We start from the raw sequence: 111,617 nt of genomic DNA, 5'->3' as shown, positions 1-111,617 counted from the left end.
AGGCTTGGCCCACGGTGGCATCGCCGTTCACCACGCACACTTCGTCATCGCGGAAATGCCTGCCTACCAGCTCGGCGAACAATGCCGAGAAGCGCGGCGTGTATTCGCTCATTTTCAGCATCGCGCGGTTGCCGGCGGCGAGTGCATCCACCAGCGGCCCCACGGCCAGGTACAGCGGGTAGTTCCACGGCACGATGATGCCGACCACGCCCAGTGGCTGCGGGCGCAGCTCGGTGCGCGCGGGCAGGAAGGCGAGGCCGGCCAGCCGTCGCTGCGGCCGCATCCAGCGCCGGCCGTGGCGCAGCGCGTGGCGGATCGCCGACAGGCTGGGGAAGATTTCCAGCAGCTCGGTTTCCTCCGTCGGGCGGTTGCCGAAGTCGGCGTGGATGGCCGCAACGATGGCTTCGCGCTGCGCGCGCAGCAGGGTCTCCAGCGCACGCAGCCGGCGAACACGTTCGGGCCAGCCGGGCAGCGGCTCGAGCGCCTGCGCGGCGCGCAGGCGTTGCAGCGTGCTGGCAAGATCGGTGTTCGTGGCGTCGTGCATGGCGTTTTGCTCAGGATTCGCGGCGGAATTCGTCGAAGAAGGCGTGATCGATCTCGTAGATCGTTTTCGGCTTCACGCCAATCAGCTTGTCATGGAAAAGCTCGATCAGCTGCTCGCCGTCGATCAGCTCAATCGGCACCACACCATCGCGGGTGGCTTCGGCCTCGGCATCCGGAGTGAAGCGGCCGGTGGTGATGAACACGCCCTTCTCTGCGCGGCCAAGCAGCGCGTTGCGGAACTCGCCCACCGCACTGCGCGTGACGACATCCTTGTAGCGCTTGGCCTGGAACGCCACGCGCAGGCTCACGAAAGGGCTCAGGCGCAGTAGGCCGTAGCCGTCGATGCCGCCGTCGGGCGAACGCTGGGTGACCTCGACCTCCTCGAACCCGTGCTCGCGCAGCAGGCGGCCACAGATCAGCTCGAAGCCGTACGGCGGCAGGGATTTGAGGACGTCGAGCAAGCTGAGATCTTGTGACTCTTCAGGTGGCTCAGCGTCGACCAGGTCGGGCTCAGGATGAGGCTCCGCTGATGCGTGCTGCTTGCGCTCGGATTGTTGAACCTTTACCCGGTCGAGAAATATGGTTCGCGCAGCATCCTCGTCGAGGTGAGTCTTCCATCCCAGCGGGCTAAGGGTCCAGATACCGCGCCGACCGTCGTCCAGCAGGCCTTGCCACACCAAGTACTGGCGTGCCCATTGCACCTGGTTGTGGAAACGATTGGCGCCGGACTTGATGGTGGCTTCGGTGATGGCGTGCGGGAGGTTCAACTCGCGCGCGATCCAGCGGGACACTTCTTGCGGTTTGGCCGAACCGCCAAGCGCACGCAGACAATCGAGCAGGGGTCCCATCCAGCGGGTGAACTCGGTTCGCCCTTTGTTCTGTCGTGGCATGCCAACGCTCCTTGCAATGGCATGCAACGTACTCGCTGCATCGGCACCATGGCAATGCCGAAGAGTCCACTTACGTCCCCCTCTCCCCCAAGCCCGGCTTGGGGGAGAGGGGGACGGGTGCGAGGCTTTCCCGAATCCCGAATCCCGAATCCCGAATCCCGAATCCCGAATCCCGAATCCCGAATCCCGCGCCTAAGGCTTACTCGCCGATCGTCAGCAACGACGCGTTGCCGCCGGCGGCGGTGGTGTTGATGGTGAGCGTGCGCTCGCCGGCGAAGCGCAGCAGGTAGTGCGGGCCGCCGGCCTTGGGGCCGGTGCCGGAGAGGCTTTCGCCGCCGAACGGCTGCACGCCGACCACCGCACCGATCTGGTTGCGGTTGACGTAGCAGTTGCCGACGCGGGCGTGGCTGCGGATGTATTCCACGGTGTCGTCGATGCGGCTGTGCACGCCAAGCGTGAGGCCGTAGCCGGTGGCGTTGATCTGCTCGACCACCTGGGCCAGCTCGCTGCCCTTCCAGCGGACGATGTGCAGTACCGGGCCGAACACTTCGCGGGTCAGCGTGGCGAGCGACGGAATCTCGTAGGCGCGCGGGGCGAAGAAGGTACCGTTGGCGGTGGTCGCCGGATCGAGTGGCACTTCGGCGATCTTCTTCGCCTCCTTGTCCATGCGCGCGGCGTGCTCGACCAGGATTTTTTTCGCGTCCTCGTCGATCACCGGGCCGACATCGGTGGACAGCTGGCCGGGGTCGCCGACCTTCAGCTCGGCCATCGCGCCGGCGAGCATACCGACCACCTTGTCGGCGATGTCCTCCTGCACGAACAGCACGCGTGCGGCCGAGCAGCGCTGGCCGGCGGACTGGAACGCCGAGGCGATCACGTCCTTGACGATCTGCTCGGGCAGGGCGGAGGAGTCGGCGATCATCGCGTTCTGGCCGCCGGTCTCGGCGACCAGCGCGGCGATCGGCGCATTGCGCGCGGCCAGCGCGCGGTTGATCGCCCAGGCGGTCTCGGTGGAGCCGGTGAAGGCCACGCCGGCCACGCGTGGGTCTTTCGTGAGCGCGGCGCCGACGGTGGCGCCATCGCCTGGCAGGTACTGCAGCACGTCGACCGGCACGCCGGCCTCGTGCAGCAGTTTCACCGCGGCATGGCCGATCAGCGAGGTCTGCTCCGCCGGCTTGGCGATCACGCTGTTGCCGGCAGCCAGTGCGGCGCTGACCTGGCCCAAGAAGATCGCCAGCGGGAAGTTCCACGGGCTGATGCAGACGAACACGCCGCGGCCGTTGAGGAACAATTGATTGCTCTCGCCGGTGGGGCCGGGCAGCTGCTCGGGCTGGCCGAACAGGCGGCGCGCCATGGTGGCGTAGTAGCGCAGGAAATCGGCCGCCTCGCGGACCTCGGCGATGGCGTCGGGCAGGCTCTTGCCGGCCTCGCGCACGCACAGCGCGATGAACTCGGCGCGGCGCGCTTCGAGTTGTTCGGCGGCGTGTTCGAGGATCGCGGCGCGGCTGGCGGCAGGCAGGCGATCCCAGTCGGGCTGGGCGGCGACGGCGTTGGCCAGCGCCTGGTTTACCAGGGTGGCGTCGGCGGTCACGTAGCTGCCGACCACCTGGCGGCGGTCGGCGGGATTGGTGACCTGCACGGTGGTGCCGTTGCCCTTGCCGCCGGGTACCAGCGGTGCGGCGTTCCATGGGCCGGCCTTGGCGTTGACGGCTTCGGCGAGTGCCTTGAGTTCGTTGTCGTTGGAGAAGTTGATGCCCATGGAATTCTTCCGAGTTACCGAATTGGAATGCTGCGCAAGCGCAGCATTGTCGCCATAGAGATTGACCGGCAGGGGGATGCGCGGGTGGGGAATGGACGCGAAGCGGCGCACCGTCTCGCAGGGGTCGGCGACCAGCTCGCGAACCGGCAGGGTCTCGTCCACCACGCGGTTGACGAAGCTGGTGTTGGCGCCGTTCTCGAGCAGGCGGCGCACCAGGTACGGCAGCAGGTCTTCATGGGTGCCGACCGGCGCGTACACACGGCACGGCACGTTCAGGTTCTGCGGGCCGATCACCTCGGCGTACAGGTCGGTACCCATGCCATGCAGGCGCTGGAACTCGAACGGACGGCCGCGCGCGATGTGGTGCACGGCGGCGATCGAGTGCGCGTTGTGGGTGGCGAACTGCGGGTAGATCAGCTCGATGCCGGCGTCGAACAGCTTGCGCGCGCAGGCCAGGTAGGACACGTCGGTGTTCGGCTTGCGCGTGTACAGCGGATAGCCGGCCAGGCCCTGTTCCTGCGCGCGCTTGATCTCGGCGTCCCAGTAGGCGCCCTTGACCAGGCGCACGTACCAGCGACGCTTGGCGCTGCGCGCGGTCTCGACCAGCCAGTCGATCACGAACGGGGTGCGTTTGGAGTAGGCCTGCACCACGATGCCGAGGCCGTTCCAGCCTTCTAACGACGGATGGGCGAATACGTCGCCAATGATGTCCAGCGAGAGTTCGAGCCGGTCGGCTTCCTCGGCGTCGACCGACAGCGCGATGCCTTGCTTCATCGCCAGCTGCGACAGCTCCAGCAGTTTCGCGGTGAGCAGGCGCCGTGCGTCTTCGCGCTTGGCCACCTCGTAGCGCGGGTGCAGCGCGGACAGCTTCACCGAGATCGACGGCGCGTCGGTATGGTTGGCGAACGGGCCGCGTGCGCCGATACGGCCGATGGCGCGGCGGTAGTCCTCCTGGTAGCGCTCGGCGGTCTCGGCGGTGAGCGCGGACTCGCCCAGCATGTCGTAGGAGTAGCGGTACACCGCGTATTCCTTCTTCGCGCAGCGGTCCAGCGCCTCGTCGATGGTCTGCCCCATCACGAACTGGTGGCCCATGATGCGCATCGCCTGGCGCACGGCGAGGCGGATCGCCGGCTCGCCGGCACGACCGACCAGCCGCTTCAGCGCGCCGGTGAAATCGTGGCGGGTGTCTTCGGCCAGCTGCACCAGGTGGCCGGTCAGCATCAGGCCCCAGGTGCTGGCGTTGACGAACAGCGACTCGCTCTGGCCGAGGTGCTTCTTCCAGTCCGCCTCGCCGAGCTTGTCGCGGATCAGCTTGTCCGCGGTGGCCTTGTCCGGGATGCGCAGCAGTGCCTCGGCCACGCACATCAGCAGCACGCCTTCCTCGCTGGACAGGTCGTACTGGCGCATGAAGGACTCCACCGCGCTCTGGTCCTTGGCTCGGGCACGCACGCGGGTAACCAGGCCGGCGGCGACGTCGATCACCTGCTCGTGCTCGGCGGGCGGCAGGGTGGCCTGGGCCAGCAGGTCGTTGACGGCTTCGGTCTCGTCGCGCAGCCAGGCGGCGGTGATGCGCGCGCGCGCGGGCGAGCCGTCGGCAGGGAGTTCGGGGCGGAGAATGGCTTGGGTCACGATGGACACTGGTCTAAGTGTGGGGAACGCGCGATTGTACGCTCGCGACCAGGGGCTTGCTGTGCCGGTTTCGCGCACTGATACAGCTCAAGTCCCTGCGACAATCTTGCCCATTGCGCTTTGGCGACCTATGATCCCGGTGTTACTGGCATGCCGGGTCTCCATGATCGTGCTACGACCAGCCGCCGCCGGCTCGCCGCGCGTGACGCTGTGGCTCCGGCCCCAGCGCACGCTCAGTCGTCGCGGTCTGCGTCGGCTCATCGCGGTGTTGGTGTTGCTGGTGCTGTCGACGGCTGTCCTCGGCGCGTGGCAGGGCAATGTGTTCGCCCCGCTGTTTGCCTTGGTCGAGTCGGCGGCCATGGCCATCGCCTTGGGTGTGGCCTGGCGCGCCGGCGACCGCAGCGAACGCATCACTCTCGACGACACGTCGCTGGAGGTGCGCTGGTTGCCGGGCCGGCAGCGTGCGCGATTCCAGGTGGCCTGGGTGCGGGTGCGGTTGGAGGAAGGGGAAAACGGATGTCGTCGCCTGCTGCTGTGTTCGCACGGGCGCGAGTGTGAAATCGGGCGGTTTCTGGCCGAACAGGAACGCTCCGAGCTGTTGCGCAAACTCAAGCTGCTGCTGGATGGGGTGAACGGCCAGCGGCGCGGATAGGTTCAACAAAGGGCGAGAGCATGACATCTGGCAGTATCGGGACTGGGGGCGTCGGGCCGCACAAGGGCATCCGGCGCATCGTTGCCGTCGTGGCCATCTTGGCGCTGGCGCTGGTCGCGGGCGTGGCGCAGGCCGATCCGCACCCCTGGCAGCTCAATATGGAGCGCGGGGTGAGCACGTGGTCGGGTGAGCCCTATTTCCTCAACAACGTCTCGCTGATCGTCTGCACGGTGATCGGCATCCTGGTCTATGGCGCGATGTTCATTGCCATGTTCCGTTTCCGCAAATCGCGCGGCGCGGTGCCGGCCAAGTGGTCGCACAACACCGCGGTGGAAGTCGTCTGGACGGCCATCCCGGTCATCATCCTGGTGGTGTTGGCCTGGATGTCCACCGGCGGCTTGGTCAGCTTCGCCAACACCTCCGGCTCGCAGCTGACAGTCAAGGTCACCGGCTACCAGTGGAAGTGGCGCTACGACTACGTCGACTATCAGGGCAAGGCGATCAGCAAGGTCGACTTCATGTCCAAGCTCGATGCGGACTCGGACAAGACGCGCCAGCTGCGCTCCGGCCTCGATCCGTATGCGGTGAAGACCGGCGACGAGAACACCTATCTGCTGAACGTGGACAAGCCGCTGGTGCTGCCGATCCACACCAAGGTTCGCTTCATCATCACCAGCGAGGACGTGATCCACTCGTGGTGGGTGCCGGCCTTCGGCTGGAAGATGGATGCGATTCCTGGCGTGGTCAACGCGGCTTGGACCAATATCAACGAGGCCGGCACCTATCGCGGCCAGTGCGCCGAGTTGTGCGGTCAGGATCACGGCTTCATGCCCATCGTGGTGAAGGCCGTCTCGCAGGAGGACTTCGCCAAGTGGCTGGCCGCGCAGCAGCAGGCGTCCGCGCCGGCTCCGGCCGCGCCCGCCGCCGCCAGCACCGCCGCCGCCCCGGCCACCGCGCAGGTGACGCCCGCGTCGGCGCCCGGCGAGCACGGCTGACGGCGCGCCGCGCCATCCCATTCATTGCGGAAGCAGCCGTTCGCGGCTGCGCCACCAGACATACCAGGTAGAGGTGCAAGGCCATGGCCCACGAAGCCACCCACGATCACCACGACGAGCATCACGCACCGCAGGGCTTCTTCCAGCGCTGGGTGATGTCCACCAACCACAAAGACATCGGCACGCTGTATCTGATCTTCTCGCTGACGATGTTCTTCATCGGCGGCAGCTTCGCCATGGTGATCCGCGCCGAGCTGTTCAAGCCCGGCCTGCAACTGGTGCAGCCGTACTTCTTCAACGAGATGACCACCATGCATGCGCTGGTGATGATCTTCGGCGCGATCATGCCGGCCTTCGTCGGCCTCGGTAACTGGATGATCCCGCTGATGATCGGCGCGCCGGACATGGCGTTGCCGCGCATGAACAACCTGTCGTTCTGGATCCTGCCGTTCGCCTTCCTGCTGATGCTCTCCACGCTGTTCCTGCCCGGCGGCGCGCCGGCCGGCGGCTGGACGATGTACCCGCCGCTGTCGCTGCAGATGGGCTCGCTGGCCTACGTGGTGTTCGCGATCCACCTGATGGGCATCAGCTCGATCATGGGCGCGATCAACATCATCGCCACCATCCTCAACATGCGCGCGCCGGGCATGGATCTGCTGAAGATGCCGGTGTTCGTGTGGAGCTGGCTGATCACCGCCTTCCTGCTGATCGCGGTGATGCCGGTGCTGGCTGGCGCGGTGACCATGCTGCTCACCGACAAGTACTTTGGCACCAGCTTCTTCAACCCGCACGGCGGCGGCGACCCGGTGCTGTACCAGCACATCTTCTGGTTCTTCGGCCACCCCGAGGTCTACATCATGATCCTGCCCGCGTTCGGGATCATCTCGGAGATCGTGCCGACCTTCGCGCGCAAGCCGATCTTCGGCTACAAGGCGATGGTGTACGCGATCGCCTGCATCGCCTTCCTGTCGTTCATCGTGTGGGCGCACCACATGTTCGCGGTGGGCATGCCGCTGGGCGCGGACATCTTCTTCATGTACGCCACCATGCTGATCGCGGTGCCCACCGGGGTGAAGGTGTTCAACTGGGTGGCCACCATGTGGGGCGGCTCGATGACCTTCGAGACGCCGATGCTGTTCGCCATCGCCTTCATCATCCTGTTCACCATCGGCGGCTTCTCCGGCCTGATGCTGGCGCTGGTGCCGGCCGACTTCCAATACCACGACACCTACTTCGTGGTGGCGCACTTCCACTACGTGCTGGTGACCGGCGCCGCGTTCGCGATCATGGGCGCCACCTACTACTGGCTGCCCAAGTGGACTGGCCATATGTACAGCGAGTTCTGGGGCAAGGTGCACTTCTGGTGCTCCACGATTTTCGTGAACGTGCTGTTCTTCCCGCAGCACTTCCTGGGCCTGGCCGGCATGCCGCGACGCATCCCGGATTACAACGTGGCCTTCGCCAACTTCAACATGATCAGTTCGATCGGCGGCTTCCTGTTCGGGTCCTCGCAGCTGATCTTCCTGGGCGTGATCGTGCACTGCGCGTTCTTCTCGAAGAAGAAGGCCGCCGACCGCGCGTGGGAAAGCGCCAAGGGGCTGGAGTGGACCATCCCGTCGCCGGCGCCGCACCACACCTTCGAGGTGCCGCCGGTGGTGCGCGATGAAGAGCTCGCGCATGGCCACGTGAACGATTGACGGACGCCGGCCAATGACCGACCTCAGCCATGACGGGCAGTTCGAGCGGCGGCGCCGGCGCGGTGTGCGCCGCACGGTGACGGTGCTGGCCATCGTGGTCGGCGCGTTCTACCTGCTCTCGTTCGCCCAGATCCTGTCGATGAAGTAATCGCGGCGATCCGCCGTCGCGTTCGGTGAAGTGGTCGCGGCATCCGCCGCCCACGGGGAAACTCCACGGAGTCTCAGCATGGTTCAGCAGCAAGACGTCTATTTCGTACCCAGCAAGAGCCAGTGGCCCATCGTGGCCGCGGTGGTGATGTTCCTCACCGTGTTCGGTGCCGCGCACTGGCTCAGTGCCGAGCCTGGCGACGCCGGTTTCGGCAAGACCGTCATCACCATCGGCGCGGTCGGCGTGCTCGGCATGTTCTTCGGCTGGTTCCGCTCGGTGATCCACGAGTCGATGGCCGGCCGCTACAGCGCACAGGTGGACACCTCGTTCCGCATGGGCATGATGTGGTTCATCTTCTCCGAGATCATGTTCTTCGGCGCGTTCTTCGGCGCGCTGTTTTACATCCGCATGTTCTCGGTGCCGTGGCTGGGCGGCACCGGTCATGGCGCGCTCACCCATCAGTTTCTCTACGACAGCTACAGCGGCGCCTGGGGCGCGGATGGCGGCAACGGCCCGATGCGCGTCGGCGGCGCGTTCAGCACGGTGGCGCCATGGGGGCTGCCGCTGCTCAACACGCTGATCCTGCTCACCTCCAGCGTCACCATCACCATCGCGCACCATGCGTTGCGCGCGGGGCATCGCGGCAAGATCCTGGCCTTCCTCGGCCTGACCGTGCTGCTGGGCGCCACCTTCATCTATTGCCAGTCGCACGAGTACATGGAGGCGTACAAGGAGTTGAACCTCACCCTGCACAGCGGTGTGTACGGCTCCACCTTCTTCATGCTCACCGGCTTCCACGGCCTGCACGTGACCCTGGGTACCATCATGCTGGCGGTGATCTGGCTGCGCGTGGCCAAGGGCCATTTCAGCAAGGAACACCACTTCGGCTTCGAGGCGGTGGCCTGGTACTGGCACTTCGTCGACGTGGTGTGGCTGTGCCTGTTCCTCTTTGTCTACATCCTTTGATTTTTCCGCGCCGCCGCGTCGCGAAGAGCGAAGATCAGGCACCAGCCAGTCGTGGCCGGGTGTCGATGTCGCGCGAGCGCGTGGCGCGGAGGGCAGCATCAGGCATCGGCAATCGCCGGACTTTCAATAAAAGCGCCGGGCTTTCATGGGATTGAACACGAAGAAGCCCGCCGTTCGGCGGGCTTCTTCGTGTTGCGGGAAACGGTTCCGGTGCGGCGCTGGCGCTCACTGCCCCACGTCGTGCGGGCTGAGCCAACCCATCCAGATGCCGAACATGACCATGCCGATGAGCAGCAGCGACAGCGCGATGCGGCGAGTCAGCGCCCAGGCCATGCGACGGTCATCGTGCTTGTCGGTCATCATGTAGTAGAGCGCCTGGCCGAGGCTGAAGATCACCACCAGCAGCAACACCACCACCGCGTATTTGTAGATGAGCCCCACGTGATTGATCCGGTAGAGACAGGTGCAGGCAGTATAGCCACGGCGAGGGGGCGCTCGTGCTAGCCGGGTTTCGCCGTCCGCCATGGTGGGCGATCGCGCTGACCGCGGTGTCCGCCGTGCTGTTCGTGCGCCTGGGCGTGTGGCAACTGCATCGCGCCGACGACAAGGATGCGCTGTTGCGGCGCTTTGCCGCGGCAGCGGCAGCCCCCGTGCAGGACTTCGCCGCCGTGGCGTCCGATCCGCCGGCGAACGCCTACCCGCGGGTGCGGGTGCGGGGCACGTACCTCGCCGACCGCATGTACCTGCTGGACAACCCGAAGCACGACGACTGCGGCGGCGTGGAGGCCTACGTGCCGCTGCGTGTGCCCGGACGCACGCGCCTGCTGCTGGTGGATCTGGGCTTCCTGCCCGGCAACGGCACCGGTCAGGCACCGCAGTTGCCGCCGCTGCCGACCGGCGAACAGACCCTGCAAGGCCTCTACGAACCGCCGCCGGGGCATGGCTTCGAGATGGGCGGCGATGCGCTGGTGCGGCAAACGCAGTGGCCGAAGACGACGATCTACTTTGCCGCCGCGCAGATCGCCGCCGACCTGCATGCCAAACTGTATCCGCGCGTGCTGGCGCTGGATCCCGACCCGGCCTCGATCTACGTGCGCGTGCATACGCTGGACTTCGGCGACATGCCGCCGGCGCGGCACCGCGCCTATGCCTTCCAGTGGTTCACCTTCGCGCTCGCCGTGGTGGTGATCCTGCTCGTGCTCAGCCGCAAGCGCCCGTTCCGGCGCAGGAAACCTTGATGAACGCCAACGATCCCGCTGCCCTGCGCAAGGGGCGGCTGAAACTGCTCCTGGTTGCCTCGATCTTCGCCGCGCCCTTCGTGGTGGCGCTGGTGCTCACGCTGGCGGGCTGGCAGCCTGGCGCCACGGGGCATGGCCAGGCCATCCTGCCGCAACGCAACTTCGCCGCCGAGTCGTTGCCGGTGCGCCTCGCCGACGGCAAGGACTGGGCCTGGCGTGACAGCACGCCGCGACTCACCCTGGTGGCGCTGCCGGGGCCGGATTGCGCCGCGCGGTGCTACGCCGCGCTGACCGCGATGGCGAAGGCGCGCGTGATGCTCACACAGAACCAGTCACGCTTGCGCCTGCTTTACGTGGGCACGCCGCCGGCGGACACGGACGAGCGCGCGGGCATGGCGAACTTCTGGCAGGTCGGTAGCGATGTCGACGGCAAGCTCGCGGCGTGGCGGGTGACCGTGCCGGACAGCGTGAGCGCGGTGCTGGTGGAGTCCAACGGCACGGCACTGGCCAGTTATCCTGCCGGTTTCGATCCCTCGGGTTTGCTGCAGGATTTGCGGAAGGTCATCAAGTGATGTTGTCGCGTGTCGGGAAAAGCCTGCGCTGGCTGTCGCTGCTGGCGGCGGTGTTCGCCTTCGGGCTGGTGATGTTCGGCGCCTTCGTGCGCCTGTCCGATGCCGGGCTGTCCTGCCCGGACTGGCCGACCTGCTATGGCCAGGCAGCCTGGCCGCAGCATGCGCAGGCGGTGGCCAAGGCCGATGCGGCCTTCCCCGATCGTCCCTACGAGGCGCACAAGGCCTGGCGCGAACAGGTGCACCGCATGCTCGCCGGCACGCTGGGTGTGCTGGTGCTGGCGCTGGCGCTGCTGGCCGCCGCGCGGCGACGCTGGATCACGCTGGCCATCGTCGGCAGCGCCGTGTTCGCCGCGATAGGCGTGGCGATGTACATGCAAGGCGAGCATCGTTGGTCGTCGCTGCTGGCGGTGTGCGCCATTGCGCTGCCGATGGCTGCCGCGCTGGCACTCAAGCGGCCGGCGGCGTGGCGGATCTGCCTGGTAGCGCTGGGCGTCATCATCTTCCAGGCCATGCTGGGCATGTGGACGGTGACCCTGCTGCTCAAGCCCATCGTGGTGACCGGGCATCTGCTGGGCGGCATGACCACCTTCGCGCTGCTGGCCTACGTGGCGGCGCGTTTCGGCGGCGTGGGCGCGACGGACGACGCGCTGGCGGGGCTGCGCCGTCTGATGCTGCTGGGCATCGTGCTGCTCGCCTGCCAGATCGCGCTGGGCGGCTGGACCTCGTCGAACTACGCCGCGCTGGCCTGCGGTACCGGGCCAGCGGCGTTTCCGCAATGCCTGGGGCAGTGGTGGCCGCCGGGTGACTACCATCAGGGTTTCATCCTGTGGCGCGGCATCGGCGTGAATTTCGAGGGCGGCATCCTGGACGGCCCGGCGCGCACCGCGATCCAGATGGCGCATCGCTTCGGCGCGCTGCTGGTGTTCTGCTACCTGGGCTGGCTGTCGCATCGACTGGCGCGGCGCGGCTTGCGCGGCTATGGCATCGCGGTGGCGGTGGCGCTGGTCAGTCAGGTGCTCTTGGGTATCAGCAATGTGCACTTCGGCCTGCCGCTGCCGGTGGCCACCGCGCACAACGGCATGGCGGCGCTGCTGCTGTCCACCCTGGTGGTCACGCTGGCGCGCACGCAGCCCCGGGACAATGCGGCGGGAGCCTTGCGATGAATCTGCTGAGCGAATATCTGCAACTGACCAAGCCGCGCGTGGTGGCGCTGCTGGTGTTCTGCGCGGTGATCGGCATGTTCCTCGCCGCGCCCGGCCTGCCGCCGTGGCGCGCGCTGGTGTGGGGCACGCTGGGTATCTGGCTGGCCTCGGGCTCGGCGGCAGCGTTCAACCACCTGATCGACGAGCGCATCGACAAGCTGATGGCGCGCACCGCCCGACGGCCGCTGGCCACCGGGCATCTCAAGCCGTGGCAGGTGCTGACGTTCGCCATCACGATCGGCATCGTCTCGATGCTGGTGCTGGTGTTCCTGGTGAACCCGCTCACCGCGTGGCTCACCTTCGGCGGGCTGATCGGCTACGCGCTGGTGTACACCGCCTACCTGAAGCGCGCCACGCCGCAGAACATCGTGATCGGCGGCCTGGCCGGCGCGATCCCGCCGGTCTTGGGCTGGACGGCGGTGACCGGCGCGCTGCATCCGTTCGCGCTGCAGCTGTGCCTCATCATCTTCGTGTGGACGCCGCCGCACTTCTGGGCGCTGGCGATCTTCCGCCGCGACGACTACGCGCGCGCCGGCGTGCCGATGCTGCCGGTGACCCACGGTGTGCCCTACACCCGCTGGCAGGTGCTGTTCTACACCGTGCTGCTGGTGCTGGTGACCCTGCTGCCCGCGATCACCGGCTACAGCGGCTGGCTGTATCTGGGCGGCGCGGTGGCACTGGGCGCGGGTTTCCTCTACTACGCGATCCGCCTGCTCAACCCGCCGGACGATTTCTTCGCGATGCGCGTGTTCAAGTATTCCATCACCTACCTGATGGCCTTGTTCGCCTTCCTGCTGGCCGACCACTGGTTGGTCGCGCCGTTGGCGCAGCAGGGGCTGGTGTTCCGTCCGCTGGGTTGATTTTTTGCGCAAATGGCGCCTTTGCCGTTGACGCGACCGCTGCCGCACTGCAAAATACGCCGGTCGCGCGCGACGCTTCAGTCGTGCCGCTCGACATCACTGTCCTGACTAACCAAGGCATATGGACGTTTACCCTAGTCGCAACGTCGACACCTGCTTGCTTCGGGTGCCGGCGCTGCAAAACAAACTGAACGCCTGCGGCAGCCGCCAGCAGTCGACCGGTATTTTCCTCGACTAGGAAACGCCGGCTCGTCTCCTCCGGCGCCGTGCGCCGTGATTCAAGGAGATGGGCTATGAAGCTCCTTCGTGACGTATTTCGCCTGCGGGATTTCCGCAAGCTGCCGTTCGCCGTGCGCCGCGAGGCGTCGCGGCGCGAGTTCGTGGTGACGGTGCCGGCGCCCCTGCCGGCGAGTGTCGCATCGCATATCCTGCCACTCAGTCCAGCGCAGCCTGCCGCCGGGCACTGACGCGCGCGTCGGCCCGGTCGCGCCACTGGCGGTTGCCAGTGTGCATCGACGTGGCGGTGGCTGCCCCGGCCACCCTGAGAATTTCCCCGGATAGCCCCTCCAGGCAGCCGTCGCGCCGCCGTGGATCGGCGCATCACGAACCACGGTAGCGATCATGAGCAAGCTGTTTTCACGCCCTTCGGCCAAGGTTGTGGCGCCGGTGCCTGCACAGGTGCGGGCGGCGCAGGACGCCTTCGTCGACAACCCCGCGCTGCTTGCCGCGCTGGATACCTCGCTGCACGGACTGGACGAGGATCGCATCACCGAGCGCCTGCACCGCGACGGCGCCAACGAGGTATCGCACGAGCGGCCGCCGCATTGGTCGCGGCAGTTGCTGCGTGCGTTCAAGAACCCCTTCATCATCGTGCTGCTGGTGCTGGCCGGCGTGCAGCTCGCCACCGACGACAGCGACCTCACCGGACCAATCATCATCGCGGTGATGGTGGGCATCAGCGTGCTGCTCAGCTTCACCCAGGAGTACCGCTCCTCGCTCGCCGCCGAGAAGCTGAAGGCGATGGTGCGCAACACCGCCGCGGTGACGCGGCAGGCCTCCGACGGCCACAGCGAGCAGATCGAGGTGCCGGTGGGCGAGCTGGTGGTGGGCGACATCGTGCACCTGGCGGCTGGCGACATGGTGCCCGCCGACCTGCGCCTGCTCGGCGCGAAAGACCTGTTCATCAGCCAGGCCATCCTCACCGGCGAATCGCTACCGGTGGAGAAGGTGGCGCCGATCCATGCGCAGGGCGTGGACACGACGGGCAATCCGCTGGATCTGCCCACGCTCTGCTACATGGGCACCAACGTGATCTCCGGCACCGCCAGCGCGGTAGTGGTGGCCACCGGTGCGCGCAGCTACCTCGGCTCGCTGGCGCACAGCATGAGCGGCCAGCGCGTGCAGACCAGCTTCGACCGCGGCGTGAACTCGGTGAGCTGGCTCTTGATCCGCTTCATGGCGGTGATGGTACCGATCGTGTTCCTCATCAACGGCCTGGACAAGCACAACTGGACCGAGGCGTTCCTGTTCGCACTGTCGGTGGCGGTGGGCCTCACGCCCGAGATGTTGCCGCTGATCGTCACCGCTAACCTCGCCAAGGGTGCGCTGGCGATGTCCAAGCGCAAGGTGGTGGTGAAGCGGCTCAACGCGATCCAGAACTTCGGCGCGATGGACGTGCTGTGCACCGACAAGACCGGCACGCTGACGCTGGACAAGATCGTGCTGGAGCGCCACCTCGACCTCGACGGCGAGGAGAGCGACGAGGCGCTGGAATTCGGTTACCTCAACAGCCGCTTCCAGACCGGCCTCAAGAACCTGATGGACAAGGCGGTGCTGGAGCACCGTGACCTGGAGCCAGTGGCCGCGCGCTACCGCGTGGTGGACGAGATTCCGTTCGACTTCCAGCGCCGCCGCATGTCGGTGGTGGTGGCCGATGGCCGGAACGAGCATCTGCTGATCTGCAAGGGCGCGGTGGAGGAGATGCTGGCGACCTGTGCCTACGCCCAGGTGGGCGGCGTTGTGGAGCCGATGACCGACGAGCGTCGCCGCGCGATCAAGGCGATGACGCACCGGCTCAACGAAGACGGCCTGCGCGTTCTGGTGGTGGCGGTGCGCAGGGAGCCGGCCGCCGAGCGCGCCTGGAGCGTGGCCGACGAGAGTGAACTCACCGCGGTGGGCTGCCTGGCCTTCCTCGATCCTCCCAAGGATTCAGCCGCCACCGCCATCGCCGCGCTGCACGCACACGGCGTGGCGGTGAAGGTCATCACCGGCGACAACGAGGCGGTGACGCGCAAGATCTGCCGCGAGGTGGGGCTGGACGTCACCCACTCGGTGCAGGGTCGCGACATCGAGTCGCTGGACGAGGCGGCGCTGGACGAACTGGTGAGGCGCACCACGGTGTTCGCCAAGATGTCGCCGCTGCAGAAGGCCGCGGTGGTGAAGTCGCTGCAGCGCCAGGGCCACACCGTGGGCTTCCTCGGCGACGGCATCAACGACGCGCCGGCGCTGCACGACGCCGACGTGGGCATCTCGGTGGACACCGCCACCGACATCGCCAAGGAGTCGGCCGACATCATCCTGCTGGAGAAGAACCTGATGGTGCTGGAGGAGGGCGTGCTGGAAGGCCGCGTCACCTTCGGCAACATCATCAAGTACATCAAGATGACCGCCAGCTCGAACTTCGGCAACATGTTCAGCGTGCTGGTGGCGAGCGCGTTCCTGCCGTTCTTGCCGATGCTGCCGCTGCAGATCCTGGTGCTCAATCTGCTGTACGACATCTCGCAGCTCTCCATTCCGTTCGACCGCATGGACGACGAATACCTGCGCAAGCCGCGCAAGTGGGACGCCAGCGACATCGGCCGCTTCATGGTGTGGATCGGCCCGGTCAGTTCGATCTTCGACATGACCACGTTCTGGCTGATGTGGCACGTATTCGGCGCGAACGGGCCGGTGCACCAGGCGCTGTTCCAGAGTGGCTGGTTCATTGAGAGCCTGCTCACGCAAACCCTGATCGTGCACATGATCCGCACACGTCGCATCCCGTTCCTGCAGAGCAGCGCGGCCGCGCCGGTGCTGGGGTTGACCACCGCGATCATCGCGATCGGCATGCTGCTCCCGTATACCAGCCTCGGCGCCAAGCTCGACATGCTTCCGCTACCCGGCGTCTACTTCGGCTGGGTCGCCGCCACCGTGCTTACCTACTGCGTGCTCACTCAGTTGGTGAAGCTGCTCTACACCCGCCGCTACGGGCGCTGGCTGTAGCCAAGGGGAGCTGTCATGGGCAAGTTTCTCTTCGCCGCCCTGCTGGCGGTGGTGCTGCTGTGTCCGCGCGCGGCGCATGCCGGTGCCAGCCTGCTGGTGGATGACGCCGGTGTCACCGCCGATGGGCACTGCCAGCTTGAATCCTGGCTGCGCGCACGCTCCGGCAAGCTGCAGGAGGCCACGGCGCTGCCGGCCTGCGCGTGGGACGGCGTGGAGTACAGCCTCGGCGCGAGCGTCGACCCTTCCGGTATGGCCGGCGGGGTGCTGCTCGCCGGTTTCAAGCACGGCCTGCTCGACGTGGGCGAGCACACCCCGGGGCTGGCCGTGGCGCTGAACGGCGACTGGCGCCACGGCCTCGACGCCGCCACGGCCTACCTCGCGCTCAGCCAACCGCTGGGGCCGCGCTGGATGCTGCAGGCCAACCTTGGCGTTGGCAGGCTCCGGCATGCCGGGGGAAGCCTGGTGGCGGGTGTGGGGCTGGAATACCGCGAGGGGGCGCGCTGGTCGTGGCTGGCCGAGGGTTATGCCGAAGGCCGGACGTACCGCGCGCTGCAAGGTGGCCTGCGCCTGCGCTTGCCTGGTGCGGTGAGCGTGGATCTGCTGGTGGGCCGCGAGCGTGCGGGCCGCTGGCTGACACTGGGCCTGAACTGGTCGCCCGGCGATCGTTGAGTCAATCGTCGTGGCTGAGACGGCGGCAGCGGTAATGCCGCCACCACGTCCACAGCAGCACCAGCAACAGCGCGCCCATGAGCAGCCACAAGCTGTTCTGGCCGCGCTGCATCCAGGTGGCCAGCCAGTCGCGATTGTTGGCGCCGAAGTAGCCCAGGTACACCCACACCGGCACGCTGATGAGGGCGGCGAGGCCGTCGATCAGCACGAAGCGCAGCAGCGAGACCTGGTGCGTGGCGCCGGCGGTGAAATACACCGTCGTGCGCATGCCCGGCAGGAAGCGCGCGACGAACAGCACGCGGTTGCCGTAGCGCGCGAACTTGTGTCGCACCACTTCGTAACGCGCCGGTGGCAGGACGCGCGCCACCCAGCGCCAGCCAAGCATGGCCGCGCCGTAGCGGCGGCCGAGCAGGAACACGGTGGCGTCGCCCAGCAGCACGCCAACCATGCACATGGCGAACATCAGGTGCACGTTGGCGTAGCCCAGCCCGGCGATCACCCCGCCGGCCACCAGGGTGACGTCCTCGGGCAGCGGCAGGCCGAGGCCGCAGATGGTCAGCGCGAGCCACACCGCGAGGTAGCCACTCTCGGCGAAGATGGTCACCAGTCGTTCAAGCAGATCCATGGGCGTCCTTGCGGCACACGTGCCGACATGCTGCAGCAGTGGGTGGCGATGGCACGGCGGCTCAGTCCGACGCCACGGCAGGCCGCACGCGCGCGGCCAGCAGTTCACGCAATTCCGCCTTCTCGGCTTCGTCCAGCGGGCCCGCGCGCATCTTGGCGTGCAGCGCTTCGCGGCGCAGCGCCACGGCTTGTTCCTCCATGCGCGCCAGCGCCTCCACGAACTCCACGCGCTGGGTTTCCGGCTCGCCCACCACGGTGGTGGCCATCAGTTTTTGCAGCGAGGCGTATTCGTCGCGCTCGGCGAAGTGCTCCACCAGCATGGCCGGGTTGATGCCGGGGCGGCCGCGCGCGACATCCATGAGCTCGGCGAGCAGGGTGACGCCGGGCTTGTCCAGGCGCAGGAAGCGGTAAGGCCGCGCCACCTGGTCGGCCATGCCGGGTTGGGTCAGCAGCAGGGCGATAGCGCTGCGTACCAGCGAGCGCTGCGCCGCCGGCCGTGGCGCCGTGCGCGGCGCGGGGGCCGCCGCGGCGAGCATGGCGCGGGCGCCGGTGCGTCGCTCCAGCTCCTGTGCCATCAGGTCGCGGAAGGCGCCGTCGGGCAGTCGCGCGAGCAACGGGCGGGCGCGCTCGGCGAGCCGTGCGCGGCCGTCGAGGCTCGTGGTGTCCACGTCGCGGGCGAGTTCGTCGAAGAGGTATTCGGACAACGGCGTGGCGTGCTTCAGACGCTGCTCGAAGCCGGCCTTGCCTTCCTTGCGCACCAGCGTATCCGGGTCCTCGCCCTCGGGCAGGAACAGGAAGTACGCCTGCCGGCCGTCGCGCAGGCGCGGCAGCGCGGCGTCCAGCGCCTTCCATGCGGCGGCGCGGCCGGCGCGGTCGCCGTCGAAGCAGAACACCACGTCGGGCGCGGCGCGGAACAGCAGCTCGGTGTGCTCCGGCGTGGTGGCCGTGCCCAGCGTGGCTACCGCGATGGGTAGGCCGGCCTGGTGCAGCGCGATCACGTCCATGTAGCCCTCCACCACCACGACGCGCGCAAGCTTCGGGTTGGCCTGCTTCACCTGCCACAGTGCGAACAACTCGCGGCCCTTGTGGAACAGCGGGGTTTCCGGCGAGTTGAGGTATTTGGGGCCTTCACTTTTGCGCGCGTCCTGCGCATCGCCAGCAGCTGCCTCGCGGGCCTTCTGGATCACCCGCCCGCCGAACGCGATCACCCGGCCGCGGCGGTCGAGGATGGGGAACATCAGCCGTTCGCGGAAGCGGTCGTACTTGCCGCCGCGCTCGCCGCTGGACACCATGCCGGCCTCGGCGAGCAGCTCCATCCGGCGCGGCGTGTTGCCCAGCGCGGAGATCACGCCATCGAAGCCGGCCGGCGCCCAGCCCAGACGGAAGCGCGCGATGGTGTCGGTATCCAGCCCGCGCTGCCTGCAATACGCCTGCGCCTCGGCGCTCTTGGGCAATTGCTGCTGATACCAGCCGGCACTGGCGTCAAGCAGGGCGTAAAGGTCGGTCTTGTCCTCGCGCGGGCGGTCGCCCTGGCCGCCTTCGCGCGGCACGGTGAGGCCGACCGACTGCGCCAGCACCTCCACCGCATCGGGGAATTCCAGCCGCTCGTAGTCCATCAGGAACTTGATCGCGCTGCCGTGCACACCGCAGCCGAAGCAGTGGAAGAACTGCTTGGCCGGGCTGACGTAGAACGACGGCGTGCGTTCGTTGTGGAACGGGCAGCAGGCGGTCCATTCGCGCCCGGCCTTCTTCAACGGCACGCGCCGCTCGATCACGTCGACGATGTCGACGCGGGCGAGCAGTTCGTCGATGAAATTTTCGGGAATCGAGCCGCGCATAGACTGTGCAGTCTAAGGCCTGCGGGTGCGGTCAGCCCGACAACTTGGCCTTGATGAGGGCGGACACCTTGCCCATGTCGGCACGGCCGGCGGCCTTGTCCTTGACGACAGCCATCACCTTGCCCATGTCGCGCGGCGAGCTGGCGCCAGTGTCGGCAACGGCGGCGGCGATCAGGGCGTCGAGTTCGGCGGCGTCGAGTTGGGCGGGCAGGTAGGCCTCGATCACCACCATCTCGGCGCGCTCGACGTCGGCCAGGTCCTCGCGGGCGGCGGCTGCGTACTGGGTCACCGAATCCTTGCGCTGCTTGAGCATCTTTTCCAGCACGGCGAGCGTCTGCGTGTCATCCAGCTCGATACGTTCATCCACCTCGCGCTGCTTGATCGCCGCCAGTACCAGGCGGATCACGCCCAGGCGCTGCTTGTCGCCGCCGCGCATGGCGGTTTTCATGTCCTCGGTAAGCTGCTGCTTGAGTGTCATGGCGTGGCTCCGTGGTGAATGGCGGGAACGACAAAACCGGCGTTGCCGTGGGCAACACCGGTGGATCATGTCCGAGTGCTTGCCATGGCGGCGAGGTCGCGCCAGCGGCAAACTGCATGCGCGACGTGAAGACGCGCAGACTGCCGGTGGCCGGCAGTGCAGGACTCAGTACAGGCGTGTCTTGCGCGACACGTCGCGCGACAGACGGCGCAGGTGGCGCTTCACCGCGGCGGCACGCTTGCGCTTGCGCTCCTGGGTGGGCTTTTCATAGAACTCGCGCTTGCGCGTTTCGGCCAGAACGCCGGCCTTTTCGCAGGTACGCTTGAAACGACGCAGCGCGACCTCGAACGGCTCGTTCTCGCGGACTTTGACGTTGGGCATGGAGACTCCGAGTGGTAATCTGTCCCGCTTCCGGGACAGTGGATGCGGCGAGCCGCGAAGTATACCGTGCCTGACGATCAATTTTCAAAGCCGCCCGTGACGGGCAAGCCGGTGCTGGGCATCGAGTCCTCCTGCGACGAGACCGGCGTGGCGATCCTGCGCTGGGAGCCGGAGGCGCCGGGACGTGGTTTGCTGGCCCACGCCCTGTACAGCCAGATCAAGCTGCACGCCGATTATGGCGGTGTGGTGCCGGAACTGGCCAGCCGCGACCACGTGCGCAAACTGCTGCCGCTGGCGCGCGAGGCGCTGCAGCAGGCCGGCCTGACGCCGGCCGACCTCGGCGGGGTGGCCTACACCGCCGGTCCCGGTCTGGTCGGCGCCCTGCTGGTGGGGGCGGCGGCCGGTCGGGCACTGGCCTGGGCGCTGGGCGTGCCGGCCGTGGGTGTCCATCATATGGAAGGCCACCTGCTGGCGCCGCTGCTGGAAGACGATCCGCCCAAGCCGCCCTTCGTGGCGCTGCTGGTATCCGGCGGGCACTCGCTGCTGGTCGAGGTGAAGGCCATCGGCGACTACCGCATCCTCGGCGACACCTTGGACGACGCCGCTGGCGAAGCCTTCGACAAGACCGCCAAGCTGATGGGCCTGCCGTACCCCGGTGGCCCGGCGCTGGCCAAGCTGGCTGAGCAGGGGCGGCACGGCGCCTTCCGTTTCTCGCGCCCGATGACCGACCGGCCCGGGCTGGATTTCAGCTTCTCGGGGCTGAAGACCCAGGTGCTGCTGGCCTGGCAGCATTCGGATCAGGCCGGGCAGACCCGCGCCGACGTCGCGCTGGCCTTCGAGGAGGCCATCGTCGACACCCTCATCATCAAGTGCCGGCGCGCGCTGGAAGCGGTCGGCGCGCGGCGGCTGGTGATCGCCGGCGGCGTGGGCGCCAACAAGCGCCTGCGCGCCGAGCTGGCGGCGGCGGGCGACAAGGACGGCTTTCGTACCTACTTCCCGCGCCTCGCGTTCTGTACCGACAACGGCGCGATGATCGCGCTGGCTGGCGCGATCCGGCTGGCCAGCGGCCAGCGGCAGGACGAAACCGTGCAAGTGCGGCCGCGCTGGAACCTGGAAGACTTGCCGCCGGCGTAATTTTTGCGTTCATCCGTGATCGCGAGAATCAAACGGGCTTGGCCGCACTTCTCACGTAGGAGCCCGCTGCCCGCTGGCAGGCGATGCTCTTGCTCTGATGCACAGGCAAAAGCATCGCCCGCCGGCGGGCTCCTACGGGTGCAAGCGGAGATCGTTCACCACTGCGAGCGGCCGGGCAGCAGCCCCTTCAGCTCCGCGTCGGTGAGGTTGCGCCACTGGCCGGGCTTCAGCGCGCCCAGCTTGACGTTGACGATGCGCACGCGGCGCAGCTGGGTGACGCGGTAGCCGAAGGCGGCGGCCATCAGGCGGATCTGCCGGTTCAAGCCTTGCGTGAGCACGATGGCGAAGCCGTACTTGGCGATCTTGCGCACCTTGCACGGCCTGGTCATCTGCCCGTGCACGCGCACGCCACGCGCCATGCCGGCGAGGAATTCATCGGTGACCGCCTGGTTCACCGCCACCAGGTATTCCTTCTCGTGGTGGTTCTCCGCGCGCAGGATCTCGTTGACGATGTCACCGTTGCTGGTGAGCAGGATCAGGCCTTCCGAATCCTTGTCCAGCCGGCCGACGGGGAAGATGCGCTGCGCGTGGTCGACGAAGTCCACGATGTTGCCGTCAATGCTTTGGTCGGTGGTGCAAGTGATGCCCACCGGCTTGTGCAGCGCGATGTACACCGCCTTCTTCGCGGCCGGCGTGGCGGCCAGGACGCGCGCCTTGACGAGCTCGCCGTCCACCCGCACCTCGTCGCCTTCCAGCGCCTTGGCGCCGGTGCCGACGACCTCGCCGTTGATGCTGACGCGGCCGGCCATGAGCCACTCGTCCGCCTCGCGGCGCGAGCACAGGCCGGCTTCGCTGATGTACTTGTTGACGCGCATCAGGAACGCAGCCCCACGCCGCGCTTGAGCAACTGCAGCGCGAAGGCGGTGAGCGCCGCCACGAAGCCCAGCATCACCACGAAAGCCACGCCCACGTTCACGTCGCTGATGCCGAGCACGCCGTAGCGGAAGGCGTTGACCATGTACAGGATGGGATTGGCACGCGAGATCGCCTGCCACGGCTCGCCCAGCATGTGGATCGAATAGAACACGCCGCCGAGGTAGGTGAGCGGGGTGAGGATGAAGGTGGGCACCAGCGCGATGTCGTCGAACTTCTTCGCGTACACCGCGTTGACGAAGCCGGCCAGCGAGAAGATCACCGAGCCCAGCAGCACGGCGGCGAAGGTGATCAGCGGATGCGCGATATGCAGCGAGGTGAAGAACAGCGCGATGCCCAGCACCAGCACGCCCACCGCCAGCCCGCGCACCACCGCCCCGGCCACGTAGCCGGTGAGGATCACCCAGTTCGGCATCGGCGACACCAGCATCTCCTCCACCGCGCGGCTGAACTTGGCGCCGAAGAACGAGCTGGAGATGTTGCCGTAGCTGTTGGTGATGATGCTCATCATCACCAGGCCCGGCACGATGTACTGCATGTAGGTGAAGCCGCCCTGGATGGTGCCGATGCGGCTGCCAATCAGCTTGCCGAAGATCACGAAATACAGCGTCATGGTGATCGCCGGCGGGATCAGCGTCTGCGTCCAGATGCGCAGGATGCGCACCACTTCGCGGCGCACGATGGTGTGCAGGGCGACCAGGTTGGCGGAGGTGTGGCTCATGCTTTTGCCTTGCTCCCTCGCCCCCGGCTGCGCTGGGGAAGAGGGTTGGGGTGAGGGGGTTTTGTGCTTCTGCTTTTCGGTGGAGCGGGAGGGTAAAAACACCCCCCTCACCCCAGCCCTCTCCCCCAACAGAGTTGGGGGAGAGGGCGTATCCACGTCACGCGGCCTTGTCCCTGCCATTTGTCACCAGCCGCACGAACAATTCTTCCAGCCGGTTGGTCTTGTTGCGCATCGAGTGCACCGTGATGCCGTGGGCGGACAGCCCGGCGAACAGTGCGTTTACGTTCTGCGCGCGCGGCAGCTCGGCCTCCAGTGTGCGCTCGTCCACGCGGCGCAGCGCGATGCCGTCGATGGCGGGCAGCGCGCCCAGCGGCGTGGCGGTGTCCAGCACCAGGGTTTCCACATCGAGCTGGGCCAAGAGTTGCTTCATCGTGGTGTTCTCCACGATGCAACCGTGGTCGATGATGGCGATGTTGCGGCACAGCTGCTCGGCCTCTTCCAGATAATGCGTGGTGAGGATCACCGTGGTGCCGGCGGCGTTGATGGCGCTGACGAACTGCCACATCGAGCGGCGGATCTCGATGTCCACGCCGGCGGTGGGCTCGTCGAGAATCAAAAGCTTCGGCTCGTTCATCATCGCGCGGGCGATCATCAGGCGTCGCTTCATGCCGCCGGAAAGCTCGCGTGCCTGATGGAAGGCCTTGTCCCACAGGCGCAGCTCGCCGAGGTATTTTTCGGCGCGCTCTGCGGCGATGCGGCGCGGGATGCCGTAGAAGCCCGCCTCATTCACGCAGATGTCGAAGGGCTTCTCGAACTGGTTGAAGTTGATCTCCTGCGGCACCAGTCCGATCAGCCGCATGGCCGCGTTGCGTTGACTGCGCACCGACAGGCCGAATACCTGCGCATCGCCGCCGCTGGCGTTCACCAGCGAGGAGAGAATGCCGATCAGGGTGCTCTTGCCGGCGCCGTTGGGGCCGAGCAGGGCGAAGAAGTCGCCGGGCTGCACGGTCAGCGAGATGCCCTTGAGGGCCTCCACGCCGTTGCTGTAGGTCTTGCGCAGATGATCGACGACGAGCGCGGGAACGGGGCTCATGGGCTGCACTGGAAGGGGGTGGCCGCTTATTATAGGCGGTCATTGCCCCTTGCCCGACGCCGTCGGGTGCACGCACCGTTTCCCGGAACCCTCCATGGCCGATCATTTCCCGCTACGCCTCGTCGACAGCCGCATGCTGGCGCCCACCGTGCGGCACCTGTCGTTCGAACGCACCGACGGCCAGCCGCTGGTCTTCGTGCCGGGACAGTTCTTGCAGCTGCACTTCCACTACGACGACGGCACACCGACCAAGCGCAGTTATTCCGTGGGTACGGTAGGCGGCAGCAGCTTGCCGGGTGCGCCGGTTGAAGTCGGGGGCATCGAGATCGCGGTGAGCTACGTGGACGGCGGCGCAGCCACCAAGTGGCTGGGCGAATTGCCGGTCGGTGGCGTCATCGATGCCAGCGGCCCCTACGGCCGCTTCTGCCTGCAGGCCGCCGACAACCAGCCACGCTATCTGTGGTTCGCCACCGGCACCGGTGTCACCCCGTACCGCGCGATGCTGCCGCAGGTCGAAAAGCTGCTGGCGCAAGGTGGCCGCGAGGTGGTGCTGCTGTACGGTGCCCGCAACGAAGGCGAGCTGCTGTACGGCGAGGAGTTCGAGGCGTTCGCCCAGGCTCATCCCGGCTTCACCTTCCATGCCTGCCTGAGCCGTCAGCCACGCGCCGTGCCGCGCCCCGGCGACCGCCGCGGCCACGTGCAGGACGCGCTGGCCGAACTCGCCCCGCGCGCCGAGCGCGACATCGCCTACCTCTGTGGCAACCCCGACATGGTCGATGCCACCTTCGGTGCGTTGAAGGAGCACGGCTTGCCGGTGGCGCAGATCCGCCGCGAGAAATACGTCAGCTCGCGCTGAAACGGACTTCATGCCACCCCTCAAGTTCGTTCACGCCACGTCGATAAGACCGGTGAGCGTGACGTGGTTCACATGCCATTTCACGCGGCCTCGACCGCGGGCGTCGTCAGAGCGTGACGACCCTCACATTTTTCGAAGCCATGCCCGTTTTGGCCATCAAGCCCTGCCCTGAGTGGCCGACAGCCCCTACAGGCGCGCATCTCCGCGCGTCCTGCGAGGTGGCCCGTGCACACGCAAAATCGCTGGATGATCGGTGCTTTCCTGGCCCTGCTGGCGTCCGGCGCGGCGGCAGCCGATGGCCGCATCGGCTTCAGCGGCGCGGTGGTCGAGCCTACCTGCAGCGTTGACGCCAACCAGCCCGGTACCGACGCGCCGGCGCAGGTTCATCGCAGCTGCGGCCAAAGCGTCAGCGATGCCGCGCGCAGCTACTCGCGCAGCGTGCAGATCCTGGATGCCGGTACGGCGGCGGGCAATCCACTGCTTGGCTACTTCGCCAGCTACGCCCCGCAGGGCGCCAACGGCAACCCGGATGCGCGCGTGGTGGTGCGTACCTACGACTGAGCAGTATCAGTTCTGCACGATTGCGAAATACCGCGCTACTGCTGTGCCGATCGCGCTGGATGGCAGCGCTGCGCCTCCGTAACAGCTTGCTGACCGTCGTTCTGAAAACAGGCAGGCGCGCCGTTGGCCGCGCGGCGCGGCTTGCCGACAGCGGTGGCGGGGGCATTCGCAGGCGCAACAGATCCGGTTTGCGGGGCGAGCGGGGATACGGCTGCTGGCGTGTGTTGGTCGTGGGACGATGCGGCCTTGGCGTGCGGGGCGGTTTGCGCGTGTAGCGCACTGGCCATCAGCAGCATGGTCAACAGAACGGGGATGCGGGGCATGAGATATGTCCTGAGGCTGGACAGGTGATTGGCGCGGGGCGTCCTGGTCGGGCATGCCGCTACTGGTATGAAATGGTGAAAGTGGCCGCAGCGGTCAGCGTGCCTGGCTGCACGGTGCCGGTACGATAGTAGCGCGCCGAGTACGGAATGCTCATGGAGCCGCTGGACGTGGTGCCAACGATTGCAGGAGTGCCGAAGGTGACCGCGCTCCCGGCTTGGTTGAGAACTTGGATCCCGACGCCATTGCTGCTGCCTCCGGTGGGCAACAACACGCCTTGGGTACCGGAGGCGCTGCCGTTGTAGTCCAACTGGATGGACAAGGTCATGCCGCTTGCGCCGCTTGGGCAATTCAGTCCGATAGAAAATGGCGTCGTGCCCGCAGTGGCACCGACGCTGGTCAAGTTGCTTGCGCTGATGGTTGGCAAGCTCACGTTGACCGGGGTGGTGGTAATCGCACAGGCCGGGTCGACGATGGTGACGGAATTGGTTAGCACGAAGGCGATGATTTGCACCGGCGAGATCGAACCATCGCCATTCAGACCCTGGTATTGCCAGTAGCCGAGTGTGCCGGCAGGCAAGGTGCTCCCTGTGGCGATCTGCCCCGTCTTGACCAGGTTCAGCTGGGTGTTGACGCTGAAGGTGTAGGTTGAGCCGCCGTTGCAGTTCCAGTACTGCCAGTAGTTATTCCAGCGGCAGCCTCCCCCTGCGTTCAGCGATGAGTTTGACCATGAATACAGCGTGTTTCCGCCGCGAACGATCTGGTAGGAAAGCCCTGCTATGCCGGTCGGGAAATAACTGACGCCGGCGCCTGGCGTGGCGCCCAATGTGTTGGCAATGCCGTAGGGAACCGATCCGTAGCAGTCGTAGACCGGCGGCGGGTTAGCCGATGTGATGGATGATGACCCGAGCACGGTACCGACGGGGGTATTGAATGGCACCGAGATCGTGGCGGGCAGACTGAAATTGACTGTGCCCTGTGTGTTGGGTGAGTAATAGTCCAGCATGCATCCGCTGCTCTGGGCGTACGACTTTCCCACCGGTGCGGCGATCAGCGCGAACAGCAAAAGCAACATGCGCCAACCGAACATGCGCGCAACAGATGGATGTATCAGCTTCGAAGCATTCGGCTTCATGACAGCCTCCTGAGCTGCTGCAAACGTAGCGGATGACTAAGGGCTCTGTGCAGCCGCTACAGCGGGAGTGGTTGCCACGCAAACGGCATCGATGTGGTCGAAACGCCCCTGTTCGTGCTCTGCATTAGCCACGGCGTACGTGAAGGTGCAGGCTTGCGATTCGGCGTGATTGCCTTCCCAGCGTACCGTCAATTTGCCTGAAGGCTGGATGCCGCGCACGAGTGTTTGCCCGACTTGGCCGACGACACCCAGCACCTTGCCATGCTCGTCGTATACCTCAGAGCCAAACGGAATGGCTGAACCATCGGGTGTGCTGGCATGTATGAGCAGGGTACGCCCGGTTTCGGTCTTGAACTTGACCAGCACGACGGCGCCGGCGCGTGGCGCAACCTGCGCGCTGGTGCTGTCCAGTTGCACGTCCAGCGGCATGCCGGCGGGGTCGAGGTCGATGGTGTTCAGGAGGTAGGGCTGCAGGAAGGGCACCAGCGCGTGGCCGCTGTCGTCCACCTTGACGCCGACCGCGCCGCCCACGTGCGCGCCGACGGCGCCGGGTGCCTGCACGATGGCGATGGTGTCGCCGAGGGACTGGCCGAAGCTCACGCCGCCAGGATAGACGACGAGGCCGCCGGCCGCACCGAAGGCCGCCTGCGAGTAGCCGTTGCCGCTGCCCATGTCGGCGGTCAGCTCGACGTGGGAGCCGCGGTAGCCGGCGTTGGCGTTGACGGTGGTGCCGGCGGCGCCGAAGCTGCCGCTGCCGTGCGCGAGCGTGGCGCCGTAGGTGTATTGGTTGTCGGTGCCGGCGCTGCCGCTGAGCGTGGCCTGCGCCTGGTTGCCGCCGGTGTCGTCGTGGCTGTAGCCGCCGGTCAGCGTCGGCGCATGCGCGCTCGCGCCGAGCTGCAGCGTGAGGTTCAGCATGATGCGGTTGTCGGTGCGCCCGAACAGGTCGCGCTCACGGCTGGCCGAGAGGCTGTAACCGAGGCGTTCGTAATTGTTGTTGTAGCCGAGCTGGTATTGCGTGTCGCTGCCGCCGCGGTTCCAGTAGTCGTGGGTGGAACCGCTCAGGTACAGCGAGCCGCCGCGTTCGCCCAGCCGCTGGCTCAGGGTCAGGCTGAAGTTGTTGCGCATGCGGTCGACGCCGGTGGGCGCCAGCAGCGTGAGCGGGTCGATGCCGGCGAGCGCGGCCTGTTGCGCCGGCGTGAGCAGGCTCGACACCGGCACGCCGTTGATGGTGAGCGGGACGGCGCCGCCGCTGGAGAAGACCGGCAGGCCACGGGCGGCGAAGTCGCGCGCGCGCATCGCATCGTCCAGCGAGAGGAAACCGCTGGTGGAATAACGGTAGGCCGCCACGCTGAGCGAGGTGCCGGTTTCGGCCAGGGTCTTGCTGTAGCTCAGGCGCACGCTTTGCCCGCTGAGCGCGCGCATGCCGGGGATGCGCGTGCGCGCGCTGGCGACGTCGAGCGCGACCGCGCCGGCGCGGGTGTTGAGCGCGGTGCCCAGCAGCAGCTGACCGTAGCCGCTGGCCGCGGCGGCGCCGGCGTAGCCGGTCAAGAGGTTGGTGAAGCCGTGTTGCCAGGTCGCCTGCGCCACGTTCGGGCGATGCCGCAGCGAGGTGTCGCGCAACTGGCCGGCGGCGACGCTGAAGCGGTTGATTCCCGGGCGCAGCAGCTGCGGCACCGAAGCGAAGGGCACGGTGAAGGTGTGTACCTGTCCGTTTGCCTCGGCCACCGACACCACGAAGTCGCCGCCGTAGCCGGTGGCGAACAGGTCGTCGATGGTGAACGGGCCGGGCGGCACCGTGGTCTGGTAGATCACCATGCCGTTCTGGCGCACGGTGACCTTGGCATTGGTCGCGGCCACGCCGCGCACCGTCGGCGCGTAGCCGCGCATGGACTGCGGCAGCATGCGGTCGTCGGTGGCCACCTGCACGCCGCGCAGGCCGATGCTGTCGAACACCTCGCCGCTGGTGAAGCTGTCACCGAGCGTGAGCTGCGCGCGCCAGGTCGGCAGATCGCGCTGCACGTAGGTGTCGGTGTTCTGCCAGTGGCGGCTGGCGCGCGTGTCGCCGGCCGCCGATTGCCAGGTGAGCGCCGAGTCGTGGCGCAGGTGCCAGCGGCCGAGGTTCACGCCGGCGTTGAGGCCGAGGTAGGCCGAGGTCTGCGCTTGCCCGCGGCTGGTGGTGCGGTAGCTGTTCAGGCGGTAGTTGAGGACGCCGGCGGTGACGCCGGAATCCCAGTATTTCGGATCGACGTAGCCGCGCGCCGCGAGGCCGAGCGCGGCCTGCGGCACGCTGGCATCCAGCCGCAGGTCAGCCATGTCCACGGCGAGGCTGGCGCCGGGGATGAGCTTGCCGAAATCGGCGCAGCCGCCGGGGGCCTTGAGCGCGTCGGCGTCGGCGTCGGCGAGCTTCGGATGCAGGCCGTAGCGATCCAGCAGGTCGGTGGTGACGCAAGGCAGTGCGCTGGCGTTGGGCGTGGGCGCGGCGAAGCGCACGTCGGCGCGACCGACGAAGCTGTCGTTGAGGTACAGGTCGAGGCTGTAGTTGCCCGGAGCCACGTAGTTGCCGCGCTCGAAACGCGACAGGTCGGTGGTGTTCTGCCCGGCACCGGAGAGCATGCTGCGGTCGAAGTTGGCGTCCAGCGAGGCGTTGGCGTCCGCACCGTCGCTGGCGGCGGCCGGTCCGGCCGCGGCAGCCATGACGGAGGTGGTGCCCGCGCAAAGCAGCAAGGCGATGGCGGCGGCAAGCAGCCGGCGGCGGGCGATCCGCCCGCCGTTGCCGGTGGTGCGCGCGCTGGCCGCCGGCGGGTTCACGGCGCGACCGTGCCCTTGAAGGACGAGCTGGCGCCGTAATCGTTGATGATCGCGTAGTCGACGACGCTGCCGGCCGCCGGCGCCGCGTGGGTGGCCTTGAGCGGCAACCGCAGCGTGCCCATTGGCGCGACCATGCCGCTGGCGGCGGTGTCGGTCGCGCTGCCGGCATGCACGGTCAAGGTGTTGATGGTTACGTAGTACGGCGTCGGGTTGCGCACTTCGAGCGCATAACCCGGGCCATCGGCGACGGCTTTGAAGCTGAGCTGCTGGCCGGCGGTCAACGGATTGCCAGCCAGGTTTGCCGGGCGATAGAACAGTTTGAGCCGCGAGCGTATCGCGAACTGCAAGGTGTTCTGCGCGTCACCCGGCGTCTGCTTGGGCTTGGGCGGGATCTCCAGCACGTTCAGCCAGTACAACGACTCGCGGTCGCCGGGCAGCGCCTTGCCGGTGAACACAATGCGCAGGCTCTGGCCCTTGCCGGCGTTCATCCGCGCCAGCGGTGGCGTGATGAGGAAGGGTACCTTGGCCGTCTCGGGCGTGGCGCCGGCGTCGCCATCGTCGATCCAGGCTTCGACCAGCGCCGGCTGTGCGCCCTGGTTGGTGAGCCGCACCGTGGTTTCGCCGACCGCCGCCGGAAACACCACGCGGGTGCCGGCGATCACGACCGTCGCACGCGCGGAGCCGACGCCGGCGAAAAACGCCAGCGCGGTCAGGCAGAGGGTGCAGAACAGATGCTTCATCGGCCGCTACGTGCCAGCAGAAAGTGGGGGCGGGGGGACGACGGCCGGATGACCGGCCGCCGTCTGCGCCAGGTTGGATCAGTTGTACGAGAAGGTAACGGTGGCGGCGGTGGAGACCAAACCGGCCCCGGCGGCACCGCCGTTGGCGATGTACTGGGCGCCCAGGGTGGTGGTGGCCGTGCTGCTGCCGCTGGCCAGGTTGATGGCCACCGTATCGCTATCGACCTTGAGCTGCGGGGAGCCGCTGGTGCTGCCATTGAGCAGCTGCACTTCGACGTTCGTAGCCATGCCAGTGGCGTTGCTGTTCTTGAGGTTGTGGGTGGTGGTGTCGTTGTTGCTACCCGTGCTGAAGCTGAGCGTCGCCTTGGTGGCGTTGGCGTCGCAGCCGCTGAGCCCCAGCGTGAAGGTCGTGAAGCCGGCGGTGGTGCCCGACGTGCCGAGCGCGGACGTCATGACCGTCGGCAGCTGCACCGTGCCATTGGTGTTGCCGTTGACGGCCAGCACGCAGCTGTCGGCGACGACCTTGCCGCTGATGTTGATCGTGCCGGTGTTCGGGGCCGGGGCGGCCAGAACCGCCGGGGCGAAGCTCAGGGCGCCGATGGCGGCGACGAGGGCGGAGGAGAGAAGGATCTTCTTCATGGGGTTTCCTAACGGGGTCTGGGTAAGGGTTGAAACGCAACAACTTGTGCTTGGCTGGACGGCGGATCGGGTGTGTCAGCCAGGTGGCCTGATCGCCTCGAAGTGGACAAAAGCAAGCTTCAGGCCAAATTTTAAACGTGACTGACTGCACAGTTTCATAACGCCAAAAACCAGGCGCTGGTCAAGAATATACGAATCGATCAGCCTGTTTGTGAAGTACCGGCCGCCGGTTTGCCGTGACGCGGCGAGTCACATCTCGGGCGTTTGTGTCCTAAAGAACGTGCCGCGTAGGGCGAATGGAAGCATGAATGTAAAGCTTGCTTGACATGTCTGCGATGTTGCGCCTAGTCTGTTGTCAAGCAAGCTTTACAACTGGCTGAGGAGCCTGTCATGCACCAACGCACGTGGTTTGGGGGTAAGCGGGTCTGGGGCGCCGTGCTGGCGTCGTGGTTGGGTATCGCCGGCATGGCGGCTGCGCAGGTGAGGGAAGCTGCCCCAGCTACGCAGGGCAGGGTGGGGACGCTGGCGTTCGAGCGCCATGGCGACCATGGCCGTCCGGTGATCCTGATACCGGGGCTGGAAGGTGGCCCGTGGGTGTGGCAGGGCGCCGTCACCGCGCTGGAAAAGCACCACGTGGTGTATACCTTGACACTGGCGGGTTTCGACGGCATGCCGGCACCGAAGCCGGCCACCGGCCTGATCGACCAGGCCGATGCCTCGCTGCTGGCGCTGATCGAGCAGCAGAAGATCGACCACCCGGTGCTGGTGGGGCATAGCCTGGGGGGCACGCTGGCACTGCGTTTCGCCGGCGAGCACGCGAAGCTCCTGGCTGGCGTGGTGGCGGTGGATGGCCTGCCGATTTTCCCCGGCATGGAGCGGGTGAGCGCGGAACAACGTCAGGCGATCGCCGCTAGCACGCGCGCGCAGATGGGCGCCATGACGCCGGCGCAGTTCCAGGCGGCAGCGCTGGCCTACATGCAACATGTCGGCGTGATCGATCCCAAGCTGGCCGCGCGCTACGCGCCGATGAACGCGCGCAGCGACGTCGCGGCGACCGCGCAGTACGCGGCCGAGGACATGGCGGCCGACTATCGCCCGCGGCTCAAGCAGGCGACGCTGCCGATCCTGGAGATATCGCCGTACTACGCGCCGGATTTCAGCCAGCCGCCGCTCGCGATGAGCGAGGCGCAGAAGCTCGCGTACTACCAGACGCTGCTCGCCGGTGCGCCGCGGGCGAAGGTGGTGTCGATCGCGCCATCGCGGCATTTCGTGATGCTCGATCAGCCGGCGAAGTTCCAGCAGGCGTTGGGCGATTTCCTGAAAACCTTGTGAGGTGCGTGCCATGTCGCGGATGGACAACAAGCACTACGAACAGCGCGTGATGCTGGCCATGCTGGTCTACATGGTCGTGCTGATCGGCACTGGCCCGCTGATGCATGCCACGGCCCGTGCGGCACTGAAAGCCTTGCTGGCGATCCTGCCGGCCGTGCCGATCTTCTACGTGATCGCGTTGATGTGGCGGCGCATTCGCGACAGCGATGAGCTGGAGCAGCGCACACATCTGGTGGCGCTGGGCGCAGCGGTGGCGGTGGTGTCGGGCGTGAGCGTGGTCGGCGGCTTTCTCGCCATCGGCGGCGTGGTGGCGCTGGGCGGCGACGTGCTGATCTGGGTGTTCCCGGCCTTGATGGCCTGCTATGGCATCGCGCAGCAGCAGGTGGCGCGCCGCTACGGCATGGGCGATACGTGCGCGGAAGCGGGCAGTCCGTGGCTGCCGTGGTTCTTCGCGGGCATGACGGGGCTGATGGCGGCGGGGGCCGGCATTGGGGCGTACCGACACGAGCTGGCGGGCGCGGCGGGGTGTCTGCTGTCGGCGGCCATCTTTGCGCTGGCCGGGTTCTGGTCATGGCGCCGCCGCGCGCGTGCGCTGCGTGAGGAGCAGCCGTGAAGGGCTGTTACGCGGCAGCGCGCACGGTGCGGAGTACGGCATGAACAATCATGTGCGTGAGTTGCGCGTCGCGCAGGGCTGGTCGCAGGCCGATTTGGCCGAACGACTGGCCGTGTCGCGGCAAACCGTCAACGCCATCGAGACGGGCAAGTACGACCCCAGCCTGCCGCTGGCCTTCAAGATCGCGCGCCTGTTCGCGCGTTCCATCGAAGTCATCTTTGAACCGGGAGACAACCTGTGAAGAAGCAACCTGCCGTCAGCTTCGCCGTCATCGTCGCCATCGCCGTAGCGATCTGGGTCGCCCAGCGCCAGTCGCTGGAGCGGCCTGTGCCACCGACGCCCGCGACGGCGGCGAGCCCGGCCGGACGCTGACGCGCTGGCTGGATGGGCTCAATCCACCCGGCAGAACACCGCCTTGAGGTAGCGGCTTTCCGGCACGTCGGCGCGGATCGGGTGATCCGCGCCGGCACCGCGCACTTCGAGGATCTGGATCTCGCGGCCGGCGTTCAGCGCCACGCGGCGCAGCATGTCGAGGAAATCGGCTTCGCTGACCAGCCCCGTGCACGAGCAGGTGAGCAGCAGGCCGCCGGGCGGGATCACGTCCAGCGCGAGGCGGTTCATCGCGAAGTATTTCTTCAGCGCGTCGAACACCTTGTTGCGGTCGCGGGTGAGCTTGGCCGGATCGAGGATCACCGCGTCGTACTGCTCGCCGCGCGTCACGGCGGCGCGCAGCCAGTCGAAGATGTCGGCCTGCTGGAAATCCACCGCGACGTTATTGGCTGCCGCATTGGAGCGGGCGATGTCGAGGATGCCGGCGTCCATGTCCACGCCGGTGGCTTCGCGCGCGCCGCCGGCCATCGCATGCACGGCGAAGCCGCCGGCGTTGCAGCACAGGTCGAGCACGCGGCGGCCCTTGGCCAGTTCGGCGAAGCGCTTGCGGTTGTCGCGCTGGTCGGCGAAGAAACCGGTCTTGTGGCCGCAGCCGGGCGCGGCGTGGAAGGCGAGGCCGTGCTCGTGCACCTGCACGGCGGCGGGCACCTCGGCGGCGCGGCAGTCGAAGGACTCCTGCTTCTGCACGTGGCTTTCGGCGAACCAGTACAGCCGCGCACCGGGGAATTCGGCAGCGAGCGCGGCGTGGATCGCATCGCGGAATTTCCACATGCCGGCAGCGAAGTATTCGACCACCAGGATGTCGGCGTAGCGATCCACGATCAGGCCGGACAGTCCGTCGCCCTCGCTGTGCACCACGCGCCAGGCGTCGGTATCGGCATCGAGCTGCAGCCACTGCCGACGCAGTTGCACGGCGCGGGTGATGCGCGCGGCGATCCAGTCGGCGTCGATGGCCTCGGCGGGGTTCGTGGTCAGCAGCCGCAGCGCGATGCGTGCGTGGCCGTTCCAGAAGCCGCGACCGGCGAAGCGGCCCTTGGCATCCACCACGTCCACCACGCTACCCGGCGGCAGGCGCTCTTCGGGCTTCGCCACTTGCGCCGACCATACCCAGGGGTGGCCGGGCGCGCGGTCGGATTTCAGGTGGATGGTGGGGAGGGTGGATGCGGTGTCGGTCATCCGCCCATGATAGCGGCTTGCTCTGCTCCCCTCTCCCGCGTGCGGGAGAGGGGCCGGGGGAGAGGGTGGGCTTGCGGCGGGGCGAGAAGCATCCTCTCCCCAACCCCTCTCCCGAAGGCGGGAGAGGGGCTTCAAAGCCAACGTCACACTGCTTCCAGCCAGCCCCACTGGTCGTGGGTTTCGCCGGTGAACAGGCCGAAGAACAGCTTCTGCAGGCGGCGGGTGAGCGGGCCGGCCTTGCCTTCGCCGACCTGCTTGCCGTCCACCGCACGGATCGGGGTGACCTCGGCGGCGGTGCCGCACATGAACACCTCGTCGGCGAGGTAGAGGTATTCGCGCGGGATGTCGCGCTCGATCACTTCGATGCCGTTGGCGCGCGCCAGCGTGATCAGCGAGTGGCGGGTGATGCCGGTCAGGATGGAGGCGCTGGCCGGCGTGGTGTGCAGCGCGCCGTCGAACACCAGGAACAGGTTCTCGCCCGCGCCTTCGCTGAGCAGGCCGGTGTTGGCCAGCGCGATGCCCTCGCCGAAGCCGCGCACGCGCGCCTCGCGCGCGATCAGCTGGCCGGAGAGGTAGTTGCCGCCGGCCTTGGCGCCGGCCGGGATGGTGTTGGGCGCGAAGCGCTGCCAGCTCGACACGCAGGCGGTGATGCCTTGCTCCAGCGCCTCCGGCCCCAGATACGGCCCCATCGGCCAGGCGGCCACGGCCACGTCGATCGGCGTTTCAGCAGAGAGGCCGAAGCCGCCCAGGCCACGCCAGGCGACGGGGCGCAGGTAGGAGGCGGTGAGGCCGTTCTTTTGCACCACCGCGCGGCAGGCGGCGGCGATCTCGTCCTGCGTGTACGGCATGGCCATGTCGTAGATCTTGGCCGAGTGGTACAGGCGCTTGAGGTGGTCGGTGAGGCGGAAGATCGCCGCGCCATCGGGCGTGGCGTAGCTGCGGATGCCTTCGAACACCGAGGAGCCGTAGTGCAGCGCGTGACTCATCACATGGGTGGTGGCCTCGGCCCACGGCTTGATCGTGCCGTTCTGCCAGATCCATTCGGGGTACTGCTGCGCCATGACGATTCTCCGTTGGGGACTGCGCATGATAAACCCCACGCCCCAGCGCCGATATTTGCGCTGCAGCAAGCGACCCCGGCTGGCGCAGCTTCAGTCGGTCTGGCGCAGCCACAGGCAGCCGGCTTCGCGGGCGATGGCGAAGCTGGCGTTGCCGCCGTCGCTGGTCTGCACCTGCAGCGTGTCCGCGGCGGTGGCCGTACTGCCGGCTGACGCGGGTTCATCGGCGCCCACCCGGATCTGCAGCAGCGGCCGCCGCACCAGTGCGGCCAGCGCACGGATGTCGCCCGCGGCGGCGCCGTGGGCGTAGCCGTGCCAGAGCATCAGGCCCGCCAGCTGGTTGGGATCGCGGGTGGCGAAGGCATCGATCACGCGCTGGCGCAGCGCGTCCGGCGTGGCGGCGCAGCGCGCCAGCGGTACCGGGGCGCCCGGCGGCAGGGCGTTGGCGGGCGTCGTCGGCGACTGCACCGGCGTGGCCTGCAGCGCGCTGCAGGGCTGGTCGGTGAATACGGGGGTGCCGTGGCTGTCCACGCAGTGGCTTACCGCGGCCTGTGCGTGTGCCGGCAGCGCAAGCGCGGCAAGCGGGAGCAGCAGAAGGAAAAGGTGCAGGCGCATCCGTGCACCGTAGCCGCAAACGAATGTGCCGACCGTGAATCAGCCCAGCTGTTCGAGCACGGCGCGCGTGGCGCGGGCACGGTTCAGCGTGTAGAAGTGCAGTCCCGGCGCGCCGCCGTCCAGCAGGCGCCGGCACATCTGCGCCACCACTTCCGCGCCCAGCGCGCGAATGGATGCCGCGTCGTCGCCGTGCGCCTGCATGCGCTTGACGATCCAGCGCGGGATCTCCGCGCCGCAACCGTCGGAGAAGCGCTTGAGCTGGGTGAAGTTGGCGATCGGCATGATGCCCGGCACGATGGGCACCTGCACGCCCAGCTTGCCGGCATCGTCGACGAAGCGGAAATACGCCTCGGGGTTGAAGAAATACTGGGTGATCGCGCCGTTCGCGCCGGCGTCGATCTTGGCTTTGAAGTGGCGCAGGTCGACGAGCGCGTCGTCGGCTTGCGGGTGGGTTTCCGGATAGGCCGCCACCTCGATGCGGAAATGCTCGCCCGAATGCTCGCGGATGAAGCGCACCAGCTCGGCGGCGTAGCGGAAGTCGCCCGCACGGGCCATGCCCGACGGCAGGTCGCCGCGCAGCGCCACGATGCGCCGGTAGCCGGCGGCCACGTAGCCGTCGAGCAGGGCGCGGATCTCCGCGCGCGTGCCGCCCATGCACGACAGATGCGGCGCCACCGTGTAGCCGTGCGTCGCATGCAGATGCGCCACGGTGTCGCCGGTGTAGCTCAGCGTGGAGCCGCCCGCGCCGAAAGTCACCGAAGCGTATTCGGGCCGCCAGGCCTTCAGTGCCTGCGCGGCCTGGTCGAGCTGGGCGCGCTGTTCGTCGGTCTTGGGCGGAAAGAATTCGAGGCTGATGGCGGGCATGGGAATCCTTGGCGTGGTTGCCAAGTCATTTTATACGCGCATCGCGATGAAAAGATAGACGTCCAAATGCCGAAGTGACGTCTTCGCCTTGCCGCTTCGATCGGACGGTGATCCTGGCTGCGGGGCGCCCGCCCGGCCTCGCGATCCTTCGGCAAGCCGGGACACGCACCCTCCCCGCGCACAGGCGAGGGGAGGGTGCTTCCCCGCAAGACGCGCGGCTACTGGATCGTCACCGACCGGCGGTTGTCGGCGGGCACCTTGTCGATCAGCTCGTTGTAGGGATCGATGCCGGCCAGCGCGGGCTTGCCGGCCACGGTCACCGTGACCGTGCTGTCGCCGGCGGGCAGCATGCGTTTTGCCAGGTACAGCGGCGCGCCGTCCTGGCCGTCCCGGCCGGCGGCGAACACACCGATGGCAATGGGGATGTTGGGCGCGGACCTGGTCTCCTTGCCCTTGCTGTCGGCGTAGCTCATGCCGGCGTGCACCTTCATCGTCACCTGGTACTTGCCGTCGGACAGCCGCTTCGCGGTGGCGTCGACCATGCGGTCGTCGAACAGGGTGATCTTCCAGAAGAAGTCGTCCAGCATCGGCTGCCAGGTCGGGCCGAGGTACTTGCCCAGCGCGTCGACGAAGACCTTCGAGGTCACGTAGGGCGGCTGCTGGAAGCCGTAGTCGAGCAGGAACTGCTTGAGGAAGGCGTCGAGCTTGTCCTCGCCCACGTAGTCCTGCAGCGCGTAGAACACCAGCGAGCCCTTGCGGTAGTGGATGTAGGGCTGGTTCTCCACCTTGCCCAGCGGTTCCTCGGCCACGGTTTCGGTGGCGCGGCCGGTGAGGTACATGTCCAGCTCGTACTTCAGGAACTTGCGCATCTGGTCGGCGCCGTACTTGTGCTTGAGCACCATCAGCGAGCTGTATTGCGCCAGCGATTCCGAGAGCAGGGTGGAGCCCTGCATGTTGGCGCCGATGATGCGGTGCGCCCACCACTGGTGCGCGATCTCGTGCGCGGTGACGTCGTAGACGTAGTCCACGCGGTTCTTGTCGCGCAGGTCGGCGATGAAGCCGATGGCCTCGGAGAACGGAATGGTGTTGGCGAAGCTCTGCGCGAAGGCAGCGTAGCCCGGGAACTCCAGGATGCGCAGCTGCTTGAACTGGTAGGGCGTGTAGTGGCTGTCGTAGTAGGCGAGCGAATCCTTCGCGCTTTCCAGCATGCGATCCACGTTCCAGGCATGCGCCGGGTTGTAGTAGACCGACACCTTCACGCCGCTGGCTTCCTCGCTCTTTACCGCGTAGCGCGCGGAAAGATACGAGAAGAAGTTCAGCATCGGCTGTTGCATCACGTAGTGGAAGTAGCGGCGATCGCCCTGCACCCATTCCTTCTGCAAGGTGCCGGGCGCCAGCGCGATCTGGTCGGCGGCGGTGGAGACGGTGGTGTCGAAGCTGATCCAGTCGGCATCGTTGGAGATATAGGTATTGGCGCGCGCCGCCTCGTCGCCCAGCGGCGGCATGCGCGGCACGTCGAGCTTGAGGCCGTACTTCTTGCGGTCGTTGCGGTCGGTGAGCTGGAACCGGGGCTGGTAGCCGAACTGCGGCAGCTTCTGGTTGTTGAAGAACGTGCCGTTGTGCACCAGGAAGGTTTCGCCCGCGTCGTTGGTGAAGCCCTTGGGCGCGTAGTCGATGGTGAAGTCGAAAGGCATCGACGCGCCCGGCGCCAGCGGGGTCTTGAGCCGGTAGATGGTCACGTCGAGGCGCTTGTCCTGCTTCACCGTGTCGTGCGGCGCGAAGTCCAGCGTCTTCGGCGCGAAGCCGTCGGCGTGGTTCACGAACAGCTCGGTCACCGGTACCGTGTTCTTGTTGACCAGGGTGTAGTGCCCGCGGATGAAGAGCTTGCGCTGGTAGGGGTGGATGTCCACGTCGGCCTTGACCGCCGTGATGCGCGGCTGCGGCAGTTTGGCGTCGGCGGCGTAGAGCTTCTCGTAGTCGGCCTGCTCGCGTTTCTGCTCCGTGCTGCTGGTATAGGCGTTGCGCACGTGGGTGTTGGTGTAGATGAAGCCGCCCAGCCCGGCGAAACCGAGCAGGGCCAACCCCAACACCGCGAGCAGCGCGGGATGGAGGCGTGCGCGCGCTTCGCGCAGGCGGCCACGCCAGTCGGCGCCGGTGCCGCGCACCCACAGCAGGGCGGCCAGCACCAGCATGGCCAGCGCGAGACAACCCCAGTAGGCGTTGAACCACAGCGCGCCGACCCAGAAGTGGCCGAAGCCATTCATGTCCGAATACGGCACGCTGGGCGCGGCGCCGTAGTTGTAGAGCTTGTCCTCCCAGTGCAGCAGGCTGAAGGCCAGCGTGCTGGCCAGCCACAGGATGCTGAGGAAATAGGCGAGGAACCTGTTGTTGCAGACCACCTGCAGGAACAGCGCCAGCGCCGCCACCAGCACGAAGGAAATCGCGTTGAGCGCCAGCATGGCGAGGTACAGGCCTGGCTCCAGATGGGTGTAGCCGTGGGCGAGCTGCCAGCCCATGCCCACCAACGCACCGATGGCCAGCATCAGCACGATCACCGCGAGCAGCGCGCCGAACTTGGCCAGCATCGCCACCCAGTCCGGGGTGGGGAAGGCGTCGCTCACGCCGGCCATGCCGTGCGTGCGTTCGCGCCACACCAGCTCGCCGGCGTAGAAGATCAGCACGATCATCAGCGACAGGCTGAAGCTGCCGTTGATGGTGGTGAGCACCTGGTGGGTGACTGGCCACACCGGCGTGCCGTAGACCAGGCCGGCCGTCGACAGCGACACGAACATGATCGCCAGCGCGAGCACCAGGAGCACCAGGAAGGCCGCGCCGCGCAGCACGCCGGCCGTATCGAACGCGAACTGCGCACGCAGTTGGGCCAGCGCGGCGCCGCGGCCGCTGGCGATGCCGACCTTGGGCAGGACGAGGCTGGCCGCCGCACCCTGCGGACGCAGCAGCGGTGGCTCCGCGCGGGGCTTGCGGCGCGGCAGCTTCAGCCCCTCGCGGTCGGTGCGGAACAGCACGAAGGCCGCGAGCAACAGGAGCGCCGACACGCCGATCCACAGCAGGCGGTTGAACAGCAGCACGCCATCGAGCGCGGGCAGCAGATGGTTGGTCTGGTCGGCCGTCCAGTAGCGGGTGACCAGGGCGACGGTGCGCCCGCCGAAGGGATCGAGCATGGCCGCCACGTAGCGGTTGTCGAGGTCGCGGCTGAGCGCGCCGGCGATGCCCTGCAGCACGAAGTAGGCGATCACGCCGATGTAGCTGGCCAGCAGCGAACGGGTGGCGGTGGCCAGCAGGAACAGCAGCGCGGCAATGAAGAAGAGGTTCGGCAGCACCAGCACGCCGAAGCCCCAGGCGTAGCCGCGCCAGTCGGCGGCGCCCATGCGCCCGGCGTCCACCCACGGCATCGCGCCGCCCGCGGCGATGGCCAGCGCGCAGGCGGCGAGGATCGCCACCAGCACCAGATACCCGGCGAGGAAGCGGCCGCCGAGGAAAGCCTTGCGGCTCATCGGCGTGGCGAACAGCAGCTCCGCCGTGCCCTGCTCGAAGTCGCGCGTGGCGGCGGCGGCGATGAACACCACCACCAGCAGGATGCTGAATATCGTCATCACGTCGAGCAGGCGCGCGATCACCAGCGGCGCATTGTGCATGACGTTGCCGGTGGCGCCGGCCACCACGATGGCGTTGGTGCTGGCCAGCGCGAAGGCGATGCCCACGGCGGCGGCGAGGATCACCCAGAACAGCGGCGCCTTGAACTGCTGGCGCCATTCGAAGCGGAGAATTTCGAGGAGCATGGTTTCCTTCCCTGGCCGTCAGGCGGCGCGCGCGGTGGCCTGCGCGCGCAGGCGGCCAAAGTAGACGTCTTCGAGATCGGGGGCGACCGCCTCGAAGCCTTCGCCGGGCGAGCTGTCGGCCAGCACGTGCAGCAGGGTGCGCCCCGCCGCGAGGCGGGTGGAGAGGATGGTCATGCGGGCGCGGTAGCTGTCCAGCTCGGCCTTGTCGATGGAACGGCGCCAGACCTTGCCCTCCAGCGCGGCGATGGCCTCGCGCGGCTGCCCGGTCAGGAGCACCTGGCCCTGGCCGATGATCGCCATGCGCTGGCACAGGTCGGTGACGTCTTCCACGATATGGGTGGAGAGGATCACCACCACGCGCTCGCCGATCTCGGCCAAGAGGTTGAGGAAGCGGTTGCGCTCCTCGGGGTCGAGGCCGGCGGTGGGCTCATCCACGATCACCAGGCGCGGATCGCCGATCAGCGCCTGGGCGATGCCGAAGCGCTGGCGCATGCCGCCGGAAAAGCCGCCCAGCTTGCGTTTGCGCACGTCCCACAGGTTCACCTGGCGCAGCAGCGCGTCCACCAGCTCGCGCCGTTCACCCTTGGCGGCGACGCCTTTCAGCACCGCGAAGTGATCCAGCATCGCCTCGGCGCTCACCTTCGGGTACACGCCGAACTCCTGCGGCAAATAGCCCAGCAGGCGCCGCGTGGCCTGCTTGTCGGCGAGCAGGTCCACGCCATCCAGCGTGATGGCGCCTGCGTCCGGATCCTGCAGCGTGGCGATGGTGCGCATCAGCGAGGACTTGCCCGCCCCGTTCGGGCCGAGCAGGCCGAACATGCCGCTGGGGATGTCCAGCGACACGTCGCGCAGCGCGTGCACGCCGTTGGCGTAGGTCTTGGACAGGTGGCTGAGCTTGAGCATGGGTTTCCTCCGGCGCCACCCGGTGCGGCGCCTGCCTGCCCAAGACTAAGCGATGTGGCCGGTCGGGCACACCGGCCCAAGGTCATGCCTGGCGGGGCATGCATACGTTTGCGAATGGCGATCGGGCGTGCTTTTCGTCGCCCGCATGGCGGATCGGTTCGCTATGATGAAAGCCTTGCGGCCGCTCCCCGTCCCTTTCGCGGCCAGCCCTCGCCCTTAGCCAGGAGACACCATGGCCGCCATCCAGGAAGCCCGCGTACCCGACATTGGCCACGACAACGTGCCGGTGATCGAAGTAATGATCCAGCCCGGCGACCGGGTGGCCAAGGATCAAGGACTGGTGACGCTGGAGTCGGACAAGGCCACGATGGAAGTGCCCGCGCCCTTCGCCGGCGTGGTGAAGGAAGTGAAGCTCAAGGTGGGCGACGAGGTTTCCGAAGGTGCGGTGATCGCGCTGATCGAGGCCGAGGACGGCGCGGCCCAACCGGCCGCCGCACCGGCCCCCGCCGCGTCCGCCCCGGCGCCGGTGGCCGCCTCCGCGCCGGCGCCAGTGGTTGCCGCCCCCGTATCCGCGCCCGAGCCAGTAGCCGCCGCGCCCGCGTCGACGCGCGTGGAGCCGGGGCGTGCCCCCGAGGGGGACGTGCACCCGGCCAGCCGGCCGCCGTTCGATGCCCGCATCGTGATGCCGGGCGACGCGCCCTACGCCAGCCCCGCGGTGCGCGCCTTCGCGCGCGAGCTGGGCGTGGATATCGCGCAGGTGAAGGGCAGTTCGCGCGGCGGCCGCATCGTGCGCGAGGACATCAGCGGCTACGTCAAGCACGCGCTGGCCTCGGGCGCGCGGCCGGTCAGCGGCGGCACGGTGGCGGCGGGCGGTGGCCTCAACCTGCTGCCGTGGCCGAAGGTGGACTTCAGCAAGTTCGGCGCGGTGGAAGAGCAGCCACTGTCGCGCATCCAGAAGATCTCCGGCGCCAACCTCGCGCGCAACTGGGCGATGATCCCGCACGTCACCCAGCACGAGGATGCCGACATCACCGAGCTGGAGGCCTTCCGCAAGAAGCTCGGCGAGGAGAACAAGGATCTCAAGATTACCCCGCTGGTGTTCCAGATGAAGGCGGTGGTGGCGGCGCTGAAGGCCTACCCGCAGTTCAACGCCTCGCTGGACGAGACCGGCGAGAAGCTGATCCTCAAGAAATATTTCCATGTCGGCATCGCGGTGGACACGCCCGACGGCCTGGTGGTGCCGGTGATCCGCGACGTGGACAAGAAGGGCCTGCTCGATCTGGCCCGCGAGCTGGGCGAGATCTCGAAGAAGGCGCGCGAGAAGAAGCTGGGCCCGGCCGACATGTCCGGCGGCTGCTTCTCGATCAGCTCGCTGGGCGGCATCGGCGGCACCGCCTTCACGCCCATCGTCAACGCGCCCGAAGTGGCCATCCTCGGCGTCTCCAAGGCAGCCATCAAGCCGGTGTGGAACGGCAAGGAATTCGCGCCGCGCCTGCTGCTGCCGCTGTCGCTGTCCTACGACCACCGCGTGATCGACGGCGCGCTCGCCGCCCGCTTCGCCGTGTTCGTCGCGAAGCAGCTCGGCGACATCCGCCGCCTCCTGCTCTGACCTGAACTCCCTCTCCCCCGGCTGCGCCGGGGGAGAGGGTTGGGGTGAGGGGGCTGCCCTTGGCGCCACCGCCCGCATGACTGAAGGATTCCCCATGGCAAACACGATCGAAGTGAAAGTCCCCGACATCGGCCACGACGACGTGCCGGTGATCGAGGTGATGGTGAAGGCCGGCGACACGGTGGCCAAGGAACAGAGCCTCATCACGCTGGAGTCGGACAAGGCGACGATGGAAGTGCCGTCCACGGCCGCTGGCGTGGTGAAGGAGATGAAGCTCAAGGTGGGCGACACGGTGTCCGAGGGCGCGGTGATCCTCGTGCTCGAAACGGCCGATACCGCCGGCACTTCTCCCTCAGAGAGTGCTTCCGCTCCGCTCCCCTCTCCCTCCGGGAGAGGGGTTGGGGGAGAGGGTTCGCCCTCGCCGAATGTTTCCGCAAGCCACGCACCCTCTCCCGCCCCTGCGGGGCACCCTCTCCCGGTGGGAGAGGGGAAGGTGTCGCAAGCCTCCGCGGCCTCGGGCAAGAAGGCAGACATCGAGTGCCAGCTCGTCGTGCTCGGCTCCGGCCCCGGTGGCTACTCCGCCGCCTTCCGCGCCGCCGACCTCGGCCTCGACACCGTGCTGGTGGAGCGCTACGACACCCTGGGTGGCGTCTGCCTCAATGTGGGCTGCATCCCGTCCAAGGCGCTGCTGCACGCCGCCGCCGTGATCGACGAGGCCGAGGCGATGGCCGCCCACGGCGTGACGTTCGGCAAGCCCAGGCTGGACATCGCCAAGCTGCGCGGCTTCAAGGAAAGCGTGGTGGGCCAGCTCACCAAGGGCCTGGCCGGCATGGCCAAGCAGCGCAAGGTGCGCACGGTGACCGGCAGCGGCAGCTTCGTGTCGCCGCACGAGATGGAAGTCCAGACGGCCGAAGGCGTGAAGCTGATCCGCTTCGAGCAGGCCATCATCGCCGCCGGTTCGCAGTCGGTGAAACTGCCCGCCTTCCCGTGGGACGATCCGCGCGTCATGGATTCCACCGGCGCGCTGGAAATGCAGGACGTGCCGGGCAAGCTGCTGGTGGTCGGTGGCGGCATCATCGGCCTGGAGATGGCCACCGTGTATGCCGCGCTGGGCAGCGAAGTGACCGTGGTCGAGTTCATGGATCAGCTCATCCCCGGCGCCGACGTGGATCTGGTCAAGCCGCTGGCGCAGCGCATCGGCAAGCGCCTGAAGGGCGTACACCTCAAGACCAAGGTCACCACCGCCAAGGCCACCAAGAAGGGTATCGAGGTGGGTTACGAGGGCGAGAGCATCCCGGAAACCACCGTGTTCGACCGCGTGCTGGTGGCGGTGGGCCGCTCGCCCAACGGGCACAAGATCGGCGCCGAGAAGGCCGGCGTGGCGGTGACCGAACGCGGCTTCATCAACGTCGACACCCAGCTGCGCACCAACGTGCCGCACATCTTCGCCATCGGCGACATCGTCGGCCAGCCGATGCTGGCGCACAAGGCGGTGCACGAGGCGCATGTGGCGGCCGAGGTCGCGGCAGGTCACAAGGCGTACTTCGACGCACGCGTGATTCCGTCGGTGGCCTATACCAACCCGGAAGTGGCCTGGGTCGGCGTCACCGAGCGCGAGGCGAAGGAGAAGGGCCTCAAGGTCGGCGTGGGCAAGTTCCCGTGGGCGGCGTCCGGCCGCGCCATCGGCATCGCGCGCACCGAGGGCTTCACCAAGCTGATCTTCGACGAGGCCACCCATCGCATCGTGGGCGGCGCCGTGGTTGGCGTGAACGCGGGCGACCTGATCTCGGAGCTGGCACTGGCGATCGAGATGGGCAGCGAGGCTGCCGACATCGCGCTCACCATCCATCCGCACCCCACCCTGGGCGAGTCGGTGGGCATGGCCGCCGAGGTGTTCGAAGGCACCATCACCGACTTGTACATCCCCAAGCGCAAGTAACCGGCGCAGCGGATGCGTAACGCAAACAGCCCGGGGTTTCCCGGGCTGTTTGCGTTGGAGCAGGGCGATTCAGCGCGCCAGGGTGGGTATGTGCCGCTGCCACCAGCCCAGCAGCCAGGTCGCGGCCATGCAGCCGCCCAGCGCCAGCAGCCAGCCCGTGGCCGGCGCGCCGGCATGGGGCAGGAACTGGCGGAAGGCAGGCAGCCAGGCGTGGCCATAGATTGCTGCCACCACGCCGGCGGCCACGAGCAGTGCGGCGACCAGGCTCGTGGTGAGCGCCAGTTCGAAGCGCGACTCCATGGTTGCGTGGCGGTTTGGCGCGGCACCGACGCGCGCCGCCATCTGCTGCGCGAAATTCGCCGGCAGCGCGTTGGGCAAGGGCTCGCGCAGCGCCCGCGCCAGCTGGCGATAGCGGCGCACGCGGCCGCCGTCATGGGTGCCCGGCAGGCCAAGGCGTTCGGCCTGCCGGGCCTGCTCCTGCACCTGCCACTCGCGCTCTTGCGCGGGGTCGTCGAAGGAAGGGATATCGTGGTTCATGCCGCAACTCCTGCCCGGTTCTCCAGCGCCTCGCGCAGGCGCAGGCGCGAGCGGAACAAGTGACTCTTGATGGTGCCGTTGGCCAGCCCGGTGATGAGCGCGATCTCGGGAATGGGCAGCTCGTCGAGATGATAGAGCGTCAGTACCGTACGCTGCAGCGGTGGCAGCGTCTCGATGGCGGCGTGCAACCGGGCGGCGGTTTCCGCATTCATCCAGGCGGCCTCCAGGTCGAAGTCATCGCCGATGTTGTCCAGCAGCGTCGCGCCTTCCTCGTCGTCATGTACGGCGACCAGCGCGATGCGCTTGCGCTCCAGATGGCGCAAGGCCACCGTGTAGGCCACGCGGCCGATCCAGGATTTCAGCGCGCTCTCGCCGCGGTACTGGTGCAGGCACTGGTGCACGCGCAGGAAGGTGTCCTGGCACAGCTCGCGGGTGTCCTCGGGATGCCGCACCATGCGCTGGATGATGTGCCAGCACAGGCCCTGGTGCGTGCGCACCAGACGCTCGAACGCGCCCGGCCGTCCGGCCAGTGCGGCCGCGGCCAGGGCGCGATCGTCGGAGTAGGTGTCATCCATGGCGCAAGAGATACCCGCGGGCGGGGAACGGTTGCAAGGGGGCTGCTGCAACCACGGCGCGGCGACCCGTATCTGTGGGAGACGCAAGCGCGATACTTCATTCCACTCACAGGAGCACTCATGAATACCGGCGACCTCATTCCCATCACCCTGTTCCTCTGCATGGCCTACGCTTTCAAGGTGTGCATGGACGCCCTGGTGCGCAAACGCATGCTGGCCACTGGCGGTTCGGCCGAACTGGTCGATTCGCTGCTGCGCGACGAGGAGCAGCGCCGTCGCCATTCCTCGCTGCGCTGGGGCATCGTGCTGCTGTCGGTGGCGCTGGGCTTCGGCCTGATCCAGTGGTTCGGCTGGCAGCAGGTCACGCCCGGCCTGGTCGCCGTGCTGGCGGGCGCCACCGGCCTGGGCAACCTGGTGTTCTTCATGGTGTCGCGCAAGCTGGGTTGAGTGAAGCCGTGACTGGCGTGGCGGCGCCACGCCAGTCACGGGCGCCCTTCGGTGTCCACCACCGAGGGCGGCGATGAGCACGGTTATGCCGTGGCCTTCGGGCTGACGTAGTGGCCCACCGTGGTGCGGAAGGCGACGTTCAGACGGTTCCAGCCGTTGATCGCGATGATCGCAAGGGTGAGGTCGACCAGCTGCTTTTCGTCGAAGTGGCGGCGCGCTTCGGCGTAGACGTCGTCGGGCACCTCACCCTCCTTGAGCTGGGTGACGGCCTCGGTCCAGGCCAGCGCGGCGCGTTCGCGCGCGCTGTAGCACGGCGCCTCGCGCCACACCGGCACGAGGTAGAGGCGTTGCTCGGTTTCGCCTTCGGCGCGGGCATCCTTGGTGTGCATGTCCAGGCACCACGCGCACTGGTTGAGCAGCGAGGCGCGAATCTTCACCAGTTCGAGCAGAGGTGCCTCGAGCCCGCATTGGTTCACGGTCAGCTGCGTGTGCAGCATGGCCTTGAAGGCTTCGGGCGAGGCGCTCTGGTAATCGAGGCGTTGGGTCATGGCGGTGTCCTTGCGGCGGGATCAGGGATGGGGAAACAGGCGTTGCATGTCGGCGTAGCCGAAACCGGCGTCGAGGCCGTCGAACTGGCCGCTGTCCTTGAGGCGCAGCGCGGCGGCGCGTGTGCCGGCGTAGGCGAGGCTGGCCAGGCGCGTGGCGGTGGAGACGCGGGCGATGCCGAGCGCGGCGAGTTCGGCGAGGTCGGGCAGACCGTCGCGCGCGGCGATGTTGATGGGCGCCGGGATGCGCGCGGCGAGCGTGCGCAGCAGCGCGGGCTCGCTGGCGCCAATCGGGTAGATGCCGTCCGCGCCGGCGGCGAGGTAGGCCTCGGCGCGGCGCACGGTTTCCTCCGTGCGCGCGGCTTCGCCGTCGTGCCAGGGCGTCATGAAGGTGTCCACGCGCGCGTTGATGAAGATGGGCACGCCGGCGCATTCGGCGGCTTCGCGCGCGGCCTGGATGCGCGCGGCGGCCTCGTCGATGGGACGCAGGGTTTCGTGGCGGATGCCGTCTTCGAGGTTGAGCCCGGCGATGCCCGCATCGATGGCGCGGCGCACGTGCGCGGCGACGGCGGCCGGGGAGTCGCCGAAGCCGGCCTCGAAATCCACGGTGACCGGCGCAGGCACGATGCGAGTGATGCGGCCGATGGCGGCCAGCACGTCGTCCAACGGCGCCTGCTCGCCATCGGCATAACCCAGCGACCATGCCATGCCGCCGCTGGTGGTGGCCACGGCGGGAAAGCCGAGGCTGGCGAACAGTGCGGCGCTGCCGGCGTCCCAGGCGTTGGGCAGCAGCAGGGGGTGCTGGCGGTCATGCAAGGCGCGCAAGCGCTGCGCGTAGGTCACTTGGGTGGGGTGATCCATGGGGCGACTCCTTGCGGCAAGGGCAACCGGCAGGCTGCCCGATGGACGGCGGCACGCGGCCGGGAAACTGTCCGTGCGAGCGTAGCGCCAAGGCGCCGACCGGGCTTTGTCGCGGGTCAGGCCATGGTGGGCCACGTATCCCGCGCGCCGGGCTACAACGGCGTGAGCTTGGCGTAGGCCGCCACCAGCCACTTGCTGCCAGCTTCCACGAAGTTCACCTGCAGGCGCGTGTGCGCGCCGCTGCCTTCGGCGCTGACGATGACGCCTTCGCCAAAGCTGGGGTGGGCGACGCGCTGGCCGAGTTTCACCCCCGCGTGTTCGTCCAGCGCCGGCATGTCGGCGAAACGGCCGGCGCCGGTGTAGAGCGGACGGCTCACCTTGACGCGCGGGCGCACCTCGTCGATCAGCTCGGGCGGCATCTCGGCAAGAAAGCGCGAGGGTCGCGGAAATTGTTCGCTGCCGTGCAGACGGCGTGACTCGGCGTAGCTGATGACCAGCCGCTCGCGGGCGCGGGTGATGCCCACGTAGGCGAGCCGGCGTTCTTCCTCGAGCCGGCCTTCGTCCTCGCTGGAGCGCTGGTTGGGAAACAGGCCTTCCTCCATGCCGACCAGAAACACCAGCGGAAACTCCAGGCCCTTGGCCGAGTGCAGCGTCATCAGCTGCACGCAGTCTTCCCAGCGCTCGCCCTGGCCCTCGCCGGCTTCCAGCGCGGCGCCGGCCAGGAAGGCGGCCAACTCATCCAGTCCGGCGTCGAGGTCATCCTGCGTGCGCTCGAAGCGACTGGCCACGTTGACCAGTTCATCGAGGTTTTCCACGCGGGCCTCGCCGTTGCCGCGCGAGTCCTTCTCGTAGTGGTCGCGCAGGCCGGTGTGGGTGAGGATGTGGTCGATCTGTTCGGCGAGGGGGAGCGCATGGCTCACCTCTCCCTGCGGGAGAGGGGGTGAGGGCGGAGTGGGGGTGCCTGGCAAGTCCGGACCCTCACCCCCACCCATCTCCCGGGGGGAGAGGGGCTTGAAGGTGTGGGCCATGCCGTCGATCAGCGCGAGGAAACCCTTCACCGCGTTCTTCGCGCGGCCAGCCAGCTCGCCGCCGGCCAGTTCCGCCAGCGCGGCCTCCCACAGCGAAGTGCGCGCGGCGCGGGCCTGGCGGCGCAGGGTATCGAGCGTGCGCTCGCCGATCCCGCGCGGCGGAGTGTTCACCGCGCGCTCGAACGAGGTGTCGTCGTGGCGGTTGGCGGTGAGGCGCAGGTAGGCCAGGGCGTCCTTGACCTCGGCGCGTTCGAAGAAGCGCTGGCCACCGTAGACGCGATAGGGCAGGTGCTGCTGGCTGAGTTGCTCCTCGAAATTGCGTGACTGCGCGTTGGAGCGGTACAGGATGGCGCAGTCCTTCGCGCTGCCGCGTTCGGCGATGTATTCGCGGATGCGCTCGACCACGAAGCGGGCTTCGTCCTGCTCGTTGTAGGCGGTGTACAGCGCGATGCGCTCGCCTTCGTCGCCCGCCGTCCACAGCTCCTTGCCCAGCCGTCCGCCGTTGCGCGCGATCACCTGGTTGGCGGCCTTGAGGATGGTGGCGGTGGAGCGGTAGTTCTGCTCCAGCTTGATCGTGCGCGCACCGGCGAAGTCGCGCAGGAACTGCTGCATGTTCTCCACCTTCGCGCCGCGCCAGCCGTAGATGCTCTGGTCGTCGTCGCCGACGGCAAACACCTTGCCGGTGCCGCCCGCAAGCACGCGGATCCACGCGTACTGCAGCGCGTTGGTGTCCTGGAACTCGTCGATCAGCAGGTGCCGCCAGCGTTGCTGGTAGTGCTCCAGCACGGCAGGGTGTTTCAGCCACAGCTCGTGGGCGCGCAGCAGCAGTTCGGCAAAATCCACCAGGCCGGCGCGCTGGCAGGCTTCCTCGTAGGCGCGGTAGATGCGCACTAGGGTCGCGGTGACGGGGTGGTCATGGTGCTCGATGGCGTCGGGACGCTTGCCCTGGTCCTTCCAGCCGCTGATCGTCCACGCCGCCTGGCGGTACGGAAACCGGGCCTCGTCCAGCCCGAGCCCGGCGATCACCCGCTTCACCAGCCGCTGCTGGTCGTCGGCGTCGAGGATCTGGAAACCTTCCGGCAGGCCGGCCTCGCGCCAGTGCCGGCGCAGCAGGCGGTGGGCGATGCCGTGGAAGGTGCCCACGGTGAGGCCTTGGGTACCGCTGGGGATCAGGTTCTCCAGCCGCGCGCGCATCTCGCCGGCGGCCTTGTTGGTGAAGGTGACGGCGAGGATCGCCCACGGCGGCACGCGCTCCACCTGCATCAGCCAGCCGATGCGGTGGGTGAGCACGCGGGTCTTTCCCGAACCGGCGCCGGCGAGGACGAGGTAGTGGCCGGGCGGGGCGCAGACGGCTTCGCGCTGCGCGTCGTTGAGCGAGTCGATCAGGTGCGAGACATCCATCCCGCCATTGTAACGATCAGCCCTTGCGCAGGATGCCGCCGATGGTCAGCAAGGCGCCCGCCACGATGCCGGCGATGCCCAGCCATTGCGGGTAAGGCTGGTCGTGCGTGGCGGTGAGCTTGGCCGAGCCGAATTGCACCAGGGTGTCGGTGGTCTGGTAGCTGGCGTGGCCGAACACCACCCAGATGCCGGCGACCAGCAGGGCAAGGCCGATCACGATAAGTGCTATGCGCATGGGCTGATCCGAGGCGGAAGCGGATTCGAAGCATAACAGCGGCGATCGGCAGATCCCGGGGAGGCGACCCCGGAGGAACGCCCCTTCGGGTCGATCGCCTGCGGGCCGGGACGGCTCCCCTTGGAAGCGTGGCCATGCTGGCTGCCCGGATGGCTTCCGTGGTCGGGGACCAGCGCATAAAAAAGCCCCGAAGGCCAGGGGGTGCCTTCGGGGCGGGGGCGCGGCAAAGCCCAGGGGAGTGGCTTGCCGCACGGTGGCTGTCCAGGGAGGGGGCAGCCGTGGATGCCGTTGCGTGCATCCGTGAAATAAGAACGCGCGGCAGCGAAAAAGTTCGACCGTGGGCGAGGGATGAAGTCAGCTTTCGTTCACTTTCAAACGGACGGCTATTTGTGCCGGCCGTGGTGCGCTCAGTGCGCCTCGTCCCAGTTGGCGCCCACGCCCACCTCCACCAGCAGCGGTACGGCGAGTTCGGCGGCGCCCTGCATGCGTTCGCGTACACCTTCGCGCACCGCGTCCACGGCGTCCGCGCGCACCTCGAACACCAGTTCGTCGTGCACCTGCATCAGCATGTGCGCGTCGTCGCGGGTGCCCAGCCACGCATCCACGGCGATCATCGCGCGCTTGATGATGTCGGCGGCGCTGCCCTGCATCGGCGCGTTCACCGCGGCGCGTTCGGCGCCGGCGCGATGCGCCGGGTTACGGGACTGCAGGTTCTCCAGGTACAGGCGGCGGCCGAAGATCGTCTCCACGTAGCCGTCGCGGTGCGCGCGTTCGCGGGTGGCTTCCATGAAGGCATGCACGCCGGGATAGCGGGCGAAATAGCGCGCCATGTAGTCGCTGGCCTCGGCACGACCCACGCCGAGCTGGCGCGCGAGGCCGAAGGCGCTCATGCCGTACATCAGGCCGAAGTTGATCGCCTTGGCGGCGCGGCGCTGCTCCTTGCTCACTTCGTCGGGTTTCAGGCCGAACACCTCGGCGGCGGTGGCGCGGTGTACGTCGCCACCTTCGTGGAAGGCCTTGAGCAGGCCTTCGTCGCCGGAGAGGTGGGCCATGATGCGCAGCTCGATCTGCGAGTAGTCCGCCGCCATCACCAGCCAGCCGGGCGGCGCGATGAAGGCCTGGCGGATGCGCCGGCCTTCCTCGGTGCGCACCGGGATGTTCTGCAGGTTGGGGTCGGTGGAGGACAGTCGCCCGGTGGCCACGGCGGCCTGGTGGTAGCTGGTGTGCACGCGGCCGGTGCGCGGGTTCACCGTGCCGGCGAGCTTGTCGGTGTAGGTGGAACGCAGTTTGGCCAGCCCGCGATAGTCCAGGATCAGGCGCGGCAGCGGGTGCGCGTCGGCGATCGCGTCCAGCGCCTCCTCGTTGGTGGAGGGCTGGCCGGTGGGCGTCTTGAGCTTCGCGCTCAGGCCCAGCTCCTCGAACAGGATGGCCTGCAACTGCTTGGGCGAGTCGAGGTTGAACTCGTGCCCGGCGGCAGCGTAGGCCTGCTGCTGCAAGGCCAGCATGCGCTTGCCGAGCTGCTGGCTTTGCCGGCGCAACTCGGCCACGTCGATCAGCACGCCGCGCCGTTCCATCGCGGCGAGCACCGGCACCAGCGGCATCTCGATCTCTTCGTAGACCTTGCGCAGCGCGGGCGCGCTTTCGAGTTTCGGCCATAGCGCCAGGTGCAGGCGCAGGGTGACGTCGGCATCCTCGGCGGCGTAGCGGCAGGCGGTGTCCAGATCCACCTGCGAGAAGCCGATCTGCCTGGCGCCCTTGCCGGCCACGTCCTCGTACTTGATCGTGGTGTAGCCCAGGTATTTCTGCGCCAGCGTGTCCATGTCGTGGCGGTTCGCGGTGGCGTTCCACACGTAGGATTCCAGCATGCTGTCGTGCGCCACGCCCGTCACCGCGATGCCGTAGTGCGCGAGGATGTTGATGTCGTACTTGGCGTGCTGGCCGAGCTTGGGGCGGCTCGCGTCCTCGAACACCGGCTTCAGTGCGGCGAGCACCGCGTCGCGCCTCAGCTGCGCGGGCGCGCCGGGGTAGTCGTGCGCCAGCGGCACGTAGCAGGCCTTGCCCGGCTCCACCGCCAGCGACAGGCCCACGATGTCGGCCTGCATCGGATCGATGCTGGTGGTTTCGGTGTCGAAGGCGATCAGCGGGGCGTGGCGCAGCCTGTCCATCCAGGCGTCGAGCTGCGCCTGGGTGGTGACCAGTTCGTACGAGCCGGGCGCGGCGAGATCAAAGCCCCCCTTCCTTGGGGAGAGGGGTTGGGGTGAGGGTTCGGAGTCCGGCGAAGTTTGAGGCGAGGACGCACCCTCCTCCTCGGCTCCTCTCCCGGCGGGAGAGGGGAGCGAAGCATCCAAGTCCTTCAGCGCCGCCTTGAACTCGTAGCGCGTGTACAGCTGGCGCAGCGCCTCGTTGTCCGGCGCGCGCAGCGCGAGGTCGGTCGGGCCCTGCGCCAGCGGCACGTCGGTCTTGATCGTCACCAGCTCGCGCGACAGCGGCAGTCGCGGCAGCGCTTCGCGCAGGCTCTCGCCGATCTTGCCGGCCATGTCGGCGGCGTGGGTCATCACGTCGTCCAGCGAGCCGTATTCGGCCAGCCATTTCGCCGCCGTCTTGGGGCCGCACTTGGGCACGCCGGGCACGTTGTCCACGCTGTCGCCCATCAGGCTGAGGTAGTCCACGATGCGCTCGGGCGGTACGCCGAATTTCTCGGTGACGCCCGCGCGATCCAGCGTGGTGTTGGTCATGGTGTTGACCAGGCGCACGCCGGTGCCGACCAGCTGCGCCATGTCCTTGTCGCTGGTGGAGATCTCCACCTCGATGCCCTGCGCCTGCGCCTGCACGGCCAGCGTGCCGATCACGTCGTCGGCTTCCACGCCATTCACGCGCAGGATGGGGAAGCCCAGCGCGGCGACGATGGCCAGCATCGGTTCCACTTGCGCGCGCAACTCGGGCGGCGTCGGCGGACGGTTGGCCTTGTAGGCCGGGTACATGGCGTGGCGGAAATTGGGGCCGGAGGCGTCGCTGACGAAGGCGGCGTAATCGGGCCTGGCCTTCAGCGTGGCACGCAGCATGTTGACCACGCCGAACAGCGCGCCGGTGGGCTCGCCCTGCGCGTTGCTGAGCGGCGGCAGCGCGTGGAAGGCGCGGAACAGGTAGGAGGAACCGTCGATCAGGATGAGCTTGGGCATGCGACATTCTTGCATGCGGCGATTCACGGGACGGCGCGCGCCCACTGCTATGCTGGCGCCGTCCCGCGAGGTTGCCGCCATGAAATCCGTATTCTTTCCGTTCGTCCTTGTCGCCTTCGCTGCTTTCGCCACGCTGCCCGCGCACGCGCAGTCGGGCAGCCCACCGCCGAAGTTCGCGCCCCTGCCGCCGCCACCGGGCTTGAGCGACCCGGGCGTGAAGGCGGTGGCCTTGCCCAGCCGGCCGGCGTCGGCGGGCAGCGCGCCGGTCGCGCCCGGCGATCAGGCGGCGGCGTCCAGCCCTGCCACCTCGCCGGACGTCACCGTGCACAAGGAAGGTGACGCGGTGTACCAGGAGTACCGGCGCGCCGGTCGCGTCTACATGGTGGTGGTGACGCAGAAGAATGGCCTGTCCTACACCTACACGGTGAACGACCACGGCGATCTCATCGGCACCAACGGTGCCCCGCCGGTGCGGCCGGTGATGTACAAGATCCTGCAGTGGGGCGGCAACAAGGCGCCGACGGCGGACAAGGAAGACGGCGGTCACTGAGCGTTTGCGGATGTTCCGGCCGCGGAGCCGCCACGCCATCGACTGATGTGCGCAGGTGCGCCCTGCGGGCGTGCGCCACGCCGCCCTACCGGGCGTGCGGGCGCTCCACGCGGGAGCGCAGGATGTGCGCGATGGTGGCAGTTTCGCGCAGCGCCGCCTGGCGTGCCGGCACCACCTCGTCCAGCCCGTGCAACAGGCCGGCTTCGCGCAGCGCCGCGTGGAAGCGCGCGAGCTTTTTCGGCAGCGGCGCGTCGCTGAGGGTGTGCACGGCGCAGCCTACGGCACAGGCCTCGGAGAGCATGTTCACCGAGTCGGGCGTGACCACCAGGCGGTCGGCCCAGCCCAGCACGCCGGGATAGGGGTTGCGGCCATCGTCGGGGCCGGCCCAGCACAGCCCGGGCACGTCGGCCAGCAGTTGCCGGAACACGGTCATCACGGTCGGCGGCGTGCGCCGCGAGGCCAGCACCATGAGGCTGCCGCCTTCCCGGGCGTGGCGTGCGACCAGGCGTGTGGCCAGCACGCGCGCGCTGGTTTCGTCCAGCAACAGCGGCGGGCGCGAACCGCCCAGGAGCACGCCCACGCGCGGTGCCGGCAGTTCGCCCAGGGTCGGACAGGCGTCGCGGCCGTCGGCCAGCCAGTCATTGTCCACCGGATTCAGCGAGCCCAGCGGGGTGAGTACATTGGCACCGGCGAGCCGGTCGTGGCGCGGCGCGATCACGGTGTCCCAATGCGCCGGATCGATGCGCGGGTCAAGGATCTGCACGGTGTGGCAGCGGCCTTCCGCCAGCCGCCGCAGCATGCGGGTGAACAGTGCGGCGGCGCGGCCGCAACCGATCGCCAGCCGGGGCCACGGCGGCGCGAGCAGCGGACGCTGCGCGGCGGGCAGCGCCAGCGCATCGCCCAGCGTGAAGCGCGGCGCCCACCACGACCATGGCGCGCGCGGCAGCAGTTGCAGGTGGCGCACCGGCAGGCCCATGCGCGCGGCCAGCGCAAGCGCCTGCCGCTGGTTGCCGGCGCGGCCGTCGGTGATCGCCCAGCACTCGTCGGTCAGGCGTGGCATGGCGTCTGGCATTGTGTCGCTGGGGTGCACGCTGCGTTGCTTCCGGTGGTGCTTATGTGGCGGGTGAAGCTTGCTTACACTGAGCATACTGGCGAACGCTGGTTCGTCGTCGTTGTACAACTTCACGGAGAATCCCATGCGCGCGTTCCGTCCACTCCTCCTCGCCGGCCTGCTGGGCACGGCGCTGGCCGCCCAGGCCGCCCCGGTCACCTATCAGCTCGATCCCAACCACACCATGGTGCTGTTTTCCTGGAACCACTTCGGTTACTCCAATCCCACCGCCGACATCGGCATCGCCGGCGGCACGGTGGTGTTCGACGAGCAGAGCCCGGCCAAGTCCTCGGTGGAGGTGAGCATGCCGCTCAGCAAGCTCGACACGCATGTGGCGGCGCTGGACGAGCATTTGAAGCAGGCCGATTTCCTCGACGCCGCCAAGTATCCGGTGTGGACATTCAAGAGCACCAGCGTGGTGCCCGAGGGCGAGCATCACTTCAAGGTGATCGGCGACCTCACCGTGCACGGCGTGACCAAGCCGGTGACGTTGGAGGCCACACTGAACCGCGTCGGCCCGCACCCGATGAGCAAGGCGCAATCCATCGGTTTCGATGCCACCGCCACGCTCAAACGCTCGGATTTCGGCGTGACCATGTACGTGCCGATGGTGAGCGACGAGATCAAGGTGCGCATCACCACCGAAGGTTCGGTGCCGAAGAAGTAGGCCTGTCACTGCGCACAACGAAAAGCCCGCGCCGGCGACGACGCGGGCTTTTTGCATGGCGGTCGCGGCTCAGTTCGGTTTCACGCCGACATCCTTGAGCGACGCCAGTTTGGCCAGGTCGACGCTGGCCACCGCCTGCTTGAGCACGTCGATGCTGTCGACGTTGCCGTGGGCCTTCACGCTGAAGCGCTTGCCGGCCGTCACGCCGAATTCGCCGGACTTGGACTGCGTGTCCCACTCTTCGTGCACGAGGTTGCCGTTCGTGGTGTAGGTTTTCTCGTAGCCGTGCTCGGTTTCCTTTTCTTCCTCCGGCGCCATCGCGCTGGCCAGCGCCATCAGACCCTTGGCGGAGCCGCTGTCGGAAACCTCCAGCGTGATCCGCTGGCTGTTGTCGGTGTTGCTGTACTCGGCGCTGGCTTCGGAAACCTGCATGCCCATCGCCGCGTTGCGTTGAGCCGACTGGCTGGTGCGGTGGAAACCGCCGATGGTTTCGGGTAGGAAGCTCTTGATCTGGTCGGGCGCGAGTGCCTCCACCGCGCCATCGTTGCCGGCCATGGTGCCCATCATCTTGCTCATCGCGGCCGCCTGTGCCTGGCTGTCGCCGGATTTCTGCGCGGCGTCCATTTCCTTGCCGGCCTGATCCATGCGCTGGCCCATCGCGGCCAGCTTGCCCAGCGCGCTGTTGCCGTCGATGCTCACGTTGGCGCCGTCGCTGCTGCTGATGTGCATGCCGTTCAGCGCGCCGCTGCCCAGCATTGCCGCGCCGAAGATGATGCCAATGACGATGGCGACGAGCCAGCTCAGCACGATGGCGATGATGACGCTCACCGCGGTGTAGCCGGCGGATTTCTCCGGCGGGCACTGCATGGTGGCGGGCAGGCCGAGGTAAAGCAGGTAGATGGCGTAGATGCCGCCGGCCAGGGCGATCAGCCAGCCCAGCCACGGCACGATCACACCGACGCCGGCCACCCAGCTCGCCGTCCACGCATAGGCCACGGCCTTGAGCGCCTGCGTACGGTTCTTCTGGCCGCCGAAGGAGGGTGCCAGCGCGTCGATGATGAGCGCCACCAGATAGACCACCACCAGCGACAACACATAGCGCAACACCATCTGGGCCAGGCCCATGCCGATCGGGCTACGCACGGTGATGCCGAAGAAGGTGGTGCCGATCAGGCTGCCCTTGATGAAGCCGGCGATGGCGGGCAGGGCGGCGAGGATGGCGATGTAGGTGGTGTAGAGGCTGGCTGGTGTGGCGGGCTCGGCGGCGGCCACCGGCCATTCGGTCTTGGGGGTGGTGAGGATGGCTTTGGTACGGCTGATGAGGTTGGCGGTTTCCATGGTCGACTCCCTGGCGTGGTTGCACGAACGATCCGGCGGCGGGCCGGGTGGTGGGTGGCTGGCGTCCTGTGGCGCGCTGCGATGGTTGGTGAGGCGATGGCCGGCCCGCCCGTCGCGCGCGAGATTGCTTGCGTTGCTTTCCGATGTTCTGGTGGCTTTGGCTGCCCCCTGACAGCCGATGGCAGCCTGCTACCATTGCACCTTGCTGTCCAGTCCGAAGGCCTCCCCATGACCGCCCTTGCCACCCTGACCGACGCCCAGTTGCAAGTCGCCAAGCAGCACGCACCGCTGGCGCACCCCGGTACCGGGCCCACGTGTGCCGAAAAGCGTTACGAAGTGACCCGTGCGGAGCTGCCCCTGTCCTGCCCGATGCCGGGCATGGCGTTGTGGAGCGCGCACCCCAGGGTTTACCTGCCCATCGTCGACGACGGTGGCGAGACGGTTTGTCCTTACTGTGCAGCACGTTATGTGCTGAAGGATTGATGCGACCGGCCATGTTCATGGCTGACGGCATTGTTTTTGCTTGGTTTTTTGCATGAGACTCATGCATCAGGATGCCGATTCGCTGGCGGGAACCTTGTCTGGCGGCGTCGATTCCGCAGCGCGGTTGACTGTCGTCCAGTTGATCCCCGCGTTGCACTCCGGCGGCGCGGAGCGCTCCGTGCTGGAGATCGGTCGCGCGCTGGTGCAGGCAGGGCACCGCTCGGTGGTGATTTCCGCCGGTGGCGGGCGGCTGGTGCCGCAGCTGCTGGCCGAAGGCAGCGAGCATGTGGCGCTGGAGATCGGCCGCAAGTCGCTGGCCACGCTGCGGCACCTGCCTGCGCTGCGCCGCCGGCTGCGCGAGCTGCGTCCCGATATCGTGCACGCGCGTTCGCGCCTGCCGGCGTGGCTGGGTTGGTGGGCGATCCGGGGACTTTCGCCGCGCCCGCATTTCATCACCACCGTGCACGGCATGAACTCGCCCGGCCGCTACAGCGCCATCCTCTTGCGCGGCGAGCGCGTGGTGGTGGTGTCGCAAACCCTGCGTGACTACGTGCTGGGCCACTACCCGTGGCTGGAGCCGGCGCGGGTGCGGGTGATTCCGCGCGGCATCGATCCGCAGGCGTTTCCCTATGGCCACCGCCCGGACGAGGCGTGGTGGCAGGCGTTTTATCGCGAGTATCCGACCCTGGCCGGCGCACCGCTGCTCACCCTGCCGGCACGCGGCACGCGGCTGAAGGGCCATCACGACGCCATCGAACTGGTGGCCGACCTAAAGCAGCGCGGCATCGAGACGCGCCTGCTGCTGCTGGGCGTGCTGGAGCCCGGCCGCGAGGCCTATGCGCAGGAACTGCGTGAGCTGATTGCCGCGCGCGGCCTCGCCGGGCAGGTGGTGCTGACACCGCCGCGCAGCGACGTGCGCGACATCTACGCCATTTCCAGCCTGATCCTGCAGCTCTCCAACAAGCCCGAGTCCTTCGGCCGCACCGTGGTCGAGGCCCTGTCGCTGTGCCGGCCGGTGCTGGGCTATGCACACGGTGGGGTGGGCGAACTCCTGGCCGAGCTTTACCCCGCCGGCCGCGTGCCGTTGGGTGATCGCGAACGGCTGGCCGAGCGCGCGGCCGAACTCCTGCGCGTGGCGCCGGCCATTGCGCCGCTGTCGTCCTACCGGCTGCAGGACATGCAGCAGGCCACGCTGGCGCTGTACGCGGAAGTGGTGGCCGGTTAAGCCCCTACAATGCGGCATTCCTGCCGCCACGGCTTGTCGCATGACTCCATTCACCGCCGGCCTCAAGGCCGCCCTGCGCTCGCCGCTGCTGCCATTCTGGCTGGTGGTCGCGCTGCTGCCGTTCGGACGCAGCAGCGAGCTGGGCACTGCGCTCTGCTGCCTGGGCGTGGTGCTGCTCTTCGCGCGCCAGCCGCAGGCGTTGCGCGGCCATCCCGGCGCGCGCCTGCTGCTCTGGTTGCTGGGCGCCTACCTCGGTGCGGCATGCCTTTCCGCCTTCGACTCGGTGGCGCCCGGCAAGAGCTGGGGCACGGTGGCCGCGCTGCTGCGCTACCTGCCGCTGGGGCTGTACGCCTGTTTTGCGATACGCCGTCCCGGCAAGCTCGAGGCCCTGTATCTCGCCGTGGCTGGCGTGCTGGCATGGTGGGTGCTGGATGCCTGGCTGCAGGCCTTCACCGGCTGGAGCCTGGGCGGCCATGCCGAAGCCGAACGGCTGTCGGGCATCTTCGGCGCGAAGAACCTGAAACTTGGCCCCACGCTGGCGGTGTTGTCGCCCTTCGCACTGTGGGCCGCGCGGCGGCGCTGGGGGTTGCCCGGCTTGCTCGTGGCCTTTGCGCTGGTGCTTGGCCCGGTGCTGCTGGCCGGTTCGCGCGCGGCCTGGCTGTGCTACGGCGTGGTGGCGCTGGGCTTGGCCTGGCGCGAGGCGCGTTCGTGGCGGCGTTTTGTCTTGTTCATGGCGCTGGGCGGCGCGGCGCTGGCCGTGGCGGGCGGACTGGCGTGGCGCTACTCCACGCGTTTCGAGGTGCGCATGGCGCGCACGCTGGATGCCTTGCAGGGCACCCGGCATGGCTTGAACGAAGCGCTTACCGGGCGGTTGTCGATCTGGCACGACAGCCTGGGGATGATCGCCGCGCATCCATGGAACGGGGTGGGCGTGCGCGCGTTCCGCTACGCCTATCCGCAGTTCGCGCCGGCCAGCGACCACTTCGTGGTGGCCGAAGCCTGCGGCGTGGGCGAAGGCGCCTGCCACGCGCATCAGATCGTGCTGGAAATCCTCACCGAAACCGGGTGCATCGGCCTGGCACTATGGCTGGCCGCGCTGGTGCTGGCGCTGCGCGCATGGCGTCGTGTCGACGCGGTGGCCCGCGAGCGCGCCTTCCCCGTGACGCTGGCGCTGGGGGCGATGCTGTTCCCGCTCAATACCCATCTGGCCTTCTATTCGGCGTGGTGGGGCTTGCTGTTCGCCTGGCTGCTGGGACTGTGGTGCGCGGCGCTGTGGGTGCGCGAGGAGCAGGCTTGAACCGGGCGCCGGGCCCGGCCGTCCATGGCCGGGTCGGCGTGTTGCCGGGGTGGATCAGAACCGCCAGTTGAAGCCGCCGCGGAAGCCGCTGTCCACCGCGCGGTGGGCGAACTGACCCTGCCAGGACAGGTCGAACGAGGCGTCCCTGGTGATCTGCACGGTCAGACCGGCATCGGCCGCCACGGCGTTGCGCGCGATCGGCAGGCCGTTCACCACGAACGACGGGCCGCCACTGGCGAACGTCATCGAGGTGGCCGTGGCCAGATGGTTCCAGGCGCGGCGCCAGCCCAGCATGCCGTGCAGGCTCAACTGCTGGTTGCCATGGAACGGGAAGCTGGTGGCCATGCGTGCACCCAGCGTGCTGTAGCTGATCGTGCGGCTGGCGCTGCTGCCGGCAAGATTCGCCGCGCCGCCGTGCTCCTGGAAGCCGTCGCTGTGCAGGTGCACCTGGGCCGCCTGCACGAAGGGCTCGAACGTGGAGTGCTTGACGTCGAGCCGGTAACCGGCCTCGGCGAACACCTGGGCCGTGTCGGCGTTGTAGTGGCTGAGCGCGTGTCCGGCGAGACCGGGCACGGTGACCATGCGGGTGGTGTCGAGCGCGTGCCAGCCCCAGGCGGCGCCGGCGCGCAGGCCGAGATGGCCGAGCTGGGTGCCGGCATAGACGCTGAGGTCGAGATCGCGGCTGGAGGCCGACGCGGCGCGGGCCGGTGAGTTGATCGATGTCTGCGTATAACCCGCCGCCGCACCCAAGTGCCCTTGTTCGCCCAAGGTATGGTCCGCACCGACCAGGAAGCCGCCGCTGGTGTGCTTCGTGGTGGCGGCGTTGCCGTCGTTGTCACCGTGGCCCCAGCTGCCGATGAACTGTCCCCACCAGGCCAGGTCGCCTTGGCCCTGCTGCACGGCCGGGCCGCCAGCCGTGGCGCCTTCGCCGGCCTGACGCAGGCGGTTGGTGACCGCATCGCGCACGTAACGGCTGTCTTCCAGCAGCACGCCTTGCGTGGTGGCGTGGATTTCGCCGGAAACCTGGTCGGCCGCCGCGCGGATCGCCGTGTCGGTGGGCAGGTTGGCGAGCGCGGTGAAGATGCTGGCGGAGGCAGGCATGCCTTGCGCCGCGGCCAGCACCGCCGTTTCGTTGCGCGTGCCGGCGATGGCGGTCAGCGGACGCAGCTGGGCCACGGTCAGGTAGACGTGGCTGGCGTCGTAGCTGGGCGTGATGCCGAGTACGGCGCTGAGCGCGGTCATGCCGGCCAACTGGTAGCTGCCGCTGAGGCCCTGCGCCGCATTGAGCACGGTGTAACGCGAGCCGACCTGGTACAGGCCCCAGGGAGCGGCCGCCAGGCCGATGCCGGCGCCGGCGCTGAGCGTCGCGCTGCCCGCCACCGAGAGCAGGCTGGAGTTGCCGGGCTGGGCCGGGTTGAGCTGCACCAGATAGGCCGAGCCGGCGCTCTGCGTGAAGTTGCCGCCCACGCTGAGGGTCTGGTACTGCCCGGCACCGGTGCCGGGCGCCACGATGCCGGTGGCTGCCAGGCTGCCGCCGATGCTGCCGTGGCCGGCGAGCAGGCCGCCGTTGACCACGTTGCCGCCGATGCTGCCGTTATCGATCAGCGTGCCGAGGTTGACCGCGCCGCTGGCCAGCGAACCTTCCACGTCGAGGGTGGCCGGTGCGCTGATGCCGGTGGCGCCGGTGAAGGTGTTGGCGCCGCTGAGCGTTTCGTGGCCACTGGACACAATCAGCCGGCCGCCCGTGCCGCCGCCGATGCCGCTATCCGCGATCTGGCCGGCGAAGTTGCCGCTGGCGCTGGTGAGGTCGAGCGTGGTGCCGCCCAGTTGCACGAGGCCGGTGCCGGAGAGCGACTGCACCGTGGTGGTCTGCCAGGTGCGCGAGATGTCGAAGATGCCGTCCACGTGCACATCGGACGAGGCGGCGATGCTGCCTGGGCCGGCCAGCGCCAGCCAGCCCCTGCTGGCGACGAGGGTGGCGCCGGTATAGGTGTTGGTGCCGGAAAGGTCGGCGATGCCGCCGGTGGCGACCTGGAACGGGCCGGTGCCGGAGATCGTGCCGGCCAGGCCCAGCGGGCCCATGTCCGGCGTCACCGTGAAGCCGGTGGTGATGTCGGCGGTGGAGATGTAGAACGGCGTGTACGCGGTGGCCTGGTTGGCGAGGTCGAACATCACCGCGTTGTTCATGAAGAACGACAGGCCGTAGATCGCCGCATCGGGGAAGCCGCCGTAGGCGCCGAGTGTGACCACGTTGCTGTAGTCACCCTGGCTGTCGTCGCCGCTGGTCACCGAAGCCGGCAGGCCGGAGATGACCAGGCCGTTGGCGGTGACGGCGAGGCCGGTGGCGGTGAGCGTGATGCCGGGTACCAGATTGCCGTTGGCGTTGATGTTGCCGGCGGCCTGCTCGGTGCTTGCCAGGCCGAGGTCGCCGTTGTCGATCAGCATGATGTTGGGCGTGCCGGTGTCGAACAGCGTCATCATCGGCGCGCTGACGCTGTTGCCCTTGCTGTCGGTGAGCGTGTACAGGAAGGCGGTGTCGAACTGGTAGGCCGACGGCGCGCCCGACAGCGGGAACGGGGTGGTCTGGCCCTGGGTGGGCAGCCATGGCACCACGCTCAGGAACTGCGCGCGCAGGGCGGGCGTGAGGCCTTCGATCAGGCAGGCCTTGGCGCAGGCGCCGGGCGCCTTGCCGGTGCCGTTGGCCTCGACGATGTAGCCGCTGTTGGTCAGCGAGCCGGTCACGCCGTTGCCGAAGTCGCCGGCGCCGAAGGTGCCGTAAAAGATGCCTTCTTCCGGTGCCTGGCCCTGGTCGAGGTTCTGCTGCCAGGTGAGATCCTGGTACAGCGTGACGCCGTTTTGCGTGGTGATGACTGGCCCGAGCGTGTCGCCGCCGGCGCTTTGCGGGGTGACCATCCAGTCAGTGGCCGTCGCCACGGGCAGGCCCGTGGGTGTGGCGTAGTTGGCGGCCTGGGCGCCGGTGGACGAGTTGTAGAACTGCACGCTGGCGACCGTGGTGGAGGTTTGCCAGTAGCCGTAGGTGCCGTCGCCGTACAGGTAGGCATAGGGCGCGCTCTGCGGTGCGCCCGGCTGGGTGGGGAACCACGCCGGGGAGCCGTGGCCGACATCGATGTTGAAGGAATCCGAGCCGGTGTCGAACAGGTATTCCTCCGGCGTGGCACCGTTGACGCCCACGTTGATGCCCAGCCGGTAGCCGTACTGGCCGCCGCCGTAGTTTTCCTGGATCAGATCCAGCGGGATGCTCACGCTGGTGTTGGCGTCGGCGGCGACGGCGTGGTGGAACGGCGCCAGCAGGCAGGCCAGCGCCAGCGGCAGCGGCCGCAAAGTGAACTTGCTCATGTACTTCGGTTTCCCCGTGTTTTGGTAGGACTGCGGTGGCAGTGGCGGGCTGTCGGTGCCCGCGCGCTGGTCTTTCAGGGTGGCTCGGTGAACAGCCGTCCGGCCGAGTGTAGACGGATGATCGGGGGAGCTGTGAAACGCAAGAACGTTCTTCAAATTATTGCGAGCAGGCAAAAAATAGCGTCGCGCTGGCGGCGGTGCAGGCCTGCCTGGAGGGCTGCCGGAGCGACGGTCGCAGGGTTCAGCCGGTCATCGCGAGCGGGGGCGTTTCGGCCAGCGCCCGCCACAGCAGCCGCGTAGCCTCCTCGCGCAGCGCCTCGCGCTTGCGGAAGGCGCTGCGATGCTTGCTGTCGACTTCCTGGATGTCGCGCAGCGGCTCGTGCGGGGGAAGGTCGTAGAAGCCGTCCGCGTGGGCGAGGCCGTCGTTCTCCAGCCAGAAGCTGTCGTAGTCGGCCTTGATCTTGCCCGGGGTGCCGGCAAAGGGATGGGCGGCGTTGCCCACGCCGCGCACGCGCTCCACACCGAGGTGTGGCGCGCAGCCCAGCAGCATCGACAGCAGCAGGTTCTTCGGGCGCAGGCCGTGGCATAGCCGGGTCAGCTCGCGCACGGCGTCGCGGCCCAGTTCGGCGGCGGCACCCTGCAGGCAGCCCAGCAGCAGGCGGCGGCCGTCGTCGGCGAAGGTGAAGATGAGCGAGGACAGCGCACGGCCTTCGGCGTCGGCGAGATACAGCGCCAGCTCGCCCTCGCGGCTGCGGCCGGTGGGGCGGCGCAACTCGAGGGCGAGCGCGCGGCCGTCCTTGAGCGTCAACGTGCCGAGCCGGCTGCGGCCGTCCAGATACATCTGCCGCATCAGCTCCGCCGGGAAACGCGCCAGCACGAAGTCGTAATGGTCGCGGATGATGGCGTAACGCGCGGTGACGTCGAGCCGGCGGTTGATGTAATCGTGCTGGGGGCGTTCCAGCAGGCGCGGGTCGTGCGCCAGCATCGCGCGCATGCGCGGCTCGTCGTGCAGGAAGGCCAGCCAGTCGGCGTGCAGCCGGTGGTGGCACAGGCTGCGCGCGAGGTATTTGGCGGCGTACAGCGCCCGTTTGGGCGTGCCGCCACGCCAGTCGGTGCGGTGGCGGAGAGAAGACAGGAGGTGGCGCATGCGCAGGTGGGCCGCGGGGACGACGACGCGCAGCATGACCGGGCAAGCTTTGCGCCAGCTTTCGGGGTTTCAGTACAGGCCGGGCACGCCGGGTGGACGGGTCTTGAAGCGCTTGTGCACCCACAGGTATTGTGCGGGCGCTTCGCGCACCATGGCCTCGATGCAGGTGTTGATGCGCGCGGTGTCGGCGATCGCATCGGTGCCGGGGAAATCGGCCAACGGCGCGCCCAGCCGCATGGCGTAGCCACGGCCGTCGGGCAAGCGGCGGTGGAAGAACGGGATCACCGCGGCGCCGGACAGCCGCGCCAGATGGTGGGTGGCGGTGATGGTGGCGGCAATCTCGCCGAAGAAGGGCACGAAGGCGTTGTCCTTGCTGCGCATGTCCTGGTCGGGCGCGTACCACAGCGTGCCGCCGGCGCGCAGGTATTTCACCGTGCCGCGGATGTCATCCTTGTCGAACATCGCGGTGGCGTAGCCCAGCCGCGCGCGCAGCACCACCCATTCGAACACGGCCGAATCCATCTTGCGGTACATGCCAGCGATGCCGATGCGCCGCGACACCAGTCGCGCGCACAGCTCCAGGTGTGAGAAGTGCCCGCCCACCAGCAGCACGCCGCGGCCCTGCGCGTGGGCGGCGGCTAGGTGTTCCAGCCCCTCGATGGTGACCGGCACGCGCGCGATGGCGCGGTCGCTGCCCAGCCAGCCCAGCGCGAATTCGGTGAGCATCAGGCCGAGGTCGTGCAGGTGGGCGTCGACCAGCGCGGCTTGCGCCTTGGTATCCAGCGTGGGAAAGCAGCGCGCCACGTTGATGGCGGCGACCTTGCGCCTGGCCGAAGGCAGCCGCTGCACCAGCGTGCCCAGCGCGCCGCCCAGCCGCATCAGGGCGCGGTAGGGCAGGCAGGCGATCAGCCAGATCACCCCCACGCCCAGCCATGCCGGCCAGTGGCGCGGCGCGAGCAGGGAGCGCTGGAAGGTGGGGCGTGGAGTGCCGGGCATCCGTCGCATTGTAGTGGACGCCCCCTTACACTTGACGGCCGCCTGCGGAGCCCGCCGTGCGCTTCCTCTACACCCTTGCGATGTACCTGGTCACGCCGCTGATCGTGCTGCGGCTGGCACTGCGCGGTTTTCGTTCGCGGCCCTATTACTGGCGCTGGGCCGAGCGCTTCGGTTTCTTCAAGACGCCACCGGGCGTGGCCGGCAGCCTGTGGGTGCACGCGGTATCGGTGGGCGAGGTGAACGCCGCCGTGCCGCTCATCAAGGCGCTCAAGCGCGATTATCCCGGCGCGCCGCTGGTGGTGACCACGGTGACGCCCACCGGCACCGCGCGGGTGCAGCAGCTGTTCGGCGACAGCGTGTTCCACGTTTACCTGCCTTACGACCTGCCCTACGCGGTGAACCGCTTTCTCAAGGCGGTGCGCCCGCGACTGGCGCTGATCGTGGAAACCGAAATCTGGCCGAACCTGTTCTTCGCCTGCCGTCGCCGTGGCGTGCCGCTGATGATCGTCAACGCGCGCCTGTCCGAACGCTCGCTGCGTGGCTATCGGCCGCGCCCGTTGCGCGGCATGGTGCGCGCGGCGCTGGCTTGCGTGGATGCGGTGGCGGCGCAGTCGCACGCGGACGCGGCGCGCTACCGACTGATCGGCGCGCCGCCCGACCGCGTGCTGGTGTGCGGCAACCTGAAATACGACATGCCGGTGCCGGCGGCGGCGCTGGCGGCCCGCATCGGCCTGCGCGAACACTGGGGCGCGGCGCGGCCGACGTGGATCGCCGCCAGCACGCACGAGGGCGAGGAGCAGGCCGTGCTGGAGGCGCATCTGGCCGTGCTCAAGCAGCTTCCCGAGGCCTTGCTGCTGATGGCGCCGCGCCACCCCGAGCGCTTCCGCCCGGTGGAGCACGCCGTGCGCCACCTGGGGTTCGTCGCCGGCAGTCACGGCGTGGACGGCCAGCCCTCGCCGTCCCATCAGGTGTTCGTGATCGATGCGATGGGGCAGCTGATGCCGTATTTCGCGGCGGCGGGGCTGGCTTTCGTGGGCGGCAGCCTGGTGCCGATCGGTGGCCACAACGTGCTGGAGCCGGCGGCGCTGGGCACGCCGGTGCTGGTGGGGCCGCACACCTTCAATTTCCAGGAGATCACCGACAGCCTGATCGAACGCGGCGGCGCGCGGCGTGTCGGCGATGCGGCCGAGCTGGCCGCGGCCGTGCTGCAGCTCCTGCGCGACGCCCCCGCGCGGTTGGCGATGGGGCAGGCGGCGCAGCGGGTGTTCGAGCAGGAAAGCGGCGCCACCGCGCGGCTGATGCAGCTGGTGGATGCGCGCCTGCAGGAGTGAGGCGTTGGCGGGCGGGTGCCTGCAACGACGAAGGCCGGGCTTGGCCCGGCCTTCGCGCGCGGTGACATCGAGGCTTACCGCAGCAGGGCGTTGATGTCCTGCAGGTCGTTCAGGGCGGCGCTGCCGGCGCTCTGCTTGAGCAGCAAGCGGTTCAGCACCAGCTGGTGGCGCGCCTGCGAGTAGGAGCTTTCGGCCTGGGTCAGCGTCTGGATGGCCAGAAGCACGTTGACCATGGTCTGCGTACCCACCTCGAAACCGGCGCGGGTGGCCTCCAGCGCCTTCTGCGCCGAGTCCACCGCGGCCTTGCCCGATTCCACCTGGCTGATGCCGGCCAGCACCGAACGGTAGTAGTTCAGCGTGTTGGCCTTCACCTGGCGGCGCTGGATTTCTTCCGAGTCCTGCGCGGCGTCGCGGTTGTAGATGGATTGGCGCACACGCGACTGGGTGGCGCCGCCGGAGAAGATCGGCACGTTGAGCGTGAGGCCCACCGTGGTGGAAGCCGGCATGTTGGAGTGGATCGCGGCATTCTCATACCAGCTGGCGCTCTTGCCGTAGTTGACGCTGGCGGTGAGGGTGGGCAGGTGATCCGAACGCGCGGACACAACATTCTGCTCGGCGGCGGCGACGTTCTGCTGCTGCGCCAGGAGGTCGGGGTTGTCGGCCAGCGCGCGCTTCACCCAGGCATCCGGGTCGGTCGGGTCGGGCGCGCCCATCGGCAGGTCGTCGCGCAGCTTCTTCAGGTTGCCGGTGGGCTTGCCGGTGATCTGGCTGAGCGCCTCGCGGTCGTTGTCCAGCGCATTCTGCGCGGCGATGGTCTGCGCCTTGGCGCCCTCGTAGTAGCTCTTGGCCTGGTAGACGTCGGTGATCGCCGACAGGCCTACCTTGTAGCGCTGGTTGGACTGGTCGTACTGCTGCTTGTAGGCGTCTTCGTTGGCCTTGGCGAAGGCGAGCTGGTCCTCGGCGGTGAGCACGGTGAAGTAGGCGCCGGTCACGCGCACGTAGAGGTTCTGCAGCGCGGCCTGGTAGAGCTGGTCCTGTGCGTTCGCCGAGGCGTGCGCCGCCTTGAGGTTGGCGTACTTGGAGAAGTCGAACACGGTCTGGCTGAGGTTGGCGTTCAAGCTGCGCGTGCGGCTGTGGCCGAAGGCGCTGGTGCTGATGAACTGGCTGGGGTTGTTCGGATCCTGCAGGCGTCCGCCGCTGCCGCCGTTGGACTGGCTCAGCGACAGGCTGCCGTTGATCTGCGGCAGGAACAGCGCGCGGGCCTGGTTCACGCCTTCGCCGGTGGCCAGGCGCGTGGCATCGGCCTGGGCCAGCACCGGGTCGTTGGCGCGTGCGTCGCGGTAGGCGTCGAGCAGGTCTTCGCCGTGGCTGGGCAGCGAAATGGCGGCCAGCGACAGTGCCAGAGTGAGCAGCTTCAAACGCATGGGGTGCCTCGTGGGGATGGGGGCGTCAGAACGCGAAGCGCGCCGCCGGGGCGGCGTGGGCGAGATAGGGCAGATCGGTTTCAAACAGGCTTTCCTCGCGCTGACGGCCTTCGGCCTCGTGCGTGACGAGCACGACTTCCTGCGCGGGGGATTGGCCACGGATCGCCAGCAGGCGACCGCCGGGCTTGAGCCAAGCGAACCAGCGCGACGGGACGCGCGCCACGGCACCGGTGGCGACCAGCACGTCGAAGCGGCCATCGGGCTGCCAGTCGCGTACCGCCTCGCCGGTGTGCAGGCGCACGCCATCGATGCCGGCGGTGGCCAGGTGGGCACTGGCCGTGGTGGTGAAGTCGGCATGGATATCCACGCTCTCCACCGTGTCCGCGAGCTTGGCGAGGCAGGCGGCGAAGAAGCCCGAGCCGGTGCCGATTTCCAGCACGCGCTCATGGCCCTGCAGGCCCAGCGCCTGCAGCAGGCGGCCTTCCACGACCGGTTTCATCATCACCTCGCCATGGCCCAGCGGCAGGCACAGGTCGGCGAAAGCCAGCTGGCGATGTTCGGCCGCGACGAAATCCTCGCGGCGCAGGCGACCGAGCACGTCGAGTACGCGCTCGTCCAGCACCTCCCAGGGGCGCACCTGGCTTTCCACCATGTTGATCCGCGCCTGCTCGAAGTTCATCGCCATGTCTGCCAGGTTCCGTGGGTATCGAAAAAGACCAAGAAGGATAGGGGCTTGGGCCTGCCTCGACAATGACTAGACTGCGGCCAGCGCGGCGTTTCACGAAGTGCCGGAAGTCATCGCGACGATCTGACGCAAGTCATGCCGGCGGCCCTGTCCGCGGACAGGTGGGAGGCAGGCCGTTTTGAAATAAATGTACCGACGCGTATAATAAAACGCGTGACCCGATTTGGAAAGGTTTTGCCATGAACAGCACTGCGCCAGCCAAGGTTCCGGGGCCAGGGCGCCCGAAGGACATGGAGAAGCGCGCCGCGATTCTTGCCGCGGCCAAGGCGCTGTTCATCCGCAACGCCTTCGCCGGCACCAGCATGGACGCCATCGCGGCCGAGGCCGGCGTCTCCAAGCTCACCGTCTACAGCCACTTCGGCGACAAGGACAACCTGTTCCGCGAGGTGATCCGTGCGCGCATCAACGACCTGTTGCCCGAGGATACCTACGGCTTCGATCCCGCCACGCCGGTCGCGGACACCCTGTTGCGCGTGGCGCTGACGCATGCGCGGCTGGATTGCGATGCGGAGACGGTGGGCACCTTCCGCGCCATCCTCGGCGATTGCCGGCAGGGCAATCCGCGCTTCGGCCGCCTGCTGTGGGAAGAGGGTACCTTGCGCACGCATGCACTGATGGAACGCCTGCTGCAACGCATGGTCGACGCCGGCCAGCTGGCCGTCGACGAGGTGCCGCGCGCCTGCGTGCAGTTCTTCGCGCTCATCAAGGGCGACCTGTTCATGCGCCGCATGTTCGGCTGCGTGGATTGCACCGAGAGCTACGCCGCCGAGATCGAGGCCACCGCGCGCGCCGGCGTGGCCACCTTCCTGCGCGCCTACGCGCCGCGCTGAGAGCCTGTATCGCGCGGCGCTGGCCGCGTCAGCGGAAGTGCGCCGCGCCGACGTCGGGCGCGGCAGCGGGCATGAAATACTCGTGCAGGTATTTCTCGCCTTCGTCGCAGAACACCGTGACCACGGTCTGGAGTTCGGGGTAGTGCTCGCGCACGCGTTTGGCGGCGAGCAGGTGCGCGCCCGAGCTGGGCCCGCAGAAGATGCCGTAACCACGCGCCAGGCGTTTCATCTCGTCCACCGCATCGGCGCTGGATACGCTCAGCAGGTCGTTTACCTGATTCTTGTGCCGCTGGAAGATGCCGGGCACGAAGCCGTCGGAAATGCCCTCGATGGCGTGCGTGGCCACCTCGCCGCACAGGATGGTGCAGCTTTCGGACGGCTCCATCGCGAACAGCCGCACCTTGGGATTCGCCGCGCGGAAGGCCTGGCCCACGCCGATCAGGGTGCCGCCGGTGCCCACGCCCAGCACCAGCGCATCGGGTACGCGGCCAGCGGGCAATTGGGCGAGGATCTCGGGGCCGAGGATCTCGCGGTTCTCCTCCACGTTCCATTCCGACTCGAACTGGCCGGGGTGGAAGAAACCTGGCTGCTGGCCCAGCTCGCGGGCGCGCTTGAGCGCGGCGTCCACGTGGAAGTTGCCGCAGAACAGCACCTCGGCGCCGAACGCGCGCGAGATCGCCACGCGCTCACCGGAAAGTCCTTCGGGCATCACCACCAGCATGCGGTAGCCCTTGGCGGCGGCGACCATCGAGAACGCATTGCCGGTGTTGCCGCTGGTGGCTTCCACGATGGTGTCGCCGGGCTTGAGCCGGCCTTCGCGCTCGGCCTTCTCGACCATGTACTTGGCGATGCGTGCCTTGACCGAGCCGGAGGGGTTCAGGAACTCCAGCTTGGCGAAGATGCCCTCGATTTCCATGAGCGGGGTGTCGCCCACGGCGTCGAGGATGCTGGCGGAAACGCCGGTGTAGCGCGTAGCCATCTCAGGCCTCCGGGTGGCTGTGCTGCAGCATGGTGTCCAGCGCGAGGTTGGCGTGCGCGTAGGCGCCGCCGGCACGCATCTCGGCCGCCACCCAGATCGCCTCCATGATCTGCGCCTCGCTGGCGCCCTGCTTGAGTGCCTCGGCGGTGTGGCCCTTGATGCAGTACGGGCACTGGGTGACGTGGGCCACCGCCACCGCGATCAGCTGCTTGGTGACGTTGGGCAGGGCGCCGTCGGCGAACACCGCGGCGCTGAAGGCGCGGAACGCCTCCAGCGGCTTGGGCGCCAGCTCGCGGCGTTTCTTCGCCAGCTCCGCATTGGCTTGCGGGTACATCGGGTGTTCCATGCCATCCTCCTCGGGACGTCGGTCAGTGCGGCAGTGGGGCGGTGCCTTGCACCCAGCTCGGTGGGTCGCTGGCGGGGAAGCTTTCGTCCAGCTCCTCGTCGATGCGTTCCTCGCATTCCTTGCGCGTGATGTGGCCCCAGGCGTCGCAACGGGCGGCGGACTTGTCCATGGGAGTCTGCAATGGGTCTTGGCGAACGGCGATCATGACGACCTCCTGATGCCTCGCGGCATCGTGATGGGCCGGCCCGTCGCGCCGCGGGTCACAGCCCCAGGTTGTTGTGCTCCAGCACGCGTTCGGCGCGATAACTCGAACGCACCAGCGGCCCGGCGACCGCTTCCACGAAGCCCTTGCCCAGCGCCAGTTCGCGATAGGCACGGAATTCGTCCGGGGTGACGAAGCGCTCCACCGGCAGGTGGTGCGGACTGGGCCGCATGTACTGGCCCAGGGTGACCACGTCCACATTGGCCGCGCGCATGTCGTCCAGCGCCTGCTCGACTTCGGCATCGGTTTCGCCCAGGCCGAGCATCAAGCTTGTCTTGGTGAGTGTTTTGGGCGCGTGACGCTTGGCGAAGGCCAGCACGCCCAGGGTCTGTTCGTAGCCCGCGCGCGGGTCGCGCACCGGGTGGGTGAGGCGGCGCACGGTTTCCAGGTTCTGCGCGTAGGTGGCCAGGCCGGCGTCGAGCACGGTGGCGACGCTGGCATGGTTGCCGGCGAAATCGGGGGTGAGCGCCTCCACCGCGGTGTCGGGCGAGCGCTGGTGGATGGCCTTCACGCAGGCCGCGTAGTGCGCGGCGCCGCCGTCGGCGAGGTCGTCGCGATCCACCGAGGTGAGCACCACGTACTTGAGCCCCATCAGCGCCACCGCATCGGCCACCTTGACCGGCTCCAGCGGGTCGAGCCAGCCGTTCGGGTTGCCGGTGGAGACCGAGCAGAACTTGCACGCGCGCGTGCACACCGAGCCCATCAGCATCAACGTGGCGGTGCCGCGGCCCCAGCACTCGGCGATGTTGGGGCACTTGGATTCGGCGCACACGGTGTTGAGCTGGTGCGTGCGCACGATGTTGGCGACCTCTTCGTAGCGCGCGCCGCTGGGCAGCTTCACGCGCAGCCACGGCGGCTTGTGGCCGACGTCGGGCGCATGGCTGTGCGCATTGGGCTTCTGGCCGCCCTTCACCGCACGGGTGCCCTGTGGGCTCACGAACTTGCTGCCGTCGGGAATACGGGCTTGGTCGGACATGGGATTCACATGGAAGGGGACACGCGGAAGTCTCGCGCGCGCTGGCGCGCGCTGCCCTGATGCAGGTCAGGCTCTTACCAGCCAGCGAGGCTGAGCTTGCCGATGCTGCGGCCCGATTCCAGTTGGCGGTGTGCCTCGCGCAGGTTGGCGACGTTGATCGGGGCGAGCGTCTCGCGGCAGATGCTCTGCAGCACGCCGGCATCGATGAGCGCCGCCACGCGCGCGAGGATGTTGCCTTGTTCGGCCATGTCCGGCGTGCCGAAGCGCGCGCGGGCGAACATGAATTCCCAGTGGATGCCGATGCACTTGGCCTTGTATGGGTCGCCGATCTTCAGCGCGCCGCGCGGCTCCACGATCAGGCCGACGTGACCTTGCGGGGCGAGCAGTTCGCCCAGCGCGTCCCAGTAGCGGTCGGTGTCGGCGAGGTTGATGGCGGCATCGACGTGGGCGTAGCCCAGCGCAGCCAGTTGCGGCGCGAGCGGCGCGTGGTGGTCGATGACGTGGCGGGCGCCCATGGCGCGGCACCAGTCGGTGCTTTCGGGGCGCGAGGCGGTGGCGATCACGCAGAAGCCGGCGCGGTGCGCGAGCTGGATGGCGATGGAGCCCACGCCGCCGGCGCCGCCGATCACCAGCAGGCTTTTGCCGGCGCCGCCGCGTTCGCTGTGAAAGGGCATGCGCTGGAACAGCAGCTCCCACGCAGTGAGCGCCACCAGCGGCAGCGCGGCGGCCTGGGCGAAGTCCAGCACGCGCGGCATCACGGCGACCAGTTGCGGGTCGACCAGCTGGAATTGCGCGTTGCTGCCGGGCCGGGAGACGTCGCCGGCGTAGTACACGCGATCGCCCGGTGCGTAGCCGGCGACGGCCGCGCCTACCGCCTCGACCGTGCCGGCAGCATCGAAGCCGAGCACGCGCGGCGGGTCTTCCTCCGGCCCTTGGCGCGCGCGCAGCTTGGTGTCGACCGGATTCACCGAGACGGCCTCCACGCGCACCAGCAGATCGTGCGGTCCGGGCACGGGCGTGGGCAGCTCCACCGCAAGCAGCGCAGCGGGATCGTCGATGGGCAGGTGGCGGGTGAGGGCGATGGCTTGCATGGCGGCTCCCGGCGACGGACACGCGCCATTATCCGCCGACGGGAGCCGCGCGACGCACAAAAAATGCGCGTCACGTCGCCGTGACGCGCATTGGAGAAGGGCGGATCAGGCCTTGCCGGCTTCGTAGCGCGCGATGCCGTCGCGGATCACCGCCTTGGCTTCCTCGGCGCCGACCCAGCCGTCCACCTTCACCCATTTGCCGGGTTCGAGATCCTTGTAGTGCTCGAAGAAGTGGCCGATGCGCTGCAGCCAGTGCGGCGACACGCCCTTCATGTCGTCGATGTGGGCGTAGCCGGGGAACACCTTGGGCGAGGGGATCACCACCAGCTTCTCGTCGGCGCCGGCTTCGTCGGTCATCTTCAGCATGCCCACCGGGTGGCAGCGGATCACCGAACCCACCGCCAGCGGCAGCGGCAGGATCACCACGGCATCCAGCGGGTCGCCGTCGCCGCCCAGGGTGCGCGGCACGTAGCCGTAGTTGCAGGGATAGCGCATCGGCGTGGAGAGGATGCGGTCGACGAAGATCGCGCCGGATTCCTTTTCCACCTCGTACTTGACCGGTTCGGCATCCTTGGGGATTTCGATGATGACGTTGATTTCGTCCGGCACGTTGCGGCCGGCTTTGACCAGATGCAGACCCATGGGGGATGTCCTTGCGCGATTGGGAATGGAGAAAGCCCGCTAGGATACGCCACCGGCTGCTGCAATGCAGCAGCAAGGCCTCGCCGTGGGATCAATATGGCCGCTCGCGCAGCCACTTGGTGGCGATCCATTTCTCGCCGCGTTCGACGGGCAGGCCGGCGTGCAGGGAGCGGGTATCGCCGCCTTCGTAGGCGAAGTACACCGCCGTGCCGCGCCGAGCGGTCACCGTCAGCCCCGCCGCGGGGAAGGCCGTGCCGCCGCCGGCCGCGGGCGTGTTCAGGTACATCACCACGGTGGCGACGCGCTGGCCGCCGCGCGCGGTGATGGCCTCGAAGCCGGGCTGGGCGGGGTCGAACCAGTCGTAGTGTGGCTGGTACTCCTGGCCGGGCAGGTAGTGCAGCACCTGCAGCCCCTCGCCGTGTTCCACCGGCAGTTGGAGCAGGTCGGCGATGCGCTGCTCGATGCGCGCCACCAGCGGCAGCTCGCCGATGCGGAAGAACATGCCGGCGCTGGTGCGGCGGGTGTCCACCTGCTGGCGGCCGGCCTGATCCACCGTGAGCGCGCGCGAGAGGCGCGGCCGTGCCAGTTCGATCAGGGCATCGCTTTCCTCGCCGCTGATGAGACCGTCGAGCACGCGCACGGTGGGCGAGGCCAGGCTCATGCCCACTTTCACCCGGTGCCCGCCGGCATCGGCCAGCGGCGCCTGCGGGTGGCGGGGGCGCAGACCGCGCGGGCCGGTGTCTGGCATCTGGCCCAGTACTTCGGCCACGATCAGCCGGCTGGGCTCATCCCCGTAGCCGTGCGAGTGCAACAGGGCGGCGATGGCGTGGGCGTCGTGGCCGGCGATCTGGGTGGCCAGCACCCATTGGCGCAGCTCGGCGCTGATGGCGGGGCGGTCGGGCATGGTGGCGTCACGGTTGCTCGGCTGGCGAGCTTACCGCAGGGGTGCGCGCGGGCAAACGAAAACGGGCCGCGCAATGGCGGCCCGTCGGGGTGGCGTAGCGGGCGTGGCCTACTTCAGCCTGGCGTCCGCGCGCAGTGCCTCGGCCTTGTCGGTCTTTTCCCACGAGAAGGCGGTGTAGACCTTGCCGTCGGCGTCCTTGAGTTCCACCGGCTTGCGGCCGAAGTGGCCGTAGCTGGCGGTCTGCTGGTACATCGGATGGATCAGGTCCAGCATCTTGAGGATGCCGTAGGGGCGCAGGTCGAAGTGCCGGCGGATCAGCTTTTCGATCTTGTCGTCGGCGATCTTGCCGGTGCCGAAGGTGGTCACCGAAATCGAGGTCGGTTCGGCCACACCAATGGCGTAGCTGACCTGCACCTCGCAGCGGTCGGCGATGCCGGCGGCCACGATGTTCTTCGCCACGTAGCGCGCGGCGTAGGCGGCCGAACGGTCGACCTTGGACGGATCCTTGCCGCTGAACGCGCCGCCGCCGTGGCGGGCCCAGCCGCCGTAGGTGTCGACGATGATCTTGCGGCCGGTCAGGCCGCAGTCGCCCACCGGGCCGCCGATGACGAACTTGCCGGTCGGGTTGATGTGGAACTTGGTGCCCTTGTGCAGCAGCTTGGCCGGCAGCACGGGCTTGAGGATCAGCTCGCGCACGGCTTCGACCAGATCCTTCTGCTTGACGCTCGGGTCATGCTGGGTGGACAGCACCACCGCGTCGATCGCCACCGCCACGTCGTTCTCGTAGCGCAGGGTGACCTGGCTCTTGGCGTCCGGACGCAGCCACGGCAGCGGCGATTTCTTCTGCTTGCGCACCTTGGCCTGCTGCTCGACCAGCCGGTGCGAGTAGTAGATCGCCGCCGGCATCATGTCGCGGGTTTCGTTGGTGGCGTAGCCGAACATCAGGCCCTGATCGCCGGCGCCCTGTTCCTCGGGCTTCTTGCGATCCACGCCCTGGTTGATGTCGGGCGACTGCTTGCCGATGAGGTTGAGCACGCCGCAGGTGGCGCCGTCGAAACCGACCTCGCTGGAGTTGTAGCCGATGTCCAGGATCACCTTGCGGGTGATCGCTTCCAGGTCGATCCAGGCGCTGGTGGTGATTTCGCCGGCGACGATCGCCACGCCGGTCTTGACCATGGTTTCGCAGGCCACGCGCGCGCGCGGGTCTTGCGCCAGGATGGCGTCGAGCACGGCGTCGGAGATCTGGTCGGCGACCTTGTCCGGGTGGCCTTCGGAAACCGACTCGGAAGTGAAGAGGTGGTTGCTCATCGCAGGAAATATCCTTCGCTACGGATGGAAAGATGAAAGGTGATTGTCCATCATACCATCGCCGTTTCCGGGCTGCATGGCCCGCCGTCGGCGTATGGACGGATGGATGGCCGTAATGGCGGGCGGCTACAGCGCCACGCAGCGGTTGCGGCCGGCGTTCTTGGCGCAATACAGGGCCCGGTCGGCGCGCTCGAACACGGTTTCGGGGGTGTCGTCGCCGCGTACCGTGGTGATGCCGCAGGACAGCGTGAGTTGCACCGGCTCGCTTTGGCTGCGGAAGCGCGTGCGTTCGAGCCGATCACGCAGGCGTTCGGCCACCTGCAGCGCCTCGTCCGCGTCGGCGGTGATGATGGCGACGAATTCCTCGCCGCCGTAGCGGGCGAGGAAGTCGTTCGGGCGCAGCGCCGCCTGCAGTTGTTCGGCCACGATGCGCAGGGCGCGGTCGCCGGCGGCGTGGCCGAGGCGGTCGTTGATGCTCTTGAAGTGGTCGATGTCCAGCATCAGCAGGCTGGTGTCGCTGCTGTCGGTTTCGCACAGGTCGACCATCCGCGCATCCAGCGAGCGGCGGTTGGCCAGCCCGGTCAGGGCGTCGATGTCGATGAGCTGGTGCTTCTTGGCCAGGGTGGCTTCCATGCTGCGCGTGCTTTGCTCCAGTTGCTGCACGCGTTCGCGCATGCGCGCGAGCTGTTGCTCGCAGATTTGCGTGCGCGATTCCTCGCGCTGGCGCAGCGCGTGGAGGTTGTGGCCAAGCGACAGCAGGCTGGCCTGCACGCTGGCACGCAGGGCCTCGATGCTGTCGGCGGACTGGAGGCGTTCGCCCAGCGCCTGCACCTCGTCCAGCATCATCTCGCCCAACTGCTGGCGCGCCGACGCCTGCCCCTGTCGTTCGCGGTTGTCCTGTTCGAGATAGTCGGCCAGCGAGCCGAGATGGTCGTCGATCTGGCGCAGCAGACGCTCGGCGGCGCGGCGGTCGGCTTCGAGCTGCTGCAGCTGGCGGCTGACCAGGGCGGCCAGGGCTTCGCCGTGGCGGTGCATTTCCTGCGGGTCGGTGCAGTTTTCGATGTCGTGGCGCAGGATGATGGCGGTGACGATGGCGCCGTCGTCCAGTTGCAGCCGATCCAGCACCGCCAGCAGCAGCTCGGCCAGCGCGGGCGGCTGGGCGTTCACCATGTGTGGTGGAGGCGCGGCGTCGACGGGCAAGGGGGCTTCGTCGAGCGCCTTCACCGCTTCGGCCAGCGCGCCGAGCAGAGGCGGCATGCGTTCTTCGGCGATCGAATCGCGTACCGCCAGGCGCAGTTCGCTCAGGGTGGCGGCCAGCGCGGCACTGCGATCCTCGGCCTCGTAGGCCAGTCGCGACAACAGTCGGCGCAGCAGTTCGTCGATGCAGTGCCACTGCGCCTCGCGGTGCTCGAGTCGTCCGCTGGCTTCGGGCAAATTGAGGTCGGGCCGGGTTGAATTCATCGCTTGGGCGCCGCGCTGCGAGGGTTCCCATGCTAGCCCGGTTGGGTCGCGCGGGGAATCATCAGTATGTGATTGTGTGGGCTGGATCAACGCGCCGCGCAGCGGTTGCGGCCGGCGGCCTTGGCGTCGTAGAGCGCGTTGTCGGCGCGTTCGAACACGCTTTCCGGCGTGTCGTCGGCACGCACGGTGGTGACGCCGCACGACAGGGTTACCGGCACCGGCGCGTTGTTGCTGTGGAAGCGCACCTTCTCGATGCGCAGGCGCAGGCGCTGGGCCACCTGCATGGCTTCGTCCGGCCCTGCGCCCAGCACGGCCACGAACTCCTCGCCGCCGTAACGGGCCAGGAAGTCGCCGGGGCGCAGGCCGGCCTGCAGTTGCTCGGCCACGTGGCGCAGCGCGCGGTCGCCGGCGGCGTGGCCCAGTTGGTCGTTGATGACCTTGAAGTGGTCGATGTCGAGGATCAGCAAGCTGGCGTCGCCGCTGTTCGCGTTGCACAGCGCCACCATGCGGTCTTCCAGCGCGCGGCGGTTGGCCAGCCCGGTGAGCGCGTCGGTGTCGGCCAACTGGCGCTTGAGCTCCAGCGAGGCTTCCATGCGCCGGGTGTTGTTCTCCAGCTGCTGGATGCGTTCGCGCATGTGCTCGGTGCGCTCCTGCCAGGCGCGCTCGCGGGCCTGTTCGCGTGCACGCAGCGCGGCGAGGTGGGTGGTGACGGCTTCCAGTCGCGTCTGCACGGCGGTCTGCAAGCTGGCCAGGTCGGGGGCTGAACGGGCACGGTCGCCCAGTGCCTGCACCTCGTCCAGCATGCGCTCGTCCAGTTGCCGACGCACTTCGGCGACGTCCTTGTGGGCGACGTCGTCTTGGTCGAGAAACTCGGTGAGGTTGGCGAGCTGACCGCTGACCTGGGCGAGCAACTGGCCGGCGGCGCGCTTGTCGTCCTCCAATTGTTGCAGGCGCTGGCCCACCAGCTCGGCCAGCGTCTCGCCGTGCTGGAGCAGGGCTTTTTCGTCGGTGCAGCCGTCGATGCGGCGGCGCAGGCGGGCAAGGTCGCGGCTGGCATCCTCGCCCAGTTGCAGGTGGTCGAGCACGGCCAGCAGCAGCCGATCCAGCGCGGGCATCGGCGCGGACGCGGCGGCAGGGGCGGCCGGCATAGCGGTGGGCGCAGCGTCGGCGAGGCGTCCGACGGCGGGCTTGCCGGCCGGCGCCGAGGCGTCGTCCAGCGCGGTCACGGCGTCGGCCAGGGCGTCCATCAAGGGCGTGATGCGGGCCTCGTCCATGGGCTGGCGTGCGGCGGTGCGCAGGTCGCCCAGGGTGGTGTCCAACTGGGCGGTACGGCCTTCGGCGGCGTAGGTGAGGCGCGACAACAGGCGTCGCAGCAGGGCGTCGACGTGACGCCACTGCGCTTCCTGTTCCTCGATCTGCTTGATGACGTCCGACTGGCTGCTGTCCATCTAGGGGTAGGCTGGCTGGGAAGCCTTATCCTATCGCCGGGAGGTTTCAGCAGCCTGTGAAGGCGGTGCTGGCGGCCGGCGAGCCACGTGCTTTTGGTGGACGCACATGCCGGCCGGTGATATGCGCATGCGCAAGCGTTCTTTGTGGCGGGGCGGGTGGGCGCCTAAGGTGAGCTTCCGTTGCGCCGTCCCGCCGAGTGCCGCCAGCATGAGCCGCCTAGCCATCCAGACTCCCGACAGCGCGCCCGCCGATGCACGCGTGCGCCTCACCCTGGTACGCCAGCGCGGCGGGTTCGTGCCGAACATCCTGGGTGTGCTGGCGAATGCGCCGGTGGCGCTGGAAACCTATCAGGCGGTCAGCGCCATCCAGGCTCGCGGCGGCTTGAGTGGCACCGAGCGCGAGGTGGTGCAGATCGTGGCGGCGGTAAGCAACGGCAGCGCCCTGTGCGTGGCTGGACATGCGCGCGTCGCGCGGCGCGAGCTGGGCCTGCCCGCCTCGCTGATCGAGGCGCTGCGTGGCACCGGCGCGCTGGAGGATGCCCGCCTCGGCACGCTGGTGCGCTTCACCCAGGCGGTGGTCGAGCAGCGTGGACGGGTCAGCGACGAGGCCTGGCAGGATTTCCTCGCTGCCGGTTACAGCCAGGCGCATGCGCTGGAGGTGGTGCTGGGCGTGAGCCTGGCGACGTTGTGCAACTACGCCGGCAACCTCGCACAGGCGCCGCTCAATCCGGAACTGGCGGCCTACGCCTGAGCGGCTTCAGGCCGCGAGCGCCGTGCCGGCGGCGAGTGCGTCGAAATAATCGGTGGTGAGGCGCAGCTGCTCGGCGGCGGACTCGGCGCGGTTGACCACCTGGCGGAAGGCGGCGTTCTCTGGGCGATCCTTGGCATACCAGCCCAGGTGCTTGCGCGCGATGCGCACACCGGCCAGCTCGCCGTAGAAGGCGTAGAGCCGTTCCAGATGCGCAAGCAGCATGGCGGCCACTTCGCGCGGCGTCGGCGCGGGCAGTTGCTCGCCGGTTTCGAGGTAGTGCGCGATCTCGCGGAAGATCCATGGCCGGCCCTGCGCGCCGCGGCCGATCATCAGGGCGTCTGCGCCGGTGACGTCGAGCACGTGCCTGGCCTGCCGCGGCGAGGTGATGTCGCCGTTGGCGAATACCGGGATACGCACGCTCGCCTTCACCGCGGCGATGGTGTCGTACTCGGCCGCGCCCTCGTATTTGTCGGCGCGGGTGCGCCCGTGCAGCGCCAGCGCGGCGATGCCGCTGTCCTGCGCGATGTGCGCGATGGCCAGCGCGTTCCGGTGTTCACGATCCCAGCCGGTGCGGAACTTCAGCGTCACCGGCACGTCCACCGCGTCCACCACGGTCTTGCAGATGCGCGCCACCAACGCCGCGTCCTGCAGCAGCGCGGAACCGGCCCAGACGTTGCACACCTTCTTCGCCGGGCAGCCCATGTTGATGTCGATGATCTGCGCGCCGTTGGCTGCGTTCGCGCGCGCCGCCTCGGCCAGCACCACCGGATCGGCACCGGCGATCTGCACGGCAACCGGCTCGGGTTCGCCGGCGTGGTCGAGCCGGTGCAGGGACTTGCGCGTGTGCCACAGGCGCGGATCGGCGGTGGTCATCTCCGACACGGCCAAGCCGGCGCCCAACTGCTTGCACAGCAGGCGGAACGGCTTGTCGGTGACGCCGGCCATGGGGGCCAGCGCCAGCGGCGGGTCGATGCGGTAGGGGCCGATCTGCATGCGGCCATTGTAGCGGGGCGCCGGAAGGCGACCGTATGATGGCCGTACAGTGCGTAGCTAAGGGATGGGCGGATGATGCGCAAGCGGGCGGCGTGGATGGTGGCTGGCTGGCTGGTTGTCATGGGCGGGCCAGCTTTGGCCGCGTCCATCAACGCCCAGCGCCAGCGCGCGGTGATCGACCCGCAAGGCCTGATCGCGCAGGTGCGCCACGAGCTCGACCAGGCCGGCGCCGCGCTGTCGCCGGATCGCGAGCGCGCCCTGCTGTGGGGCATGGGGACCGCGGCGATCAACGGCAACGACGACGCCGCGCTGGCCGAGGCCACGCTGCGGCTGGATGGCTTGGCTGACAGTCGGCACGATGCGGTGGCGGCGGCCGCCGCCGGCTTCCTGCGCGCGCGCCACGACATCGCCAATGGCGTAGGCGATGGCATGGGCGAGGCGCTGCGCGCGGCTGGGCGGGTGCTGGGCCATGCCGATCCTGAGATCGTCGTCTGGGCGCACTTCCAACTGTGCGATGCCTATACGCTGGACGAGAAGGCGGACAAGGCGCTGTCGCTGTGCCGCGAGGCGGTGGAGGGTTATCGTCGCCTGAATGATGTCTACGGCATGGGCGATGCCGAGAACGACGTGGGCATCGCGCTGGCGACCTTGGGCAAGGTCGACGAGGCCGCCGCCGCCTACCGGCGCTCGCGACACGACTTTGGCGAGGTGAAGGCCGAAGAACTGATGGTGATGGTGGGCGACAACCTCGCCCAGATGTACATCAAGCAGGGCCGCGCGCGCGAGGCGTTGGCGCTGTCGCGGGCCTCGCTCAAACAGGAGCTGGCGTCGGGGCGGGTCAGCGATTCGCTGGGTTCGCGCACCGACATCGCGCAGGCCGAGGCGGCGCTTGGCCGCCACCGGCAGGCGCTGGCTCAGATGCGTGAGGTGGTGGCGCTGGCGCGCAAGGCCGGCGTCAACGGACAGCTGATCGACATGCTGCGGGTGGAAAGCGCGATCGCCGAACAGGCTGGCCAGCTGCGCGAGGCGCTGGTGGCGGAACGCGAGGCTGTGCGATTGTCCAGCGACATGGATACGCCGGCGCTGCGCGCCATCGAGGCCGAGCTGGAGCAGCGCTACTCGGTGCGCGAGAAGGAGCTGCGCATCAACGAGCTGGAACACGCAAACAGGCTGCAGGATCTTCAGCTGCAGGCCGCGCGGGCTGAGGCCGGGCGTAGGCATGAGCAGCAGCAGCGGCAGCGGCTGGTGAACCTGATGACCGCTGGCCTGGCTATCGGCCTACTGGTGACGGTGGCGCTGCTTCTGCTGTTGTTGCGCGCGAAGAACCGTTACGCGGCCAGCCTGCAGCAGCAGGCGCTGCGCGACGCGCTTACCGGCATCGAGAATCGGCGCGCCTTCATGCAGCGCGCGGCCGGGCTCTTGGAAAAACGCCCGGTGACACCGTCGGCGCATGTGCTGTTGCTGATCGACCTCGACCTGTTCAAGCATGTCAACGACAGCGCCGGTCACCCAGTGGGTGACCGCGTGCTGGCGCTGGTGGCCGGATTCCTGGATCAGGCGTGCGCCGGACAGGGGCACGCCGCGCGTATCGGCGGCGAGGAATTCGCCGTGCTGTGCCCGCATCTTGGCGCCGATGGCGGCGTGCGTCTGGCGGAAGCCTTGCGCGCGGGCGTGGCCGACTTGCCGATGCCCGAGGCGATGGGGGCGGCGCGCATGACCATCAGCATCGGCGTGGCGGTGCACGACGGCCGGCACTGCCACGATCTGTCGAGCTGGATGCGCGCCGCCGACCGCGCGCTGTACTCGGCCAAGGCTTATGGCCGCAACCGCGTGGTGGCGAGCACGGTGCTGCCCGAGGCTTGATCTCAGCCATCCCCCTGCGACCAATCGTCCAATTGACTGATCTGGGTCAGCCACGGTGGCCGCGCTACTGCCTACATTCCCCGCATCACCGGGCGCAATCGCGGTCGTCAGACCGTCGTGAGGGAGCGCGTGCCCGGATCGCATTCGTGGTCAACGCACGGGGAGGGGATATGTCTCAACGCATCATCGATCTGGTGTTGTCGGTACTGGCCAGCGCGGCCGGCTTGTTGCTGTCGTGGCCGTTCTGGCGCGATTTCGCCTATTGGCCGGCGTCGCATGCCATGTGGACGACGTACTTCGTCGTGGGCTACGTACTGGCGGTGTACGTGTTCTACGCCTTCCTCGGCGCGCTGCGCACGCTGTTCGCCCATGACGCCATCGTCAAGGCGGCTGCCCGCGCCGACGACAAGGCAGGTGCGCCATGACCTGCGCCGATGGCAAGAATTGCGACGAGCCGATCAGGCGCCGCCGCGCGATCGTGATGTTCTTGCTGATGGTGCTGGTATTCGCGGCGCTGTCGGTATTTTCCTTCATGGATTCGCGCGGGCAGGTGACCCCGGATCAGGTGTCGTATGGCACCTATCAGGCCACCGCCGGCAAGCGTGTATTCCAGGCCTACAACTGCATGGACTGCCACACCCTGGTGGGCAACGGCGCGTATCTGGCGCCCGACCTCACCAAGGAATATGGCCAGGTGGGCCCGGCGTGGCTGGCCGCCTTCCTGCCTTCGGCGGGCGGCTGGCCCACCGAGGCGGCGCTGCGCACGCAGCTGCTGGACAAGGCCGTGGCCGCCGATGCGGGGGTCACCACGCTGGATGCCTATTACGAGAAATATCCTGGCGCGAAGCAGCGCGTGGATCGTCGTGGCGGGCAGACCAGCTACATGCCCAACCTGCCGTTCAGCGCGGCCGAGACGGGCGAGCTGATCGCCTACCTCAAGTACACCGCGGCGATGAATACGGAAGGTTGGCCGGCCAAGGTGGAAACCGGCAGCCTCGCGCATCGGCTGGAGCTGCTGCATGGCGCGTCGGCGATGGCCACGCCGGTGGCGGCTGCCGCTGCGCCGGCGGTCGCCGCCGCATCGGCCACCGCGGCGCTTGACCCCACCGCGCACGGCGAGGCACTGGCCAGGGACTATGGCTGCGTCGCCTGCCACGCCATCGACGGCCCGCATCTGGTGGGGCCGGACTGGGGTGGCCTGTACGGCGCGCCGGTCAAGCTGGCCGACGGCAGCACGGTCGTCGCCGATGACGCCTACCTCATCGAGTCCATCGTCAAGCCGAACGCGAAGATCGCGGCCGGCTTCACTGCCGATGTCATGCCGCAGCAGTACAGCCAACTGCTGAAGGACGATGAGGTGAAGGACATCGTCGCCTACATCCATAGCCTGGAGAAGCGCTGATGCAACTGCATTACGAAACCCAACGGCTCAGCCTGCGCTACTTCATGCTGATGCTGGTGTTGTTCGCTGCCCAGGTCTGCTTCGGCCTGGTGCTGGCCATGCAGCAGGTCGATCCCACCCTGCTGGCTGGCACGCTCAATTTCAACGTGGCGCGCGCCGAGCATCTGAACCTCGGCCTGTTGTGGATACTCGCCGGCTTCATCGGCGCGATCTTCTTCGTCGGGCCGCTGCTTGCCAAACGCGACCTGGCCGCGCCGTGGCTGGTGAAGTTCCTGTTCTGGGCGCTGATCGTGGTGATCGTCTGGAACGTGGCCACGCAGGGGCTGGCGATGCGCGGCATCGCCGGCTGGTGGGAAGGCCAACCCTGGCTGCAGCAGGGGCTGGAATACCTCGAAGCCGGACGCGCCGCGCAGGTGGTGATCCTGATCGGCTTCGCCATTCTCGCCTTCGTGGTGCTGCGCACCTTCCCGCCACGGCGCGAATGGAACGAGGTGCACTGGGGGCTGGCCATCGGCGTGGTGGCGCTGACCGTGGTGTGGGTCTTCGGCATGTTCTATTACACCCGGCTGGACGTGCAGGAATACTTCCGCTGGTTCGTGGTGCACTACTGGGTGGAAGGCGTGTGGGAGGTGATCCACATTTCGCTGGTCGGCTTCCTGCTGGTGCTGCTGTTCAAGGTCGACGTGAAGTCGGTGGGCTACGCGGTGTTCTGGGGCGTGGTGCTGGTGTGGCTGTCGGGCCTGATCGGCAACGCCCACCACTACTTCTGGATCGGCACGCCGGAGTTCTGGCAGTTCTGGGGTTCGCTGTTCAGCGCGCTCGAACCGCTGCCGCTGGTGTTCTGCTTCTGGCACATCTACCTCGATGCGCACATCAACAAGCGTCCGCTGGAGAACGCGCCCGCGTTCTATTTCATCCTCGGCTCGGTGGTGCTGGAGCAGGTGGGCGCCGGCATCCTCGGCTTCTCGATGACCTTCGCGCTCACCAACGTGTGGTCGCACGGCACCTGGATCACGCCGGGGCATGCGCACCTGGCGCTGTTCGGCACCTTCGGCATGCTCGGTATCGCGGCGGCGTATTACGCGGTGCCGGCGCTGCGCAAGGCGGCGGACTTCGACCAGCGGCTGGGCAAGCTGGCGTTCTGGCTGGTGTTCACCGGCATCCTCGGCATCGCGTTGTCCTTCGCGCTGGGCGGCACCGTGCAGATCTACGTGTACCGCACGCTGGGGCTGCACTGGTTCGGCGGCGACGTCTATCACGCCATGGGCATCTACAAGCTGCTGGTACCGACCTTCGGCCTGCTGTTCGCGGTGGGCGCCGGGATCATCGTGTTCGACCTCGCCACGCTGGGCAAGCGTGTGCGCGTCGGGGCGCCCGAGACAGCGCGGCCGCGCGCCGCCACCGGCTGGGGCCGTCCGCTGACCGGCTTCGAGTCGGGCATCTGGCTGGCCTTCATGTGGGTGTTCGGCACCGTGGTCACGCTGGGGCTGTTGAGCTTCAATCTGCCACGCGTGCGGGTGGAGGGTGATCCGACCTTGCCGTACCTCCTGGCCGGCATCGGTTATCCGGGCCTGTTCCTGGTGACCTTGCTGTTCGTGTGGCGCTTCCTCGCCTCGATGGAAGCGCGGGTGGGCGTCGCGCAGCCGTCGTTGCCGCCGCTGGTGGCGGTGGCGCAGGGATAGCCAGGTTCCCTCCTGGCTGCAAATACGAAAAACCCCGCGAAATGCGGGGGTTTTTCGTGTGCGCCATGGGTCTGGCTTATTTCAGCTTGTCCCACAGGAAGTCGTACACCATCGCGTGCATGTGCGCGGACTGCTGGTTGTCCGCGCCGGCGCCGTGACCGCCTTCGAGGTTCTCGTAGAACCACACGTTGGGGAGCCCCAGGCCTTCCATCTTCGCCGCCATCTTGCGTGCCTGCGCCGGGCCGACGCGGTCGTCGCTGGTGGCGGTGTAGAACAACACCGGCGGGTAGGCCGCGCCCTGGCGCAGGTTCTGGTAGGGCGAGAATTTCCGGATGAAGGCCCATTGCTTCGGGTCGTCGGGGTTGCCGTATTCGGCCATCCACGAGGCGCCGGCATCCAGATGGATGTAGCGCTTCATGTCGAGCAGCGGCACCTCGCAGGCGATGGCGCCGTAGAGCTGCGGATACATCGTCAGCATGTTGCCCATCAAGAGGCCGCCGTTGCTGCCGCCTTCGGCGCCAAGGTGCCTGGCGGAAGTGACGCCGCGTTTCACCAGATCCTCGGCCACCGCGGCGAAGTCCTGGTAGGCCTTGGGCCGGTTGGCCTTGAGCGCGGCCTGGTGCCAGGCCGGGCCGTATTCGCCGCCGCCGCGGATGTTGGCGATGACGTAGACGCCGCCGCGTTCCAGCCAGGCACGGCCGATCGAGCCGGAGTAGTGCGGCTGCAGCGCGATCTCGAAGCCGCCGTAACCGTATTCCAGCGTGGGGTTCTTGCCGTCGAGCTGCATGCCCTTGGGCGCGATCTCGAAATAGGGCACGCGGGTGCCGTCCTTCGAGGTGACGAAGTGCTGGCTCACGCTGAACTTCGCGGCGTCGAAGAAGGCGGGCTCGTGCTTGAGCGTCTCGGCCTCGCCCTGGCCAAGCACACCGCGTTCCAGCGTGGGTGGGGTGAGGAAGCCGGTGACGGTGAGCCAGTATTCGTCGCTGTGGTCGGGATCGGTGTCGAGCACTTCCACCGTGCTCATCGCCGGCGCGCCCGGCATGGCTTCGCGTTTCCAGGCGCCGGCTTGCGGGGTGAGCACTTCCAGCCGGCTCTGCACGTCGTGCAGTTCGTCGAGGATGAGATGATGCTGCGTCCATGCGTAGTTGGAGAGCGCGGTGTGCGCATCGGGCTGGAACAGCACGGTGAACGCGCGCTTGCCGGCCATGAAGTCGTCGAACGCCGTGGCGATCAGCGCGCCGTTGGGGTAGGTCACGCCGCCCACCGTCCACGGCGAGCGCAGCGTCAGCAGCAGCCACTGCCGGTGGGCCTCCATGCTGGCGTCGCTGGGGATGTCGAGCTTCGTCAGCTTGCCGTCCTTGCGCAGGAAGGTTTCGCTGTGGAAGAAGTCGGTGGCCACCTGCACGAAGTCGCGCTCGAAGCCTGGCGTGCGGTCGTGGTAGGCGCTCACCGCGAGGTCGCCGGGCTTGCCTTCGTGCACCGTGGTGGCGGCGGACAGCGCTGTGCCGCGCGTCCATTCCTTCACGATGCGTGGATAGCTGGATGCGGTCATCGAGCCGGGGCCGAAGTCGGTGCCGACGTAGAGGTGGTCTTCGTCGATCCAGCCGGCTTCGGTCTTGGCAATCGGCAGCTCGAAGCCGCCTTGCACGAAGGATTTGGTGGCGGTGTCGAACTCCCGCACCGCCACCGCGTCGCCGCCGTCGGGCGAGAGCGAAATCAGGCAGCGCGTGTAGGCGGGTTTCAGGCACTGCGCGCCCTTCCACACCCAGCGCTTGCCCTCGGCCTGGTTGAGTGCGTCCACGTCCAGCACGGTTTCCCAGGTGGGCTCGGCCTTGCGGTATTCGGCCAGCGTGGTGCGGCGCCACAGGCCACGCGGGTGCGCCTTGTCCTGCCAGAAGTTGTAGAGGTAGTCGCCCATGCGGCCCACGTGGGGGATGCGCGCATCCGAATCGAGCACTTCGAGGATCTGGCGGCGCGTGTGCTCGAACGCCGGTGTACTGGCGAAGGCCTTTTCGGTGATGGCGTTCTGCGCCTTCACCCAGTCCATGGCGCGCGCGTCGTGGGTGGCTTCCAGCCACAGGTAGGGGTCGTCGGATGGGGGCGGGGGCGTGTTGGCGTGGGCGCTGGTCATGCCGGTGAGTGTGATACCCAGCGCGAGCGCGAGCCAGCGGGGATGCTGGTGGAGCATGGTCGTTCCCGGTTGTGACGAAAGTCCGAGTGTGACCGCCTGGCGCAGGGGATGCCTGTGACCAAAGTCAGGGGTGCGATGCCCGCTTGCCGGGCGCGTGGCGCCGGCGCCGAAGGTCAGTGCCATCGGTGCTTCGATGCCGCCGGCTGGCGCACAGCATGCGCGGTTTGCCCGACGGCGCCAAAGAAAAGCCCCGCGCGAGGCGGGGCTTTCCGGCTGGCATCTTGCGGTGTGGCTCAGTGCAGCAGCGGGATGATGAGCAGCGCCACGATGTTGATGATCTTGATGAGCGGGTTCACCGCGGGGCCAGCGGTGTCCTTGTACGGGTCGCCCACGGTGTCGCCGGTGACGGCGGCCTTGTGTGCGTCGCTGCCCTTGCCGCCGTGGTGGCCGTCCTCGATGTACTTCTTGGCGTTGTCCCAGGCGCCGCCGCCGGTGGTCATCGAGATCGCCACGAACAGGCCGGTGACGATGGTGCCGATCAGTACACCGCCCAGCGCCTTCGGCCCCAGCAGCAGGCCGACCACGATCGGCACGATCACCGGCAGCAGTGAAGGCACGATCATCTCCTTGATCGCCGAACGGGTGAGCATGTCCACCGCCTTGTCGTACTGCGGCTTGGCCTTGCCGTCCATGATGCCGACGATGTCGCGGAACTGGCGGCGCACTTCCTCCACCACCGCGCCCGCCGCGCGACCCACTGCCTCCATCGCCATCGCGCCGAACAGGTAGGGGATCAGACCACCGATCAGCAGGCCGATGATGACCATGTGGTCGGAGAGGTCGAAGGTGAAGGTGGTGTTGGGGTGGTTCACCTTGAGGTTGTGCGTGTAGTCGGCGAACAGGACGAGTGCAGCCAGCGCCGCCGAGCCGATCGCGTAGCCCTTGGTCACCGCCTTGGTGGTGTTGCCCACCGCGTCCAGCGGGTCGGTCACGCCGCGCACTTCCGGCGGCAGGTCGGCCATCTCGGCGATGCCGCCGGCGTTGTCGGTGATCGGGCCATAGGCGTCCAGCGCCACGATCATGCCGGCCATCGACAGCATCGCGGTGGCGGCGATGGCGATGCCGTACAGGCCGCCGCGCTCGTAGGCCGCCCAGATCGCCACGCAGATCGCCACCACCGGATAGCCGGTGGATTTCATCGACACGCCCAGGCCCGCGATGATGTTGGTGCCGTGGCCGGTGGTGGAGGCCTGCGCGATGTGCTGCACCGGCTTGTAGTTGGTGCCGGTGTAGTACTCGGTGATCCACACGATGGCGCCGGTGAGCAGCAGGCCGATCAGCGCGCAGAACCACAGGTTCATGGCGCCGTAGCCGAAGTCGGGCATCAGCGCCATGGTGATCGGGTAGAACGCCGCGGCGGCCAGCAAGCCGGAGACGATCACGCCCTTGTACAGCGCGCCCATGATCGAGCCGCCTTCCTTCACCCGCACGAAGAAGGTGCCGATGATCGAGGCGATGATGGAGACCGCGCCCAGCAGCAGCGGGTAGAGCACCGCGTTGCCGGCCGCCGCGCCCAGCGTGAGCCCGCCCAGCAGCATGGTGGCGATCACCGTCACTGCGTAGGTCTCGAACAGGTCGGCCGCCATGCCGGCGCAGTCGCCCACGTTGTCGCCCACGTTGTCGGCGATCACCGCCGGATTGCGCGGGTCGTCCTCGGGGATGCCAGCCTCCACCTTGCCCACGAGATCCGCGCCCACGTCCGCACCCTTGGTGAAGATGCCGCCGCCCAGGCGCGCGAAGATCGAGATCAGCGAGCTGCCGAAGGCCAAGCCCACCAGCGCGTGCAGCGCGGCCTCATGCGCCACGCCCATCTGCTGCAGGAGCAGCCAGTAACCGGCCACGCCCAGCAGCGCCAGGCCCACCACCAGCATGCCGGTGATCGCACCGCCGCGAAATGCCACGTCCATCGCCGCCGACAGGCCGCTGCGGGCCGCCTCAGCCGTGCGCACGTTGGCGCGCACCGAGACGTTCATGCCGATATAGCCGGCCGCGCCCGAAAGCACCGCGCCGATCAAAAAGCCCGCTGCGGCGGGCCAGGAGAGGAACAGGCCGATCAGCACGAACAGCAGCGCGCCGACCAGCGCGATCGTGCCGTACTGGCGATTGAGGTAGGCGCGTGCGCCTTCCTGGATCGCCGTGGCGATCTCCTGCATCCGGGCATTGCCCGGCGAGCGCGCCAGCACCCAGCGTGCCGAGATGGCACCGTACAAAACCGCCACGACCGCACACGCGAGCACGATCCACCAGCCATACTGCTGCAGCATCGGAGCCTCCCCATGGTTGTAATGGCCGTCCGGAACGGGCGGTCACGGGGAGTATAGGCAGAGCCCGGCGCACATCCCGTTGTGCGGCGCAACGTTCCGCGAAAACGCGAAGGCCGGCGCGGTCTATGTCGCTGTCCTGCGGGTCCAGCGCGTAGTGGTCGAGGATGTTGCTTGTGGCCAGCGCGACCGGCAGGTAGCCGCTGCCGCCGCCACGACCCAGAGTCGTAGCCGCGCGGCGGCGGGCGCAGTTGGCGGACAACGTGCGCCGCTGCGTCGACACCGGCGTGGCGGGCCCGTCGATCGAGGATTCCACCGGTGCCGCCGCGTGGCCGCTGTACGAACTCGACGAGGCGGTGGCGCGCATGCGCGCCGCGCACGGCTTGGCCGCCGAGGGACGCTTCGACGGCTCTGCCGGCAACGCCACACGTGCGCAGATCAATGGGTTGGTTGGGTGAGGTGTTGGCGCAGTTTGCTACGTCAACGTGGTTTGATTTACCATGATTCGGTGGCTATTTAGGCGCAAAGCTACTTAGCCACGTCCCTTGTGTTGTGTAAATACGCGGAGGGAGGGGTATGAAAAGTTGTATGTTATTGGTGGCGGCCTTTGTTTCGCTTCCTACAGCCGCCCAAACAACGTTTTGCTCGGCGTACGGCAACAATATTTCCTGCCAAACCATGCCAACCCATCAAACGGTTGACCCAAATGGGTGCGGCTCGGCTGCGACGTGCGCACTAAACGGGTATATGAAGGCACGTCAGCAGCAGCAACAGCAACAACTGCAACAGGAGAAGCTCGAGCAGCTCAGGCTGCAGAACGAACAATTAAGACTACAGAATAGAAGCATAGAAAATCAAATAGATGCTAGTTCGCCAGCGCCCACCAACGAAAGGCCGAGCGATATCGGATTAAAGGCCGCGTACTGTCTTGGTGCTCTAAATAATTCTGGACATGCTCTTGAGATAAAAATGTTTCAGAATTATCTGTCTACGCACACGTTTTCTGAGACGGGTAAATCTCTCTTGAGGGCATCGCAGAATCAAGGGGAGATTGATCGAAACTTCGTTATGCGTCATGAGACGGATTTTATTACTCGGTGCTCGCAAGCAAGTGGAAAAAGTATTTCTGATTGCTCAAAAGAGTACGCCGTTAGTCAGTCAGGTGATGAAACAAATCGTCAAGTAAATTCATGCAAGGGGGCTGGCTTCTTATCTAGTGGTTGATCGGAATGTTTGAAGATGAGTGTGTAGTGTGCCTAATTAATCTGTTAAATATAGCTTCATTGTGGATCAACATTTTTCCTTAACTTTAAAAGAAGAAAATAAAATGGCAAAAATAGGTTTATTGAAAAATTTGGTGTCAAAGGATTTTCCTTCAGGTGCAATTGCTCATATTTGTGTTTTGGAATATGCAAAAGATTCTGAAGAGCGTGTTTTATTAAGTCCTGAACTTATGACTCATCGACAAGTGGATGAGTCAGTTAATTCTCTGATTGATCAGATTGAGGCTGCTCGGGCGGCGGCAAAGAAATATTTGAAACGCTAGAATTGGGGCGTTCTCAGGAAAATTTCCGAGTTACGGGCTCAAGCTTTCATCTCGTCATCGTGAGCCTCACCGTCCCTACGCTTCCCATGCGGGTAGCGTCTTAGCCACTGCGGTGTTCTTCAATTGCACATAGACCGGCAGCCCGTCCTTCGCCGGCGGTGGCGCCTCGCCGGCGATCAGCGGCGCGAGGTAGCGGCGCGCGGCGGCGGTGATGCCGTAGCCGTCCTTGCGGATGAAGCCCTTGGGCAGGGTCTTCTCGCGGTTGGCGATCTTCGCCAACGGCGCCGGCTCGATCTTCCAGCGGTAGGGTGCGTTGCTGGTGCGAACAATCACCGGCATCACCGCGTTCATGCCGGCGAGCGCGTAGTCCACCGCAGCCTTGCCCACGGCGTAGGCCTGTTCGGCGTCGTTTTTCGAGGCGTAGTGGCGGGCGGAGCGCTGCAGGTAGTCGGGCAGCGCCCAGTGCACCTTGTAGCCGAGCTTGCCCTTCACGAGTTGGGCGAGGGTGGGTGCCACGCCGCCGAGCTGCACGTGGCCGAAGGCATCGCGCGTACCGCCGTCGGCAAGGAAGTTGCCGGCCGCATCGCGGATGCCCTCGGAGGCCACCACGGTGCACCAGCCGACTCTTTCCACCGTAGCCTTGACCTTGGCGAGGAAGCTGGCTTCGTCGAAGGTGTTTTCGGGGAACAGGATGAGATGCGGCGGCGCGTCCGCGCCCTCGCCGGCGAGGCCCGCGGCGGCGGCGATCCAGCCGGCGTGGCGGCCCATCACTTCAAGGATGAACACCTTGGTCGAGGTCTCGGCCATCGAGGCGAGGTCGATGCTGGCTTCCAGCGTGGAGACGGCGGTGTACTTCGCCACCGAGCCAAAGCCGGGGCAGCAGTCGGTGACGGCGAGGTCGTTGTCCACCGTCTTGGGCACGCCGATGCAGGCGAGTTCGAAGCCCATCGCCTTGCCGATCCGCGAAAGCTTGAGCGCGGTGTCGGCCGAATCGTTGCCGCCGTTGTAGAGGAACCAGCGGATGTCGTGTGCGCGCAGCACCTCGATCAGCCGCTCGTACTCGGCGCGGTTCGCTTCCAGCGACTTCAGCTTGTAGCGGCAGCTGCCGAACGCGCCGCCGGGGGTGTGGCGTAATGCCGCGATGGCGGCCTTCGATTCCTTGCTGGTGTCGATCAGCTCCTCGCGCAGCGCGCCGAGGATGCCGTTGCGCGCCGCGTAGACCTTGACGCCCTTGGCGCGCGCCGTCTCGATCACCCCGGCAGCGGTGGCGTTGATGACGGCGGTGACGCCGCCGGATTGGGCATAAAGCAGGTTGCCTTGGACGGGCGCGCGGGCGGGCATGACGATCTCCTGACGGGAAGCGCGCAGTATCGCGCATCGGCAGGCGTGGCGGGTTTGACGCGGGATGGCCGCAAACGCTACCGTGAACGCTGTTTTGACGGCCTCGGCGGCCCTTGCCGCCATTGCGGAGCGATATGCGACTCGTGCTACTCGGCGCGCCCGGTTCGGGCAAGGGCACTCAGGCGGCCAGGCTGAAAAGCGAACTGGGCGTGCCGCACATCTCCACCGGCGACATGCTGCGCGCGGCCGTGGCTGCCGGCACCCCCACGGGGCTCAAGGCCAAGGCCGTGATGGATGCCGGCCAGCTCGTCTCCGACGATATCCTCCTGGCCATGCTGGAAGAGCGTCTGGCGCAGGCCGATGCGAAGAGCGGTTTCATCCTCGACGGTTACCCGCGCAACCTCGCCCAGGCCGATGCGCTCGATCACCTCTTGGCGCGCATCCGGCAGCCGCTCGATGCGGTGGTGAAGCTGGAGGTGCCCGGCGAGGCCATCGTCGGCCGCTGCGAGATCCGCTACGCCGCCGAGCATCGCAAGGACGACGATCCCGCCGTGGTGCGCGACCGCCTCAAGGTGTACGCCGAGCAGACCGCGCCGGTGGCCGATTTCTACGCCCAGCGCGGCAAGCTGCAGGTGGTGGATGGCGTGGGTGAGCTGGACATCGTCACCGCCCGCGTCAAGGCGGCGCTCAAGGCCGAAGCGGCCACGGCGCGCGGCTGAACCCGAGGTTTTCCCCCTCTCCCCCGTGGGGAGAGGGCTGGGGTGAGGGGCGGGCGTAGCGAATACATCCGCATCCGCAAAGGCCCTCCCCGCAAGTCCCGTACCCTCACCCCCAGCCCCTCTCCCGGCGGGAGAGGGGAGCAAGCATCGGCGAGAGGGACGGATTCCACACCATGCGCCTGCACATCCTCGGCATCTGCGGCACCTTCATGGGCGGCGTGGCCGCGCTGGCGCGCGAGCTGGGGCATGCCGTCGAAGGCTCCGACGCCAACGTCTATCCGCCGATGAGCAGCCAGCTCGAAGCGCTGGGCATCCGCCTGATGGACGGCTATGCGGCCGAACACCTGCAACCCGCGCCGGATCTCGTGGTGGTGGGCAATGCGATGACGCGTGGCAATCCATCGGTCGAATACCTGCTCGACGCGCAGCTGCGCTATGTCTCCGGCCCGCAGTGGCTGGGCGAGACGGTGCTGGCTGGGCGCGAGGTGCTGGCGGTGGCCGGCACCCACGGCAAGACCACCACCAGCAGTCTGCTGGCGCACCTGCTGGAGAGTGCGGGCATGGCGCCGGGCTTTTTGATCGGCGGCGTGCCGGGCAATTTCGGTGTCTCCGCGCGGCTGGGCGGGGCGTCGGAACCTACAAGCCCCGAACCCTCTCCTGGCGCTGCGCGCCACCCTCTCCCAGAGGGAGAGGGGAGGGTCGTGCCGCCACCGGCGGCGCCGTTCGTGATTGAAGCGGACGAATACGACACCGCGTTCTTCGACAAGCGCTCGAAGTTCGTGCACTACCGCCCACGCATCGCCATCCTCAACAACCTCGAGTACGACCACGCGGACATCTTCCCCGACGTGGCGGCGATCCAGCGCCAGTTCCATCACCTGGTGCGCACCGTGCCGGGCAACGGTCGGCTGATCGTCAACGCCCACGACGAGCGTCTCGCCGAAGTGCTGGCGATGGGCTGCTGGACGCCGGTGGAGACGTTCGGCATCGGTATGGGCGACTGGCAGGCGGAGCTGCTCGCCGCCGACGGCAGCGCCTTCACGGTGATGCGCCGGGGCGAGATCCTCGGCGAGGTGCGTTGGTCGCTCACTGGCCACCACAGCGTGATGAACGCGCTGGCCGCGCTCGCGGCGGCGCAGGCGGCGGGCGCCGATCCGCGCGCGCTGTTGCCCGCTTTCGCCAGTTTCGAGAGCGTGAAGCGACGCATGGAGCGGGTGGGCGCGGCGGGCGGCGTGCAGGTCTACGACGACTTCGCCCATCACCCCACGGCGATCGCCACGACCTTGGCCGGGCTGCGCGCGAAAGTGGGCAAGGCGCGCATTCTGGTGGCGCTGGAACCACGCTCCAACTCGATGCGCCTGGGCGCGCATGCCGAGGCGCTGGCGCCCGCGCTGGCCGATGCCGACGCCGTGGTGTTCCTGCATCGCCCCGAGTTGCCGTGGGACGCGCACCGCGTCACCGATGCGCTGCACGGGCGCGGCCACACCGCGCCCAGCGTGGTCGCGTTGCTCGATGCCTTGCGCGGCATGGCACGGCCGGGCGACTACGTGGTGTTCATGTCCAACGGCGGCTTCGAGAACGCGCCGCGGCGCTTCGTCGAACGGCTGGGCTGAGCTTCCCCGCTACACTGCGCGCATGGCCGGACGCGCCTCCCGCACCGAGTTGCCGCTGTTCCCACTGTCCACCGTGCTTTATCCCGGTGGGCGACTGGAGCTGCGCATCTTCGAGCCGCGCTACCTCGAACTGGTGCGTGAATGCGCGCGCGCGGACAGCGGCTTCGGCGTCTGCCTGATCCTCCAGGGCCGCGAGGTGGGCGCGCCTGCCGTGCCGGCGGCGGTGGGTACGCTGGCGCATATCGTCGATTTCAGCCACGGTGCGGATGGCTTGCTTGCCATCGTGGCCGAGGGCAACCAGCGCTTTCGCGTGCGCCGCTCGCGGGTACGCGTGGACGGCCAGTTGCGCGGACAGGTGGAGTGGTGGCCGGAGGAAGCGTTCGCGGCGGTGCCGGTGGAGTTGGCGCTGCTGCAGACCATCGCCGAGCGGCTGGTGGAGGCGATGGCGCCGCAGTGGAAGCATGCGCCGCGCGAGTGTTACGAGGATGCGCGCTGGCTGGGCTACCGCCTGGCTGAACTCCTGCCGCTGAGCCACGAAGAGCGTCAGCGCCTGCTGGAACTGACCGATCCTGCACGGCGGCTTGCCGAGTTGCGCGATATCCTGCCGCGTTTCCAGAAGGCTTGAATGTGGAGAACCTCATGAGCGACTTGTCCGGCAAGACCCTGTTCATCACCGGTGCCTCGCGCGGCATCGGCCTGGCCATCGCGCTGCGCGCCGCGCGCGACGGCGCCAACGTGGTGATCGCCGCCAAGAGTGGCGTGCCCAACCCCAAGCTGCCCGGCACCATCCACACCGCCGCCGCCGCCATCGAGGCAGCCGGCGGCAAGGCGCTGGCGATCCAGTGCGACATCCGCGAGGAGGCGCAGGTGCAGGCGGCGGTGGCGCAGGCGGTGGAGCGTTTCGGCGGCATCGACATCCTGGTCAACAACGCCAGCGCGATCTGGCTGGCCGGGGTGGAGGGCACGCCGATGAAGCGCTACGACCTGATGCACCAGGTCAACACGCGCGGCACCTTCCTGGTCACCCAGGCCTGCCTGCCGCAGCTGAAAAAGGCGGCCAATCCGCATGTGCTGATGCTGTCGCCGCCGCCCAGCGTGGATGCGAAGTGGTACGCGCCGCACACCGCCTACACCATCGCCAAGATGGGCATGAGCCTGTGCGTGCTGGGCATGGCGCAGGAGTTCAAGTCGCTCGGCATCGCGGTGAACGCGCTGTGGCCGCGCACGGTGATCGCCACCGCCGCCATCGCGATGATCGACGGCGTGCAGGCCGCGCACTGCCGCACGCCGGACATCGTCGCCGATGCCGCGCATGCCATCCTCACCCGCCCCGCGCGCGAGTACAGCGGCCACTTCGCCATCGACGAGGACGTGCTGCGCGATGCCGGCATCACCAACCTCGACGCCTACGCGGTGCAGCCCGGCGCGCGCCTGCTGCCCGACCTGTTTCTCGATTGAACCCGACCACGAGCAAGCCCCTGATGACCACCTCCGACCTCACCGCCCTCGGCAAGCGCTACTGGCTGCCCGTGTACAAACCCCGCGAACTCGTGCTCGACCACGGCAAGGGCGCGCGTGTGTGGGATGCCGAAGGCCGCGACTACATCGATTTCGGCGCCGGCATCGCGGTGAACGCGCTGGGCCATGGCGATCCCGACTTGCTCGCCGCGCTCACTGCACAGGCGGGCAAGCTGTGGCACGCCAGCAACGTGTTCTATACCGAGCCGCCGCTGCGGCTGGCCGAAGAGCTGGTGCAGGCCAGCGGCTTCGCCGAACGCGTGTTCCTGTGCAACTCCGGCGCCGAGGCGAACGAGGCGGCGATCAAGCTGGTGCGCAAGTGGGCGGCGGCGCAGGGCCGCGCGGCTGACCGGCGCGTCATCCTCACCTTCAAGGGTTCCTTCCACGGCCGCACCCTGGCCACCGTCACCGCCACCGCGCAGCCCAAATATCAGGCTGGCTACGAGCCGCTGCCGGAGGGTTTCCGCTACCTCGCCTTCAACGACGTCGCCGCGCTGGAAACCGCCTTCGCCGCCGGCGACGTCGCCGCGGTGATGCTCGAACCGGTGCAGGGCGAGGGCGGCGTGGTGCCGGCCACGGATGCGTTCCTTGCCCGCGCCCGCGCCCTGTGCGATGCGCACGACGCACTCCTGGTGCTGGACGAAATCCAATGCGGCATGGGCCGCACCGGCGCGCTGTTCGCACACGGCAGCATCCAACCCGACATCGTGACGCTGGCCAAGGCGCTGGGCTGCGGCTTCCCCATCGGCGCCATGCTGGCCGGCCCCAAGGTGGCCGAGGTCATGCAATACGGCGCGCACGGCACCACCTTCGGCGGCAACCCGATGGCCGCTGCGGTGGCGCGCGTGGCGCTGGCCAAGCTGGCCGCGCCGGCACTGCTGGCGAACGTGGCGACACAGGCGCAGGCGTTGCGGGATGGCCTCGCGGCCATCGACGCCGAGCTGCACCTGTTCGACGAAGTGCGCGGTCGCGGCTTGATGATCGGCGCAGCGCTGGGCGAGGCGAATCGGGGCCGCGCGGGCGAGATCCTCGACCACGCCGCCGCGCACGGCCTGCTGCTGTTGCAGGCTGGTCCGGACGTGTTGCGCTTCGTGCCGCCGCTCAACATCACGGTGGCTGATGTGGCCGAAGGCCTCGCGCGCCTGCATGCCGCCCTGCGCGCCTACGCGCAAGCCTGAAATCGACGGAGTACCGCGATGAAATACCTGCACAGCATGGTGCGCATCCGCGACATCGACGCCTCGTTGCGCTTCTACTGCGAGGGGCTGGGCCTGTGCGAGACGCGGCGCATGGAGAACACGCAAGGCAGGTTCACCCTGATCTTCCTCGCCGCGCCGGACAGCCCGGATGCCGAGATCGAACTGACGTACAACTGGGATTCCGCCGAGGACTACGGCAGCGCGCGAAACTTCGGCCATCTGGCCTTCCGCGTGGAGGACATCTACGCCACCTGCCAGCGCCTGCTGGACATGGGCTATACCATCCACCGCCCGCCGCGCGATGGCCACATGGCCTTCGTACGCTCGCCGGATCTGATTTCGGTGGAGCTGTTGCAGGATGGTCACCTGCCGCCACAGGAACCCTGGGCCTCGATGCCGAACACCGGACGTTGGTGATGGTCCTGTCCAGACCAGCATGGGAGCCCTCGGGCTGCGCCGGGGCGGGCGTAGAAGTTTGACGTGCTGAGGCTTGGGTGTGGAGCATCGGCGCTGGAACGCCAACGCGACAGGGGAAGGACGATGGCCGAAGGAAACGAATTCTGCGCCCTCGATGGCGAAAGCTACCCCAAATGGAGTGTGTTCAATGCCGTCCGCTGGAAACTGCCCCCGGATTGGCAGTGGCTCCACAGCCACGGCGGCCGTGAGCAGCTGCTCGAATACCAGCGAGCCTGGATAAGTTACAACCGCAAGCGGATAGTTGAGGCGGCCACGGCAAACAAGATACCTGCCGACTTTCTCGGATGCGTGATCTTCAATGAGGTTGGCGGTGGTCCCCCATGGATGAAGCACGAGATCGTGCTTCATGTACGACAATACGTGCCGCTGACAAAGTTTCCCATGGTGACTTCCGAGGGGGCCATCAAGACCAATTGCAGGTGGCGCTTTCCGCCATGGGCTACAGAGGCCCGATGCTGACTCGGGAGCAGCAGAGCGACCTCACGTCATGCCTGGAAACCGACTCTTTCAACATATCCGTGGTTGCCCGTTATCTGCACAAGCTGATCTTGTTCGATTACCCGGAGGCCAATACCGAACGATTGACGGACGAACAATTCGTCATTTCCGGATCCCGATACAACCGCGGAACTGCGCGCGCGCTCAAGGATTTTCAGGCGTCGTTGAAAGCCAAGCCGGGGGCCGCCGATCGCGCGTACACATCCTACGGCCGTGCCATGCTCAGGCATCGGTTTGAAGTAAGAGTAATCCTCGGCAGGATGTGACATGGCACCCCGGAAAATCATCGCGACTATCGCAGCGACGCTGTACGCGCTGGCCGTGACTGTCTGCATTGCCGTGGCCACCGGTTCGCCCTATGCCTACATGGTTGGCGAGGTCGACGACGGCAAGCGGGTGACGGTTTGCGATTTGCCCGTCGCGCCGGACGACATGCGCGACGTGACGATGCCGATGACTGGCGTGCTCGTTCTCGGCCTGCTCGTTGTTGGCGTCGTACGGTTGGCCAGATCGCGCCGGGTCACGCCGACCCTGGCATATGGCGGCTTGGTCGCGGCTTTCTGGGCCTGGCGGTTTTACCTGCAGTCACGCGGTTGCTGATGACTGCTGGTGCTGAACCGGGTGCACTCGCCGGATCGACGATCAGAGGCGTGCCTTGTCGTGCTCGATGTGGTGCGTGGCAATCAGCGCTCGCGCGGCTTGCCGATGCGGAAACGGCAGGCCTGGCCGCCGCGCACGAGGCATTCCATGTGCTGGATGTGCCGGCCGGTGGCGGCTTCCATGAAGGCAAGGTCGAAGCGGCAGACGTCGGGGTGGGTCTTGGCGAGGTCATGGAACACGCAGTTGTAGGCCTCGACCTGGGTTTCGCCGTCGCGTTTCACGGTGGCGGCTTCGTAGCCCAAGGTGTCCAACTGTTCGGCGAGGCGCGCGGCGATTTCGGCGTCGCTTTCGCCCTCGATGCGGCTGGCGGCTTGCTGGCCGAGTGTTTCTCCCATGCTGGCCAATAGCGCCTGTACGCCGGGCTTGCCGGCGCTGGCGTAGAGGTGTTCGAGGATGCTGCCGGCGATCAGGCCGTAATTGCGCGGGAAGAGTTCGCGGCCCGCCTGCGTCAGCAGGTAGCGTGCCTGCGGTCGGCCGCCGGTGGGACGCGCTGTGCCGCGTTCGACGTGGCCAGCGGCAATCAGTGCGGAGAGATGTTGCCGCACGGCGTTGTGGGTCACGTGCAGCGCGAGGCACAGCGCCTCCACGCTGGCGCCCTGCGGCGCGGCCAGGAGTGTCCGCAGCAGCTTCTGCTGGGTCTGGCCGAGCTGACGCAGGGCGCCCACGGACTTACTGGGCCTTCTGCGGGAACTGCGCGGCGATGCCGCCGGACAGCGCATCGGCGATGGTGTTCATGTGTTCTTCCATCATCGTCCAGTCCTTCGCGCTGGTGGCTTGGTCGCCGGTCATGATCGCGCCCACCAGCGACTGGTGGTCGGCGGCATGTTGCAGCAGCAGGCCGTCGACGGTGGCTTCGGGCCAGTGGTTCGGATTGGCACCGTGCAGGAACTTGGCGATCTCGCCGGCGTTCGTGGCGAGATCCTGCATGGCCTTTTCGGCAGTGGCCTTGTCGCCGGCGTGGGTCGCGTCGGTGAGTGCCTTCACGCCGCCCCAGTGGCCGGCGAGCAAGGTGAGCAAGCCCTTGCCGGCGTCGGCGCCGTAGAAGCCGGCCACCGCGTCGGAAATCTGCTTGGCGTTCGCCACCACGGCGTCGGCGGCCTTGGCCTCAGCCGCCTTGTTGCCGGCCTTCACGGCCGTCGCGTAGTCGCGCGTGGCGACCAGATGGCCGTGCCACAGGCCGCGCAGCGCGGCGTGCAGCTTCGGTGCGGCGGGTGCGGCAGCGGCTTGCGGGGTGGCCTGCATGCCGGGCATGGCCGGCTGCGCGAGTGTAGTGAGGGGGAGGCTCAGGCCCATGGCAAGGGCACAGGCAATGGCAAGGGATTTCATGATGTTTGCTCCGGTGATAGGTCGTCGGATGGCGACCCCGTCATCCTGAACGACAGTGCCGAATAGTAAACATGTTCATGTGTAAAGCTTGTCATTACGTGATTTTTCTGGTTCAGCCCACCTTGGCTGCGCTCGCGGCCTCGCGCGCCGCCTGCAAGGTGTCGGCGATGTCCTGGTCGGAATGGGCGCTGGATAGAAAGCCCGCCTCGAAGGCACTGGGGGCGAGGTACACGCCGCGCGCCAACATGCCGTGGAAGAAGCGGTTGAACAGCGCGGTGTCCGCCGTCGTGGCCTGCGTATAGCTGCTGACCTTCTGTGCCGTGAAGAACAGCCCGAACATGCCCCCCACGCGGTTGGTGGAGAACGCCACCCCGGCGTCATCCATCACCGACTGCAGGCCGTCGCAGAGCCGGCGCGTGCGGGCGGCCAGCTGGTCGTGGAAGCCGGGCGCCTGGATCAGCTCCAGCATCGCCAGGCCCGCCGCCATGGCCACCGGATTGCCGGAGAGCGTGCCGGCTTGGTAGATCGGGCCGCTCGGGGCGATCTGTTCCATCAGCTCACGCCTTCCGCCGTAGGCGCCCACCGGCATGCCGCCGCCGATGATCTTGCCGAAGGTGCTGAGATCCGGCGTCACGCCGTAATGCGCCTGCGCGCCGCCGAGCGCCACGCGGAAGCCGGTCATCACCTCGTCGAAGATCAGCAGCGCGCCGTGCCGCGTGCACAGTTCGCGCAGGCCTTGCAAATAGCCGTCCATCGGCGGGATGCAATTCATGTTGCCGGCGACCGGCTCGATGATGAGCGCGGCGATCTCCTCGCCCTGCGCGGCGAACAGCACCTTGGCGGCATCGAGGTCGTTGTAGGGCAGAGTGAGCGTGAGGTCGGCGTTCGCCTTGGGTACGCCGGGCGAGGTCGGCACGCCGAAGGTGAGCGCGCCGGAGCCGGCCTTCACCAGGAAGCTGTCACCGTGACCGTGGTAGCAGCCCTCGAACTTCACGATCTTGGCGCGGCCGGTGGCGCCGCGCGCGAGCCGGATCGCCGACATGGTGGCCTCGGTGCCCGAGTTCACCATGCGTACCATCGCCATCGACGGCACCAGCTTCGCGATGGTTTCGGCCATGGTCACCTCGGCCGGGCAAGGCGTGCCGAAGGAGAGGCCGTCCTGCACCGCGCGCTCCACCGCCGCGCGTACCGCGGGATGGTTGTGGCCGACGATCATCGGGCCCCAGGAGCCCACGTAGTCGATATAGCGCCGTCCTTCCACGTCCCACAGGTAGGCGCCGTCGGCACGCGCGGTGAAGAACGGCTCGCCGCCCACAGACTTGAAGGCGCGCACCGGCGAGTTCACGCCGCCGGGCATCCGCTTCCTGGCGCGCTGAAAAAGTTCGTGGTTGTTCATGGGGCAGGGCTCATCGGCAAGGGATGGCGTCATTGTCCGGCCTGTCGTGGCCTTTCGCCACCAACCTGCGGACACGCTTTCACGACGCTGGATGAGTTGCGAGAATGCGCCATCCACCTTTACAGGCAGCCCCCCACGATGAATGAGCGCTCAAGCACCGGCTCCACCGCACGGCAATGGATGTGCGTGGTCTGTGGCTACATCTATGACGAGGCGCTGGGCGTACCCGAGGAAGGCATCGAGCCCGGCACGCGTTGGGAAGATGTGCCCGAGACCTGGACCTGCCCCGATTGCGGCGCTACCAAGAGCGACTTCGAGATGGTCGAGGTTGACTGAAAATCCGTGAAAGCCGCCCGCCAGCGGTGTCGCCATCGAATGCCCTTGCTGGCGTCCCGTATTCGTCATGTGACGGACAGCGCGCGGGCCGGTGTCGGCGGTGTGATGGTTGCACGCGCAACGGGCGCGTAAAAACAGGGAGTCACACCATGCGGCAGTTCGTACCTTTCGAGGACGAGTGGGACATGCTCGAAGCGCTCCCGCTCGACGCCTTGGTTCCCTACCAGACGGGGGTGCGCCTTGGGCGCGGGTGCAACGGGCGCGACGTGGCACTGAATGCGCAAGATTCCACTGCGGCGAGTCTGGCCGCTCCCTCGGCAGGGATGGGGCTCCACGACATGGGCTTCGTCGCCATGGCTCGCCCCTCTTCCCAGCGACAAGGCAAGGCGCTATGATTCGCACCCCGCCGACGAGCCGCTTTCGTCGCAGGGTGTCGGCTTCAACAACTCGCTGAAAAATTTTCACGAAGAGGTTGACGGTCGAAGAAAACGATGTATAGTGAGCGGCTCACCCGGGACGAAACGTCACGGGGCGGAAACGAAAGAATCCGCACAGATTGATGATCTTTGACAGTGTGCACAGGTGAATTGTGTGGACGCCTTGCGCTGGCGAGTCGATGACTTGTCCAAGCAATGCAAAGCGTCCCACCCAAAGAAAGTCAGTAATGAGTTTCAATGGTTGGGGTCACGCTTCAGAAAGATAGACGGCCAAGCCTGCAAGGGCGAGGTTGTCGAAAACTTAAGTGAAGAGTTTGATCCTGGCTCAGATTGAACGCTGGCGGCATGCCTAACACATGCAAGTCGAACGGCAGCACAGGTAGCAATACCGGGTGGCGAGTGGCGGACGGGTGAGTAATGCATCGGGATCTACCCAAACGTGGGGGATAACGTAGGGAAACTTACGCTAATACCGCATACGTCCTACGGGAGAAAGCGGGGGCTCGCAAGACCTCGCGCGGTTGGACGAACCGATGTGCGATTAGCTAGTTGGCGGGGTAATGGCCCACCAAGGCGACGATCGCTAGCTGGTCTGAGAGGATGATCAGCCACACTGGGACTGAGACACGGCCCAGACTCCTACGGGAGGCAGCAGTGGGGAATATTGGACAATGGGCGCAAGCCTGATCCAGCAATGCCGCGTGTGTGAAGAAGGCCTTCGGGTTGTAAAGCACTTTTATCAGGAGCGAAATACTATCGGTTAATAACCGGTGGGGCTGACGGTACCTGAGGAATAAGCACCGGCTAACTTCGTGCCAGCAGCCGCGGTAATACGAAGGGTGCAAGCGTTAATCGGAATTACTGGGCGTAAAGGGTGCGTAGGCGGTTCGTTAAGTCTGTCGTGAAATCCCCGGGCTCAACCTGGGAATGGCGATGGATACTGGCGAGCTAGAGTGTGTCAGAGGATGGTGGAATTCCCGGTGTAGCGGTGAAATGCGTAGAGATCGGGAGGAACATCAGTGGCGAAGGCGGCCATCTGGGACAACACTGACGCTGAAGCACGAAAGCGTGGGGAGCAAACAGGATTAGATACCCTGGTAGTCCACGCCCTAAACGATGCGAACTGGATGTTGGTCTCAACTCGGAGATCAGTGTCGAAGCTAACGCGTTAAGTTCGCCGCCTGGGGAGTACGGTCGCAAGACTGAAACTCAAAGGAATTGACGGGGGCCCGCACAAGCGGTGGAGTATGTGGTTTAATTCGATGCAACGCGAAGAACCTTACCTGGCCTTGACATGTCCGGAATCCTGCAGAGATGCGGGAGTGCCTTCGGGAATCGGAACACAGGTGCTGCATGGCTGTCGTCAGCTCGTGTCGTGAGATGTTGGGTTAAGTCCCGCAACGAGCGCAACCCTTGTCCTTAGTTGCCAGCACGTAATGGTGGGAACTCTAAGGAGACTGCCGGTGACAAACCGGAGGAAGGTGGGGATGACGTCAAGTCCTCATGGCCCTTACGGCCAGGGCTACACACGTACTACAATGGTCGGTACAGAGGGTTGCAATACCGCGAGGTGGAGCCAATCCCAGAAAGCCGATCCCAGTCCGGATCGGAGTCTGCAACTCGACTCCGTGAAGTCGGAATCGCTAGTAATCGCGGATCAGCTATGCCGCGGTGAATACGTTCCCGGGCCTTGTACACACCGCCCGTCACACCATGGGAGTGAGTTGCTCCAGAAGCCGTTAGTCTAACCGCAAGGGGGACGACGACCACGGAGTGGTTCATGACTGGGGTGAAGTCGTAACAAGGTAGCCGTATCGGAAGGTGCGGCTGGATCACCTCCTTTCGAGATAGACAGCGCGACCCGTCGCGCAAGACGTCCACACAAGACACCTGTATTCACGTAGCGTCCCTGACAAGCTTCCGGGTCTGTAGCTCAGGTGGTTAGAGCGCACCCCTGATAAGGGTGAGGCCGGTGGTTCGAGTCCTCCCAGACCCACCATCCAGGCCGTACTGCCTTGGCGGTGCCGGCAGCCCAGGCACGGGGCCATAGCTCAGCTGGGAGAGCACCTGCTTTGCAAGCAGGGGGTCGTCGGTTCGATCCCGACTGGCTCCACCACTTGGCGACGTGAATTCACAGCACACTAAAAGATTTGAAGCGAGGCGGCGTTGAGGCCGTTCTTGTGTTCTTTGAAAATTGGCAAACGAGTGACAAGCGTCTTGGTTCGAACCGAACCGAGGCACGTGTTGAGGCACGAACAGGTGGTTTGAAACGTGTAGCTCCGAGGCGACTTGGGGTTATATGGTCAAGCGACCAAGCGTATACGGTGGATGCCTTGGCAGTCAGAGGCGATGAAGGACGTGGCAGCCTGCGAAAAGTGTCGGGGAGCTGGCAACAAGCTTTGATCCGGCAATGTCCGAATGGGGAAACCCACCTCGCAAGAGGTATCGTGCGGTGAATACATAGCCGTACGAGGCGAACCCGGGGAACTGAAATATCTAAGTACCCGGAGGAAAAGAAATCAACCGAGATTCCCTCAGTAGCGACGAGCGAACGGGGACTAGCCCAAAAGTGCACAGTGTTTTAGTCGAAGGGTCTGGAAAGGCCCGCCGCAGACGGTGATAGCCCGGTAGACGAAAGGGCACCGTGCATGAAATTGAGTAGGGCGGGGCACGAGAAACCCTGTCTGAACATGGGGGGACCATCCTCCAAGGCTAAATACTCCTGACTGACCGATAGTGAACTAGTACCGTGAGGGAAAGGCGAAAAGAACCCTGGTGAAGGGAGTGAAATAGACCCTGAAACCGTATACGTACAAGCAGTGGAAGCCCGCAAGGGTGACTGCGTACCTTTTGTATAATGGGTCAGCGACTTACTGTCAGTGGCAAGCTTAACCATCTAGGGGAGGCGAAGGGAAACCGAGTCTGAATAGGGCGAATAGTCTCTGGCAGTAGACCCGAAACCGAGTGATCTATCCTTGGCCAGGTTGAAGGTGCGGTAACACGCACTGGAGGACCGAACCCACATCTGTTGCAATAGATGGGGATGAGCTGAGGATAGGAGTGAAAGGCTAAACAAACTCGGAGATAGCTGGTTCTCCTCGAAAGCTATTTAGGTAGCGCCTCGGACGAATCTTCCTGGGGGTAGAGCACTGTTATGGCTAGCGGGTCATCGCGACTTAGCAAACCATGGCAAACTCCGAATACCAGGACAGACTATCCGGGAGACACACGGCGGGTGCTAACGTCCGTCGTGAAAAGGGAAACAACCCAGACCCGCAGCTAAGGTCCCCAAGTTCTAGCTAAGTGGAAAACGATGTGGAAAGGCATAGACAGCCAGGAGGTTGGCTTAGAAGCAGCCATCCTTTAAAGAAAGCGTAATAGCTCACTGGTCGAGTCGGTCTGCGCGGAAGATTTAACGGGGCTAAGCTAGACACCGAAGCTCGGGGTGCACAGCAATGTGCGCGGTAGAGGAGCGTTCCGTAAGCCTGTGAAGGTGGATTGTAAAGTCTGCTGGAGGTATCGGAAGTGCGAATGCTGACATGAGTAACGATAAGGGGGGTGAAAAGCCCCCCCGCCGAAAGCCCAAGGTTTCCTCGCGCAACGTTCATCGGCGCAGGGTGAGTCGGCCCCTAAGGCGAGGCAGAAATGCGTAGTCGATGGGAAGCTGGTTAATATTCCAGCACTTGACTGTAGTGCGATGTGGGGACGGAGAAGGTTAGGTCTACCGGGCGTTGGTTGTCCCGGGGAAAGGCGGTAGGCATGAGGGTTAGGCAAATCCGGCCCTCTTTATGCCGAGCACCGAGACGAGCCCTTATTGGGTGAAGTGACTGACACCACGCTTCCAGGAAAAGCCACTAAGCTTCAGCTACAGCAAACCGTACCGTAAACCGACACTGGTAGGCAGGGTGAGAATCCCAAGGCGCTTGAGAGAACTCGGGTGAAGGAACTAGGCAAAATGGCACCGTAACTTCGGGAGAAGGTGCGCCTGCCGATGTGGTCACATGCGTGACTGAGCATTGGCAGGTCGCAGTAACCTGGCCGCTGCGACTGTTTACCAAAAACACAGCACTCTGCAAACACGAAAGTGGACGTATAGGGTGTGACGCCTGCCCGGTGCTGGAAGGTTAATTGATGGGGTCAGCCGCAAGGCGAAGCTCTTGATCGAAGCCCCAGTAAACGGCGGCCGTAACTATAACGGTCCTAAGGTAGCGAAATTCCTTGTCGGGTAAGTTCCGACCTGCACGAATGGCGTAACGACAGCGGCGCTGTCTCCACCCGAGACTCAGTGAAATTGAAATCGCTGTGAAGATGCAGCGTTCCCGCGGCAAGACGGAAAGACCCCGTGAACCTTTACTATAGCTTTACACTGAACGTTGAGTTCTTCTGTGTAGGATAGGTGGGAGGCTACGAAACGCAGACGCCAGTTTGCGTGGAGCCATCCTTGAAATACCACCCTGAAGTGCTTGACGTTCTAACCTCGGCCCGTAATCCGGGTCAGGGACCGTGTATGGTGGGTAGTTTGACTGGGGCGGTCTCCTCCCAAAGAGTAACGGAGGAGCACGAAGGTACGCTCAGCGCGGTCGGACATCGCGCACTGTGTGCAAAGGCATAAGCGTGCTTGACTGCAAGATCGACGGATCAAGCAGGTACGAAAGTAGGTCTTAGTGATCCGGTGGTTCTGTATGGAAGGGCCATCGCTCAACGGATAAAAGGTACTCCGGGGATAACAGGCTGATACCGCCCAAGAGTTCATATCGACGGCGGTGTTTGGCACCTCGATGTCGGCTCATCACATCCTGGGGCTGTAGTCGGTCCCAAGGGTATGGCTGTTCGCCATTTAAAGTGGTACGCGAGCTGGGTTCAGAACGTCGTGAGACAGTTCGGTCCCTATCTGTCGTGGGCGTTGGAGATTTGAGGGGGGCTGCTCCTAGTACGAGAGGACCGGAGTGGACGTTCCGCTGGTGTTCGGGTTGTCATGCCCATGGCATTGCCCGGTAGCTATGAACGGAAGTGATAACCGCTGAAAGCATCTAAGCGGGAAGCACGCCCCAAGATGAGATCTCCCGAGAGCTTGACTCTCCTTAAGGCACCATCAAGACCAGGTGGTTGATAGGCGCGATGTGGAAGTGCAGCAATGCATTGAGCTTACGCGTACTAATGAGCCGTGCGGCTTGACCATATAACCCCAAGTGGCCTTCACCACGTACCCGGTACTTCAACCAGGGCGCTTGTCACTCGTTTGCCAATGTTTTTCGCGAGAGTCATCTCGCGGAGAGTCTGGAACCAGCCCGCCAGGCCGGTTCCGCGAATAGATTCTCACCCCTTGTGGAGTTGGCGCATCGCGCTACTCCCACCCCTTCCCTGGCGGCCATAGCGCTGTGGTCCCACCCGATCCCATCCCGAACTCGGAAGTGAAACGCAGCCGCGCCGATGGTAGTGTGCATCCGCATGCAAGAGTAGGTCACCGCCAGGGATTTTATCCTCCGAACGCCCCCACCTCCCGGTGGGGGCGTTCTCTTTTGCACCAACCCAAATCACAACGCACGCAGGCATCGACACTGGTGCGTACTGCGCATTTCTGCGAGCATGGCTGTCTTGTTTGTGGGCCTGGGGGCGCACGTCATGAAAGCCAGACATTGGATGGTCGCTGGGCTGATCGGCTTGGCCAGCATAGGCAACGTCATGGCCACGGACCTGGATCGTCAGGATCAGGGGGCCACGGAGCACGGAGCTATGGACAATGGGACGCACGACACCGGTGGTGCCGCGGGCGGCGATGCACTGCTGTCGGCGCATGATGGCGGCGGTTCGCGGCATGCCACGGAGACGGACAGTGCCACCGAAACGGAGCGGCACGGTGCTGGGGGCGGTAGCGAGCGCTCCGGGCGTGCCTCTTCCGCGCCAACCAGCGCGCGACCTGCCGCGATAGGCTGGCAGTCGCTGTTGCCAGGATCGATCCAGTGACCTTGCCGCACGCGGCGGTGGCGCTCACTCAGGCGGCAGTCTCACGCTGAAGCGCGCGCCACCGAAGTCGGGCGAGCGATCCACGGTAAGCTCACCGCGATAAGCGCGCACGATGTCCTGCACGATGGACAGACCGATGCCGTGCCCTTGCACGCGTTCGTCGCCGCGTACGCCACGTTGCAGCACCTTCTCGATCTTGTCCTCGGCGATGCCGGGGCCGTCGTCTTCGACGCTGAGCAGAAGGGCGGGGCGTCCGCGCCCGCCCTGGGGCTGGCCCTGCACCACCAGGAGTACGTGGTGGCGCGTCCACTTGAAGGCGTTTTCCAGCAGGTTGCCCATCAGTTCGAGCAGATCGTTCAGCTCACCGTGGAAGGCGACGCCATCCTCGATGTCGAATTCGCACAAGACGTTCTTGGCGGCGTAGACCTTCTCCAGGCTGCGCACCAGGTCTTCCGCGTGACTGGCAACCGGAATGGCCGCGGCGAAGGTCTGTCGCCCGGAAGTGGCGGCGCGGGCGAGTTGGTAGGCCACCAGATCGTTCATGCGCTGCACCTGGTCGAGTACGCTGCGACGCGCTGGCGTGGCGTCGGCCGATTCGAGCTGCGAGCGGATGACCGCCAGTGGCGTCTTCAGGCTGTGCGCAAGGTCGGCCAGCGTGTGCCGATAGCGGGTGCGCTGTTCGCGCTCGCTGTCGATGAAGGCGTTGATGCGTTCGGTGAGGCCGGTGAGTTCGAGGGGATACTGGCTGTCCAGGTGGTCGCTGTCGCCGTGCTCGACCCGGCTCATGTCGCTGGCCACCTTGCGCAGTGGGGTGAGGCTCCAGCGCAAGAGCAGCAGTTGCAGGACGATCAACAGCACGCCAAGCACCGACAACCATAGCGCCAGCGTGCGCCGGTACACCGCGTTCTCGCCTTCGAGCTGCTGCTCGGTCTGCGCCACCATCACGGTGGCCAGGGTGGATTTGCGGCCCGGGTAGTCGAAGGCCACGCCGATGGCGTAGTAGTAGAGCCGGCCCATGCGCGTTTCGACCGGGCCGGCGAATTGGCGCTGGCCAGGGGGCAGCGGCTGCAGAAAGT

At 67.2% G+C, this 111,617-nt stretch carries 101 protein-coding genes, 2 tRNA genes and 3 rRNA genes (2 of these 106 cut by a window edge); 53 read left to right on the top strand and 53 right to left on the bottom strand.

Annotation, left to right across the window (positions count from 1 at the left end):
- The 3 genes from AC3WQA_RS08215 to putA all read right to left on the bottom strand — a co-directional run.
- Window positions 1–544 carry the start of a coniferyl aldehyde dehydrogenase gene (locus AC3WQA_RS08215; protein WP_492674585.1) on the bottom strand. 872 nt of this gene lie to the left of the window's left edge, so 544 of the gene's 1,416 nt are visible here — the first part of the coding sequence; the start codon lies at window positions 542–544; the stop codon falls past the left edge of the window.
- 10 nt (window positions 545–554) lie between these two features.
- Window positions 555–1,433: a restriction endonuclease gene (locus tag AC3WQA_RS08210; protein ID WP_492674584.1), complete on the bottom strand. Its 879-nt coding sequence runs from the start codon at window positions 1,431–1,433 to the stop codon at window positions 555–557.
- Between the two features lie 199 nt (window positions 1,434–1,632).
- Window positions 1,633–4,821, bottom strand: a complete 3,189-nt coding sequence (putA, locus tag AC3WQA_RS08205) for a bifunctional proline dehydrogenase/L-glutamate gamma-semialdehyde dehydrogenase PutA (RefSeq protein WP_492674583.1) — start codon at window positions 4,819–4,821, stop codon at window positions 1,633–1,635.
- Window positions 4,822–4,984: 163 nt separating this feature from the next.
- Here putA and AC3WQA_RS08200 point away from each other — a divergent pair, with 163 nt between their 5' ends.
- The 5 genes from AC3WQA_RS08200 (at window position 4,985) to AC3WQA_RS08180 (ending at window position 9,279) form a co-directional block, all read left to right on the top strand.
- The gene (locus AC3WQA_RS08200) at window positions 4,985–5,473 is read left to right on the top strand and encodes a DUF2244 domain-containing protein (RefSeq protein ID WP_492674582.1); all 489 of its coding nucleotides are present in this window, start codon (window positions 4,985–4,987) and stop codon (window positions 5,471–5,473) included.
- 20 nt (window positions 5,474–5,493) lie between these two features.
- The gene (gene coxB / locus AC3WQA_RS08195) at window positions 5,494–6,468 is read left to right on the top strand and encodes a cytochrome c oxidase subunit II (RefSeq protein ID WP_492674581.1); all 975 of its coding nucleotides are present in this window, start codon (window positions 5,494–5,496) and stop codon (window positions 6,466–6,468) included.
- A gap of 83 nt (window positions 6,469–6,551) precedes the next feature.
- Window positions 6,552–8,165: a cytochrome c oxidase subunit I gene (gene ctaD / locus AC3WQA_RS08190; RefSeq protein WP_492674580.1), complete on the top strand. Its 1,614-nt coding sequence runs from the start codon at window positions 6,552–6,554 to the stop codon at window positions 8,163–8,165.
- 13 nt (window positions 8,166–8,178) lie between these two features.
- Window positions 8,179–8,313 (top strand): hypothetical protein, encoded by a 135-nt coding sequence (locus AC3WQA_RS08185; protein ID WP_492674579.1) that lies wholly within the window; start codon window positions 8,179–8,181, stop codon window positions 8,311–8,313.
- A 78-nt stretch (window positions 8,314–8,391) separates the two neighbouring features.
- A complete protein-coding gene (locus tag AC3WQA_RS08180; RefSeq protein ID WP_492674578.1) occupies window positions 8,392–9,279 on the top strand; it encodes a cytochrome c oxidase subunit 3 in 888 nt (295 codons plus the stop codon).
- 225 nt (window positions 9,280–9,504) lie between these two features.
- Here AC3WQA_RS08180 and AC3WQA_RS08175 read toward each other — a convergent pair whose 3' ends face one another.
- Complete coding sequence (locus AC3WQA_RS08175; RefSeq protein WP_492674577.1) at window positions 9,505–9,720, bottom strand: twin transmembrane helix small protein; 216 nt, start codon at window positions 9,718–9,720, stop codon at window positions 9,505–9,507.
- 56 nt (window positions 9,721–9,776) lie between these two features.
- Here AC3WQA_RS08175 and AC3WQA_RS08170 point away from each other — a divergent pair, with 56 nt between their 5' ends.
- From AC3WQA_RS08170 to AC3WQA_RS08140, 7 genes are all read left to right on the top strand, one after another.
- Window positions 9,777–10,517 (top strand): SURF1 family protein, encoded by a 741-nt coding sequence (locus AC3WQA_RS08170; RefSeq protein WP_492674576.1) that lies wholly within the window; start codon window positions 9,777–9,779, stop codon window positions 10,515–10,517.
- Window positions 10,517–11,089 carry a redox-active disulfide-containing membrane protein gene (locus AC3WQA_RS08165; RefSeq protein WP_492674575.1) on the top strand — a complete coding sequence of 191 codons (573 nt, stop codon included), beginning with the start codon at window positions 10,517–10,519 and terminating at the stop codon, window positions 11,087–11,089. The genes AC3WQA_RS08170 and AC3WQA_RS08165 overlap by 1 nt, the downstream gene beginning before the upstream one ends.
- Complete coding sequence (locus tag AC3WQA_RS08160) at window positions 11,089–12,252, top strand: COX15/CtaA family protein (RefSeq protein WP_492674574.1); 1,164 nt, start codon at window positions 11,089–11,091, stop codon at window positions 12,250–12,252. Before AC3WQA_RS08165 ends, AC3WQA_RS08160 begins: the two co-directional genes overlap by 1 nt.
- Window positions 12,249–13,151 carry a heme o synthase gene (gene cyoE, locus AC3WQA_RS08155; protein WP_492674573.1) on the top strand — a complete coding sequence of 301 codons (903 nt, stop codon included), beginning with the start codon at window positions 12,249–12,251 and terminating at the stop codon, window positions 13,149–13,151. The genes AC3WQA_RS08160 and cyoE overlap by 4 nt, the downstream gene beginning before the upstream one ends.
- Window positions 13,152–13,444: 293 nt before the next feature.
- A complete protein-coding gene (locus AC3WQA_RS08150) occupies window positions 13,445–13,618 on the top strand; it encodes a hypothetical protein (protein WP_492674572.1) in 174 nt (57 codons plus the stop codon).
- 154 nt (window positions 13,619–13,772) lie between these two features.
- A complete protein-coding gene (gene mgtA / locus AC3WQA_RS08145) occupies window positions 13,773–16,412 on the top strand; it encodes a magnesium-translocating P-type ATPase (protein ID WP_492674571.1) in 2,640 nt (879 codons plus the stop codon).
- Window positions 16,413–16,427: 15 nt separating this feature from the next.
- Window positions 16,428–17,081 carry a PA4824 family protein gene (locus AC3WQA_RS08140; RefSeq protein WP_492674570.1) on the top strand — a complete coding sequence of 218 codons (654 nt, stop codon included), beginning with the start codon at window positions 16,428–16,430 and terminating at the stop codon, window positions 17,079–17,081.
- Between the two features lies 1 nt (window position 17,082).
- Here AC3WQA_RS08140 and AC3WQA_RS08135 read toward each other — a convergent pair whose 3' ends face one another.
- From AC3WQA_RS08135 to rpsU, 4 genes are all read right to left on the bottom strand, one after another.
- Complete coding sequence (locus AC3WQA_RS08135; RefSeq protein ID WP_492674569.1) at window positions 17,083–17,706, bottom strand: DedA family protein; 624 nt, start codon at window positions 17,704–17,706, stop codon at window positions 17,083–17,085.
- Window positions 17,707–17,767: 61 nt separating this feature from the next.
- Window positions 17,768–19,543, bottom strand: a complete 1,776-nt coding sequence (dnaG, locus tag AC3WQA_RS08130; RefSeq protein WP_492674568.1) for a DNA primase — start codon at window positions 19,541–19,543, stop codon at window positions 17,768–17,770.
- Between the two features lie 31 nt (window positions 19,544–19,574).
- Window positions 19,575–20,021 (bottom strand): GatB/YqeY domain-containing protein, encoded by a 447-nt coding sequence (locus tag AC3WQA_RS08125; protein WP_492674567.1) that lies wholly within the window; start codon window positions 20,019–20,021, stop codon window positions 19,575–19,577.
- Between the two features lie 165 nt (window positions 20,022–20,186).
- Complete coding sequence (gene rpsU, locus AC3WQA_RS08120) at window positions 20,187–20,402, bottom strand: 30S ribosomal protein S21 (RefSeq protein WP_192107573.1); 216 nt, start codon at window positions 20,400–20,402, stop codon at window positions 20,187–20,189.
- A gap of 111 nt (window positions 20,403–20,513) precedes the next feature.
- On the opposite strand from rpsU, the gene tsaD reads away from it, so the two are divergent.
- Window positions 20,514–21,536, top strand: coding sequence for a tRNA (adenosine(37)-N6)-threonylcarbamoyltransferase complex transferase subunit TsaD (tsaD, locus tag AC3WQA_RS08115; RefSeq protein WP_492676335.1), 1,023 nt, complete (start codon window positions 20,514–20,516; stop codon window positions 21,534–21,536).
- Between the two features lie 155 nt (window positions 21,537–21,691).
- Here tsaD and AC3WQA_RS08110 read toward each other — a convergent pair whose 3' ends face one another.
- The 3 genes from AC3WQA_RS08110 to AC3WQA_RS08100 form a co-directional block, all read right to left on the bottom strand.
- Window positions 21,692–22,411: a pseudouridine synthase gene (locus tag AC3WQA_RS08110; protein WP_492674566.1), complete on the bottom strand. Its 720-nt coding sequence runs from the start codon at window positions 22,409–22,411 to the stop codon at window positions 21,692–21,694.
- Entirely contained in the window at window positions 22,411–23,190 is a 780-nt protein-coding gene (locus AC3WQA_RS08105) for an ABC transporter permease (protein WP_492674565.1), read from the bottom strand. The genes AC3WQA_RS08110 and AC3WQA_RS08105 overlap by 1 nt, the downstream gene beginning before the upstream one ends.
- 157 nt (window positions 23,191–23,347) lie before the next feature.
- Complete coding sequence (locus tag AC3WQA_RS08100; protein ID WP_492674564.1) at window positions 23,348–24,283, bottom strand: ABC transporter ATP-binding protein; 936 nt, start codon at window positions 24,281–24,283, stop codon at window positions 23,348–23,350.
- A 94-nt stretch (window positions 24,284–24,377) separates the two neighbouring features.
- On the opposite strand from AC3WQA_RS08100, the gene AC3WQA_RS08095 reads away from it, so the two are divergent.
- Together AC3WQA_RS08095 and AC3WQA_RS08090 are read left to right on the top strand one after the other, a co-directional pair.
- Entirely contained in the window at window positions 24,378–25,139 is a 762-nt protein-coding gene (locus AC3WQA_RS08095; RefSeq protein WP_492674563.1) for a ferredoxin--NADP reductase, read from the top strand.
- 225 nt (window positions 25,140–25,364) lie between these two features.
- Window positions 25,365–25,700, top strand: a complete 336-nt coding sequence (locus AC3WQA_RS08090) for a hypothetical protein (protein ID WP_492674562.1) — start codon at window positions 25,365–25,367, stop codon at window positions 25,698–25,700.
- 382 nt (window positions 25,701–26,082) lie between these two features.
- Here the strand turns inward: AC3WQA_RS08090 and AC3WQA_RS08085 are convergent, their stop codons facing one another.
- The 4 genes from AC3WQA_RS08085 to AC3WQA_RS08070 form a co-directional block, all read right to left on the bottom strand.
- The gene (locus AC3WQA_RS08085) at window positions 26,083–27,156 is read right to left on the bottom strand and encodes a fimbrial protein (protein WP_492674561.1); all 1,074 of its coding nucleotides are present in this window, start codon (window positions 27,154–27,156) and stop codon (window positions 26,083–26,085) included.
- 36 nt (window positions 27,157–27,192) lie between these two features.
- Window positions 27,193–29,964, bottom strand: a complete 2,772-nt coding sequence (locus tag AC3WQA_RS08080) for a fimbria/pilus outer membrane usher protein (RefSeq protein WP_492674560.1) — start codon at window positions 29,962–29,964, stop codon at window positions 27,193–27,195.
- On the bottom strand, window positions 29,961–30,704 hold the full coding sequence (locus AC3WQA_RS08075) for a fimbrial biogenesis chaperone (protein WP_492674559.1): 744 nt from the start codon (window positions 30,702–30,704) through the stop codon (window positions 29,961–29,963). Before AC3WQA_RS08075 ends, AC3WQA_RS08080 begins: the two co-directional genes overlap by 4 nt.
- Window positions 30,705–30,782: 78 nt before the next feature.
- Entirely contained in the window at window positions 30,783–31,343 is a 561-nt protein-coding gene (locus tag AC3WQA_RS08070; RefSeq protein WP_492674558.1) for a fimbrial protein, read from the bottom strand.
- 390 nt (window positions 31,344–31,733) lie between these two features.
- Between AC3WQA_RS08070 and AC3WQA_RS08065 the strand changes: the two genes are divergently transcribed.
- The 4 genes from AC3WQA_RS08065 to AC3WQA_RS08050 are packed head-to-tail and all read left to right on the top strand — an operon-like array spanning window position 31,734 to window position 33,660.
- A complete protein-coding gene (locus AC3WQA_RS08065) occupies window positions 31,734–32,675 on the top strand; it encodes an alpha/beta fold hydrolase (RefSeq protein ID WP_492674557.1) in 942 nt (313 codons plus the stop codon).
- 10 nt (window positions 32,676–32,685) lie between these two features.
- Window positions 32,686–33,288 (top strand): hypothetical protein, encoded by a 603-nt coding sequence (locus AC3WQA_RS08060; RefSeq protein ID WP_492674556.1) that lies wholly within the window; start codon window positions 32,686–32,688, stop codon window positions 33,286–33,288.
- Between the two features lie 40 nt (window positions 33,289–33,328).
- Entirely contained in the window at window positions 33,329–33,529 is a 201-nt protein-coding gene (locus tag AC3WQA_RS08055) for a helix-turn-helix transcriptional regulator (RefSeq protein WP_492674555.1), read from the top strand.
- Window positions 33,526–33,660 carry a hypothetical protein gene (locus tag AC3WQA_RS08050; RefSeq protein ID WP_492674554.1) on the top strand — a complete coding sequence of 45 codons (135 nt, stop codon included), beginning with the start codon at window positions 33,526–33,528 and terminating at the stop codon, window positions 33,658–33,660. Before AC3WQA_RS08055 ends, AC3WQA_RS08050 begins: the two co-directional genes overlap by 4 nt.
- Window positions 33,661–33,678: 18 nt before the next feature.
- Here AC3WQA_RS08050 and AC3WQA_RS08045 read toward each other — a convergent pair whose 3' ends face one another.
- From AC3WQA_RS08045 to AC3WQA_RS08020, 6 genes are all read right to left on the bottom strand, one after another.
- Window positions 33,679–34,854: a class I SAM-dependent rRNA methyltransferase gene (locus tag AC3WQA_RS08045; RefSeq protein ID WP_492674553.1), complete on the bottom strand. Its 1,176-nt coding sequence runs from the start codon at window positions 34,852–34,854 to the stop codon at window positions 33,679–33,681.
- A 143-nt stretch (window positions 34,855–34,997) separates the two neighbouring features.
- A complete protein-coding gene (locus AC3WQA_RS08040; protein WP_492674552.1) occupies window positions 34,998–35,915 on the bottom strand; it encodes a branched-chain amino acid transaminase in 918 nt (305 codons plus the stop codon).
- A 90-nt stretch (window positions 35,916–36,005) separates the two neighbouring features.
- Window positions 36,006–36,527: a DUF4124 domain-containing protein gene (locus AC3WQA_RS08035; protein ID WP_492674551.1), complete on the bottom strand. Its 522-nt coding sequence runs from the start codon at window positions 36,525–36,527 to the stop codon at window positions 36,006–36,008.
- 39 nt (window positions 36,528–36,566) lie between these two features.
- Window positions 36,567–37,391: a methylenetetrahydrofolate reductase [NAD(P)H] gene (metF, locus tag AC3WQA_RS08030; RefSeq protein ID WP_492674550.1), complete on the bottom strand. Its 825-nt coding sequence runs from the start codon at window positions 37,389–37,391 to the stop codon at window positions 36,567–36,569.
- Between the two features lie 218 nt (window positions 37,392–37,609).
- Window positions 37,610–41,191 carry an ABC transporter permease/M1 family aminopeptidase gene (locus tag AC3WQA_RS08025; protein WP_492674549.1) on the bottom strand — a complete coding sequence of 1,194 codons (3,582 nt, stop codon included), beginning with the start codon at window positions 41,189–41,191 and terminating at the stop codon, window positions 37,610–37,612.
- An 18-nt stretch (window positions 41,192–41,209) separates the two neighbouring features.
- Entirely contained in the window at window positions 41,210–42,094 is an 885-nt protein-coding gene (locus tag AC3WQA_RS08020) for an ABC transporter ATP-binding protein (RefSeq protein ID WP_492674548.1), read from the bottom strand.
- A 232-nt stretch (window positions 42,095–42,326) separates the two neighbouring features.
- Between AC3WQA_RS08020 and AC3WQA_RS08015 the strand changes: the two genes are divergently transcribed.
- Window positions 42,327–43,703 carry a dihydrolipoyllysine-residue acetyltransferase gene (locus AC3WQA_RS08015; RefSeq protein WP_492674547.1) on the top strand — a complete coding sequence of 459 codons (1,377 nt, stop codon included), beginning with the start codon at window positions 42,327–42,329 and terminating at the stop codon, window positions 43,701–43,703.
- A 94-nt stretch (window positions 43,704–43,797) separates the two neighbouring features.
- Entirely contained in the window at window positions 43,798–45,642 is a 1,845-nt protein-coding gene (lpdA, locus tag AC3WQA_RS08010; protein ID WP_492674546.1) for a dihydrolipoyl dehydrogenase, read from the top strand.
- A 69-nt stretch (window positions 45,643–45,711) separates the two neighbouring features.
- Here lpdA and AC3WQA_RS08005 read toward each other — a convergent pair whose 3' ends face one another.
- Together AC3WQA_RS08005 and AC3WQA_RS08000 are read right to left on the bottom strand one after the other, a co-directional pair.
- Window positions 45,712–46,179 (bottom strand): hypothetical protein, encoded by a 468-nt coding sequence (locus AC3WQA_RS08005; RefSeq protein ID WP_492674545.1) that lies wholly within the window; start codon window positions 46,177–46,179, stop codon window positions 45,712–45,714.
- A complete protein-coding gene (locus AC3WQA_RS08000; RefSeq protein ID WP_492674544.1) occupies window positions 46,176–46,754 on the bottom strand; it encodes an RNA polymerase sigma factor in 579 nt (192 codons plus the stop codon). The genes AC3WQA_RS08005 and AC3WQA_RS08000 overlap by 4 nt, the downstream gene beginning before the upstream one ends.
- Window positions 46,755–46,874: 120 nt before the next feature.
- On the opposite strand from AC3WQA_RS08000, the gene AC3WQA_RS07995 reads away from it, so the two are divergent.
- Window positions 46,875–47,201 carry a hypothetical protein gene (locus AC3WQA_RS07995; RefSeq protein ID WP_492674543.1) on the top strand — a complete coding sequence of 109 codons (327 nt, stop codon included), beginning with the start codon at window positions 46,875–46,877 and terminating at the stop codon, window positions 47,199–47,201.
- Window positions 47,202–47,284: 83 nt separating this feature from the next.
- Here AC3WQA_RS07995 and AC3WQA_RS07990 read toward each other — a convergent pair whose 3' ends face one another.
- From AC3WQA_RS07990 to polA, 5 genes are all read right to left on the bottom strand, one after another.
- Window positions 47,285–47,749: a carboxymuconolactone decarboxylase family protein gene (locus AC3WQA_RS07990; protein WP_492674542.1), complete on the bottom strand. Its 465-nt coding sequence runs from the start codon at window positions 47,747–47,749 to the stop codon at window positions 47,285–47,287.
- Window positions 47,750–47,770: 21 nt separating this feature from the next.
- Window positions 47,771–48,607: an isocitrate lyase/PEP mutase family protein gene (locus AC3WQA_RS07985; protein WP_492674541.1), complete on the bottom strand. Its 837-nt coding sequence runs from the start codon at window positions 48,605–48,607 to the stop codon at window positions 47,771–47,773.
- A gap of 152 nt (window positions 48,608–48,759) precedes the next feature.
- Entirely contained in the window at window positions 48,760–51,036 is a 2,277-nt protein-coding gene (locus AC3WQA_RS07980) for a 3'-5' exonuclease (RefSeq protein WP_492674540.1), read from the bottom strand.
- 16 nt (window positions 51,037–51,052) lie between these two features.
- Window positions 51,053–51,271: a hypothetical protein gene (locus tag AC3WQA_RS07975; RefSeq protein WP_492674539.1), complete on the bottom strand. Its 219-nt coding sequence runs from the start codon at window positions 51,269–51,271 to the stop codon at window positions 51,053–51,055.
- A gap of 407 nt (window positions 51,272–51,678) precedes the next feature.
- On the bottom strand, window positions 51,679–54,450 hold the full coding sequence (gene polA, locus AC3WQA_RS07970) for a DNA polymerase I (protein WP_492674538.1): 2,772 nt from the start codon (window positions 54,448–54,450) through the stop codon (window positions 51,679–51,681).
- Between the two features lie 79 nt (window positions 54,451–54,529).
- Between polA and AC3WQA_RS07965 the strand changes: the two genes are divergently transcribed.
- Entirely contained in the window at window positions 54,530–55,000 is a 471-nt protein-coding gene (locus AC3WQA_RS07965; protein WP_492674537.1) for a DUF2782 domain-containing protein, read from the top strand.
- An 85-nt stretch (window positions 55,001–55,085) separates the two neighbouring features.
- On the opposite strand, the gene AC3WQA_RS07960 is transcribed toward AC3WQA_RS07965, so the two are convergent.
- A complete protein-coding gene (locus tag AC3WQA_RS07960) occupies window positions 55,086–56,060 on the bottom strand; it encodes a mitochondrial fission ELM1 family protein (RefSeq protein WP_492674536.1) in 975 nt (324 codons plus the stop codon).
- A 136-nt stretch (window positions 56,061–56,196) separates the two neighbouring features.
- Here AC3WQA_RS07960 and AC3WQA_RS07955 point away from each other — a divergent pair, with 136 nt between their 5' ends.
- Window positions 56,197–56,778 carry a YceI family protein gene (locus tag AC3WQA_RS07955; protein ID WP_492674535.1) on the top strand — a complete coding sequence of 194 codons (582 nt, stop codon included), beginning with the start codon at window positions 56,197–56,199 and terminating at the stop codon, window positions 56,776–56,778.
- A gap of 69 nt (window positions 56,779–56,847) precedes the next feature.
- Here AC3WQA_RS07955 and AC3WQA_RS07950 read toward each other — a convergent pair whose 3' ends face one another.
- On the bottom strand, window positions 56,848–58,116 hold the full coding sequence (locus AC3WQA_RS07950; RefSeq protein WP_492674534.1) for a Yip1 family protein: 1,269 nt from the start codon (window positions 58,114–58,116) through the stop codon (window positions 56,848–56,850).
- A gap of 228 nt (window positions 58,117–58,344) precedes the next feature.
- Here AC3WQA_RS07950 and AC3WQA_RS07945 point away from each other — a divergent pair, with 228 nt between their 5' ends.
- From AC3WQA_RS07945 to AC3WQA_RS07935, 3 genes are all read left to right on the top strand, one after another.
- On the top strand, window positions 58,345–58,599 hold the full coding sequence (locus AC3WQA_RS07945; protein ID WP_492674533.1) for a zinc-finger domain-containing protein: 255 nt from the start codon (window positions 58,345–58,347) through the stop codon (window positions 58,597–58,599).
- Between the two features lie 61 nt (window positions 58,600–58,660).
- A complete protein-coding gene (locus AC3WQA_RS07940; protein WP_492676334.1) occupies window positions 58,661–59,824 on the top strand; it encodes a glycosyltransferase in 1,164 nt (387 codons plus the stop codon).
- Window positions 59,825–59,864: 40 nt separating this feature from the next.
- On the top strand, window positions 59,865–61,121 hold the full coding sequence (locus tag AC3WQA_RS07935) for an O-antigen ligase family protein (RefSeq protein ID WP_492674532.1): 1,257 nt from the start codon (window positions 59,865–59,867) through the stop codon (window positions 61,119–61,121).
- Between the two features lie 54 nt (window positions 61,122–61,175).
- On the opposite strand, the gene AC3WQA_RS07930 is transcribed toward AC3WQA_RS07935, so the two are convergent.
- From AC3WQA_RS07930 to lpxL, 3 genes are all read right to left on the bottom strand, one after another.
- Window positions 61,176–64,478: an autotransporter outer membrane beta-barrel domain-containing protein gene (locus AC3WQA_RS07930; protein WP_492674531.1), complete on the bottom strand. Its 3,303-nt coding sequence runs from the start codon at window positions 64,476–64,478 to the stop codon at window positions 61,176–61,178.
- 241 nt (window positions 64,479–64,719) lie between these two features.
- Window positions 64,720–65,661 (bottom strand): VirK/YbjX family protein, encoded by a 942-nt coding sequence (locus AC3WQA_RS07925; protein ID WP_492674530.1) that lies wholly within the window; start codon window positions 65,659–65,661, stop codon window positions 64,720–64,722.
- A gap of 33 nt (window positions 65,662–65,694) precedes the next feature.
- A complete protein-coding gene (gene lpxL, locus AC3WQA_RS07920) occupies window positions 65,695–66,630 on the bottom strand; it encodes an LpxL/LpxP family Kdo(2)-lipid IV(A) lauroyl/palmitoleoyl acyltransferase (protein WP_492674529.1) in 936 nt (311 codons plus the stop codon).
- 47 nt (window positions 66,631–66,677) lie between these two features.
- Here lpxL and waaA point away from each other — a divergent pair, with 47 nt between their 5' ends.
- Complete coding sequence (gene waaA, locus AC3WQA_RS07915) at window positions 66,678–67,952, top strand: lipid IV(A) 3-deoxy-D-manno-octulosonic acid transferase (protein ID WP_492674528.1); 1,275 nt, start codon at window positions 66,678–66,680, stop codon at window positions 67,950–67,952.
- Window positions 67,953–68,026: 74 nt separating this feature from the next.
- Here waaA and AC3WQA_RS07910 read toward each other — a convergent pair whose 3' ends face one another.
- Together AC3WQA_RS07910 and AC3WQA_RS07905 are read right to left on the bottom strand one after the other, a co-directional pair.
- Window positions 68,027–69,376, bottom strand: coding sequence for a TolC family outer membrane protein (locus AC3WQA_RS07910; protein WP_492674527.1), 1,350 nt, complete (start codon window positions 69,374–69,376; stop codon window positions 68,027–68,029).
- Between the two features lie 25 nt (window positions 69,377–69,401).
- Entirely contained in the window at window positions 69,402–70,061 is a 660-nt protein-coding gene (locus tag AC3WQA_RS07905; protein ID WP_492674526.1) for a protein-L-isoaspartate O-methyltransferase family protein, read from the bottom strand.
- Window positions 70,062–70,300: 239 nt separating this feature from the next.
- Here AC3WQA_RS07905 and AC3WQA_RS07900 point away from each other — a divergent pair, with 239 nt between their 5' ends.
- On the top strand, window positions 70,301–70,951 hold the full coding sequence (locus AC3WQA_RS07900) for a TetR/AcrR family transcriptional regulator (protein WP_492674525.1): 651 nt from the start codon (window positions 70,301–70,303) through the stop codon (window positions 70,949–70,951).
- Window positions 70,952–70,979: 28 nt separating this feature from the next.
- Here the strand turns inward: AC3WQA_RS07900 and AC3WQA_RS07895 are convergent, their stop codons facing one another.
- The 10 genes from AC3WQA_RS07895 to AC3WQA_RS07850 form a co-directional block, all read right to left on the bottom strand.
- Window positions 70,980–71,930: a PLP-dependent cysteine synthase family protein gene (locus AC3WQA_RS07895; RefSeq protein WP_492674524.1), complete on the bottom strand. Its 951-nt coding sequence runs from the start codon at window positions 71,928–71,930 to the stop codon at window positions 70,980–70,982.
- 1 nt (window position 71,931) lies between these two features.
- A complete protein-coding gene (locus AC3WQA_RS07890; RefSeq protein ID WP_492674523.1) occupies window positions 71,932–72,276 on the bottom strand; it encodes a carboxymuconolactone decarboxylase family protein in 345 nt (114 codons plus the stop codon).
- Window positions 72,277–72,298: 22 nt separating this feature from the next.
- Window positions 72,299–72,481 (bottom strand): hypothetical protein, encoded by a 183-nt coding sequence (locus AC3WQA_RS07885; RefSeq protein ID WP_492674522.1) that lies wholly within the window; start codon window positions 72,479–72,481, stop codon window positions 72,299–72,301.
- Window positions 72,482–72,536: 55 nt separating this feature from the next.
- Window positions 72,537–73,514: a lipoyl synthase gene (gene lipA / locus AC3WQA_RS07880; protein WP_492674521.1), complete on the bottom strand. Its 978-nt coding sequence runs from the start codon at window positions 73,512–73,514 to the stop codon at window positions 72,537–72,539.
- Between the two features lie 74 nt (window positions 73,515–73,588).
- Window positions 73,589–74,605 carry a zinc-binding alcohol dehydrogenase family protein gene (locus tag AC3WQA_RS07875; RefSeq protein ID WP_492674520.1) on the bottom strand — a complete coding sequence of 339 codons (1,017 nt, stop codon included), beginning with the start codon at window positions 74,603–74,605 and terminating at the stop codon, window positions 73,589–73,591.
- A 105-nt stretch (window positions 74,606–74,710) separates the two neighbouring features.
- A complete protein-coding gene (gene ppa / locus AC3WQA_RS07870) occupies window positions 74,711–75,247 on the bottom strand; it encodes an inorganic diphosphatase (RefSeq protein ID WP_492674519.1) in 537 nt (178 codons plus the stop codon).
- 91 nt (window positions 75,248–75,338) lie between these two features.
- Complete coding sequence (locus AC3WQA_RS07865) at window positions 75,339–76,151, bottom strand: 2OG-Fe(II) oxygenase (protein ID WP_492674518.1); 813 nt, start codon at window positions 76,149–76,151, stop codon at window positions 75,339–75,341.
- A 108-nt stretch (window positions 76,152–76,259) separates the two neighbouring features.
- Window positions 76,260–77,459, bottom strand: a complete 1,200-nt coding sequence (gene metK / locus AC3WQA_RS07860) for a methionine adenosyltransferase (protein WP_492674517.1) — start codon at window positions 77,457–77,459, stop codon at window positions 76,260–76,262.
- Window positions 77,460–77,585: 126 nt separating this feature from the next.
- A complete protein-coding gene (locus tag AC3WQA_RS07855; protein WP_492674516.1) occupies window positions 77,586–78,920 on the bottom strand; it encodes a GGDEF domain-containing protein in 1,335 nt (444 codons plus the stop codon).
- Between the two features lie 86 nt (window positions 78,921–79,006).
- Window positions 79,007–80,368, bottom strand: a complete 1,362-nt coding sequence (locus tag AC3WQA_RS07850; RefSeq protein ID WP_492674515.1) for a GGDEF domain-containing protein — start codon at window positions 80,366–80,368, stop codon at window positions 79,007–79,009.
- A 208-nt stretch (window positions 80,369–80,576) separates the two neighbouring features.
- Between AC3WQA_RS07850 and AC3WQA_RS07845 the strand changes: the two genes are divergently transcribed.
- Window positions 80,577–81,119: a carboxymuconolactone decarboxylase family protein gene (locus tag AC3WQA_RS07845; protein ID WP_492674514.1), complete on the top strand. Its 543-nt coding sequence runs from the start codon at window positions 80,577–80,579 to the stop codon at window positions 81,117–81,119.
- 6 nt (window positions 81,120–81,125) lie between these two features.
- Here the strand turns inward: AC3WQA_RS07845 and dusB are convergent, their stop codons facing one another.
- Window positions 81,126–82,112, bottom strand: a complete 987-nt coding sequence (gene dusB, locus AC3WQA_RS07840) for a tRNA dihydrouridine synthase DusB (protein ID WP_492674513.1) — start codon at window positions 82,110–82,112, stop codon at window positions 81,126–81,128.
- Window positions 82,113–82,184: 72 nt separating this feature from the next.
- Here dusB and AC3WQA_RS07835 point away from each other — a divergent pair, with 72 nt between their 5' ends.
- The 4 genes from AC3WQA_RS07835 to AC3WQA_RS07820 all read left to right on the top strand — a co-directional run bounded on the left by AC3WQA_RS07835 (window position 82,185) and on the right by AC3WQA_RS07820 (window position 87,059).
- Window positions 82,185–83,975 (top strand): GGDEF domain-containing protein, encoded by a 1,791-nt coding sequence (locus tag AC3WQA_RS07835; protein WP_492674512.1) that lies wholly within the window; start codon window positions 82,185–82,187, stop codon window positions 83,973–83,975.
- Between the two features lie 170 nt (window positions 83,976–84,145).
- Window positions 84,146–84,400, top strand: coding sequence for a hypothetical protein (locus tag AC3WQA_RS07830; protein ID WP_492674511.1), 255 nt, complete (start codon window positions 84,146–84,148; stop codon window positions 84,398–84,400).
- Window positions 84,397–85,377, top strand: coding sequence for a c-type cytochrome (locus AC3WQA_RS07825; RefSeq protein ID WP_492674510.1), 981 nt, complete (start codon window positions 84,397–84,399; stop codon window positions 85,375–85,377). Before AC3WQA_RS07830 ends, AC3WQA_RS07825 begins: the two co-directional genes overlap by 4 nt.
- Complete coding sequence (locus AC3WQA_RS07820) at window positions 85,377–87,059, top strand: cbb3-type cytochrome c oxidase subunit I (protein WP_492674509.1); 1,683 nt, start codon at window positions 85,377–85,379, stop codon at window positions 87,057–87,059. Before AC3WQA_RS07825 ends, AC3WQA_RS07820 begins: the two co-directional genes overlap by 1 nt.
- A gap of 76 nt (window positions 87,060–87,135) precedes the next feature.
- On the opposite strand, the gene AC3WQA_RS07815 is transcribed toward AC3WQA_RS07820, so the two are convergent.
- Window positions 87,136–89,247 (bottom strand): prolyl oligopeptidase family serine peptidase, encoded by a 2,112-nt coding sequence (locus tag AC3WQA_RS07815; protein ID WP_492674508.1) that lies wholly within the window; start codon window positions 89,245–89,247, stop codon window positions 87,136–87,138.
- Window positions 89,248–89,483: 236 nt separating this feature from the next.
- The gene (locus tag AC3WQA_RS07810; RefSeq protein WP_492674507.1) at window positions 89,484–91,514 is read right to left on the bottom strand and encodes a sodium-translocating pyrophosphatase; all 2,031 of its coding nucleotides are present in this window, start codon (window positions 91,512–91,514) and stop codon (window positions 89,484–89,486) included.
- A 260-nt stretch (window positions 91,515–91,774) separates the two neighbouring features.
- On the opposite strand from AC3WQA_RS07810, the gene AC3WQA_RS07805 reads away from it, so the two are divergent.
- The 3 genes from AC3WQA_RS07805 (at window position 91,775) to AC3WQA_RS07795 (ending at window position 93,057) form a co-directional block, all read left to right on the top strand.
- The gene (locus tag AC3WQA_RS07805) at window positions 91,775–91,969 is read left to right on the top strand and encodes a hypothetical protein (protein ID WP_492674506.1); all 195 of its coding nucleotides are present in this window, start codon (window positions 91,775–91,777) and stop codon (window positions 91,967–91,969) included.
- 130 nt (window positions 91,970–92,099) lie between these two features.
- Window positions 92,100–92,735 (top strand): hypothetical protein, encoded by a 636-nt coding sequence (locus tag AC3WQA_RS07800; protein ID WP_492674505.1) that lies wholly within the window; start codon window positions 92,100–92,102, stop codon window positions 92,733–92,735.
- A 61-nt stretch (window positions 92,736–92,796) separates the two neighbouring features.
- Window positions 92,797–93,057 (top strand): hypothetical protein, encoded by a 261-nt coding sequence (locus AC3WQA_RS07795; protein WP_492674504.1) that lies wholly within the window; start codon window positions 92,797–92,799, stop codon window positions 93,055–93,057.
- A 75-nt stretch (window positions 93,058–93,132) separates the two neighbouring features.
- Here AC3WQA_RS07795 and AC3WQA_RS07790 read toward each other — a convergent pair whose 3' ends face one another.
- Window positions 93,133–94,398, bottom strand: a complete 1,266-nt coding sequence (locus AC3WQA_RS07790; protein ID WP_492674503.1) for a 6-phosphofructokinase — start codon at window positions 94,396–94,398, stop codon at window positions 93,133–93,135.
- A 134-nt stretch (window positions 94,399–94,532) separates the two neighbouring features.
- Between AC3WQA_RS07790 and AC3WQA_RS07785 the strand changes: the two genes are divergently transcribed.
- The 9 genes from AC3WQA_RS07785 to AC3WQA_RS07745 all read left to right on the top strand — a co-directional run bounded on the left by AC3WQA_RS07785 (window position 94,533) and on the right by AC3WQA_RS07745 (window position 101,022).
- Window positions 94,533–95,117 carry an adenylate kinase gene (locus AC3WQA_RS07785; RefSeq protein ID WP_492674502.1) on the top strand — a complete coding sequence of 195 codons (585 nt, stop codon included), beginning with the start codon at window positions 94,533–94,535 and terminating at the stop codon, window positions 95,115–95,117.
- 173 nt (window positions 95,118–95,290) lie between these two features.
- Entirely contained in the window at window positions 95,291–96,730 is a 1,440-nt protein-coding gene (mpl, locus tag AC3WQA_RS07780; RefSeq protein WP_492674501.1) for a UDP-N-acetylmuramate:L-alanyl-gamma-D-glutamyl-meso-diaminopimelate ligase, read from the top strand.
- A gap of 22 nt (window positions 96,731–96,752) precedes the next feature.
- Window positions 96,753–97,355: an LON peptidase substrate-binding domain-containing protein gene (locus tag AC3WQA_RS07775; RefSeq protein ID WP_492674500.1), complete on the top strand. Its 603-nt coding sequence runs from the start codon at window positions 96,753–96,755 to the stop codon at window positions 97,353–97,355.
- Window positions 97,356–97,369: 14 nt separating this feature from the next.
- The gene (locus tag AC3WQA_RS07770) at window positions 97,370–98,188 is read left to right on the top strand and encodes an SDR family oxidoreductase (protein WP_492674499.1); all 819 of its coding nucleotides are present in this window, start codon (window positions 97,370–97,372) and stop codon (window positions 98,186–98,188) included.
- Between the two features lie 23 nt (window positions 98,189–98,211).
- Complete coding sequence (locus AC3WQA_RS07765) at window positions 98,212–99,426, top strand: acetylornithine/succinylornithine family transaminase (RefSeq protein WP_492674498.1); 1,215 nt, start codon at window positions 98,212–98,214, stop codon at window positions 99,424–99,426.
- Between the two features lie 18 nt (window positions 99,427–99,444).
- Window positions 99,445–99,864 (top strand): VOC family protein, encoded by a 420-nt coding sequence (locus tag AC3WQA_RS07760; RefSeq protein WP_492674497.1) that lies wholly within the window; start codon window positions 99,445–99,447, stop codon window positions 99,862–99,864.
- Between the two features lie 123 nt (window positions 99,865–99,987).
- A complete protein-coding gene (locus AC3WQA_RS07755) occupies window positions 99,988–100,383 on the top strand; it encodes a hypothetical protein (protein ID WP_492674496.1) in 396 nt (131 codons plus the stop codon).
- Window positions 100,377–100,688, top strand: a complete 312-nt coding sequence (locus AC3WQA_RS07750; protein ID WP_492674495.1) for a hypothetical protein — start codon at window positions 100,377–100,379, stop codon at window positions 100,686–100,688. The genes AC3WQA_RS07755 and AC3WQA_RS07750 overlap by 7 nt, the downstream gene beginning before the upstream one ends.
- A gap of 1 nt (window position 100,689) precedes the next feature.
- Window positions 100,690–101,022, top strand: coding sequence for a DUF2645 family protein (locus AC3WQA_RS07745; protein ID WP_492674494.1), 333 nt, complete (start codon window positions 100,690–100,692; stop codon window positions 101,020–101,022).
- 83 nt (window positions 101,023–101,105) lie between these two features.
- Here the strand turns inward: AC3WQA_RS07745 and AC3WQA_RS07740 are convergent, their stop codons facing one another.
- The 3 genes from AC3WQA_RS07740 to hemL all read right to left on the bottom strand — a co-directional run bounded on the left by AC3WQA_RS07740 (window position 101,106) and on the right by hemL (window position 103,804).
- The gene (locus AC3WQA_RS07740; protein WP_492674493.1) at window positions 101,106–101,747 is read right to left on the bottom strand and encodes a helix-turn-helix transcriptional regulator; all 642 of its coding nucleotides are present in this window, start codon (window positions 101,745–101,747) and stop codon (window positions 101,106–101,108) included.
- 4 nt (window positions 101,748–101,751) lie between these two features.
- Entirely contained in the window at window positions 101,752–102,408 is a 657-nt protein-coding gene (locus AC3WQA_RS07735) for a hypothetical protein (protein WP_492674492.1), read from the bottom strand.
- Window positions 102,409–102,520: 112 nt separating this feature from the next.
- Window positions 102,521–103,804, bottom strand: a complete 1,284-nt coding sequence (hemL, locus tag AC3WQA_RS07730; protein ID WP_492674491.1) for a glutamate-1-semialdehyde 2,1-aminomutase — start codon at window positions 103,802–103,804, stop codon at window positions 102,521–102,523.
- Window positions 103,805–103,942: 138 nt separating this feature from the next.
- Between hemL and AC3WQA_RS07725 the strand changes: the two genes are divergently transcribed.
- The 7 genes from AC3WQA_RS07725 (at window position 103,943) to rrf (ending at window position 110,050) form a co-directional block, all read left to right on the top strand.
- On the top strand, window positions 103,943–104,140 hold the full coding sequence (locus AC3WQA_RS07725) for a rubredoxin (RefSeq protein ID WP_492674490.1): 198 nt from the start codon (window positions 103,943–103,945) through the stop codon (window positions 104,138–104,140).
- Between the two features lie 149 nt (window positions 104,141–104,289).
- A complete protein-coding gene (locus tag AC3WQA_RS07720; protein WP_492674489.1) occupies window positions 104,290–104,535 on the top strand; it encodes a hypothetical protein in 246 nt (81 codons plus the stop codon).
- A gap of 344 nt (window positions 104,536–104,879) precedes the next feature.
- A 16S ribosomal RNA gene (locus tag AC3WQA_RS07715) occupies window positions 104,880–106,420 on the top strand.
- Between the two features lie 79 nt (window positions 106,421–106,499).
- Window positions 106,500–106,576, top strand: a tRNA-Ile gene (locus AC3WQA_RS07710).
- A 41-nt stretch (window positions 106,577–106,617) separates the two neighbouring features.
- A tRNA-Ala gene (locus tag AC3WQA_RS07705) sits at window positions 106,618–106,693 on the top strand.
- Between the two features lie 185 nt (window positions 106,694–106,878).
- Window positions 106,879–109,756 (top strand): 23S ribosomal RNA (locus AC3WQA_RS07700).
- A gap of 181 nt (window positions 109,757–109,937) precedes the next feature.
- A 5S ribosomal RNA gene (gene rrf, locus AC3WQA_RS07695) occupies window positions 109,938–110,050 on the top strand.
- Together the 16S, 23S and 5S rRNA genes with 2 tRNA genes alongside form the textbook arrangement of a ribosomal RNA operon.
- Before the next feature lie 515 nt (window positions 110,051–110,565).
- On the opposite strand, the gene AC3WQA_RS07690 is transcribed toward rrf, so the two are convergent.
- A protein-coding gene (locus AC3WQA_RS07690; protein WP_492674488.1) for an ATP-binding protein crosses the window boundary here: on the bottom strand, window positions 110,566–111,617 show its 3' portion. 358 nt of this gene lie beyond the right edge of the window; only the last 1,052 of its 1,410 coding nucleotides appear in the window; its start codon lies off the right edge, out of view; the stop codon is at window positions 110,566–110,568.

Source organism: Rhodanobacter sp. FW106-PBR-R2A-2-24, from assembly GCF_058789615.1.
Note: the sequence above shows the minus strand (reverse complement) of the source record. Positions and strands in the feature narration are given on the sequence as shown.

Excerpts from the sequence above, each read along its gene's own strand:
- AC3WQA_RS08210 (WP_492674584.1), bottom strand. The coding sequence starts at position 1,433 with ATGCCACGACAGAACAAAGGGCGAACCGAGTTCACCCGCTGGATGGGA.
- AC3WQA_RS08200 (WP_492674582.1), top strand. The coding sequence starts at position 4,985 with ATGATCGTGCTACGACCAGCCGCCGCCGGCTCGCCGCGCGTGACGCTG.
- coxB (WP_492674581.1), top strand. The coding sequence starts at position 5,494 with ATGACATCTGGCAGTATCGGGACTGGGGGCGTCGGGCCGCACAAGGGC.
- ctaD (WP_492674580.1), top strand. The coding sequence starts at position 6,552 with ATGGCCCACGAAGCCACCCACGATCACCACGACGAGCATCACGCACCG.
- AC3WQA_RS08185 (WP_492674579.1), top strand. The coding sequence starts at position 8,179 with ATGACCGACCTCAGCCATGACGGGCAGTTCGAGCGGCGGCGCCGGCGC.
- AC3WQA_RS08180 (WP_492674578.1), top strand. The coding sequence starts at position 8,392 with ATGGTTCAGCAGCAAGACGTCTATTTCGTACCCAGCAAGAGCCAGTGG.
- AC3WQA_RS08165 (WP_492674575.1), top strand. The coding sequence starts at position 10,517 with ATGAACGCCAACGATCCCGCTGCCCTGCGCAAGGGGCGGCTGAAACTG.
- AC3WQA_RS08160 (WP_492674574.1), top strand. The coding sequence starts at position 11,089 with ATGTTGTCGCGTGTCGGGAAAAGCCTGCGCTGGCTGTCGCTGCTGGCG.
- cyoE (WP_492674573.1), top strand. The coding sequence starts at position 12,249 with ATGAATCTGCTGAGCGAATATCTGCAACTGACCAAGCCGCGCGTGGTG.
- AC3WQA_RS08150 (WP_492674572.1), top strand. The coding sequence starts at position 13,445 with ATGAAGCTCCTTCGTGACGTATTTCGCCTGCGGGATTTCCGCAAGCTG.
- mgtA (WP_492674571.1), top strand. The coding sequence starts at position 13,773 with ATGAGCAAGCTGTTTTCACGCCCTTCGGCCAAGGTTGTGGCGCCGGTG.
- AC3WQA_RS08140 (WP_492674570.1), top strand. The coding sequence starts at position 16,428 with ATGGGCAAGTTTCTCTTCGCCGCCCTGCTGGCGGTGGTGCTGCTGTGT.
- AC3WQA_RS08135 (WP_492674569.1), bottom strand. The coding sequence starts at position 17,706 with ATGGATCTGCTTGAACGACTGGTGACCATCTTCGCCGAGAGTGGCTAC.
- dnaG (WP_492674568.1), bottom strand. The coding sequence starts at position 19,543 with ATGCGCGGCTCGATTCCCGAAAATTTCATCGACGAACTGCTCGCCCGC.
- AC3WQA_RS08125 (WP_492674567.1), bottom strand. The coding sequence starts at position 20,021 with ATGACACTCAAGCAGCAGCTTACCGAGGACATGAAAACCGCCATGCGC.
- rpsU (WP_192107573.1), bottom strand. The coding sequence starts at position 20,402 with ATGCCCAACGTCAAAGTCCGCGAGAACGAGCCGTTCGAGGTCGCGCTG.
- AC3WQA_RS08110 (WP_492674566.1), bottom strand. The coding sequence starts at position 22,411 with ATGCGCGTCAACAAGTACATCAGCGAAGCCGGCCTGTGCTCGCGCCGC.
- AC3WQA_RS08105 (WP_492674565.1), bottom strand. The coding sequence starts at position 23,190 with ATGAGCCACACCTCCGCCAACCTGGTCGCCCTGCACACCATCGTGCGC.
- AC3WQA_RS08100 (WP_492674564.1), bottom strand. The coding sequence starts at position 24,283 with ATGAGCCCCGTTCCCGCGCTCGTCGTCGATCATCTGCGCAAGACCTAC.
- AC3WQA_RS08095 (WP_492674563.1), top strand. The coding sequence starts at position 24,378 with ATGGCCGATCATTTCCCGCTACGCCTCGTCGACAGCCGCATGCTGGCG.
- AC3WQA_RS08085 (WP_492674561.1), bottom strand. The coding sequence starts at position 27,156 with ATGAAGCCGAATGCTTCGAAGCTGATACATCCATCTGTTGCGCGCATG.
- AC3WQA_RS08075 (WP_492674559.1), bottom strand. The coding sequence starts at position 30,704 with ATGAAGCATCTGTTCTGCACCCTCTGCCTGACCGCGCTGGCGTTTTTC.
- AC3WQA_RS08070 (WP_492674558.1), bottom strand. The coding sequence starts at position 31,343 with ATGAAGAAGATCCTTCTCTCCTCCGCCCTCGTCGCCGCCATCGGCGCC.
- AC3WQA_RS08065 (WP_492674557.1), top strand. The coding sequence starts at position 31,734 with ATGCACCAACGCACGTGGTTTGGGGGTAAGCGGGTCTGGGGCGCCGTG.
- AC3WQA_RS08060 (WP_492674556.1), top strand. The coding sequence starts at position 32,686 with ATGTCGCGGATGGACAACAAGCACTACGAACAGCGCGTGATGCTGGCC.
- AC3WQA_RS08055 (WP_492674555.1), top strand. The coding sequence starts at position 33,329 with ATGAACAATCATGTGCGTGAGTTGCGCGTCGCGCAGGGCTGGTCGCAG.
- AC3WQA_RS08045 (WP_492674553.1), bottom strand. The coding sequence starts at position 34,854 with ATGACCGACACCGCATCCACCCTCCCCACCATCCACCTGAAATCCGAC.
- AC3WQA_RS08040 (WP_492674552.1), bottom strand. The coding sequence starts at position 35,915 with ATGGCGCAGCAGTACCCCGAATGGATCTGGCAGAACGGCACGATCAAG.
- AC3WQA_RS08035 (WP_492674551.1), bottom strand. The coding sequence starts at position 36,527 with ATGCGCCTGCACCTTTTCCTTCTGCTGCTCCCGCTTGCCGCGCTTGCG.
- metF (WP_492674550.1), bottom strand. The coding sequence starts at position 37,391 with ATGCCCGCCATCAGCCTCGAATTCTTTCCGCCCAAGACCGACGAACAG.
- AC3WQA_RS08025 (WP_492674549.1), bottom strand. The coding sequence starts at position 41,191 with ATGCTCCTCGAAATTCTCCGCTTCGAATGGCGCCAGCAGTTCAAGGCG.
- AC3WQA_RS08020 (WP_492674548.1), bottom strand. The coding sequence starts at position 42,094 with ATGCTCAAGCTCAGCCACCTGTCCAAGACCTACGCCAACGGCGTGCAC.
- AC3WQA_RS08015 (WP_492674547.1), top strand. The coding sequence starts at position 42,327 with ATGGCCGCCATCCAGGAAGCCCGCGTACCCGACATTGGCCACGACAAC.
- lpdA (WP_492674546.1), top strand. The coding sequence starts at position 43,798 with ATGGCAAACACGATCGAAGTGAAAGTCCCCGACATCGGCCACGACGAC.
- AC3WQA_RS08005 (WP_492674545.1), bottom strand. The coding sequence starts at position 46,179 with ATGAACCACGATATCCCTTCCTTCGACGACCCCGCGCAAGAGCGCGAG.
- AC3WQA_RS08000 (WP_492674544.1), bottom strand. The coding sequence starts at position 46,754 with ATGGATGACACCTACTCCGACGATCGCGCCCTGGCCGCGGCCGCACTG.
- AC3WQA_RS07995 (WP_492674543.1), top strand. The coding sequence starts at position 46,875 with ATGAATACCGGCGACCTCATTCCCATCACCCTGTTCCTCTGCATGGCC.
- AC3WQA_RS07990 (WP_492674542.1), bottom strand. The coding sequence starts at position 47,749 with ATGACCCAACGCCTCGATTACCAGAGCGCCTCGCCCGAAGCCTTCAAG.
- AC3WQA_RS07985 (WP_492674541.1), bottom strand. The coding sequence starts at position 48,607 with ATGGATCACCCCACCCAAGTGACCTACGCGCAGCGCTTGCGCGCCTTG.
- AC3WQA_RS07980 (WP_492674540.1), bottom strand. The coding sequence starts at position 51,036 with ATGGATGTCTCGCACCTGATCGACTCGCTCAACGACGCGCAGCGCGAA.
- AC3WQA_RS07975 (WP_492674539.1), bottom strand. The coding sequence starts at position 51,271 with ATGCGCATAGCACTTATCGTGATCGGCCTTGCCCTGCTGGTCGCCGGC.
- polA (WP_492674538.1), bottom strand. The coding sequence starts at position 54,450 with ATGCCCAAGCTCATCCTGATCGACGGTTCCTCCTACCTGTTCCGCGCC.
- AC3WQA_RS07965 (WP_492674537.1), top strand. The coding sequence starts at position 54,530 with ATGAAATCCGTATTCTTTCCGTTCGTCCTTGTCGCCTTCGCTGCTTTC.
- AC3WQA_RS07960 (WP_492674536.1), bottom strand. The coding sequence starts at position 56,060 with ATGCCACGCCTGACCGACGAGTGCTGGGCGATCACCGACGGCCGCGCC.
- AC3WQA_RS07955 (WP_492674535.1), top strand. The coding sequence starts at position 56,197 with ATGCGCGCGTTCCGTCCACTCCTCCTCGCCGGCCTGCTGGGCACGGCG.
- AC3WQA_RS07950 (WP_492674534.1), bottom strand. The coding sequence starts at position 58,116 with ATGGAAACCGCCAACCTCATCAGCCGTACCAAAGCCATCCTCACCACC.
- AC3WQA_RS07945 (WP_492674533.1), top strand. The coding sequence starts at position 58,345 with ATGACCGCCCTTGCCACCCTGACCGACGCCCAGTTGCAAGTCGCCAAG.
- AC3WQA_RS07940 (WP_492676334.1), top strand. The coding sequence starts at position 58,661 with ATGCATCAGGATGCCGATTCGCTGGCGGGAACCTTGTCTGGCGGCGTC.
- AC3WQA_RS07935 (WP_492674532.1), top strand. The coding sequence starts at position 59,865 with ATGACTCCATTCACCGCCGGCCTCAAGGCCGCCCTGCGCTCGCCGCTG.
- AC3WQA_RS07930 (WP_492674531.1), bottom strand. The coding sequence starts at position 64,478 with ATGAGCAAGTTCACTTTGCGGCCGCTGCCGCTGGCGCTGGCCTGCCTG.
- AC3WQA_RS07925 (WP_492674530.1), bottom strand. The coding sequence starts at position 65,661 with ATGCTGCGCGTCGTCGTCCCCGCGGCCCACCTGCGCATGCGCCACCTC.
- lpxL (WP_492674529.1), bottom strand. The coding sequence starts at position 66,630 with ATGCGACGGATGCCCGGCACTCCACGCCCCACCTTCCAGCGCTCCCTG.
- AC3WQA_RS07910 (WP_492674527.1), bottom strand. The coding sequence starts at position 69,376 with ATGCGTTTGAAGCTGCTCACTCTGGCACTGTCGCTGGCCGCCATTTCG.
- AC3WQA_RS07905 (WP_492674526.1), bottom strand. The coding sequence starts at position 70,061 with ATGGCGATGAACTTCGAGCAGGCGCGGATCAACATGGTGGAAAGCCAG.
- AC3WQA_RS07900 (WP_492674525.1), top strand. The coding sequence starts at position 70,301 with ATGAACAGCACTGCGCCAGCCAAGGTTCCGGGGCCAGGGCGCCCGAAG.
- AC3WQA_RS07895 (WP_492674524.1), bottom strand. The coding sequence starts at position 71,930 with ATGGCTACGCGCTACACCGGCGTTTCCGCCAGCATCCTCGACGCCGTG.
- AC3WQA_RS07890 (WP_492674523.1), bottom strand. The coding sequence starts at position 72,276 with ATGGAACACCCGATGTACCCGCAAGCCAATGCGGAGCTGGCGAAGAAA.
- AC3WQA_RS07885 (WP_492674522.1), bottom strand. The coding sequence starts at position 72,481 with ATGATCGCCGTTCGCCAAGACCCATTGCAGACTCCCATGGACAAGTCC.
- lipA (WP_492674521.1), bottom strand. The coding sequence starts at position 73,514 with ATGTCCGACCAAGCCCGTATTCCCGACGGCAGCAAGTTCGTGAGCCCA.
- AC3WQA_RS07875 (WP_492674520.1), bottom strand. The coding sequence starts at position 74,605 with ATGCAAGCCATCGCCCTCACCCGCCACCTGCCCATCGACGATCCCGCT.
- ppa (WP_492674519.1), bottom strand. The coding sequence starts at position 75,247 with ATGGGTCTGCATCTGGTCAAAGCCGGCCGCAACGTGCCGGACGAAATC.
- AC3WQA_RS07865 (WP_492674518.1), bottom strand. The coding sequence starts at position 76,151 with ATGCCCGACCGCCCCGCCATCAGCGCCGAGCTGCGCCAATGGGTGCTG.
- metK (WP_492674517.1), bottom strand. The coding sequence starts at position 77,459 with ATGAGCAACCACCTCTTCACTTCCGAGTCGGTTTCCGAAGGCCACCCG.
- AC3WQA_RS07855 (WP_492674516.1), bottom strand. The coding sequence starts at position 78,920 with ATGAATTCAACCCGGCCCGACCTCAATTTGCCCGAAGCCAGCGGACGA.
- AC3WQA_RS07850 (WP_492674515.1), bottom strand. The coding sequence starts at position 80,368 with ATGGACAGCAGCCAGTCGGACGTCATCAAGCAGATCGAGGAACAGGAA.
- AC3WQA_RS07845 (WP_492674514.1), top strand. The coding sequence starts at position 80,577 with ATGAGCCGCCTAGCCATCCAGACTCCCGACAGCGCGCCCGCCGATGCA.
- dusB (WP_492674513.1), bottom strand. The coding sequence starts at position 82,112 with ATGCAGATCGGCCCCTACCGCATCGACCCGCCGCTGGCGCTGGCCCCC.
- AC3WQA_RS07835 (WP_492674512.1), top strand. The coding sequence starts at position 82,185 with ATGATGCGCAAGCGGGCGGCGTGGATGGTGGCTGGCTGGCTGGTTGTC.
- AC3WQA_RS07830 (WP_492674511.1), top strand. The coding sequence starts at position 84,146 with ATGTCTCAACGCATCATCGATCTGGTGTTGTCGGTACTGGCCAGCGCG.
- AC3WQA_RS07825 (WP_492674510.1), top strand. The coding sequence starts at position 84,397 with ATGACCTGCGCCGATGGCAAGAATTGCGACGAGCCGATCAGGCGCCGC.
- AC3WQA_RS07820 (WP_492674509.1), top strand. The coding sequence starts at position 85,377 with ATGCAACTGCATTACGAAACCCAACGGCTCAGCCTGCGCTACTTCATG.
- AC3WQA_RS07815 (WP_492674508.1), bottom strand. The coding sequence starts at position 89,247 with ATGCTCCACCAGCATCCCCGCTGGCTCGCGCTCGCGCTGGGTATCACA.
- AC3WQA_RS07810 (WP_492674507.1), bottom strand. The coding sequence starts at position 91,514 with ATGCTGCAGCAGTATGGCTGGTGGATCGTGCTCGCGTGTGCGGTCGTG.
- AC3WQA_RS07800 (WP_492674505.1), top strand. The coding sequence starts at position 92,100 with ATGTTATTGGTGGCGGCCTTTGTTTCGCTTCCTACAGCCGCCCAAACA.
- AC3WQA_RS07790 (WP_492674503.1), bottom strand. The coding sequence starts at position 94,398 with ATGCCCGCCCGCGCGCCCGTCCAAGGCAACCTGCTTTATGCCCAATCC.
- AC3WQA_RS07785 (WP_492674502.1), top strand. The coding sequence starts at position 94,533 with ATGCGACTCGTGCTACTCGGCGCGCCCGGTTCGGGCAAGGGCACTCAG.
- mpl (WP_492674501.1), top strand. The coding sequence starts at position 95,291 with ATGCGCCTGCACATCCTCGGCATCTGCGGCACCTTCATGGGCGGCGTG.
- AC3WQA_RS07775 (WP_492674500.1), top strand. The coding sequence starts at position 96,753 with ATGGCCGGACGCGCCTCCCGCACCGAGTTGCCGCTGTTCCCACTGTCC.
- AC3WQA_RS07770 (WP_492674499.1), top strand. The coding sequence starts at position 97,370 with ATGAGCGACTTGTCCGGCAAGACCCTGTTCATCACCGGTGCCTCGCGC.
- AC3WQA_RS07765 (WP_492674498.1), top strand. The coding sequence starts at position 98,212 with ATGACCACCTCCGACCTCACCGCCCTCGGCAAGCGCTACTGGCTGCCC.
- AC3WQA_RS07760 (WP_492674497.1), top strand. The coding sequence starts at position 99,445 with ATGAAATACCTGCACAGCATGGTGCGCATCCGCGACATCGACGCCTCG.
- AC3WQA_RS07755 (WP_492674496.1), top strand. The coding sequence starts at position 99,988 with ATGGCCGAAGGAAACGAATTCTGCGCCCTCGATGGCGAAAGCTACCCC.
- AC3WQA_RS07750 (WP_492674495.1), top strand. The coding sequence starts at position 100,377 with ATGCTGACTCGGGAGCAGCAGAGCGACCTCACGTCATGCCTGGAAACC.
- AC3WQA_RS07745 (WP_492674494.1), top strand. The coding sequence starts at position 100,690 with ATGGCACCCCGGAAAATCATCGCGACTATCGCAGCGACGCTGTACGCG.
- AC3WQA_RS07735 (WP_492674492.1), bottom strand. The coding sequence starts at position 102,408 with ATGAAATCCCTTGCCATTGCCTGTGCCCTTGCCATGGGCCTGAGCCTC.
- hemL (WP_492674491.1), bottom strand. The coding sequence starts at position 103,804 with ATGAACAACCACGAACTTTTTCAGCGCGCCAGGAAGCGGATGCCCGGC.
- AC3WQA_RS07725 (WP_492674490.1), top strand. The coding sequence starts at position 103,943 with ATGAATGAGCGCTCAAGCACCGGCTCCACCGCACGGCAATGGATGTGC.
- AC3WQA_RS07720 (WP_492674489.1), top strand. The coding sequence starts at position 104,290 with ATGCGGCAGTTCGTACCTTTCGAGGACGAGTGGGACATGCTCGAAGCG.